A 115,343-nucleotide genomic window follows, 5' to 3' on the forward strand; every position below is an offset into this window, starting at 1 on the left:
AAGGGTCCGCAGGCGGTCAATTAAGTCAGAGGTGAAATCCCATAGCTTAACTATGGAACTGCCTTTGATACTGGTTGACTTGAGTTATACGGAAGTAGATAGAATAAGTAGTGTAGCGGTGAAATGCATAGATATTACTTAGAATACCGATTGCGAAGGCAGTCTACTACGTATATACTGACGCTCATGGACGAAAGCGTGGGGAGCGAACAGGATTAGATACCCTGGTAGTCCACGCCGTAAACGATGGACACTAGTTGTTGGGATTTGTCTCAGTGACTAAGCGAAAGTGATAAGTGTCCCACCTGGGGAGTACGATCGCAAGATTGAAACTCAAAGGAATTGACGGGGGCCCGCACAAGCGTGGAGCATGTGGTTTAATTCGATGATACGCGAGGAACCTTACCAGGGCTTAAATGTAGAGTGACAGGGGTAGAGATACCTTTTTCTTCGGACACTTTACAAGGTGCTGCATGGTTGTCGTCAGCTCGTGCCGTGAGGTGTCAGGTTAAGTCCTATAACGAGCGCAACCCTTATCGTTAGTTGCTAGCAGGTAAAGCTGAGGACTCTAGCGAGACTGCCGGTGCAAACCGTGAGGAAGGTGGGGATGACGTCAAATCATCACGGCCCTTACGTCCTGGGCTACACACGTGCTACAATGGTATGGACAATGAGCAGCCACAACGCGAGTTGGAGCGAATCTATAAACCATATCACAGTTCGGATCGGAGTCTGCAACTCGACTCCGTGAAGCTGGAATCGCTAGTAATCGGATATCAGCCATGATCCGGTGAATACGTTCCCGGGCCTTGTACACACCGCCCGTCAAGCCATGGAAGCTGGGGGTGCCTGCCTGAAGTCGGTTACCGCAAGGAGCTGCCTAGGGTAAAACTGGTAACTAGGGCTAAGTCGTAACAAGGTAGCCGTACCGGAAGGTGCGGCTGGAACACCTCCTTTCTAGAGAAAGATGGTGAGTTACAATAGAGGTTAATTTTGCTCTTTGCTGTTAATTTTAAAAAATAGACTAAGATCTTAAAAATGAGATAATTTTTAGATGTTTGATATTAATATCTAAGCTGTCTAAGACAGTCTCGTAGCTCAGCTGGTTAGAGCGCTACACTGATAATGTAGAGGTCGGCAGTTCGAGTCTGCCCGAGACTACAATTTTAAGACTAAGTAAAGGAAATTCTAGAAGTTGGGATTCACAATTCATAATTCTGAATTCATAATTTTGAATTTGCAATTGGGGGATTAGCTCAGCTGGCTAGAGCGCTTGCCTTGCACGCAAGAGGTCATCGGTTCGACTCCGATATTCTCCACTGGGCAATGTCCAGAGATAATAAGAATTATTATTTCTGAGAGTATTGCAGGCAGATTGTAACTAACAAGTTTAATTACTTGTCAGTGGCGACTCGCCACAACGTTCATTGACATATTGGTAAAATGATATCGTAAAGAATCAAGATAGAGAGTTAGATAATATCTAACAACATATTTTTATAAGAACAAGAATTATAAAGAGCTCGTTGTAGCGCAAGCTACAGCAAAAAGTACAATAAGCTAAATAAGGGCGTATGGAGGATGCCTAGGCTTTCAGAGGCGAAGAAGGACGCGATAAGCTGCGATAAGCTACGGGGAGAAGCACATATTTTATGATCCGTAGATTTCCGAATGGGGCAACCCGTCATGTTGAAGACATGTCACACCTTCGGGTGAGCAAACGTGGTGAACTGAAACATCTAAGTAACCATAGGAAGAGAAAACAAAAGTGATTCCGTTAGTAGTGGCGAGCGAACGCGGATTAGCCCAAACCAATGTTGTTACGGCAATATTGGGGTTGTAGGGCTGCGACATTAGAATCTAAGAGAACTGGAATCGTTTGGAAAGACGAACCGCAGAGAGTGATAGTCTCGTACAGGTAATCGAAGAGGATATAGCAGTACCCTGAGTAGTGCGGGACACGTGTAATCCTGTATGAATCCACCGGGACCATCCGGTAAGGCTAAATACTCCTGAAAGACCGATAGTGAACTAGTACCGTGAGGGAAAGGTGAAAAGAACCCTAAGTAAGGGAGTGAAAGAGAACCTGAAACCGTACGCCTACAAGCGGTCGAAGCACATTTACTGTGTGACGGCGTGCCTTTTGCATAATGAGCCTACGAGTTACTGTTGCTAGCAAGGTTAAAGATTTAAGGTCTGGAGCCGAAGCGAAAGCGAGTCTGAATAGGGCGGTTATAGTTAGTAGTAGTAGACGCGAAACCGAGTGATCTACCCATGGGCAGGTTGAAGCTGTGGTAACACACAGTGGAGGACCGAACCAGTTGACGTTGAAAAGTCTTTGGATGACCTGTGGGTAGGGGTGAAAGCCAATCAAACTCGGAAATAGCTCGTACTCCCCGAAATGCATTTAGGTGCAGCGTTGAATAAAAGTTTTATAGAGGTAGAGCTACTGATTGGATGCGGGGGCTTCACCGCCTACCAATTCCTGACAAACTCCGAATGCTATAAAATGTTTTTCAGCAGTGAGGGCATGGGTGCTAAGGTCCATGTCCGAGAGGGAAAGAACCCAGACCATCAGCTAAGGTCCCCAAATATATGTTAAGTTGAAAAAACGAGGTTTGACTGCCCAGACAGCTAGGATGTTGGCTTGGAAGCAGCCATTCATTTAAAGAGTGCGTAACAGCTCACTAGTCGAGCGGTCGAGCATGGATAATAATCGGGCATAAACATATTACCGAAGCTATGGACTTTTAAAAGTGGTAGGGGAGCATTCTATATGTGCTGAAGGTGTGCTGTGAGGCATGCTGGAACGTATAGAAAAGAAAATGTAGGCATAAGTAACGATAAAGGGGGCGAGAAACCCCCTCACCGAAAGACTAAGGTTTCCTCAGCGATGCTAATCAGCTGAGGGTTAGTCGGGACCTAAGGCGAATCCGAAGGGAGTAGTCGATGGACAACAGGTTAATATTCCTGTACTTCTTATAATTGCGATGGGGTGACGGAGTACTGAAAGCACCGCGAACTGACGGAATAGTTCGTTGAAACATTTAGGTATTAGACTGGTAGGCAAATCCGCTGGTTTAGCTGAAGTGTGATAGTACCACAAGTCTTCGGATGCGTGGATAGTGTGCCTAAAAACTTCCAAGAAAAACCTCTAAGCTTCAGATTATAAGAACCCGTACCGTAAACCGACACAGGTAGTTGGGATGAGAATTCTAAGGTGCTCGAGAGATTCATGGCTAAGGAACTAGGCAAAATAGACTCGTAACTTCGGGAGAAGAGTCGCCAACAGCAATGTTGGCCGCAGTGAAAAGATCCAGGCGACTGTTTATCAAAAACACAGGGCTTTGCTAAATTGAAAGATGATGTATAAGGCCTGACACCTGCCCGGTGCTGGAAGGTTAAGTGGAGTTGTTAGCTTCGGCGACGCAATAAAATGAAGCCCCAGTAAACGGCGGCCGTAACTATAACGGTCCTAAGGTAGCGAAATTCCTTGTCGGGTAAGTTCCGACCTGCACGAATGGTGCAACGATCTGGATACTGTCTCAGCCATGAGCTCGGTGAAATTGTAGTATCGGTGAAGATGCCGATTACCCGCAGCGGGACGAAAAGACCCCGTGAACCTTTACTATAGCTTCGTATTGACTTTGGATAAGTAATGTGTAGGATAGGTGGGAGACTTTGAAGCGGCGTCGCTAGGCGTTGTGGAGTCATCCTTGAAATACCACCCTTTGCTTATCTAGAGCCTAACTCAGCAATGAGAACAGTGCGTGGTGGGTAGTTTGACTGGGGTGGTCGCCTCCAAAAGAGTAACGGAGGCTTCTAAAGGTTCCCTCAGCACGCTTGGTAACCGTGCGTAGAGTGCAATGGCATAAGGGAGCTTGACTGAGAGACATACAGGTCGATCAGGTACGAAAGTAGAGCATAGTGATCCGGTGGTTCCGCATGGAAGGGCCATCGCTCAAAGGATAAAAGGTACTCCGGGGATAACAGGCTGATCTCCCCCAAGAGCTCACATCGACGGGGGGGTTTGGCACCTCGATGTCGGCTCGTCACATCCTGGGGCTGGAGAAGGTCCCAAGGGTTGGGCTGTTCGCCCATTAAAGTGGCACGCGAGCTGGGTTCAGAACGTCGTGAGACAGTTCGGTCTCTATCTGCTGTGGGCGTTAGAAATTTGAGTGGATCTGACTTTAGTACGAGAGGACCGAGTTGGACTGACCTCTAGTGTATCTGTTGTCTCGCCAGGGGCACTGCAGAGTAGCTACGTCGGGAAGGGATAAGCGCTGAAAGCATATAAGCGCGAAACCCACCACAAGATGAGATTTCTTTAAAGGGTCGTGGAAGATCACCACGTTGATAGGCTATAAGTGTAAGTGCAGTAATGTATGTAGCTGAGTAGTACTAATAACCCATAGGCTTATGTACGTATCCCGGTCCTAGTGGCCGGGAGCAAACTCTTTGATGATTTAGGATATGATTTTACTAATATGTTAACTTTTACAGTTGAAATATACTGAAACGATTTAAGGTGATTATCGCAATGGGGCTCACCTCTTACCATTCCGAACAGAGAAGTTAAGCCCATTAGCGCCGATGGTACTGCCACAGGTGGGAGAGTAGGTCGTTGCCTTTCTTTATTAAACCTCAATCTTTTAAAGATTGAGGTTTTTTTTTGATCTTTATTTTCGAGGGTATTATTGTAGTAAAAGCACGTTATACTGAATCAACTCACCTTATTGAATCTTCACTAAAGAAGATGTCACTATAGAAATGCCTACCGCGTAGTTTTTAATCCTTTCCTTGTTACTTTCAATCTTGATAAAGATCCTCAAAAACAACCGTATTTTAATGTTTAATATTCAACAGGAAATAGTTATACAGATGGGCTTTAGAATAACTATGAAATTAAGCCCTAGAAAAACTATAAAATATACTTTTGTCTAAAAATAAGTCTATGTATGATTTTTATCATTTATTTAAATAAGGTTTATGGGGAAATTTGCAGAGTAAAACTTTAGAATAATGAGAAAAGAGATTTGTATTGTTACGGCTGCAGAAGCTGTAAGTATTGTAAAATCAAATGATAAAATTTTCTTTCAAGGAGCAGCAATGACTCCTAATTTATTAATTGATAGCTTGTGTAATAGATATCATGAGTTAGATGATATAGAGATTATTCAAATCCACACACATGGTAAGGCAAAGTATTTAGAAGAACCATATTGTAAATCCTTTAAACTAGTTAGCTGTTTTGTAGGTGATAATGTAAGAAAAGGAGTAAATACTAATAATGGAGATTATATTCCTATTTTTTTAAGCGAAATTCATTGGTTATTCCGCCGAAATATTTACTCATTGGATGTAGCTTTTATTCAAGTTTCTCCACCAGATAAACATGGCTATTGTTCGTTGGGGACTTCAGTTGATATTACATTACCAGCTATTCAAACAGCAAAAACAGTTATAGCTCAAATTAACCCTAATGTACCTAGAACTCATGGGGATGGAATTATTCATATGAGTAATATAGATTATGCTGTAGAGGTTGATGTTCCAATACATACTTCTGAAATAGGAATACCTTCAGAAATAGAAAAAAAAATTGGGCAAAATATAGCTGAACTAATAGAGGATGGTGCAACATTACAAATGGGAATAGGTAATATACCAAATGCTGTATTACATAACTTAAAAAATCATCAACGATTAGGAATTCATACAGAAATGTTTTCTGATGGAGTACTACCATTAATAGAAAGAGGTGTAATTACTGGTGAAGAAAAAGAGGTTAAAACAGGAAAGATAGTTACTTGTTTTGCCGTAGGTTCACAAAAGTTATATGATTTTATAGATGATAATCCTCTAGTACATTTTAAAGAGGCCGGTTATACAAATGATACTTCTATCATAAAGAAAAATCCTAAAGTAACAGCTATAAACAGTGCTATTGAAATAGATTTAACAGGACAAGTTTGTGCTGATACTATTGGGCAATACCAATATTCTGGAGTTGGTGGTCAAATGGATTTTATTAGAGGAGCTTCATTATCAAAAGGAGGAAAAGCCATTATAGCAATGCCTTCTGTTACCACAAAAGGAATTTCAAAAATTACTCCATTTTTAAAAGAAGGAGCAAGTGTAACTACGACCAGAGCTCATGTACATTATGTTGCTACGGAATATGGAGTGGTTAATTTGTTTGGAAAAAGTTTAAAAGAAAGGTCAAAAGCACTAATTTCTATAGCGCATCCTAATTTTATAGAAGAGTTAGAAAAAGAAGCTTTTAATCGATTTAAAAAGCTATAAAAAAGGGAGTGTTTAAACACTCCTCCTTTTTTTATAATAATTTGTTTTTTTTTCTAATTCTAGTGCTTTTCTATGCAGTATGTTGTGTTCTAAATGTATATGATGATATAAATCTTGTTCAAACTCTTCAAGTTTAATGTAAAGATCTTTATACGTATTAGAGACACTTTCTGGAATAGAGTAGTTATCTGTTAGTTTAGCTATTTCTCTAAAAAGATTATTAATTTCTTCATGTTCGTATTCTAACATTTTTATAGGAGTATGTATCGTGATAAATGAAGGAATACTTATTTTTTTATGCCCTTTGTTAGCTGCTATTAGCTGTTTTATATAAGGGAAAAGTATTTGTTCTTCTTTTTGAAGGTGAGATAGAACTTCAGAAGAAGCTTTTCTAAATAGTTTATTAATTTTTAATAGTTCAGGATGTGTATTACCATAGGTTTTTATAACTTCATTTATATATTGAGAAATTATAGGTAAACTTTCTTTTACATAAGAATGATGTACATTTTCAATATAAAGAGTTAAAAAGTTTAAACTCCAAGTGTTATAATCTTGAAGTACATCACTAACGCTTTCAACATTTTCTAATTCACTTTTTAACGTATTTAAGTTTATTTTATTCTTTTGGCAGACTTTATTTATTGTTATATTTCCTTTGCAGCAAAAATCAATTCCATATTTCTTAAAAATAGGAGCTGTTTTTATATTCTCTATTACATAATCAGCGACTGTTCTATTATCTAAGACATTCATTATTTTTTTATTTTAGTAAATACTGATAAAAGCTTGTAATTTGTAATTATTTTAACTTAAATTATGTTATAAGTAAGAGGTATAGTGGTTTTTATTACAAATTAATAGGTAAAAGATGATTTAAAACATGATATAAATCATCCTTGAAAAAATTATTTAATTATCTTTTAAATTATGATTAAAGTTTTAGAGAGAATCATAGCTTTGTAAGTAACAAAGAAAAGAAACTACTAATAAGTTAAATAAAACGAAAGAGCAGGATGAGCGACAAAATTTTAACTTGGAAAAACGTAATTAATTTTGCAGTTAATGGCAATCCAACACCTGATAAAAGAGTGGAAAAAACAGCAACAGAATGGCAAGAACTTTTAACTACTGAACAGTTTAGAGTTACCAGACAAAAAGGAACAGAAAGACCAAATTCAGGAGCATTGTGTAGTGTTTATGATGCTGGCAAATATAAATGTGTATGCTGTGGCACACCTTTGTTCGATTCAACGATTAAATTTAGTTCAGGTACCGGGTGGCCTAGTTTTACACAACCTATAAAAGAGAATGCTATTCAATATGAAAAAGATACTACTTTTGGTATGGTACGCGTAGAAGTAATGTGCAACACTTGCGATGCTCATTTAGGACATGTTTTTCCAGATGGACCAGAACCAAGCGGACTACGTTATTGTATTAACTCTGCATCAATGATATTAGATACTGAATAAGAAGAAATATGAAAATATTAACTGTTGGTGGAGGCTGTTTTTGGTGTGTTGAAGCCATTTTTAATCAAATAGAAGGCGTTGAAAAAGTGGTTTCAGGTTATATGGGAGGAACCGTTCCAGGAACACCAACTTATAGAGAAGTATGTTCTGGTTTAACAGGACATGCAGAAGTAGTACAAGCAACGTTTAACCCAGATATTATAAGTTATGAAGAGTTATTGGTAATGTTTATGACAAGTCACGACCCAACAACGTTAAATAGGCAAGGAGCTGATGTAGGAACCCAATATCGTTCTGTAATTTTTTATCATACAGAAGAACAACAACAAATTGCTGAAAAAGTAGTAGAAAAGTTGGCACCTTATTATGAAGATGAAATTGTAACAGAAATAAGCCAAGCATCCACATTTCATAAAGCAGATGAGAGTCATCAAGATTTTTATGAAAAGAACAAAGATCAAATGTATTGTGTAGTTGTTATTTCGCCTAAATTGGCAAAATTAAAAAAACTGTATGCAAGCAAATTAAAAGAACAATAGAACGTGTTAAAATTCAATATACAAAATACCTTTACTAAAGAATTACCTGCTGACCCAGTTCAAGAAAATACAAGAAGACAGGTTACAGAAGCTTGTTTTTCGTATGTAACACCTAAAAAAACATCCGATCCGAAAATTTTACATGTTTCAGAAGAAATGGCAAATGAGTTAGGGCTTTCAGAAACAGCAATAGCTTCAGAGGAATTTAAGAACATTTTTACAGGGAATCATGTATATAAAAGCACACAACCGTATGCGATGTGCTACGGCGGACATCAATTTGGACATTGGGCAGGACAATTAGGAGACGGTAGAGCAATTAATTTATTTGAAACAGTCTATGATAATAAAAACTGGGCTTTGCAGTTAAAAGGAGCAGGAGAGACACCATATTCGAGAAATGCAGACGGATTAGCAGTCTTGCGTTCCTCTATTCGTGAGTATTTGTGTAGTGAAGCTATGTATCATTTAGGAGTTCCTACAACAAGAGCGTTATCATTGGCATTGTCTGGAGATGAAGTATTAAGAGATGTAATGTATGACGGAAACGCTGCCTATGAAAAAGGAGCAATCGTATGTAGAATAGCCGAGTCTTTTTTACGTTTTGGTAGTTACCAAATATTTCCTGCCAGAGGAGATATAAAAACATTAAAAGCACTAGTTGATTATACTATTAAACATCATTATCCTCATTTAGGTGAACCTTCAAAAGAAACGTATGTTTCCTTTTTTCAAGAGGTAGCAGAGCGTAGTTTAGAAATGGTAATTCACTGGCAACGTGTAGGTTTTGTACATGGAGTAATGAATACCGATAATATGTCGATTTTAGGTTTAACTATTGATTATGGACCTTATGGATGGTTAGAAGGTTATGACCATGGATGGACACCAAATACAACGGACAATACACAAAAACGTTACAGATATGGTTCGCAACCAGAGGTGGTTTTATGGAATTTATATCAGTTGGCAAATGCTTTATATCCTTTAATTGAAGAAGCAGAACCTTTAGAAGCAGTTTTGGAAAATTACCAAGGGCAGTTTCCTGAAAAGTATATGCAAATGATGCGAGAAAAATTAGGACTTTTTTCTTCGCAAGAATTAGATGGAACGTTAGTTTCAAACCTTGAAGAAGTACTTCAAAAAATAGAAACAGACATGACTATTTTTTTTCGATTGTTGTCAAGCATTTCAAAAGATGATAGCATAGAGGAAGCAATCAAAAAAATAGAAAAAGCATTTTATACGCCTTCAGAAGTTGTAGACGAAATAAAAAAATCTTGGGAAAACTGGTTCCAAAGTTATATAGATAGATTACAAAACGAAACTGTTTCAGATGAAGACAAAAAAGAGAAAATGAATGCTGTAAATCCGAAATATGTACTCAGAAATTATATGGCACAATTAGCCATTGATGATGCAAATAAAAATGACTTTGTATTGTTAAATGAGTTATATTTACTGCTCAAAAATCCTTACGATGAGCAACCAAAATATGAAAAATGGTTCGCAAAACGACCAGAATGGGCTCGAAATAAAGTAGGATGTTCTATGTTATCTTGTAGTTCTTAAGATAAAAATTTATATAAATTTTTTATTTAAATAAAATATTATAAAACACAGATTTTGAGTTGTTTATGTTTTGTTGTTAAAAATAATTCAAAATACTTTTTTAAATAAAAATCAAAATAAATTTGGAAAATCCATTTTTATAATTGAATATTTGTGCTCGTAAAAGTTCAAACACTTATTGACGATGTTATCAAGAAAGGTGGAGGGATTAGACCCTATGAAACCTTAGCAACCCTTTGTGCAAACAAAGAAGGTGCTAAATTCTACCAGAGCGTAAAAACTCGTGGATAGATAACCCAAAGAAGTTTCTTTAATATCTACAAGAATCTTCTTATAATTTCTTAATAACATTTTTCTAGTAAGCAACATCTAAAAATAGATGTGTTTTGGCTTTTGGTTTAATTTTTTATTAACTCAAAAACAAGAAAAATGAGTACACAAAAATTCGCAACAAACGCGTTGCACGCAGGACATGATGTAACACAAAATGGAGGAACAAGAGCAGTTCCTATTTATCAAACTACTTCGTATGTTTTTAATGATGCAGAACATGCAGCAAACCTGTTTTCGTTAAAAGAATTGGGATTTATTTACACCCGATTAAACAATCCCACCAATCAAATTTTGCAAGATCGTTTAGCTGCTTTAGAAGGTGGTATAGGAGCTGTAGTTTTTGCTTCGGGAACAGCAGCTATTTCGACTGGATTATTAACTTTATTAAAGGCAGGAGACCATATCGTAGCTTCGAGTAGTTTGTACGGAGGAACCTACAATTTATTAAATGTCACTTTACCAAGATTGGGTATTACTACTACGTTTGTAGATGCTTCAAACCCTGATAATTTTTCGGCAGCAGTACAAGAGAATACTAGAGCCTTTTTTGTTGAATCTCTAGGGAATCCGAAGTTAGATGTATTGGATTTAAAAGCTATATCAGCGCATGCGAAAGAAGCAGAAGTTCCTTTCATTGTGGATAATACCGTAGCAACACCTGCTTTATTAAATCCGATAGAACACGGAGCTAACATTGTAATTCACTCCTTAACAAAATACATTGGAGGACAAGGAAACTCGTTAGGAGGAGCCATTATTGATGCAGGAACTTTTAATTGGGCAAATGGGAAATTCCCTGAATTTACAGAACCTTCAGCAGGATATCACGGATTGGTATATCACGAAACTTTAGGAGCAGCATCGTATACATTTAAGCTGATTTTAGAAGGCTTACGTGATTTTGGAGGGGCATTAAGTCCGACAAACGCATTCAACATCATTCAAGGATTGGAAACCTTAGAAGTACGAATTCAAAAGCATAGTGAAAATGCCTTGAAACTAGCAAAATGGTTACAAGAACAAGAAGAAGTTGCTTGGGTAAACTATCCAGGGTTGGAAGACAACAAGTACAAAAACTTAGCAGATGAATACTTACCAAAAGGTCAAAGTGGATTGGTAACTTTTGGAGTAAAAGGAGGTTACGAAGCTGCTAAAACCATTGCTGACAATACCAAACTCTTTTCATTACTAGCCAATATTGGAGATACTAAATCTTTAATTATTCATCCAGCAAGTACTACGCACCAACAATTGAGTGATGAAGCTCAAGAAAGCACAGGAGTTACTAAAGACTTAATCCGTTTATCAGTTGGTTTGGAAAATATTGAAGATTTAAAAACCGATTTACAAGAAGCTTTTGCTCAAATTCCTAAAGAAGTATTGGCTTAAAATAAACCGCGTTAGGGATTGAAGTGGCATCCTTTTGTTGTCAGTTCAAGTTTGCGAAGCAAGTATCGAGAACCAACAAAAGATATAACGGAAAGCCCGACCCTTTAGGGGAACGCCCATAAAAATATAGGTAATGAAAAATGATTTGCAGCATATTAATATTCTTAGTTATACCACATTAAGCGGTACACAATTCGATACAATTCCGTTAAGCTATCAAGTTTTTGGAAAAGCATTGGGTACCGCTCCTGTGGTACTTATTAACCACGCACTCACAGGAAATAGCAATGTTGCAGGAAACCAAGGTTGGTGGCAAGATTTAATAGGAGAAGCCAAGGTTATAGATACTAATGAATATACCATTTTGTGCTTTAACATTCCAGGAAATGGTTATGATAATTTCTTAATAGATGATTACAAAAGTTTCGTAGCACGTGATATTGCAAACATTTTTCTACAAGGGCTAGAACAACTCAACATAACACAATTATTTGCGTTGATAGGAGGATCTTTAGGAGGTGGAATAGCATGGGAAATGGCTGTGTTGAATCCGAAAATTACCAAGCATTTAATTCCTGTAGCAACTGATTGGAAATCGACCGATTGGTTAATAGCGAATTGTCAAATACAAGAGCAATTTTTAACCAATTCTAGTAACCCTGTGCACGATGCACGTATGCATGCAATGTTGTGTTACAGAACACCAGAATCGTTTAAAAAACGTTTTCAGCGTTCAAAAAATGAAGAGTTACAGATTTTTAATGTAGAAAGCTGGCTGCTACATCACGGAAAAAAATTACAAGAGCGCTATCAGTTAGCATCCTATAAATTGATGAATCAGTTATTAAAAACCATCGATGTAACAAAAGGAAGAGAAGAGCTAGATGTATTAGAGAGAATCGAGGCAGACATCCATATTGTAGGCGTAGATTCCGATTTGTTTTTTACTGCGGAAGAAAACAGAGAAACACATAAACAACTGGCATCTGCCCATGCGAATGTAACCTATAATGAAATTAATTCAGATCATGGGCATGACGCTTTCTTAATAGAATACAAGCAATTAGAAAAAATTATTGAACCTATATTCAATCAAAAATCAACAAATAAAAGAATGAAAATTTTAAAGTTTGGCGGAAAATCTTTGTCGAATGAAGGGATACAAAATGTAGTGTCTATCATAGAACAGAAAATTAATAATGGAGAGAAGATAGCAGTGGTAGTATCTGCAAGAGGAAATGCTACAGATGAACTGGAAGAACTCTTAGAAAGAGCTGCTAAAAATGAAGCTTTTAAAGAACAATTAGAAGCGTTTCGATATGAGCAAACAAAATTAACTCCGTTGGTAGATTTTTCTACGGAATTTAATCGCTTAGAAAAGTTGTTTGAGGGAGTTAGTTTGTTAGGAGATTATAGCCAAAAGATAAAAGATGAAGTGTTAGCTCAAGGTGAGTTATTATCGATAAAAACGGTAACCGACTTGTTGCAACAAAAAGGAATCAATGCACTAGCTACGGATTCAAGAGCGTTGTTAAAAACGGATGAAACAGTAGGAAAAGGACAATCAATAATTGAGGTGTCTAAAGAAAATGTGTTAAATCATTTTAAGCAGTACAACGGAACAACTGTGAATGTGGTAGCGGGGTTTATAGCTTCAAACTTAAAAAACGAAACTACTACGTTGGGTAGAAACGGAAGTAATTACACAGCCTCGTTGTTAGCGAACTATCTAGATGCTGAAGAGTTGCAAAACTACACGCATGTTGATGGAATCTTCACGGCAAATCCTGATTTGGTGGCAGATGCTAAGAAGATAGAAGTATTGTCATTTTCAGAAGCAAATGAATTGGCAAACTTTGGAGCGAACATCTTACACGCCAAAACAATTATTCCGTTGTTAGAGAAGAATATCAATCTACGAATTTTAAATACCTTCAATCCTAACGATAATGGAACGCTTATTACAGCAAAGTCAACCTTAAAAGGAATCAAATCATTATCGGTTTTAGACAAGGTTGCTTTAATAAACTTTGAAGGAAGGGGGTTATTAGGTAAAGTCGGAGTTGATGCGCGTATTTTTAAAGCATTGAGCAATCACGGAATTAGTGTGAGTATCATTTCACAAGGTTCTTCAGAAAGAGGAATTGGTTTAGTGGTCGACAAATCGAATGCAACTGCTGCTGTAAAAGCCTTAGAGCAAGAGTTTGAAAATGACATACAAACAAAAGATGTAAATCAAATTTCGATACAGGAAGAAGTATCTGTAATTTCAATTATTGGGCAAGATTTAAGTGAGTTTCATCAGCCATACAACGCTTTAATTAAGAACCAAATAGTTCCCTTGTTATTCAACAATACCATTACAGGTAAAAATGTGAGTTTGGTAGTGAAGAAAGAGCAATTACACAAGGCGTTGAATGTGATTCACGGTCAAGTATTTGGAGTTGCTAAAAAGATAAACATAGCTGTTTTTGGTAAAGGATTAGTTGGAGGAACCTTGATTGAACAAATTTTAGAGAACTCAAAATCAATTTTAGAAAGACGTAAAATTCAATTGAACATTTTTGCGATTGCCAATTCTAAAAAAGTGTTGTTAGCAAAAAATGGAGTTGGAACTAATTGGTTGAATGAGCTTGAAAAAGTAGTAGACGATAAGCATACAGTTGATAGTGTAATTGACTATGCAAAAGAACATCATTTAGAAAACTTAATCGCAGTAGACAATACAGCTAATTTAGATTTTATAGAGAATTACATTCCATTAGTCAATGCTGGATTCGACTTAGTTTCTTCTAACAAAATAGCCAATACCGTTTCGTATGATTTTTATAAAGAACTACGTAAAACCTTAGATAAAAACAAGAAGAGTTATTTGTACGAAACCAATGTTGGTGCAGGTTTACCATTGATTGATACGATTAAATTATTGCACGATTCAGGAGAGAATATTACGAGAATTCGAGGAGTGTTTTCAGGATCATTAAGCTATTTATTCAATAAATTTTCTTCGGAAGGCGTAACATTTTCAACGGTGTTACAAGAAGCCATTGATAAAGGGTTTACAGAACCAGATCCTCGTGAAGATTTATGTGGAAATGATGTTGCTAGAAAACTATTGATTTTGGCACGTGAATTAGATTTAGAAAACGAATTTGAGGATATTCAGATAGAAAACTTGATTCCAGAGGAGCTTAGAGAAATATCTTCTGATGAGTTTTTAGGAAACTTAGAAAAACTAGATGCTACATTTCAACAGCAAAAAGAAGCGCAAGAAGAGAAACATGTACTGAGATATATCGGAGATTTACATGGAGACTTACAACAAACAAAAGGAGAGTTAGATGTAAAATTAGTATCTGTACCAGAAAATTCACCTTTAGGAAGTCTAAAAGGTTCAGATGCCATATTTGAAATTTATACGGAGTCTTACGGAGAACAACCTATTGTCATTCAAGGAGCAGGAGCAGGATCAAAAGTTACAGCCAGAGGAGTGTTTGGAGACATTTTACGATTAGCCAAGAATAATAACTAGAAAAGAGAACAAAGAAAATAGAGATAAGATTTACTAAAGCCTTTGTCAGTTCGAGTGATTTTTATGGAGTGTTAACGAAGTAAAAATTGTATCGAGAACTATTAGAATACTTCTCGATACAAAATTATTTTTATTTCATTTCAATAATTTTACTCGAAGTGACATCAGAAAAAAGGAATAGAAAACTTAAAAACAAGAACCAAGAAAATAGAGCAGAGAGAAAAGATATAAGAGCTAAGCCCCATAAATCTTGATTCTTTTACCTAGAAGCAAAGCGGTCAAACATCTAAAAAAATAACATGAGCAAAAATTTTGAAACACAAGCCATACGAACACAAACAGAACGTACACAATTTTCTGAGCATTCTACACCCTTATACCTAACCTCAAGTTTTGTATTTGACGATGCTGAAGATATGAGAGCGTCGTTTGCTGAAGAAAAGCAACGAAACTTATATAGCCGATTTTCAAACCCGAATACCACAGAATTTGTCGACAAAATAGTGGCTATGGAAGGTGCCGAGGCGGGATATGCGTTTGCAACCGGTATGGCAGCTGTATTTTCAACTTTTGGAGCTCTGTTAAATGCGGGAGATCATATTGTGTCGTGTCGCTCTGTTTTTGGGTCAACTCATAGTTTGTTTACAAAGTATTTACCTAAATGGAATATAGAAACGAGTTATTTTAAAATTAATGAGGTAGATAGGATTGAAAGTTTAATTCAGCCGAATACAAAAATATTGTATGCTGAAACTCCAACAAATCCAGCAGTTGATATTTTAGATTTAGAGTTGTTAGGAAGCATTGCAAAGAAGCACAATTTATTGTTAGTGATAGATAATTGTTTTGCAACTCCGTACTTACAGAATCCTATCAAATTTGGAGCAGATTTGGTTATTCACTCAGCTACAAAACTAATAGATGGACAAGGTCGTGTCTTAGGAGGTGTTGTGGTAGGAAAAGAGGAACTGATAAGAGAAATTTATTTGTTTTCAAGAAACACTGGACCTGCAATGTCGCCATTCAATGCTTGGGTGCTGTCTAAGAGTTTAGAAACTTTATCGATACGAGTGGAAAAACATTGCGAGAATGCGTTGAAGGTGGCGCAGTTTTTAGAAGAGCACCCGAAGGTGAACTTGGTAAAGTATCCATTTTTAAAGTCGCATCCACAGCATGAAATTGCAAAAAAGCAAATGCGATTGGGAGGGAACATTGTCGCTTTTGAAGTAAAAGGAGGTATTGAAGCTGGACGCAACTTTTTAAATAGTATAAAAGTATGCTCATTATCGGCAAATTTAGGAGACACACGAACGATTGTAACACATCCAGCATTAACCACTCACAGTAAGTTAAGTGAAGAAGATCGATTAGAAGTAGGAATAACAGATGGATTGGTACGATGCTCGGTAGGACTAGAAAATGTAGAGGATATAATTAACGATTTAAATCAAGCATTAAATAATTAAGAAGTAAAGCATATATTTGTGATATGCTTTCTAAGAAAACAAAATACGGAATTAAGGCGCTTACTTTTATTGCAAAACAAGAAAAGGGCACTATGGTACAAATAGCTACCATTTCAGAAAACGAAAATATTTCGCATAAGTTTTTAGAAAGCATATTACTTACCTTACGAAAATCAGGAATTTTAGGAGCAAAAAAAGGAAAGGGTGGAGGCTATTATTTGCTAAAGCCTGCGAGCGAAATTAAAATGACTGATGTTATTAGAACACTAGAAGGACCTATTGCTATGGTGCCCTGTGTTAGTTTGAATTATTACGAAAAATGTGATGACTGTCCAGATGAAGAAGCATGCTCAGTACACAAATTAATGATTCAAGTAAGAGATAATACGCTACAAGTACTTCGTAATAACACACTTGCAGATTTAGTGTAGTATTAACAAATTGTAAAATTCAAATATTTTTTTGATTTCCCCTTGGAGAATTAAAAAGCATCTGTATATTTGTCGACTTAAAACCTAGTATTCCGATAGGGTAATGGTATTTTAAAAATGATTGTAGAACAAGTAGTAGAAAATAAAGCTAATTATAAAGAAGATAAGCTTTCTGAAAAGCCACTAAGAAGCATTATAAAATCAATAAGTTGGAGAGTTGTTGGTACCATAGATACAATATTAATATCATGGGTAATTACAGGACAAGTAAAAACAGCTTTTTCAATTGGAGCTGTAGAATTAGTAACAAAAATGCTACTGTATTTTTTTCACGAAAGAGTTTGGAACAGTATTAAATGGGGCAAAAAATGAGTATAGAAACAATGAATTTAGAAGCAGTAAACGCAGAGTTAAAAAACAAATCTCCAAAAGAGATTATTGTTTGGGCATTACTACAAGCAAATAAAGCCGTAGTAACTACAAACTTTCGTCCCTATGAAGGAGCCATTTTACACGCAGTAGCATCAGTAAAAAACAGTATAGATGTTATTTGGTGTGATACAGGATATAATACTCCACAAACCTATAAACATGCTGAAGAGTTAATTGAAAAATTACAATTAAACATTCAGTTGTATGTACCTAAACAAACGGTAGCACACAGAAACATCACTTTAGGATTACCAACAGTTGATGACCCAAAACATGCGGTATTTACTGAGCAAGTGAAGTTAGAGCCTTTTAAAAGAGCGATGGAAGAACATAAGCCAGATGTTTGGTTTACGAACTTAAGAAAAGGACAAACAGCTTTTAGAGATAGTATTGATATTGTTTCAAGAAGTAAAGATGGAATATTAAAAGTGAGTCCGTTTTACCATTGGTCAGATGAGAAGTTAGATGCTTATTTAGAAGAGCATCAATTACCTAACGAGTTTAAGTACTTCGATCCCACAAAAGTAGAAAGTAACAGAGAATGTGGTTTACATATTTAAAGAACATGATTATGAATACAGAAACGATACAAGTAGGAGCTTTAGAAAGTGAAGCCATATATATATTAAGAGAAGTAGTCGCGCAATTTGAAAAACCGGTGTTATTGTTTTCGGGGGGCAAAGATAGCATAACACTGGTGCGACTTGCTCAAAAAGCATTTTATCCAGCAAAAATTCCATTCCCTTTATTACATATCGATACAGGACATAATTTTCCTGAAACGATTGAATTTAGAGACCGTTTGGTAGAAGAATTAGGTGTTGAGTTAATTGTTCGTCAAGTACAAGACAACATTGATGCTGGTAAAGTAAAAGAAGAAACAGGAAAGTACGCGAGCCGAAACATGCTACAAACCGAAACGTTATTAGATGCCATTGAAGAATTTGGTTTTGATGCATGTATCGGTGGAGCGCGTAGAGATGAAGAAAAAGCGAGAGCTAAAGAGCGTATTTTTTCAGTAAGAGATGATTTTGGGCAATGGGATGAAAAGAATCAGCGCCCAGAGTTGTTCGACATGCTAAATGGAAGAATTGATTTAGGTCAAAATGTACGTGTTTTTCCAATTTCTAACTGGACAGAGTTAGATGTTTGGTCGTATATACAACAAGAGAAAATTGAAATTCCATCCATCTATTTCGCTCATAAAAGAGCCACTTTTATTAGAGACGGGTTAATCTGGTCTGCAAACGATGAAGTTGTGTATAGAGAAGAGGAAGAAGAAGTACAAGAGCGTATGGTTCGTTTTAGAACCGTAGGAGATATGAGTTGTACGGCAGCAGTTTTATCAGATGCAATAGATATTGATACAGTAGTAGACGAAATAAGAGAATCTTCCATATCAGAAAGAGGAGCAAGGATTGATGATAAACGATCTGAAGCAGCAATGGAAAAACGTAAACAACAAGGATATTTTTAAAAGGGTTTTTTCGCTATTAGCTCTTGGCTGTTAGCGATATGAAAATTAATAATAATATAAAACTAGGCAAGTGCTAAAGGCTAATAGCCAATCGCCAACAACATAAAATATGAACGTAGTAAAAATAGCAACAGCAGGAAGTGTAGATGACGGAAAGAGTACACTAATAGGGCGCATTTTATACGATACAAAATCATTAACCCAAGATAAATTAGAAGCAATAGAAGAAAAAAGTAAACAACGTGGGTTTGATTACTTAGACTTTTCTTTAGCCACCGACGGATTGGTAGCAGAACGTGAACAAGGAATTACTATTGATGTAGCTCACATATATTTCTCAACACCAAAAACAAGCTTTATCATAGCCGACACTCCAGGTCATATTGAGTATACCAGAAACATGGTTACTGGAGCATCAAATTCTCAAGCCTCTATCATTTTGGTAGATGCCAGAAATGGAGTGGTAGAACAAACCTATCGTCACTTTTTTATCAATAATTTATTGAGAGTAAAAGATGTGATAGTAGCTGTAAACAAAATGGATTTGGTTGACTTTTCAGAAGAAAAATTTAACCAGATTAAAGGTGAGATAGAATATTTAGCAAAGAAGAGTGACTATCAAAATCAAAATATCACATTCATACCTCTTTCAGCTTTGAAAGGAGATAATGTTGTGAAGTCTTCAGAAAACACCCCTTGGTATAAAGGAGAAACATTATTGAATCACCTTGAAAACTTGGGGTCTGAAGATACGCAAGAAGTATCAAAAGCACGTTTCCCAGTGCAAACAGTTATTCGACCTAAAACGGATGAGTATCATGATTTTAGAGGATATGCTGGGAAATTGTATGGAGGTGATTTAGCAGTAGGAGATAGTGTAACGGTATTACCATCAGCAACAAAATCTACCATAAAAAGCATTCAATTTTTTGATAAAGAATATGCAAGAGCAAAAAGAGGAAGCTCTGTGAACATCACCTTAGAAGACGATGTAAATGTTAGTAGAGGAGATATGTTGGTGAAAACAGGAGAAGAACCTTCTGTGGTAAAACAATTAGAAGCTACTATTTGTTGGATGGATAAAGCACCATTACAAGTTTCTCAAAAATATTACATCAAGCATGGTGTAAATGATGCGCAAGCAAAAATAACAGAACTAACATCTTTAATTCGTACCGATTTTTCTGGAAAAGAAGAAACTCCAACTCAATTATCACTAAACGAAATTGGAGAAGTGAGTTTAAAAGTAAGTAAACCATTGTTTGTTGATTCATATGAGGAAAACAAAGCTAACGGAGCCTTTATAATCATCAATCCAAAAACCAATACCACATCAGGAGTTGGTTTTATCAAGTAAATAATAAAAGTTATGGCAATAATCATTACAGATGAGTGCATTAACTGTGGGGCTTGTGAACCAGAATGCCCAAATACAGCCATTTATGAAGGAGCGAGTGACTGGAAATATAGCGAAGGAACGTCATTACAAGGAAATGTAACCTTATTGGATGGAACTTCGGTAAATGCAGATGAGGAGAATGAACCAGTATCTGATGAATACTATTTTATAGTACCTGATAAATGTACTGAGTGTAAAGGGTTTCATGAAGAACCACAATGTGCGGCAGTATGTCCGGTAGATTGTTGTGTGCCAGATGATGCACATGTAGAAACAGAAGAACAATTGTTAGCAAAGCAAGAGTTCTTACATAACGAATAACAACGCTTTTATAAGCAAACAACTATTAAAAAACCACATGCAAAGTTTTAGATCAGAAATAGAAAACCCTTTAGTAGAAAAGGATATCCTAGAGTTAGAACGTAAAATACGTTTGTTTAACGAAGGAAAAATAGATGAAGAACGTTTTAGAAGCTTACGTCTAGCCAGAGGAATTTACGGGCAACGTCAGTTTGGGGTACAAATGATTCGTATAAAATTACCGTATGGTAAAGTTACGAGTGAACAGTTGCATAGAATAGCGGATGTTTCTGACGAATATTCTCGTGGTCGTTTACACATTACGACACGTCAAGATATTCAAATTCACCACGTAAGTTTAGACAGAACCCCTGAATTATGGGCACAGTTAGAGAAAGACGATATTACGTTACGTGAAGCATGTGGTAATGCAGTACGTAATGTTACAGCTTCAGAAACTGCGGGAATCGATCCGAAAGAACCGTTTGATGTAACACCGTATGCACACGCAACCTTTCAATTTTTCTTGCGTAATCCAATCTGTCAAGAAATGGGAAGAAAATTCAAAATGTCTTTCTCTGCAACAGAAGAAGATACCGCGTTGAGTTTTATTCACGATTTAGGATTCATTGCAAAAACGAAAACAGTTGACGGTAAAGAAGTAAAAGGATTCAATGTATTATTGGCAGGAGGATTAGGGTCACAACCACGTCATGCCGATGTAATTTATGAGTTTTTAGAAGCAGATTTATTGATACCAACTATTGAAGGAGTATTACGTGTGTTCGACCGTTATGGAGAACGTGCAAAAAGAGCCAAAGCTCGTTTAAAATTCTTGGTAAAAGATTTAGGTGTTGATGCTTTCTTAGAACTGGTTGCAGCTGAAAGAAATGCATTAGCATATAAAACGTACCCGATAAATACTACCGACTTTGAACAAGACATTGTTTTTGAAACCAACGAAGTTCCATCTGTAGTAATTGAAGATAAAGAAGCGTATCAAAACTGGAAAACAACGAATGTTTTCAAGCAAAAGCAAGAGGGGTTATACGCGATAGGTATTAAAGTACATTTAGGAGATTTTTATACCGATAAAGCACGCTTGCTAGCTGATTTAATCAAGAAATATGGGGCAAATGAGTTGCGTTTTACGTTACGTCAAAATATTTTGATTCGTCACGTAAGAGAGGAGTTTTTACCATTTTTCTATGCGGAACTACAAAAGTTAGGTTTTGCAGACGCAGGATATAATAGTTTGAATGATATCACTGCATGTCCTGGAACCGATACATGTAATTTAGGTATTGCTAGCAGTACAGGAATTGCAGCAGAGTTAGAACGTGTGTTAAAAGCTGAATATCCAAAGTATGTAAATAACAAAGATATTACCATTAAAATTAGTGGGTGTATGAATGCTTGTGGACAACACAACATGGCGCACATTGGTTTTCAAGGAATGTCTATAAAAGTAGGAAAGTTATTAGCACCAGCTTTACAAGTATTAGTTGGAGGAGGAGTTTTAGGAGAAGGAAATGGTCGTTTTGCTGATAAGTTGATAAAAATACCAAGTAAAAGAGGACCAGAATCTTTACGAATCTTATTAAACAACTTTGAAAGCCATAAACAACCCAATGAAGACTTCTTAAGTTATTACGATAGACAAGGAAAAACATATTTCTATGAGCTTTTAAAAGAGTTATCAGACACCACCAATTTAACGGAAGATGATTTTATTGATTGGGGTCACGATAAAAATTATGTAAAAGCCATAGGGGTAGGAGAATGTGCAGGAGTGGTGATAGACTTAGTAGCAACACTACTGTTTGAAAGTGAAGAAAAGTTAGAAAATGCTTCACAAGCCTTGAATAATCAACAATGGTCAGATAGTATTTATCATGCATATGCAGCCATGGTAAACACTGCTAAAGCCTTGTTGACAGCAGAAGGAGCAAAAACCAATACACAGGCAGGAATCATTACCAATTTTGATGAACTGTTTGTAGCAACAAATAAAATAGAATTATCAAGTTCATTTGCAGAATTGATTTATCAAATTAATAAGAATGAACCTACGGAAGCTTTTGCAAAAGCATATTTAGAAAGTGCAACAGCATTTTATAAAACAGTAGATGTTTATAGAAAGGCAGCCGTAGAAAGTTAAAAAAAGGAGAGTCCAATGAAAAATCAACCGAAATTAACCGTAGTAGGTGCAGGACCAGGAGATGCTGATTTAATCACCTTAAAAGCCATCAAAGCATTAGAACAAGCTGATGTGGTATTGTACGATGCATTGGTGAATAATGAACTGTTAGGATATGTGAATCCGAATGCAGAATTAATTTTTGTGGGAAAACGCAGAGGATGCTATCGATATCAACAAGAACAAATCAATGACTTGATTGTTGCTAGAGGATTTTCTCACGGACATGTAGTGCGTTTAAAAGGAGGTGATCCATTCATTTTTGGAAGAGGAGCAGAAGAAATGGAATACGCAGCAAAGCACGGATTGGAGGTTGCTGTAGTACCAGGAATTTCTTCATCCTTAGCAGTACCAGCGTATCAGAACATTCCGTTGACAAAAAGAGGAAGCTCAGAAAGTTTTTGGGTCATTACAGGAACCACCAAACAGCACCAATTATCAAATGATGTTGCTTTAGCAGCAAAATCCAGTGCAACGGTTGTAATTTTAATGGGAATGGGCAAACTCTCTGAAATCATTCAGCTTTTTAAGCAAGAAGGAAAGAACGAATTACCAGTAGCCATTATTCAAAATGGAACTACTCCTGAAGAAAAAATAGGAATCGGTACTGTAGATACAATCGAAGAAATCGTGGCTAAAAATAATTTGAGTAACCCTGCTATTATTTTGTTGGGAGATGTGGTAAACCATAGACAACAATTGTTACAAGTACAACAAGAAGTAGCTTTAAAAGAGGTGGTATAATGGAAGAAAGAAATAATCTATATCCAATCTTTTTAAAGACTAAAGAATTGGAAGTGCTAATTATAGGTGGAGGGTTCGTAGCAGAGGAAAAACTACGATTTTTATTAAAATCGAGTCCAGATGCTAAGGTAACTATGGTAGCTTCTTTTTTTAGAGAAGAAACTGTTGAAGTAGCTCAAAAAGGTGAGGTGAATATGATAATAGATAGCTATAACGACACGTATTTACAAGGAAAACATTTGGTGATTGCGACAACCGATGTTCCTGAGGTAAATATACAAGTGTATAAAGATTGTAGAAGCCAAAATAAATTGGTGAATGTAGCGGACAATCCACCATATTGTGATTTTTATATGGGTGGAATTGTTACCAAAGGAAACGTAAAAGTAGCTATTTCAACCAATGGAAAATCGCCAACAACTGCTAAAAGATTGCGTCAGTTTTTTGAAGAAGTAATTCCAGAAGACATCAATCAATTAGTACAAAACTTAAATAGTTATAGAAAAACCATCAAAGGAAACTTTGAACAAAAAGTAGAAACATTAAATAAGCTAACTGAGAGTTTAGTAAAGTAATCTTTCGCCTAAGTTTATCTTGAGGGAAGTCGAAAATCTCAAGACAGGCTAAAATGAAGAAATCTATAAATTTATAAAATAGAGAGAGGTTACTGAGCGTAGTCGAAGTGACAAAATAAAGAGGACATGATACAAACAGATATATTAATTATTGGAGCGGGGCCAACAGGGCTATTCACCGTTTTTGAAGCAGGGTTATTAAAATTACGTTGTCATTTAATTGATGCCTTAGCACAACCAGGTGGGCAGTGTTCAGAAATTTATCCTAAGAAACCTATTTACGATATTCCAGCATATCCAGAGATCTTAGCAGGAGATTTAACTAAGAATTTGATGGAACAAATCAAGCAGTTTGAACCAGGGTTTACCTTAGGTGAGCGTGCAGATACTATTGAAAAGCAAGACGATGGAACATTTATCGTAACTACCAATAAAGGAACAAAACACCAAGCACCTGTGGTAGCTATTGCAGGAGGACTGGGAAGTTTTGAACCTCGTAAACCACCGATTCCTAACATTGCTGATTTTGAAGAAAAGGGAGTGGAGTACATGATTAAAGAACCAGAACTGTATCGTGATAAAGATGTGGTAATTGCTGGAGGTGGAGATTCTGCGTTAGATTGGTCTATTTTCTTAACAGATTTAGCAAAATCGGTAACCTTAATTCACCGAAGAAATGAGTTTAGAGGAGCGTTAGACTCTGTAGAAAAAGTTCAAGAGTTAAAGAATTTAGGAAAGATAAACTTAATTACACCTGCTGAGGTAAAAGCAGTATTAGGAGAAAATCATGTAACAGGTGTTGTAGTAGAAGAAAAAGGGAAAGAACCTTACATGATAGATACTGATCATTTTATCCCATTATTTGGATTGGCTCCTAAGTTAGGACCGATTGCCAATTGGGGATTAGAAATTGAGAAGAACGCTATTAAAGTAAACAATGCGCTAGATTACCAAACCAATGTAGAAGGTATTTATGCCATTGGAGATGTGAATACCTATCCAGGAAAGCTAAAATTGATTTTGTGTGGATTCCACGAAGCAACACTCATGTGTCAAAGTGCTTATAAACGTATATATCCAGATAAAAAATATGTGATGAAATATACCACTGTTGGTGGTGTAGACGGTTTTGATGGAACAAGAAAAGAAGCGCCAAAAGCGGTAGTAAAAGCAATTGAATAATTGGGGATTAGGATGAAAGTAGTTAGGAGTTTAGCGAATAAGTATGTTGTAATTACAAATTTTTAGTAAGCCCCTTCACCAGCAAAACTAAAATAGCCTACCTAACTACTGATTCCTATAATAAATTGTTACTGATGGATAATCAAGATATTAATATAAAAATAACAGATCGAGAAGGTGTAATGCACGAGGTAGTTGCTCCGACAGATATGGCAATGAATTTAATGGAGGTAGTTCGTTCTTATGAGCTTGCTCCAGAAGGAACTATTGGAATCTGTGGAGGAATGGCGATGTGTGCCTCTTGTCAATGTTATGTAAAATCAAATCATGAATTGCCAGAAATGAATGATGATGAAGATGCAATGTTAGCAGAAGCATTTCATGTAGAAGAAAATAGCCGATTAGGATGCCAGATTCAAATAACACTTGAATTAGAAGGATTAGAGGTTGAGTTAGCTCCTGAAAGTTAGTTATTTTTGTAAAAAAAGAATAAATGCAATTTAAACAATACGATTTATCATTAAAAGATGATGTAGCAAATTTTACAAAACAATTATTTTACGCATTGTTTAATGATGTATGTCAAGAAAAAGCAAATCATTTAAAAGAAAAGTTTAAAAAAATTTTAAACGGGTTGGCTATCAAAAATGCTTCGGTAACATGGGTTGCATACCAACAAACATTTTGTGGAATACGAGAAAAGTTAGATTTAGATGCCAAGGCATTTGAAAAGACTGACCCAGCATGTAAAAGCTTAGGTGAAGTGTATCTAGCCTATCCAGGGTTTCATGCGATTGCTGTATATCGTTTGAGTCATGAATTGTACAAAATGAAAATACCGATTTTACCAAGAATGATGAGTGAATATGCGCATGGATTAACAGGAACAGATATCCATCCAGGAGCAACCATTGGCGATTCGTTTTTTATAGATCATGCAACAGGAATTGTGATTGGAGAAACTACTATTATTAAAGAAAACGTAAAAATATATCAAGGAGTTACCCTAGGAGGAATTCAAGTTAAAAAAGAATTAGCTTCTACAAAAAGGCACCCAACCATTGAAAGTAATGTAACCATTTATGCCAATGCAACTATCTTAGGAGGAGATGTAGTAATAGGTAGTGATAGTATTATTGGCGCTAATGTTTGCGTAACCACCTCTGTACCCGAAGGTTCTATTGTAACCTATGAGTCAGAAAATAAAATAACCACTAGAAAATCCTATGTTAAATGATGTAGGTACGAAAATCAACCATGAAAACTAAAACAATTATAGATAGTATAGGGAATACGCCACTCATAGAAGTTTCAAACATTCTTCAAAAGGAAGGCGTAAAGCTATTATTAAAACTAGAAGGAAATAACCCTGGCGGAAGTGTAAAAGATAGAGCAGCCTTTAATATGATTGCTGAAGCTATTAAAAGGAAAAATATCCGTCCAGGAGATTATTTAGTAGAAGCAACTAGTGGAAACACAGGAATTGCGTTAGCACTCATGGCAAAAGTTTTAGGAGTAAACATGGTATTGGTAATGCCAGAAAACTCTACAGAAGAACGTGTAAAAACCATGCGTGCTTACGGAGCTGAGGTTATTTTAACGGATGCAGAAAAAGGTATTGAAGGTTCTAGAGATGTCGCCTTAGAGTTACGCTATAAAAAAGGCTATTTTATGCTGAATCAGTTTGAAAACACCGATAACTGGAAAGCACACTATAAAACTACAGGTCCAGAAATTTGGAACGATACAGAGGGAGAAGTAACTCATTTTGTATCGGCGATGGGAACTACAGGAACCATTATGGGAGTTTCTACCTATTTAAAAGAACAAAATCCAGAGGTACAAATTGTAGGAGCACAACCTAAAGACGGAGCTAGAATACCAGGAATTCGTAAGTGGTCGCCAGAATACCAACCAAAATTCTTTAATAAAAGTAAGGTAGATCAAGTGGTAGAGTTAGATGAAAATGATGCTAAAAACATGACTAGAAAGTTAGCACAAGAAGAAGGTGTTTTTGCAGGAATGAGTAGTGGAGGAGCAGTACATGCAGCTTTAGAAATAGCTAAAACGATTGATAAGGGTGTGATCGTTGCAGTTATTTGCGACAGAGGAGACCGCTATTTATCTTCTGATTTGTTTCAATAGACTGTCTTTACTTATTTTATAATACAAAAATTCCCGTCTAAGCGGGGATTTTTAAATTTAAGCAGCTGTTAATTTAATATATAAACTCTTGTTTTTTACTTTCTAAATTACTTTTAATTCATTGTTAGCAACAGGTATTTTTATTCGCACATTTATATTGTCTAACTAATTTAAATAAGGAATAAAACTGTTGAGGGTACTTTATTGTATTGATATAAGCATAATTTTAGCAATTTTTTATTCTTTTTAAGTAAGCGCTGTACAATACAAAATAAAAAACCGTACAAAAAATGTATGCTTTTACTAAACAATAATATCCCCAATTCTATTACATATAATAGGTGAACGACGTATAATAATTAATTAGTATTAAGCTTCGTACAGTAGTGTATGAAATCATCCGATACTACTGTATGATGTTATGATACAGTGGCATATATTTATAGTACCACTAAAAAAAATTAACACCTCAAAGCTTGCCTTAGTAATTAAGAGCTTTTACTTATAAATACTTTGTGAGCTTATTAGTAGGTTTAATTGTTTTCTACAATTTGGTCTCCTCGATAAGTATGATTTTTATCCTTATACAGTAAAGAATGTTTTTTATTTACTGGTCCAAAAGTAGCCACATCAGCGTCTTTTAATAGTTTTCCATAGACAAATACATGGTTTTTATCTTTTGAATAAAAAGAGGTTTTAAATATACTGAACGTATTTGGGTCAGCTTTTTCAATTATATCTCCGTGATAGAACACGTAGTTTTTATCTTTAGAATACGGGAATTGAATTATTTCAAAAGAAGAAGCATCAGCATTCTCAATTTTTACTCCATCATAAACGACCTTATTGTCAAATAATAGAAACTTATCTTTTAAAACAGTTAAATTGTTGATGTTTTGGTAAGATATCGATATTAGAGAGTCTACCATTTTACCATTTTGATACTCCTGAAAATCATAAATATTGTTTTTATCAGCAATATATCTATTGTTGATTTTTTTAGTTGTAGCTGGATCTATTGTAGAAGCTAGTAATTTATAGCTTTTTAATGAGTATACATTATTTTTATCTTTAACAAAGTTGCTATTTATAATTGTAAATGAATTATAATCTACATTTACAGGCTTATAGTTGTAAAAATAAAATTTGTCGTCTTTAGACCAATCATTATCAATTTTTTGAAATGTGTTTGGATTAGCTTTAGCTATTTTCCACAAGTGCTTTTTTCCTTGACTTTCCTCTTGAATATCTTGGGGTAAGTAGTTTATAGCTAAATATACATGATCTTTATCAAAACAGATGTAATTGTCTTTGTGGACATAAAAGGTAGGAACATCTACTTCATTATCTATAATATGAGTTTTAAAATATAGGTGATTTTTGTCTTTTCCAAAATCTCTTCCTAAGACTTTGAAGCTCTCAACATCTGCATTTATTTTAGTGTTACCCAATTCAAACCAATTTCCCATAGGAGAATAACAGATGTTACTTTTTGATTTTGAATAGTAATAGGAATCTGAAATAGATTTATCTACAGGACCTGCAAAAGGACTACAAGCTTGAGAGATAATTGCCATTATAAATAAGAATGCCTTTAGAAGAGGAGAATGTTTAGCTCGTGTAATTTTTTTAATTATAAAATTCAAAATAAGTATAATTATGATTGTTGATATATAAGGGTAGTTTGTAATTAAGTTCATTAAATAACTATATAATTAGTGTTTGTAACTTAAATAACTTTTATTTTTCGTAATAGTTGTATCCAATAAGTTTAATAAGTTTTTGTATTCTTTTTTTATCTGTAATTTTATGTAAAATAAAAACATATTCGTCTGATTGAGTATCTATAAAACCTAATTGAAGATTATTTTGTCTTAAAGGTTTATCGAAATCCTCAAAAACGTTATCAAAAGAAACAGATGCATTTTTTTTGTAATTATTAGGACTGGGTAAGTCAATAGATAAGTTAAAATTATCTTTTAATGTTGATTTTAAAAACCATTCTAAATCTTTAATATCAGCTTTCCAGTCTAATCTTATAATAAACGAAATATCATCCTCTTCTAAAAGGTCTATTAAATAGTTAAGTGTTGTAAAATATTCACTGTCATTATCATAGTTTTTAAGGTTTTTTATATGATTTAAAACGCATTCTTTTTTGTTTAAAACACATATTTCAGTCAGTTCTTTGTATGCTTCTCGCTGAATACTATTTATAGATGGACGTTCTTTTTTTATGTTTACTTTTTTGTTAGAGTTTTTTTTTCTTTTTAAATTTTCTTCTACGAGTTTAATGAGTTCTGAGAAAGTAGCTTCTATTTTAGTTACAATTCTTAAATCATATACAGGTTTATGCATATCTGGAATATGAAACCATTTTATATCTTCACCACCATTGCATTTTCTTATTTCAATTTGGTTTTCAACTCTAACAATAAAATAAAACTCTGTAGGGAAGTTATAATCTTCATAATCATAAAATATAATTGAATTTGGAATATAAACTTTACGTTTACTTGAATCATATTCAATATCGTCTGTATATAAAAGTAACGTTTTATAAATCTCTTTCTTTGAATTAGTAAACTCAATTTTTTTTGGAAAGTTTTTTTCAATAATTGTATTTTCAAATATGTATTTGAAAGAATTAATATTAAGAGTAGCTGATTTAAACGGTTTTCCGTATAGTTTTTTCTTATCGTAATATATTCTTGCCATATTTTTTATTTTGTAAAACAAAAAAGGGTTGTTTAGTTTTCCAAACTAATAGTTTGTTCTATTGCGTACGTATATAAAATTTTACTATTTGTTATTAATTTGGGGTTTATCAATCCACCTTCTTCACTACTAATTCTAATTTTTAAATAATCTGCAATTGTTAAAGAATCTTCATAAAACAATTTTGGTACTTTATAGTTTCCTTTTTTAGTATTTATAGTATGATGAATTGTTGATTTTGCATATCTTCCACCTGAATGCATGTTTGTTTTATCTTTTTGATGTACTAGTTTCCATAACTCTACGTTTGCTAATGTATTATTAGTTTTCCAGTTTAGTACGAAGTCCTCATCTAGAGATATATTTTTAGGGAAATTGAATTTTGATGTTATTTTACTTGGCTTTATATAAGCTATTGGATATTTAGCACTGTCAGGTAAAATTATTTCAAAGTAATAAGATTCTCTTCGTACCAAATCATCTGTTAGATAAACAGGATATTTATCATAATAATTTCCAGTTCTAATAAACAATTTTAAAGGTTGTCCGTTTAATAGAACCTTTATGTTTTCATTAATAATTCTCTTCTCACCGTTAGATATATAAACATTAATTTTATTCAATGATGTTTTTTTAATACCATCCTTAATCAATATTTTAACTTGTATATTTGAAATGTTATTAGCTTCTATTTCTGAAAGTGTAATTGTATTACAGCCTTGAAAAAGTAATAAAAGAAATATTATGTTGTAGTATCTCATTATAATTAAAAGAAGCTTGTTTTTAAAATAAGAAAAAGAAGTTAATAATAACAATTTTATCCTCTTTTATTATTAGCTAAGGTAAAATAAAAAAGGGTACTAAATACATATATTAAATATATGCTTAAGAGTTTTATTTATTAATCAAATTAAAGATAGGAGAGGCTTACTAAAAACTTATAAAAAGGTGGTATAGGTAACAATCATTTCTAATTTTAATATTTTTCAATGAGTTTTTTCACTCTTACATTAAAGTTTTCTTTATTAACTCCAATCAGCCGATTAATAGTTTTTAAGTAGTTTTCCAACTTGTTTTTCCGCCCTGCATTAATTAATTTTAAAATAGCTTTATTTCCTTTTTTTATTTCAATTTCTTTAGCTATAACTCCAGAAATTGTTGAGCGTACAGAACTTTCAGGAGCTATATTTGTAAAAATCTTTTTATTGCTTTTAAAAAGCTTATAAAGGCTTATGCTTGGGTTTTTAGAAAGATATTTTTTTAATTCAACTACCAATCGTTTATGCGTAATCATTTCTCCTTTTTTGTCAGTGTAATATGCATTGCCCCATAAATATGCAATACCTTCTTCGGTTATCCAATTTCGATTGCTACGCTTGTTTATTTTACCTGAATAATAATGGAATATATCGTGTGAAAAGTCTTCATTATTCATTATTGCAAAAATTGTTTTTGAATCTACGCCATAACCGTCTCTGTATTTTCCGTTAGAGAAAAGGGAATAACCATAACCTAAGAGCACTGAAATTTCTTGAAAATTTTCAGTCATATAAAAATCAAACTTCTCTGGTAGTACCCCTAATTTATTTGCAATTTCAGAGTTTTTTTTATTAAATATCTTAGCTCTATCTGTATTAATAAAATTTCTGAAGTGATAAGTAATATTACCAAAAGTTTGTGTTTTCCAGTATCGAGTTAAATAATCAAGTGGAATTGAAAAAGTAAATTTATCATTATCTTTTGTTGCAATTAAATTAACAATATATAAGAGAATTGTTTCAGAATTAGGCTTCTGATAGTTATATGAAATTGAGATGAAATATTTATTTTTATCGGATAAGGGATAAATATTTATTAGTTTTTTGTCTTTATACTTCAAAGCCAAACTATCTTTTCGTATTTCATAATCTACTAGTTTTTGGAGTTGTGAAGAGGTTAGTTTTTTTCTTTTGGGTGTTAATAAATTTTCGTTTACTTTACCTTTTGTTAACTCAAAAAAAAAGGATTCTAAACTTTTATTAAAACTTTGCTTTGTAATGGAGTCCATAGGATTAAATAAAAACTTAGGAATTATTACAGTTTCTTGTGCAAAAACCAAAGTATAACAGAAAAAGAAAATTAAGTTTAGAATTTTTTTCAGCATTTTGTCTAATTTATTTGAAGTATAAAAACATTTATAGGTAGATTTTTAGCAATTTTATTTTATCTAGCTAATATAAACAAAATAAAAAACCGTGGAACGTACACTGTTATAATATTTTATGAAATATAAAAAAAGATAAATGAATATACCCTCCTCTTAGTTTTAATAAAAGCTAAATAAAAGAGCAGATTTAAGAAAATGTTTTGCAGATTGTGCTTTATGCTGTTTATATTCTATAAAAAGACTTTCTATAGGTTTTCTGACTTTATATGTATTTTGAGAATAATCCTCGTCAGAACGATAACCAACAGGAGCAACTACAGCAGCATTTAACCCTAACTTATCCAAGTCTAATATTTTGTTATAAGCTTCGGCGTCAAAACCCTCCATAGGACAAGCATCTATTTTAAGTTCAGAGCAAGCATTTAGAAAATTCCCCAAAGCAATGTAAACTTGGTTAGAAGTCCACTTATTCTTTTCAACCAAAGTTCTGCTCGTAACATCAGATTTAATAAAATCTGCATACTCTTTAAAATTAGAAATGTCTACTTGTTCTATTTCAGATTTTAAAGAAAAATAAGCATCTACATCGTCATTGGTAACCTTTGTATAATTGCAAAAAACAAATAAATGCGAAGCATCAGTAATTTGACTCTGTCCGTAAGAAACAGCTTTTAACTGTTCTTTTATTGCACTGTCTTCTATAATCAAAACGGTATACAATTGCAGACCGTAAGAAGAAGGAGCTAATTGAATCGCTCTCTTTAAAAGTTCTATATGCTGTGCTGAAACTTTTTTAGAAGCATCAAATTTTTTAGTGGCGTATCGCCATTCTAGGTTGTCTATTAAAGTCATACTATAATTGTTTAAGAATATGACAAAAATAGAAGAGGAGTAGCTGCAACACCTTTACATATGTTGATTAAACAATTTTTAACGTATTTTTTCCTTCCCAAGGGAGTTGGATTGAAAATACAAGTAAACGGAACCGTCAGCGCGTCACGCTGAAACCTTCCAAAGAACAAATAAACTAAGTTTTGAATGTAAACAAACAATTTTCTATTAAAAAGGTGAAAAAAAATTAATTTTTTAGTAAGAGACTTTTTATTAGGTATTTAGTAGCTTTAATGTAAGTTGCTAAAAATGATTACATGAAAACTCTCTATACCTTAATTGGAGTAGCATATCTTCTGTTCGTAGTGGTGACGTCGTACATGATTTTAGTCGAGCCACTCATAAACGCATGTAAAAAAATGAGAAATAAAAATAATATGTTATTACAAGTGTTTTTTCTTTGATAGGAATTACATTAAAAGGGTAACCATAGCAACAAATAAGACAAAAGAGCTATTATTTAAGTATTTAGCATAAGGTTTTAAACGAGCAGAGAATGTGTTTGTATTCTAACATCACTTTTCATAGTTGTTAAAAGAATGGTAAATGATTTAACAATGAATACAAAAGTCTTAGTTAGATGAATCTTTGGCATACATATTGAAAAACTCTAAGAAAATTATTTTATTAAGAGAACAATTTCAGGGCAAATTAGGTTTTGTTGTGTATAGTTATTTTTCAGTTCCTTCTAATTTCTTTTGTAATTCAGAATTTATTTTCTCGTCAACTATTGCTACAAGTTTTTCTTTCTCAAAATTGTACTTTTTCAGAATTATTGGTTCATTGTAGCTTTCAAAAGCTCCATTTTTGTTTTTATCTATTCCAAATTCAATAATTAAGTTTTTACTCTTATTTATGAATTTATAGTTATAAACATCCATTCCTTCAATTCCAATTTTTCGAATCTTATTTTCTTTAATTGAATAAATATAAAGAGAGGTTAAGTCTCTCAAATTTATCACACCATCTTTGAAAGTGTCCTTATCAGAAGCTTTAAGTAGAATAAGTATTTCTTTGTTAAAATATTCAGATTTGATCTCGTTAAAATTAATTCGTTTTTTAAATAATTTCTTATTTATTGAATTAGGCTCGTCAAAAACGATTATGTTATTGTATTCTCCATAATATTCTCTAGAATATCTTTCATCTCTCTTTTCTTTTACACTAAAATCGGAACCTGAATCTGAATAAGCATTTAAAAGTCCATTTAATCCAATATCTTCTTTTTCGTTTAAAGTTTTGTGAGAAACTGGAATTATATATTGTGAATTTAAAGTGTCAATTAAAATTGGAGTTTCGTATGAGATAACTTGTTCTCTTTTATTTTCTTTTTGAAGTTTTTCAATTTTTTCCTTTGATAAAACTCCAGTTTCAGGTTCTTCATAATTATATCTCCTATGTTCCTGAATGACTATAGATATAAATGAAACTAATGCAATAATTAAAAATATTCCCGCAATTGTTCCTAAAATGGCTAGTAACTTTTGATTATAATTCTTTATTTTTTCAATTTTCATAGAGTTGATTTATAATTTTACACACAACTTGTTAAGAGAACAAAAACTACTTTTATCAGGAGTATTGAAGGTGATAAACGGAAGTTTCAGCAATTTTATTCTTCTTGTTTCAAGTATCCAAGATAAAACAAAATTATGTTGCACCCTAGTAGTGAAAGCAGTCTTTTTCATTTAGTTATTTAATTATGAAAATAAAAATTGGGTAAATAAAAAATAATACTATAACTTTGCCCCGTTCATTAACGTATTGATGTTATCAAGAAAGGTGGAGGGAATAGACCCTTTGAAACCTTAGCAACCCTTTGTGCAAACAAAGAAGGTGCTACATTCTACTGCTTCAGCAGAGAGATAACGAAAAGAATTTTACTTCCTCTTTTCCTGATAACAGTACACTAAATATCAGGAATGTCAAACATTTATCAAGAAATACAAAAACGAATCCTTGTGCTCGATGGCGCTATGGGAACCATGCTTCAGGAATATAAATTTACTGAAGAAGATTTTCGTGGAGAACGTTTTAAAGACTACCCAACACCGTTGCAAGGAAACAACGACTTGTTGTCCATTACGCAACCCGAAGCCGTAAAAGAAGTACACAGAAAGTACTTTGAGGCAGGAGCAGACATTGTAGAAACCAACACTTTTTCAGGTACTACCATTGCCATGGCAGATTACCAAATGGAAGATTTGGTATATGAGTTAAATTACGAATCTGCTAAGATAGCCAAAGAGGTGGCCGATGAATTTACAGCGAAAGAACCACATAAACCTCGTTTTGTAGCAGGTTCTATCGGGCCTACCAACCGTACCGCAAGTATGTCACCTGATGTAAACGATCCGGGATACAGAGCAGTTACTTTCGAAGAGTTACGTATTGCCTACAAGCAACAAGTAAAAGCCTTAATTGATGGTGGTTCAGATATTTTATTGGTAGAAACCGTATTTGATACCTTAAATGCAAAGGCAGCTTTATTTGCTATTGAAGAGGTAAAAGCGGAACGAAATATAGAAATTCCTATCATGGTTTCTGGTACGATTACCGATGCTTCAGGTAGAACATTATCGGGACAAACAGCCGAAGCTTTTCTGATTTCTATCTCTCATATTCCGTTGCTATCTATAGGATTCAACTGTGCTTTAGGGGCTAATTTATTACAACCACACTTAGAAGCGATTGCTTCTAAAACAGAGTTTGCCATTTCTGCACATCCAAACGCCGGATTACCGAATGCTTTTGGAGAGTATGACGAAACTCCAGAAGAAACAGCGGAGCAAATAGAAGAATATTTAAAGAAAAACTTAATCAACATTATAGGAGGGTGCTGTGGTACCACGCCAAAACATATTTCAGCTATCGCAGCAATAGCAGCGAAATACAAACCACGAAAAGCTGAATTTGTTGCAGCAGGACAAAATAGTTAGTAGATGAGTGAGGAAAGACGATACATGAAATTATCGGGGTTAGAACCGTTAATTATAACACCCGAAAGTAATTTTATCAATGTAGGTGAACGTACAAATGTAGCAGGGTCGCGTAAATTTCTTCGATTGATAAAAGAAGAAAAGTTTGATGAAGCGTTGGCAATTGCTCGTCATCAGGTAGATGGAGGAGCACAAATCATCGACATTAATATGGATGATGGTTTAATTGAGGGGAAAGAAGCGATGGTACGTTTCTTAAACTTAATAGCTTCTGAACCTGATATTGCCAGAGTTCCTATTATGATTGATAGTTCTAAATGGGAAATCATCGAAGCTGGATTACAGGTAGTACAAGGTAAATCGGTTGTAAACTCTATTTCTTTAAAAGAAGGTGAAGAAAAATTTATTTGGGAAGCAACTCAGATAAAACGATACGGAGCTGCGGCAATTATCATGGCTTTTGATGAAGTAGGACAAGCAGACACCTACGAACGAAGAATTGAAATTGCAGAGCATTCGTATAATATATTAACCGAGATTGTCGGTTTTCCGCCAGAAGATATCATTTTCGATTTAAATATTTTTCCAGTGGCAACTGGAATGGAAGAACATCGAAAAAATGCGTTGGATTTTATTGAAGCTACCCGATGGGTACGTGAAAATTTACCGCATGTAAGTGTGAGTGGTGGAGTAAGTAACGTATCATTTTCTTTTAGAGGAAATAATGTCGTACGTGAAGCTATGCACTCGGTATTCCTATACTATGCTATCAAAGCAGGAATGAATATGGGAATTGTGAATCCGACGATGTTAGAAGTCTACGATGATATTCCGAAGGATTTATTAGAACATATTGAAGATGTTGTTTTAGATAGAAGAGACGATGCTACAGAACGTTTATTAGAATTTGCTGAAACGGTAAAAGGAACTAAAAAAGAAAGCAGTGAGCAAGTTTTAGAATGGAGAAGTTTACCACTACAAGACCGTATTACACATTCTTTAGTAAAAGGAATAGATGCTTTTATAGAAGAAGATGCTGAAGAAGCTCGTTTGAGTGTAGCAAAACCACTACATGTAATTGAAGGACATTTAATGACAGGGATGAATGTAGTTGGAGATTTATTTGGTGCAGGAAAAATGTTTTTACCGCAAGTAGTAAAATCTGCCCGAGTAATGAAGAAAGCGGTAGCCTATTTGAATCCTTTTATTGAAGCAGAGAAAAGCGAGGAACAACAAGCTATCGGAAAGATATTGATGGCAACGGTAAAAGGAGATGTGCACGATATTGGTAAAAACATAGTATCTGTAGTATTAGGCTGTAACAATTATGAAATTGTCGATTTAGGGGTGATGGTTCCACCAGAGAAGATTATTGAAACTGCTAAAAAGGAGAACGTAGATGCTATTGGTTTAAGTGGATTGATAACACCTTCGTTGGATGAAATGGTGTATTTAGCCAAAGAAATGGAACGTCAAAATTTGGAAATTCCTTTATTGATTGGTGGAGCAACAACCTCGAAAGCACATACCGCTGTAAAAATTGATACGCAGTATAAAAATGCAGTGGTGCATGTAAACGATGCATCAAGAGCAGTAACCGTAGTAGGAGATTTATTGAATAAAGAAACCTCAAACGAGTATGTTGCCAAGTTGAAGAAAGATTACGAAGAGTTTCGAGATAAATTCTTAAAACGAGGAAAACAGAAGCACTACATACCAATTGAAGAAGCTAGAGAGCGAAAATTCAGAATAGATTGGGAGACTACTAACATTACTAAACCAAAAGAATTAGGAGTACAAAAGCTGGAGCAAGTAAGTTTAAAAGATTTGGTACCATATTTTGATTGGAGTCCGTTTTTTCGCTCATGGGATTTACATGGAAAGTTTCCTGATATTTTAGAAGATGAAGTAGTAGGATTAGAGGCAACCAATTTGTTTGCAGATGCTCAAAAGATGTTGCAACAAATCATAGAAAAACAAGCATTAAAGCCCAAAGCTATTTTTGGTTTGTTTGAGGCAAACTCTATTAACGACGACGATATTTCAGTTCAAAAGAAAGGAAAGGAAGTCGCAGTATTTAGAACCTTACGTCAGCAATTAAAAAAACGTGAAGGAAAACCAAGTTTTGCTTTAGCAGATTTTATTGCGCCCAAAGAAACAGATAAAACGGATTATATAGGAGCTTTCTGTACCGCCATTTTTGGCGCTGATGAATTGGCATTACAATACAAAGAAAATCACGACGATTACAATGCAATTATGGCACAAGCCATTGCTGATCGTTTTGCAGAAGCTTTTGCAGAATATTTGCATCATAGAGTAAGAACGAAACACTGGGGCTATGCATCCGAAGAAAACTTAACGAATGATGAATTGATAAAAGAAGCGTACAAAGGAATTCGTCCTGCACCTGGGTATCCTGCATGCCCAGATCATCTAGAAAAAGAAACAATTTGGCAGCTTTTACAGGTAGAAGAGAACATAGGAGTAAGTTTAACAGAAAGTTTAGCCATGTGGCCAGCAGCGGCCGTTTCAGGATATTATTTTGCCAATGAAGAGGCTAAATATTTCGGGTTAGGTAAAATAACAGACGATCAAGTAAGGGATTTTGCAGAACGAAAAAACATCGCCTTAGAAAAAGCTAGAAAATGGTTACATCCAAACATATCAGACAATTAATAATAATTTTAAAATAAACAAACAAAAGAGCGTATTTAATTAACAATAAGTTTTAAGTTAGGTAAACTAAAAACTACAAAACAGTAGTAATATTGCCATATAAAAAATCAATAAAATTAGACAAATGAAAAAGTATAATTTAGAGATTCGATTTGCAATACAGCTACTGATAATGGCAGCAATATCGTTAATTGCAGCTTCATTGGTATAGTTAAATACGCCTTTATAAGATAGACTTATGAAGGTAATAGAACATTTAGAAAAAGCTAACGGAACATCGTTGTTTTCGTTTGAAATACTTCCGCCGTTAAAGGGAGATACAATAGAATCAATATTCAAAAATATTAATCCGTTAATGGAGTTCAATCCGCCGTTTATAGACGTAACTTACCATCGAGAAGAATACGTGTATAAAGAGTTAGGAGATGGACTCTTAAAAAAGCAAGTAGTAAAAAAACGTCCAGGTACAGTAGGTATTTGTGCGGCTATTCAAAATAAATATCAAGTAGATGCTATTCCGCATATTTTATGTGGAGGATTTACCAAAGAAGACACTGAAAACTTCTTAATTGATCTCGATTTTTTAGGAATTGATAACGTAGTTGCATTACGTGGTGATGCAGTAAAAAGCGAAACTTATTTTAAACCTGAAAAAGACGGACATGCATACGCAAGTGAGTTAGTTACACAAATAGAGAACTTAAATAAAGGAAGATACTTGGATGATGATTTGCAAAACTCATCAAAAACCGATTTCTGTATCGGGGTAGCTGGGTATCCTGAAAAGCACATGGAAGCACCAAGTTTAGATTCTGATATTTACTTTTTAAAGAAGAAAATTAAAAACGGAGCAAATTATGTGATAACACAAATGTTTTTTGATAATCAAAAGTATTTTGAGTTTGTAAAAAAATGTAGAGAAGAGGGAATTATGGTTCCTATTATTCCGGGATTAAAACCAATCTCAACCAAAAAGCAATTGAATTTAATTCCGCACCGTTTTAAAGTTGATTTACCAGATGCTTTGGTAAAAGAGGTTGTGAATTGTAAGAGTAATGCAGAAGTACGACAAGTAGGAGTAGAGTGGTGCATTGCTCAAAGTAAGGAATTACAACAAAAAGGAGTGCCTATTTTACATTATTATTCAATGGGAAAATCAACCAACATTCAAGAAATAGCAAAAGCTGTTTTTTAAAACAGAAAATAATCAATAAAAAAATGTTAGTCATATCATTGAACATCCTATACCCATTAAAAACCATAATAAAAAGAGTATATAACATAAAAAGTACGAGCTATATGCTCGTACTTTTTATGTTATAAAATTTTGTTTGAAACATCAAACACTACTGTTGCCTGTTACATAACAGTAGTGTTTGGTGTTAAACAACAGTACTGTTTTTACTTAAGCAACAGCAAGACTAAATGTAGAATCACCTACCATAATATCCTTTAAAAAGTGTTTAGAGTTTTCTGTAACCTACGTTTTAACTCTAACACGATAATTACCAGTAGCAAGGGTAGGAGCTTGACCAATAATCTTCTTATTACCCTTTTTAAAATTTAAGAAAATCAATATAACCTCTAACAAAGTTCTAATTATGGAAGCCATTTTTGTATAGCCTCTAATATAATAGTAAACCCTACGGAAACCCTCGAAGTTTTGTGTTTTAAGGAGGATAAGTTTGCAGTAATATTAATTTAAAACATAAAAAAAATGGCAAAAACACCATTAGGAACAATTAGAAAAACGGGACAAAAGTGTCCTGAGTCAGGAGTATGGGAAGCACAAGCAAACCCATCAGGAACAATTCCATTATCAGAAGGAGAAACATTTCCTCCACATAGAGGGAGTTCAGTTGACTGGAAACTTATATCTTATGCTTAATATTATGATAGTATAATTTTATAGGGAGCTCTACGGGAAACCGTAAGGTTTTGTGTTTTTATCAAGGTAGGTTTGTAATGATACTAACTAAAAACATATAGATATGGCTGTAAAGCACACACCAACAAATGAGGTTCATAAAGGAAGTAAGGGAGGAACGACACGATGCGGTTTTGATACAACAGAGCACCCAGAACATTGGGTAAGTACTAGTGAAAGCATTACTTGTGATAAAAATGGTTGTAAAAACTAAGAATCAAATTTTAAACAGAGAGTTATGGAATATAAAGTAATACCCTTTACACCGTCTATTGATAGAAATAAAGGAAACTCAGCAAAAGTAGCACAACAATTAGAAACTATTATTAGTAATTATAACGACCAAGGTTGGCGATATGTTCGATTAGAAAGCGTAGAAACTCATGTTCTCCCTGATTCAGGTTGTTTTGGAATAGGTTCTCAACCAGGATATACAGCATACAGACAAATGATTGTTTTTAGTAAAGAATAATGAAACATTTGTTACTTCTTTCTGTAAAGGCGTATTGGAAGTTTAAACCAAAGAATAAGCCAGCACGCTGTATATTTAGAAAATCCTGTTCACATTACGTATATGAAGAAACAAAAAGAAAAGGACTGTTAGCAGGAGCAAAAGCATTAAAATATCGGTTTAAAAACTGTACTTATGGTTATGAACTGTATTTAAACCCGATTAGTAAGAAAAAACAGATGCTGCTAAAGAATGGAGAAGTGTTAGAAGAAGAGGAAATAGCAAAACGATTATTATATTGATTAAACCCTACGGATTTCCGTAGGGTTTTCTGTTTTATAGAAATTAGATTTGATATAATAAACTTAATCCCTTCAATATTATGAATCAGAAATATGAAAAAGTATTACTAATTACATCATTATTAATAGTAATAGTTGCTACGGTAGTTGTAACGAAGAAAAACAATTCTAAAGAAAATTTATATAACAAAGCTTTAGTAGGCTGTTATGTTCCACCTAAAGCTAGGTGTACAGGTTCTGTTAACTGTAGAGCATGTAAAAACTGTAAGTATTGTAAATATTGTAACAGTGGAGGCTCTTGCGGTGTTTGCGGAAAGAGAAGTAGCACAAAAAGTTATACCAACTCTTATAAAAGCTACTCAAAGAAGCCACAAACCAAACAAACTATTTTTGACGGACGTAAGACCAATAGTACATTGTTAAAAGAAGAACCATATTATTTAAAAACATTATTGGTAAACAAAAACCTTTTAAATTTAAGAAGTGGCCCAAGTACTTCTTATTATGTAATTCAACAATTAAACTTTGGAGAAAAACTAACCATATTAGCCACTCAAGCAAAATGGATTAAAGTAAAAGTACAAAGAACAAAAGTAACAGGGTTTGTTCATGTGAGTGGTGTACTATTGGTGGAATAAAAGAAAGCTTAGATGTGGGTTTCCGTAGAGTTTTCTGTATTAGAAAGTATAGTTTTGATGTAATACTAATTAAAAAACATATAAAATGGGAAAACCAAAATTTGAAATCAAAAAGAGAAAGGATAATGAATTCATGTTTAACCTGAAAGCAGGAAATGGAGAAATTATTTTAACCAGTGAAGGCTACGCTAGTAAACAAGGATGTAAAAGCGGTATAAGTTCTGTAAAAATGAATGCACCTGATGATGATAACTATGAAAGAAAAGTAGCTTCAAATGAGCAATACTACTTTACACTAAAAGCGCAAAATGGAGAAGTTATAGGTAAAAGCGAAATGTATACCACAGCTTCAGCAAGAGATAAAGGTATTAAATCGGTACAAAATAATGCTCCATCTGCAGACACAGTTGATTTAACATAAAAAATTATTTATAGGAGATTAAAATTCTATATTGTAGTATTTAGAAGCCTTACGGAAATCCGTAAGGTTTTGTTTTTGAGTAGGTTTAGCTTTGGGGTATAACTAAACTAAAACATAATGATAAAAAGATTACAAATTGTAGGTCTCTTTTTTATTTCAGTACTATTAACAGAATGTTCTACTGATGCGGATGGAATAGAAGAGCAAGAAACAAAAACAGAATGGAAGTGTGGGGTTCATAATGGAAAGCAATTATGGACAGGACCCAAAGGAGGATGCTATTATAAGAATAGCAATGGAAATAAAACATATGTAGACAGATCAGAATGTAATTGTTAAATGAGCTATGAGTACGAGAGCATTAAAAGTATTCAATTACAACCTGTTTTTATCAAGGTTTATTTATGGTTTAATCATTATAAATATAATCTGTTTAGTACTAGAGTCTTTTAAAACTTTAAGAGTTAACTATACACAGTTTTTTCAGTTTATAGAAGGATTCTCTATTCTGGTTTTTTCAATAGAATTTATAACAAGAATTGTATTTGCAGAAAAGCAAGATAATAAAGGGTGGAGTTCTTACGTTTTTTCTGGTTACGGGATTTTAGACTTACTGTCAATATTACCCTTTTACTTACCACTAATTTTTCCGTTTGATTTACGAGTATTAAGAGTATTGAGGCTGTTAAGGTTAGTGCGAATATTTAAACTAGGTAGGTATTCAAAATCCTTTAAAACGATTAATTTAATACTAAAAGAAACCAAGCCAGAACTCTTAATAACAGCCTTTATAGCATTAATATTAGTAATGCTCTCATCTACTTTAATCTTTTACGCAGAAAACGAAGCACAGCCCGATAAGTTTTCAAGTATTATAGAAGCCTTTTGGTGGTCGTTAGGAACGCTTACCACTGTAGGAGTAGCAGATATGTATCCTGTAACTCCCTTAGGAAAATTCTTTAGCGCTTTAATAGGAGTTATAGGAATTGGCTTTGTGGCATTGCCTACAGGAATTATAAGTTCAGCTTTAATAGATAAAGTAAAAGAAGAAAAGAGTAATTGTAGTAACTGCCCTAATTGTGGGGTAAGAATAGATAAGAACTAATGGGATTTCAATTTTACAGACGAATAAAATTAGGAAAAGGTTTTGGACTGAATATTAGTAAATCGGGCATTTCTCCAAGCTTACGAACTAAAATAGGAGCAGTAAGTTCTAAAGGGTATTCTATAAGAACTGGAGTAAAAGGGTTGCAGTATAGAAAAAGACACTCTAAAAAAGAAGGAATAGGCTGCCTAGGAATTGTCTTTGCTATAATTAGTGTTTTTGTAGCACTGTTAATAAAAAGAAAGTAAATATACTCGTAGTTAAACTATGATCAAATGAAAGTAGGAATACAAAAAACAGTAAATATTATTTGTGTCATTGCATTGTTTTTAGCAGTAACAGCTCTACCAATAGAATATTACAATGTTTTAAGAATAGTGGTTTTTGCAGGGTGCTTATTGATAGTTTTTAATCAGGAAATAAAAGAAGTATTGGAGGTTATTATTTATACCAATAGCATTATTATTTAACCTCATATTTTCCATCTATTTATATGTAAAATCATATAGGGTTCTTTTAGATGTTCTCTGCGGAATCTTATTTCTACTGCTCGTATTTTATGGGTATAGCTCAGGCATAAAAAAACAACGAACAATAAAAAACAAGTGTCTAAAAATAAAGACATGCATAATGTTAAATATTAAAAAAAATGAATGAAATAACTACCGAACTTAAAAGTCACTTTTTAAGACTATATGAAATGGCTTTTGCTGACAATGATTTTGATGTGTTAGAAACACAAATGCTATACAAATTTGCAGAAGAGAGAAATATATCTAAACAAGAGTTAGATAATATTTTACTATCAAGCCAACAAGAAAGCTTAGTACCCGAAAGCTTAGAGCTTAAAGTTGAGTACTTATATGATTTAGCAGTAATGATTTGGGCAGATGGAAAAGTAACAGAAGATGAAATGATAACTCTAAAAAAGTATTGTTTAAAGTTCGGGTTTTTAGAAGAAAACCTAGAAGAATTGACTAGTTTTTTGATAGAAAATGCAAAAAAGCATATACCTAAAACAACATTGTTAAAACAATTAACCTAATCAACTAACACATATGGAAGCTTTAAAAACAATATTTACTATTAGGGAGAAAGACCCAGTAGAAGAAGTAGTAGTAAAGGAAGAAAAAAAAGATGTCAAACTAACTTTTTTCGAAAGTGGTTATGGATCATCTAAGCAAGCCTCTGGGAATCATAAAGTCTTTAGAGCTTGTTTAAACGATGTTTATATGGACTATAAAAGAAAATGTGCAGAAGATGAAGAGCTACAAAAAAAACTAAAACAACCACATATTCAAGAGAAAGGAAGAGAAGGCATAGAACTTAAAAAAAGACAAACAGCCAAAGCAATCTTAGAAGAAAGTATAAAAACTGATGAAGAAAAAATAGAAGAATGTAAACATCAAATAGTAGATGTAAGAGAAAACCCAGAAAAGTATGTAGAAGGAGGAGATAAAAAACCAAAAGCACAATTTTATCTAGGTCTAATAGTGCTCATTCCAATTACGTTCTATTTGTTGGTTTTTTACATATCAGCTTCTTTTTCAGCTTTTTTTAAAGACTTTGAAAATAGCGAGTTATCAGCAGCAATTTTTGACGGAAAATCATTTTCTAAAGCCTTGGAACATGGAGTTTTAGAAGCGGTTTTTGTAGCTACCATACCATTTGCTTTTATGGGCTTAGGGTATTTAATACATATGTTTCAAAAACATAAAAACTGGTTGTCTTATGTAAAAATAGGAGCGTTATTTATTATCACTTTTATATTCGATGCCATACTAGCGTATCAGATAGAAATGAAGATTTATGATTATAATAAAACACCAGATTCACCAGAGTTCGATTTGTCAATAGCCTTTAGTAAAGTGGAGTTTTGGGGAATCATCTTTGCAGGCTTTGTCGTATATATAATTTGGGGACTGGTGTTTGATTTTATTATGAAGGAATATGAGAACATTGATAAAATAAAAGCCTTTATAAGAAGTAAAAGAGAAACGATTGTTAACCTACAAAAATCAATAGCTGAAGCCATAGAAAAATTAAACGGTGTAAAAGAAGAAATATCAGGAATAGAAGCAAGAATAGCCAATTTACAGAGAACAATTGATGGCTTTGTATTCCCTAATAAACGTTACTTAACCTACCACGCAGAATATGTAAAAGGATGGTATTTAGCAATTACAGACAATTTTTTAGATTTAAAACGAAGAGATGAATTGCTTTCTAAATGTGATGAAGTAGAAAAAGAACATCTAACGAAATATGATTTAACAGATGAAAACACGGAAGGAATAATTTATAAATCTCAACTAAAATAACGAAAAATGAAAGCATATAAACTTATAATAGTAACTCTATGTATTATACTTACATACTCTTGTTCAAATAAAAAAGAAAAAGACCGAGTAGCAGAAGTATCAAAAGAAATAAGTAGTACAAGTAAAAAAAAGAGCAAAGAAAATTTAAATATTAGTATAGTATTAGATTTATCAGATAGAATAAATCCAAAGAAGTATCCAGAACCTTCAATGGAGTTTTATCAAAGAGATTTAGGTTATATTGAATCCGTAGCAAAGACTTATGAAAATCATATTAGAGGGAAGAGAACAAATAAAATTAATGATAAAATACAACTGTTTGTTGAACCAGCACCATCAGATAGTGAATTAAATCAGAAAATAGCAACACTCAAAACACAGTTTGATAAAACTAATGCAACCAAAGAAGAAATTCTAAAAACCGCAAAGAAGTATATAGAGATATGTAATAATATTTATGAAACGGCTATTACAGATGATAAATATGTTGGGTCAGACATAAGAGGTTTCTTTAAAAATAAGATCCAAGATTATTGTGTGGAAGAAGGATATAAGAATGTGGTAGTGGTTTTAACAGATGGGTATGTGTACCATAAAGATAACCTTACAAGAGAACAAAACAGAACATCGTACTTAGTACCAAAAACAATAAGAAGTTTTAAACTAAATAAAGGTAATTGGAAAGAAAAACTCCAAACAAAAGATTATGGCTTTTTACCATTAAATCAAAATTTACAAAATGTAGAAGTATTAGTTTTGGGAGTAAATCCGAACAAAAAAAATCCCTATGAAGAAGATGTAATAAAAGAGTATTGGAAAAAATGGTTAACAGAAATGAATGTAAAGAAGTTTCAAATAAAAAGAGCCGATCTACCTATTCATATAAATGACGTTATCAACGATTTTATTCTTACCAAGTAAACTATGTACCTAAAAACAATACTATTATTTTTATTAATAACATTAACAGGAGCAAAAGTACCAAAAGAATTTAGTGCAAGAGTAATTGGGGTAGTAGACGGAGATACCGTAAAGGTGTTATATCAAAACAAACCAATACATATAAGGCTAGAACATATTGATTGTCCAGAAAAAGGGCAGCCATACAGTACCAAAGCAAAACAATTCGTGTCCAACAAAATATTTGGAAAAACAGTTAAAGTAGTGAACAAAGGGAAGTGGCATTGGAATCGTTTAATCGCCGAAATATATTTTGACAACCATCAAAACATTAATAAGAGCCTAGTTAAAAAAGGGTTGGCAATGCACTTTAAAAAATATTCAAAAAGTAAAGAATATGACCTGTTAGAAAACAAAGCAAAACAACTTAAAATAGGTATGTGATCATTACCCAATGTAACTACACCTTGGCAATATAGAAAACAACCAAACTAAACAACAAATGAAAAAAGTCATAATAATGCTACTATCAGTAGGTGTGTTAGTGGCATTTCAAAAAGTAGAAGACAAAAAAGTGTATATCTGTAGTAGTGTAGCAAGCACAAAGTATCACTTTAAAAAAAATTGTAGAGGATTATCTCAATGTAAAACAACGATAAAAGAAAGCACAGAGAAAAAAGTGAGGAGATATGGGAGAATGCTCTGTAAATGGGAGAAGAAAGCATTAAAAAAGAAATAAAAACAAACTCTGTTAATAACTATATTAACAGAGTTTTTTATTTTTTCTGGCGAAATACTATTTTAGCACAGACTTCAATTCACACAATTTTTTATGACGCAAGAAACACAATATACCGAAGACAATATACGCTCGCTCGATTGGAAGGAACATATCCGTATGCGACCAGGGATGTATATTGGTAAACTGGGAGACGGATCATCTCCAGACGACGGAATTTACATTTTGGTTAAAGAGGTTTTAGATAACTCTATTGACGAATTTGTCATGGGAGGAGGTAAAACCATAGAAGTTTCTGTACAAGGGAATAAAGTAATTGTGCGAGATTATGGACGTGGTATTCCGCTAGGAAAAGTAGTGGACGTGGTTTCGAAGATGAACACAGGAGGAAAGTACGACTCCAAAGCCTTTAAAAAATCAGTTGGATTAAATGGAGTTGGTACGAAAGCAGTAAATGCGTTATCAACCTATTTTAGGGTAGAGTCTAACCGTGACGGTAAATCAGCTTCAGCAGAGTTTGAGAAAGGAAACTTAACCAATCAAGAATTATTAGATGAAACATCACGCCGTAGAGGTACTAAAGTAACCTTTATAGCTGATGAAACCATCTTTAAAAATTACAAGTATCGTCCTGAATATATTTCTAAACTATTAAAAAACTATGTGTACCTAAACCCAGGGTTAACCATTGTTTTTAACGGAGAAAAGTTTTATTCAGAAAACGGGTTAAAAGATTTATTGGAAGACAACAACAATAAAGAAGATATGTTGTATCCTATAATTCATTTACGAGGCAGTGATATTGAAGTAGCAATTACACACAGTAGAACACAATATTCAGAAGAATACCATTCGTTTGTAAACGGACAAAATACTACACAAGGAGGAACGCACTTAAACGCATTTAGAGAAGCAGTAGTAAAAACAGTTCGAGAGTTTTTTGGAAAGAATTTTGATGCTTCTGATGTACGTAAATCAATTATCGGTGCTATTTCTATTAAGGTAATGGAACCAGTTTTTGAAAGTCAAACAAAAACAAAATTAGGTTCTACAGAAATGGGAGGAGACTTACCAACCGTTAGAACGTATATTAATGATTTTATAAAAACACAGTTAGATAATTACTTACATAAGAATACGGAAGTAGCCGACAAACTTCAAAAGAAGATATTACAGGCAGAAAAAGAACGTAAAGAACTATCAGGAATACGAAAATTAGCTCGTGAACGCGCCAAAAAAGCAAGTTTACACAACAAGAAACTACGTGATTGCCGTATTCATTTTGGAGACACTAAAAAAGATGGATATTTAGATACTACCTTGTTTATTACGGAGGGAGATTCGGCAAGTGGTTCGATTACCAAATCGCGTAATGTAAACACACAAGCGGTATTCAGTTTAAAAGGAAAACCACTAAACTCGTATGGATTGTCTAAAAAGATAGTGTACGAGAATGAGGAATTTAACCTATTACAAGCAGCCTTAAATATAGAAGACGGACTGGAAGACTTACGTTATAACAATATTGTAATTGCTACCGATGCCGATGTTGATGGTATGCACATTCGCTTGTTATTAATAACCTTTTTCTTACAATTCTTTCCAGAAGTAATTAAAGAAGGACATTTGTATATTTTAGAAACACCGTTATTTAGAGTCCGAAACAAAAAAGAAACCATTTATTGTTATTCAGAAGAAGAAAAGCAAGATGCGATAAACAAACTAAGAGGAAAACCAGAAATAACTCGATTTAAGGGGTTAGGGGAGATTTCTCCTAACGAATTTGTCCATTTTATAGGAGATGATATTCGTTTAGACCCAGTAATGTTAGACAAAGAAATGTCGATAGAACAAATGTTAGAATTCTATATGGGTAAAAATACTCCAGACAGACAAAAGTTTATTATTAACAACTTAAAGGTTGAGTTAGATTTAGTAGAAGAAAATTAATATGAAAGAATTAAAGAAAGTAATTATAATAGTATCATTGATAATGATTATTGCGTGTGCTTTAATGATTTATTTTGGTAGATCATCAAGTCAAAATTCATACATAGAAACATTATTAATGTTAATTATGGCTTTAATATTGGGTTTATCTATTAAAACGACAAAGAATAAAAACATCAGATAAATAAATTAGCTTGTAGTAATTAAAGTACAAGAAAAATAATGGATAGAAATAGAAGAGCTAGAATATATTTATTAATAGCATTTTCAATTTTTGTTGTCAATACATTTAACGTTGACTTTAGCAATTTAAACTGGGAAGCAAATAAGTCGTCTTATGTTAATATGATAGCAGCAGCCTTAGTTTGTATCGCTATTTTTTTACTAATTAAGAAGAGATAAAATTACCCCTAAACATAAACGTTTAAACATTCATACATGAGTGAAGAAAACAATAAGTACGAACATGACGAAGAACTAAATAAACCTGTTGAAAGTACAGAAACCATTACCAAGGTAACAGGTATGTACAAAGAATGGTTTTTAGACTATGCTTCATATGTAATTTTAGAACGTGCAGTGCCATCAATGGAAGATGGGTTTAAACCCGTGCAACGTCGTATTATGCATTCAATGAAAGACTTAGATGATGGACGCTATAATAAAGTAGCAAACATTGTAGGTCACACAATGCAGTATCACCCTCACGGAGATGCATCAATTGCCGATGCCATGGTACAAATGGGGCAAAAGGAGTTGCTAATCGATATGCAAGGTAACTGGGGTAACATTTTAACAGGAGACCGTGCAGCGGCTTCTCGTTATATTGAAGCACGTTTGTCTAAATTTGCGTTAGATGTTGTTTTCAATGCCAAAACTACTGAATGGCAAGCCTCGTATGACGGACGTAAAAAAGAACCTGTAAACTTACCTGTAAAGTTTCCGTTACTATTAGCTCAAGGAGCTGAAGGTATTGCAGTAGGATTATCAACTAAAATATTACCGCACAACTTTAACGAGTTAATAGATGCCTCTGTAAAATACTTGAAAGGAAGAAGTTTTACGATTGTACCCGACTTTTTAACAGGTGGAATAGCAGATGTTACCAATTATAACGATGGTAAAAGAGGAGGAAAGGTAAGAGTGCGCGCAAAAATATCGGCACTTGATAAAAAAACGTTAGTAATTACTGAAGTACCTTTTGGCACTACCACATCATCATTAATTGATAGCATTTTAAAAGCGAACGACAAAGGTAAAATTAAGATCAAACGTATTGAAGATAATACAGCGGCTAATGTTGAAATTTTAGTGCACCTGCCAGCTAATGTATCGCCAGATAAAACAATTGATGCCTTATACGCTTTTACCAGTTGTGAAAATTCAATTTCTCCACTGTGTTGTATTATTGAGGATAATAAGCCTGTGTTTATTGGAGTAACAGAAGTTCTAAAAAAATCAACAGACTTTACAGTAGAGTTACTTAAACGTGAATTAGAAATTCAATTACATGAATTAGAAGAACAATGGCATTTTGCTTCTTTAGAACGTATTTTTATTGAGAATAGAATTTACCGTGATATTGAAGAAGTAGAAACTTGGGAAGGAGTAATTGAAGCAATTGATCTAGGGTTAAAACCGCATACTAAGCATTTAAAAAGAGAAGTAACCGAAGAAGATATTGTTCGTTTAACAGAAATAAGAATTAAGAAAATCTCTAAATTCGATATTGACAAAGCAAAACAATTTATTGAAAGTTTAGAAGAGAAAATAGCTGAGGTTAAACATCATTTAGATAATTTAATTGATTTTGCAATAGACTATTTTAAAGAGTTAAAAGCAAAATACGGAAAAGGAAAAGAGCGTAAAACAGAAATCCGAATTTTTGATGATATTGTAGCTACCAAAGTAGTTATGCGTAATTCAAAACTTTATGTAAATAGAGAAGAAGGATTTATAGGAACATCGCTACGAAAAGACGAGTACGTTACCGATTGTGCGGATATTGATGATGTTATAGTGTTTAGAGAAGATGGTTCAATGGTAGTGACGAAAGTAGATTCTAAAACCTTTGTAGGAAAAGGAATTATTCATGTTGCAATATTCAAGAAAAAAGATAAACGTACAGTTTACAACATGATATATCGTGATGGAGCGAAAGGACCTTCATATATGAAGCGTTTTAACGTTACATCAGTTACTCGTGATAAAGAGTACAACTTAGCCAACGGAGATTCAAAATCAAAAGTATTATACTTTACAGCTAACTCTAATGGAGAAGCTGAGGTAGTAACTATTTTACTTAGAGCAGTAGGAAGTGTGAAAAAGTTAAAATGGGATATTGATTTTGCAGATTTAGCCATAAAAGGACGTAGTGTTAGAGGAAACTTAGTAACCAAGTACTCAATTAAAAAAGTAGAGTTTAAAGAAGCAGGAGTTTCAACGTTAAAACCTAGAAAAATTTGGTTTGACGATACAGTACAACGTTTAAATGTTGATGGGAGAGGAGAGTTGTTAGGTGAGTTTAAAGCAGAAGATAAAATATTAATAGCAACTCAATCAGGAAAAATCAAAGCAGTATCACCAGATTTAGCGATGCATTTTGAAAATGATATGATTGTGTTAGAAAAATGGAAGCCTAATAAGCCAATTTCAGCAATTTATTTTGACGGGGTTAAAGAACGTTATTTTGTAAAACGATTCTTAGTTGAAACACCAGATAAAGAAGAACTTTTTATATCAGAAGATGAAAAATCGAAGTTAGAAATTATAGCTACAGATTATCGTCCTATGGCAGAGGTAATTTTCTCAAAAAGGAGCCTAGAAAAAATAGAAGTGAACTTTGAAGACTTTATAGCAATTAAAGGAATTAAAGCTCAAGGAAATCAATTAACAACAGATAAAATAAGAACAGTAAACTTATTAGAGTCATTACCTTACGAAGAACCAGAAGGGGAAAAAGTAGAGGATATTGAGGTAACTGATGAAGAAGAAATTAAAGAAGAAGCGTTACCTTTGAATGTAGAAGATACTACGCCTAAAGATAAAACGTTTGTAGAGTCTAAAGAAGATAAAGCAAAAAAAGCATTAGAAAGAGCACTTCAAAAGAAGAAAAAAGATAAAGACGACGAAAGTCAAACAGCATTATTTTAATGGATAAGTTTTTACCATATCGTTTTAACCTAGATACCTTTTTTGGAGCATTAGGGTATATTATAGTCGTATTCTTAGTGTCTTGGGGTATTTCTAGGTTGGTAAGAGCGATTATTTGGCAACTTATTAAAAGCAAGAAAGAAGATCGTTTTGGTAGAACAAGTATTCAATTTTTACGTAATTCAGTATCGTTTGTAATTGGACTTTTAAGTGTCATTTATGTAATTATGGCGGTGCCTGCTTTTAGAAGTAAAGCGACTTTAATTTTTTCTGGAGCTGGTATTTTAGCCGCTATTATAGGTTTTGCTGCACAAGCAGCACTATCTAACTTAATAGCAGGAGCTTTCATAGTTATATTCCGCCCCTTTAGAGTGGGAGACTATATTAAACTGGATGAAACTAGAGTTGGTATTGTTGAAGACATAACGTTGAGACATACTGTAATAAATAACTTTGAGAATAAGCGGTTAATTATACCCAATTCGGTAATTAGTACAGATTCTATTTTAAATCATACCATAGAAGACTCTCATGTATTAAGTTTTAACAATTTTAAAATAGGATTAAAAGCAGATATTGATTTAGCAAGAAAAATTATACAAGAAGAAGCTGTTAAGTTACCAACTGTTATTGATTATCGTACACCAGACCAGGTGATTAGTGATGTGCATCAAGTAGATGTTCGTGTTATTGATATATATCCAGACCATATTCATATGCGTGCTTATGTATGGTTAAACGAACCGTTTCAAGAATTTAAAACTAAATGTGCTTTAAAAGAAGCTGTGCATAAACGCTTTCTATTAGAAGGTGTACATTTACCAATACCAATCAATATAAATGAGATAATTAAAAGAGTAAACTAAAAAAATATTCTTTAATGGGAGGAGGTAAGTAGTTTGTATATTTTTATAAGTAGTATAAAAAGAATTTTTACCCCTTAAAAATAAATCCTAGTCCTAACCTACTTAAAAACTTCTTTTCAAATTCCCAAAAAAACTTAAATTGTCCAAATAACCAACCAATTAAGGGTAATGTTGTTTGGTAAATAGGAAAAACTAGTAGAATTCTTAAAGGATAATATAACCAAGGATTTAAGGTTTCAGGAGATAACCCTAGCAAATTTGTAATAGGTTTAGCAACCCAAGCTGCAAATGATCCATTTATAGCAAAAACTATAAAAATAGCAGTTAAAGCCCAATTGCTTTTTATACCCCAACGATGTTTAAGTTTTTCCATAAGTACTAATATGCTGCAAAAATAACCAAAAGAAAAGGGGGAAACAAATGTTTCCCCGTTCATTATAAATTATAGCAAAATAAAATTATTTTTTTCCAAACACACCACCTAAAAGTCCACCTAAAAGTCCTCCTGATTTTTGTTGATTATTACCAGCGTTACCTAAAATCATTCCAGCTACATCATCAACAATACTACCATCTCCATCAGCATCAAGTATCTGTTCTAAGAAGCTTTGTTCTTTTTGAGTAGAGTTACCGCCTAGTAAACCACCTAGAAGTCCACTTAAATCACTTGAATTATTTACATTTTCTTGACGAGATTGCTTACCAAGTAACCCCATTAAAATAGGAGCAGCAGTTTTCAAAATATCAGCAACAGCACCAGTATCCATTCCTGCTTTTTGACCAATAACTTGTTCAACTCCTTGCTGTTTATTTCCTAAAACATGACCTAAAATTTTACCACCGTCTTGTAAAACATCAGAATTTACACCACCATTAAATAAATCACCTAAATTATCTAAGATTCCACCATCATGCTTATTTAATGCGTTCTTTAAACTTTCAGCACCTTGAGGAGTGGCAGCATTTCGTTGCATTGCTTTCATTAAAACAGGTAATGCCATTGTTAGTACACTACTAGTTTTATTAGTGTCTTGCCCAGTTGACCCGGCAACACCAGATATAATTGTTTTTCCTATATCGCTATTTAATAAATCTAAAATTCCCGTCATTTTGTTATTTTAATAAAATTAGTACTCAGTTTATAATAATTGGACACAAGATACGAACTGAAGGTCACTTTTTTTAAATATTTCTTTATACCTTACGGCCAGTTAAAAAATAATAGATTTATAGATTATATGAAGAGACTTGCACTACACTGGCAAATTTTAATAGGAATGATTTTAGGTGTCTTATTTGGGTTAGTGATGACCTTTACAGACAATGGAGCATCATTTGTATCGGACTGGATAAAGCCTTTTGGAACAATTTTCGTAAAATTATTAAAACTAATAGCAGTACCGTTAATTATTGCTTCTCTAGTAAAAGGAATTTCTGATTTAAAAGATATTTCAAAATTTAAAAACATTGGTATACGTACCATATTAATTTATATAGGTACTACGGTAATAGCAATAACAGTAGGGTTAGTATTGGTAAATGTTGTACAGCCTGGAGATGGAATTTCAGAAGATACAATAGCTAAATTAACAGCAGATTACGCAAACAGTGAAGGGGTACAAGCTAAAATAGTAGAAGCGAGTAAACAAAAAGAAAGTGGTCCACTTAAGTTTTTGGAAGATATGGTTCCAGATAATGCTATACAAGCAATGAGTAATAATAAAGCAATGTTACAAGTAATTTTCTTTACTATTATTTTAGGAATATCAATGTTATTAATAGGAGAAAAAAAGGCTACACCATTAAAAAACTTTTTTGATTCGTTAAATGAAGTTGTGTTAAAAATGGTTGATTTAATCATGTTAACAGCACCTTTTGCGGTATTTGCATTATTAGCAAATGTTGTGGTTACTTCTAATGATCCTGATTTATTGTTGGCATTATTAAAATATGGAGCGACAGTTATTGGAGGTTTATTATTAATGGTAGCACTTTATATGGTTTTAATAAGTGTATTTACCAAAAAGAATCCATTATGGTTTTTAAAACAAATAAGCCCAGCACAATTATTAGCGTTTTCAACAAGTTCTAGTGCAGCAACATTACCAGTTACGATGGAACGAGTAGAAGAACATATTGGAGTAGATAAAGAAGTATCAAGTTTTGTATTGCCAGTAGGAGCTACTATTAATATGGACGGTACTAGTTTATATCAAGCAGTAGCAGCAGTATTTATATCACAAGCTTTAGGTTTCGATTTAACATTTGTTGATCAACTCACAATTATTTTAACGGCTTTATTAGCCTCAATAGGTTCAGCAGCTGTGCCAGGAGCAGGAATGGTAATGTTAGTAATCGTATTAGAATCAGTTGGTTTTCCAGCAGATAAATTAGCCATAGGTTTGGCATTAATTTTTGCAGTTGATAGACCTTTAGATATGTGTAGAACAGTTATCAATGTAACGGGTGATGCTACAGTATCAACTTTAGTAGCGAAGTCTGTAGGCAAGTTAGGAAAACCACACCCACATGAATGGGATGAACATTATGATGAAGTAAAATAAACTTGTATGCTTACAGTAAAATCACCTATAGTTTCTGTTGATTGGTTGCACGATAATTTAAGTGCAGATAACTTAATAGTTCTAGATGCAACTATTCAGAAAGTAGGAGTCAAAACAGATGATAAAAAAGAAAAACAGCAGATTAAAGATGCTGTTTTCTTTGATTTAAAGAGTGTCTTTTTAGATGTTGAAGCAGAATATCCTAACACAATTCCGTCAGAAAAATATTTTGAAACTGAAGTTCAAAAATTAGGAATAAACAATGATAGCTGTATTGTTGTTTATGATGATTTAGGAGTATACTCATCTCCTAGGGTTTGGTGGTTGTTTAAAGTGTTTGGTTTTGAAAATGTCGCAGTTTTAAACGGAGGTTTACCTGCTTGGAAAGACGCTGGTTATACAGTTGAGTCTAAAAAAGAAAGAAAATTCTTAACAGGGAATTTCAAAGCTAATCTTAATAAGGGTAAAATAAGTGTTACAGAGGAAGTATTAAAAGCTTCTCTTGATAATAAAGTTATATTAGACGCTCGTTCAAAAGGAAGGTTTTATGCTACAGAGCCAGAACCAAGAAAAGATTTAAGAGGAGGTCATATTCCAAATTCTAAAAGCTTACCTTATGCAGAATTGCAATTAAATGGTAAGATGAAATCGAAAGAAGAGCTTCAGAAAATATTTTCAGATATGAATCCAAATAAAGAAGAAATGATTTTTTCTTGTGGTTCAGGAATTACGGCATGTATTTTAGCTTTAGGAGCAGAAGAGGCAGGAAAAACTAACTATAGTGTATATGACGGTTCTTGGACAGAGTGGGCTAGTAGATTAGAATTGCCTGTTGAAAAATAAAAAATAACAAACATTAAAAAAGCCTCAATATTGAGGCTTTTTTTATATCAGTTTTTTGACTTCTTGTTTTAAAAAGGAAATAGCTGTGTTTGCTGGACTTTCTTGTTGAGAATAATCAATCAACACATTTTCTCGTAAATCTTTAGCTGTTTCAGAGTCTTCTGCTGTAGAACGAAGCTTCGCAATAATAGCTAATTTAGCGGCAGTAACAGCCTTCCAACTATCATCAGAAATATATAATTGCTGCACTAAATTATGTTCAAACTCTTGTTCTATATTACCAATTAAAAGTTGGAGGTAGTTATCAGTATCATCTCCTATAGGATTTACTCTTAACAGTAATTTTGATGGGTTGATACGCTCACAAAACAATAACATACGCTCATAAGCTTGTAGCTTTGTGGGTAAACTTTCACGCTTTTTTTCAACTAAAGCATTGAATGTTTTTTCTTTATTGTCTTGTTCAATAAAGCGGCCTAAAATTAAGTAAGCTACACCGCCAGTTACTAATGCTGGTAGGGCATAAGCAAGCCCTTCAATAATTTTATCTTCCATAATGCGAATATACGAGTCCTGTTAAAATTGCCAATCCAAAACTTAGTAAAGTTCCAATCAGTACATATTCAGTAAGTTTTCTGTCTTTTGATGCTGTTAAATCTCCAAATCTAAATATAGATTTTGCCGCGAGTAAAAAACCAACACCTGCCCATTGGTTAATTGCAATAAAAACAAAAATTAATATACGTTCTAAAAAACCAATATACTTACCTGCATTGGCTAACGATTGTTCTGTTGATTTATTACCTTTTTCTGGATTCCATTTAGAAATTAATGTATTTATGATAATAGACGAAGTATAAGTAACAAAAATTAAACAAGCAAAAAGTAATAAGCTTTGCTTAGTTAAAATAGTATCGATATTAATTTTAAAAGGAGAATAAATGTAGGTAGCAAGTCCTAAAATGAATATATGTAAAGCTTGGTCTAAAAAGAAAAATAGACGTTTGTTCTTTTTCTTTTGAAAATATAGTTTCCCAAGATCAATTAAATAATGAGAAATAATTACAAGTAAAAAAACACTCCAGTATGTAGAATTGAATTGTAATAATAATAGTAATAAAATAGCATGAACACCTATGTGAGCATAGAGTTTAATAGATTTTATTTTCTTTTTCTCTTTGTTTTTTACCCAGTTTTTAGGTTGAAGCACAAAATCACCTAATAAATGAGCAACGAGTAGTTTTAAGAAGAGTATCATAGGTTAGTTAGTTTCTGATTCATAAGTTTTCTATAACGTTTTTCTAGTTTCATAATTTCATCAAAACCCGAACGTTTTCTTCGTTCACTGGCGCTACTTTCTGAAATAGCTAGCTTTTTTGCAATAACTTTTTGAGTACATTCAGGGTTTTGTAGAGACATATTCACAAAAGCAGCTGAGTTGGTTGTCCAATTGTCCATTATTAACAAACTTAAGCTTATAGAAACTTCAAACTCGTCGTTAATATCTTCCCAAGGAGTTTTCAAAGCTAAATTTTGCTTTTTAAGTAAATAATCAAAAGCATACCCAGAATTTATAAAAGCTTCACCGTTGGCTTCGGTAATTTTTTCTGTATCAAAGCTTTTATTACCAATACCAATAGCTAAACGAATGTCTAAATCTTTTATTTTTTTAATAGTAGATTTTAGCTTAAAAATAAAAAGAAGAGCTTCAGCAATATTTTCAATTTCAATTTGAAAACTATCTCCGCGAAAAAGCTCCCATGTTTTTGGTGTTTTCCCGATAGTATTGAAGGATTCTTTCAGTACAGGAAGCCATGTTTCAGCAGAAACACCTCTAGAGTTTATAATATCACCAGTAATTACACTTGTCATGTATTCAATTTTTAGTAAAAATAGCTTTTCAAATTGAAAACTCCAAATAATTCGGGTTTTAAAACGAATATTTTAAAATAAGGGTTATAAGACGAATTTCTGTTAATTCGGATTTTAGCTTGAATTTATAGGGTTAAAAATTAGTGAATAAAAAAAAGGATAGAATCTTTAAAAAACCTAAAAGATTGGTTAATTTTCCATTTTTAAAATACTTTCAATTTAATTTCCATTGAATACTTATTTAGAGCAACTTAACGAACCACAGAGAGCAGCTGTTTTACAAAAAGACGGCCCAATGATAATTATAGCAGGAGCAGGATCGGGTAAAACGAGAGTGCTGACTTATAAAATTGCTTATTTAATGGAGCAAGGAGTAGATGCTTTTAACATTTTATCGTTAACATTTACCAACAAGGCTGCCCGTGAAATGAAAGATCGTATTGGTAAAGTAGTGGGGTATAGCGAAGCTAAAAACCTTTGGATGGGAACATTTCACTCAGTTTTTGCACGTATCTTACGTTCAGAGGCTGATCGATTAGGCTATCCGTCAAACTTCACCATTTACGATACACAAGATTCAGTTCGATTGATAACGGCGATTATCAAAGAAATGAATTTAGATAAAGATCGATACAAGCCAAAACAAATTTTAAGCAGAATATCGTCTTTTAAAAACAGCTTAATTACGGTTAGAGCGTATTTTAATAACTCTGATTTACAACAAGCCGATTTAGAAGCGAGTAGACCGAGAACAGGTGATATCTATAAAGAATATGTAGATAGATGTTTTAAGTCAGGAGCGATGGATTTTGACGATTTATTATTGCGTACCAATGAATTATTAGCACGTTTTCCAGATGTGTTGGCAAAGTATCAAGATCGTTTCCGATATATTTTGGTAGATGAGTACCAAGATACTAACCATTCGCAATATTTAATTGTACGTGCGTTGGCTGATCGTTTTCAGAATATTTGTGTGGTAGGAGATGATTCGCAAAGTATTTATGGATTCCGTGGAGCGAATATTCAAAATATCTTGAACTTCCAGAAGGATTACCCAGATGTAAAAACATTTAAGTTAGAACAAAATTACCGTTCAACAAGTAACATCGTACGCGCTGCGAATAGTGTTATTGATAAGAATAAAACGAAGCTAGATAAAGAAATTTGGACAGCTAACGATGCAGGAGATAGTGTGAAGGTAATGCGTACAATTTCTGATGGAGAAGAAGGACGTTTCGTAGCTCAATCTATTTGGGAAAACCAAATGAATCATCAGTTAACAAGTGATCAATTTGCAATTTTATATCGTACCAACGCACAATCAAGAGCTATAGAAGATGCATTGCGTAAAAAAGATATTAAATATAAAATTTACGGAGGTATTTCATTCTACCAACGTAAAGAAATTAAAGATTTACTATCGTATTTACGAATTTTAATCAATCCGAATGATGAGGAAGCATTAAAACGTATTATTAACTACCCAGCAAGGGGGATTGGAGCTACAACGTTAGATAAATTAACAATTGCAGCGAATCATTACAAAAAATCGATGTTTGATATTTTAAAAAATATCAGTACAGTAGATATTAATATAAACTCTGGAACCAAAACAAAGTTGCAGAATTTTGTAAACATGATTCAACGTTTTCAAATTGAAGCACAAACAAAAAATGCTTTTGAAATTGCTGATTTGGTAGTTAAACAAACCCAATTAGTCAAAGATTTACAAAAAGATGGAACTCCAGAAGGAGTTAATAAAGTTGAAAATGTTCAAGAACTTTTAAACGGAATAAAAGATTTTATTACCGATAAAATTGAAACAGGAGAAGACGCATCGTTAACTTCATTTTTAGAAGACGTCGCACTAGCTACTGATTTTGATTCTGATAAGCAAGATGAAGAACCTAGAGTTTCACTAATGACGATTCACTTGTCAAAAGGATTAGAGTTTCCTTACGTGTACATTGTAGGTTTAGAAGAAAGTTTATTCCCTTCAGCAATGAGTATGAATACTCGCAGTGAATTAGAAGAAGAACGTCGTTTGTTTTATGTAGCGTTAACAAGAGCTGAAAAAGGAGCTTATTTAACCTATGCACAAACACGTTATCGTTGGGGAAAATTAACTGATGGTGAACCAAGTAGGTTTTTAGAAGAAATTGATGATCAGTATTTAGAGTACTTAACGCCAAAAGTACCTGAACCGTCAGCAAATAGGTTTATAGATGCTAGTTTATTTGAAGACGATTCACCCAAAAAAATACGTTTTCAAAAACCAATTCAAAAGAAAAGAAAAGAATTCTTAGCAAAGAAGGAAAAACCAAATATGGTTCCTCCAAAAAGTAAAATGAAAAAGGTTTCAGAAATGAGTCCGAAAATGAATTTGTTTGATGGAGAAATCACAGTAGGAAACGTAGTAGAGCATAACCGTTTTGGTACTGGAAAAGTAGTAGCTTTAGAAGGGAAAGGACCCAATAAAAAAGCAGAAATAGAGTTTAGTACCGTAGGTAAAAAGAAATTATTGTTACAATTTGCAAAATTGAAAGTAATCGGGTAGTTAATTCATAATAATTACCTATTTTGCATAGATAAAATATAGAGAAATGACGTTTGATTTAGAATACAATTCGAAAAGATCCAAATTAATTATCCCAGAATATGGGAGGCATATACAAAAGCTAGTGAATCATTGTATTGCTTTAGAAGATAAAGAAGAACGAAATACAATGGCTAAAGCTATTATTGATGTAATGGGTAATTTACAGCCTCACTTACGCGATGTGCCTGATTTTAAGCATAAACTTTGGGATCAGTTACATATAATGGCAGATTTTCAGTTAGATGTTGATTCTCCTTACGAAACACCTTCAAAGGAAGAGTTACAAGAATCTCCTGAGCGATTGCCATATCCAAAATCAGCATCAAAGTATCGTTTTTATGGTACAAATATTCAAACCATGATTGATGTTGCTTTAACATGGGAAGAGGGAGATATGAAAGAAGCTTTGGTATTCACCATTGCTAATCATATGAAAAAATGCTATTTAAACTGGAACAAAGACACAGTTGAAGACAGTGTTATTTTCGATCATTTATATGAGTTGTCTGAAGGAAAAATAGATATTCGAGACATTGATGAGGACTTAACAGATAGCAAAAGCCTGTTAAGAAAACGTAGCGGACAAGGACAGCACAAATCAAAAGGAAAAACAAATACTAAATACAGAAAAAAGTAAATGGCATCATTTAAAATAGAAGGAGGTCACAAATTAAAAGGAACAATAACACCACAAGGAGCAAAAAATGAAGCATTACAGGTAATATGTGCGGTGTTGTTAACGTCAGAAAAAGTAATTATAAATAATGTTCCTGATATTATTGATGTTAATAAACTGATTTTTATTTTAGGAGAATTAGGAGTTAAAATAGAAAAATTATCTAAAAACTCATATAGTTTTCAAGCAGACGATATCAATTTAAAATATCTAGAGTCACCAGAATTTAAAAGAGATGGAAGTTCTTTAAGAGGGTCTATTATGATTGTTGGCCCGTTATTGGCTCGCTTTGGAAAAGGATATATTCCTCGACCAGGAGGCGATAAAATTGGGCGTCGTCGTCTAGATACCCACTTTGAAGGATTCATCAATTTAGGAGCAAAATTTCGTTATAATCGTGAAGAATATTTCTATGGTGTAGAAACAGAAACAGGATTAGTAGGAGCAGAGATGTTGCTAGATGAAGCTTCGGTAACTGGTACAGCAAATATTATTATGGCTGCAGTATTAGCCAAAGGAACCACAACAATATATAACGCAGCTTGTGAGCCTTACATTCAGCAATTGTCAAAAATGCTGAACTCAATGGGAGCAAAAATTACTGGAGTAGGATCTAATTTACTCACTATTGAAGGAGTGGAAACTCTAAAAGGCTGTGAACATACTATATTGCCAGATATGATTGAGATTGGTAGTTGGATAGGTATGGCTGCTATGACACGTTCGGAATTGACAATTAAGGATGTAAGTTGGGATGATTTAGGACAAATTCCAAATGTATTTAGAAAACTTGGAATTCAATTAGAAAGAAAGGGAGACGATATTTACATACCAGAGCAAGAAAGCTACGAAATTCAAAGTTATATTGACGGGTCAGTATTAACTGTAGCAGATGCACCATGGCCTGGGTTTACACCAGATTTATTGAGTATTGTATTGGTAGTTGCCACACAAGCAAAAGGAACCGTACTAATTCATCAAAAAATGTTTGAGAGTCGTTTGTTCTTTGTAGATAAGCTAATTGATATGGGAGCAAAAGTAATATTGTGTGATCCTCACAGAGCTACAGTAATAGGTCATGACTTTAAATCGCAGTTGAAGGCAACAAAAATGACCTCTCCAGATATCCGTGCAGGTATCTCATTATTAATAGCAGCACTTTCAGCAAAAGGGACAAGTATTATTAATAATATTGAACAGATAGATAGAGGTTACGAAGATATCGAAGCACGTTTAAAATCTATCGGAGCAAAGATTGAACGAATTGATAGCTAGTAAAAAAGTAAAAAGAAATAAATATAAATCCCAAATCAATTGACTTGGGATTTTTTTATGGCGAAAAAAATTAAAGCACAGTGTAATTAAAAGAAACTTGTTTCGACTAAGCCGCTTTAACTTAAATGAATCATTATGAAAAAAAGAATAACACTTGTTATTTTACTATTACAAACAATAATTTTTGTAGCTCAAGAGAAAGACTTTACGCCTTCAATAGAAAAAGCGCATCATAAAAAAGCTTTTATGAATCAAAAGTATTTAAAGTATGATATAGACATAACTTTTGGTGGAAAAAATCGCTTAACAGGAACAATAACACAAGAACCAGGTGGAGGTAAAATAAAGATAGAGAAAAATAATGGAGAAATAATACTTTTTGACGGAAAAGAAGTGTATTCAGTTGGAATAAAAGAGAAAGATTTAGCAGCAGCAAGGTTTGATATTTTTACATGGTCTTATTTTTTAGGGTTACCTTATAAACTAAACGACGATGGAACTATTTGGTCTAATTTTGAAGAAAATAAATGGGGAACTAAAAACTTTGATACAGGTAAACTAACCTTTGCTTCTGGAACAGGTGATGCACCAGACGACTGGTATGTAATTTATAAAAATCCTAGTACAAACTTTTTAGAAGGAGCGGCGTATATTGTTACTTTTGGTAAAGGAAAGGAAAAAGCAGAAAAAGAACCGCATGCTATTAAGTATAACAATATCGAATTAGTTAATTCAATTCCTTTTGCAACTAATTGGACTTTTCATATGTGGTCATTAAAAAACGGATATGAAGAAGAGATAGGAGAGGTTAAGTTATCAAACATAAAGTTTATTGAAGAAGCAGAATTTGTTATACCTACAAAGGCTAAATTAGTTAAACCTTTATAAAGGTATAAATTTATAATGAAGTAAAAAGCTGTTATTTTTAAAATAACAGCTTTTTTATTTCTCTACATTTCTTCACTACAAGTGTACTCTTGTGTACAAGCAAAATATTGATGACAATAAATAGGACCTGTAACGCTTCCTGAGCAGTCACATCCACATTTATTAAGATCAATAGCAGCACCACCTGTTAAGTTCTTTTGTTGGTTCTTTGAAAGAACGGTAACTCCTGAAATGTTTAAAAAATTCTGTTTCATAATGAGGGACTTTTTATGTTATAAATTAATTAATAAAAATTTCTTAAATATATAGTTTTGAAATCTTTGAACAAAATATAAATATATTTTTTTTTGAACTTTATACTATGGTTTTCTTTGAGAAGTTATGTTGCAATGTCATTATGACACATTTCTTTTATTGGCAATATTATTGTTAATCAAAAAGTGTTAAATACATGAAACGATTTACAATGAGTAAAGATCAATATACAAAAGAAGACGAAATTAACGACGCTATTAAAAATGGCGACTTAGGAGAGAATCAAGAAGAAACTCAAGAAAATAAAGAGGTTGAAGCTAAAGAAGAGCCAACGGCAGAAGAATTAATTCAAGCAGAGAAAGATAAATATTTGCGTTTATTTGCAGAGTTTGAAAACTATAAAAAACGTACTTCAAAAGAACGTATTGAACTTTTTAAAACTGCAAGTCAAGAATTAATGACAGCTTTACTGCCAATTATGGATGATTTTGATAGAGGTTTGGCAGAAATTAAAAAAACAGAAGACTCTGAGTTATTAAAAGGTATGGAACTTATTAATAATAAGTTTAAAAACACCTTAACTCAAAAAGGGTTAACTGAAATAGAAGTAAAACCAGGAGATGATTTTGATGCAGAAGTTCATGATGCAATAACACAAATACCAGCACCTTCAGATGAATTAAAAGGAAAAATTATAGATTGTGTGGAGAAAGGATATAAGCTAGGAGATAAAATTATTCGTCACCCTAAAGTAGTAATGGGGCAAGCGTAAAACAATCATCATTAATACAACTATTGGTCACTAACGATACTTACTTACTAATAGTTGAACATTGAAAGTTATGGCAAAACAAGATTATTACGAAATATTAGGATTATCAAAATCAGCATCAAAAGCTGAAATTAAAAAGGCATATCGTAAGATGGCTATTAAATACCATCCAGATAAAAACCCTGATGATAAAGAAGCTGAAGAAAAATTCAAACTAGCCGCAGAAGCTTATGAGGTGTTAAGTGACGACAACAAAAAAGCTCGTTACGATCAGTACGGTCATGCTGCTTTTGAAGGAGGTCATGGAGGCTTCGGTGGTGGAGGTATGAATATGGATGATATATTTAGCCAATTTGGAGATATTTTCGGAGGAGCATTCGGAGGAGGTTTCGGTGGTTTTGGTGGTGGAGGTCACCGTCAAGCACGAGTTAAAGGTAGTAACTTACGTATCCGTGTAAAGTTAACACTAGAAGAAATTGCCAAAGGTGTAGAAAAGAAGGTAAAAGTTCGTAGAAAAGTTCAAGCAGACGGAGTAACCTATAAAACATGTTCAACATGTAATGGTAGCGGACAACAAATGCGTGTTACCAATACTATTTTAGGTAGAATGCAAACAGCTACTACTTGTAGTACCTGTCATGGAGCAGGAGAGATGCTAGATAAAAAACCAAGTGGAGCAGATGCACAAGGAATGGTAGTAAAAGAAGAAACCGTTTCTATCAATATTCCAGAGGGTGTTACAGAAGGTGTACAATTAAAAGTAGGAGGTAAAGGAAATGAAGCTCCAGGTAAAAACTCAATTCCAGGAGATTTATTAGTGTTAATTGAAGAAGTACCACACGAAAATTTAAAGCGTGAAGGTAGTAATATTCACTACGATTTATATATTAATTTTTCAGAAGCAGTTTTAGGAGTATCAAAAGAAATAGAAACTGTTACAGGAAAAGTAAAGATTAAGATAGAACCAGGAACGCAATCAGGTAAGATTTTACGTTTAAAAGGAAAAGGATTACCAAGTATTGAGCGTTATGGTAATGGAGATTTCTTAATTCATATAAATGTATGGACTCCGCAAGAACTAACGAAAGATCAACGTAAGTTTTTTGAGGAAATGCAAGAAGATGAGAACTTTAGCCCAAACCCTCAGAAATCAGACAAATCTTTCTTTGAAAAGGTTAAAGACATGTTTTCTTAAAAAAATCATAAAAAAGATAATTTTTTTAAATAAAATTTTTTTTAAACGAAAAACAGTTATATATTTGCAGTGTCTAGGAGACGTTCTAGACACTTTTTCTTTTTCATAGCAATTTTCCCACTCAATTCTTTTGAGTGGGTTTTTTTATGAATAGAGGTGTGAACTTTTATTTGATAATAACAATATAATAGCAGACCTATCTTATCGACTTATATGAATATAAGTAGGAAAGTCTGGACACCATAGAGTAGCATAGCGGATAACATCCGTCCGGTGTAAACCGAGGACAAGTGCAACAGAAAGAATGTACAGGTAATGCTGTAGTGAAACCAGGTAAACTCTATGCGGTGCAATGCCATGTACATTAGAGCTTGAGCGCTACTCGCGCGATTCTAAGGGGTAGGCAGATTGATTCTGAGAGTAATTTCAGAACTAGATAAATGATAAGAACCTTATTTTTTAAGGGACAGAATCCAGCTTATGGGTCTGCTTTTTTTCCTATTTAGAATCATTATAGCATTTTTTTTAATACACTTAAAAATAGTGAATTATCAATTTGATAATTATTACGTGTTTTTATACTTGTTTTTTTGATATATTTTTAAAAATAGGTCTTTCTAATTAAATTAATTTGCTTTTTTGACTGTTTTGTTGTTTATTTTTAAAATTGAGGTTAAAATATTACTTTTGCTAAGCAAAAATTAACAGGATAAAGCTGTAAAAGAACGGTTTTAATACGTAATAACTTTTACTATTTCCTTCTAAATATTTAAAAACAAAACTTTTTATGAACACATACTCAGATTACCTAAAGGAGATTGAAGTAAGAAAAGGTCAAGGTCTTCACCCTAAACCTATCGATGGAAGTGAATTGTTAACTGAAATCATCTCACAAATTAAAGATGTAAACAATCCTCACAGAAAAGACTCTCTTAATTTCTTTATCTATAATGTTTTACCGGGTACAACAAGTGCTGCAGGCGTAAAAGCAAACTTTTTAAAAGAAATTATTCTAGGTGAATCTGTAGTAGAAGAGATAACTCCTGCTTTTGCTTTTGAACAATTAGGACACATGAAAGGTGGTCCATCTGTTGAAGTGTTATTAGATTTAGCACTTGGAAATAATGCTGATATTGCCGTTGAAGCAGCGAAAGTATTAAAAACTCAAGTTTTCTTATATGAAGCAGATACAGAAAGATTAGAAAAAGCATATAAAGATGGCAATGTAATAGCTAAAGAATTAATAGAAAGCTATGCTAAGGCAGAATTCTTTACTAAGTTACCAGAAGTAGAAGAAGAAATAAAAGTAGTAACTTTTGTTGCAGGTGTAGGTGATATTTCTACCGATTTATTATCTCCTGGAGCAGACGCTCACTCTAGATCTGATCGTGAGTTACACGGACAATCTATTTTTGAGCATGATAAAGAAATGCAACAGCAATTATTAGCATTAAAAGAACAACACCCAGATAAGCGTGTAATGTTAATTGCTGAGAAAGGAACTATGGGAGTTGGATCTTCTCGTATGTCTGGAGTAAATAATGTGGCATTATGGACAGGTGTTCCTTCTTCTCCATACGTACCATTTATCAATATTGCGCCAGTAATTGCCGGTACTAATGGTATAGCACCTATTTTCTTAACCACAGTTGGAGTAACCGGAGGAATTGGAATCGATTTAAAAAACTGGGTAAAACAAAAAGATGAAAACGGTAATACAGTTGTAGATAAAGATGGAGAACCAATTTTAAAAGAGATGTATTCTGTTAAAACTGGAACTGTTTTAACAATCAATACAAAAGAGAAAAAATTATATAACGGAGATCAAGAGTTAAAAGATATTTCTACTGCTTTAACTCCTCAAAAGATGGAGTTTATTAAGGCTGGAGGATCTTATGCTGTAGTTTTCGGTAAAAAATTACAAACTTTTGCCTGTAAAGCTTTAGGTATTGATATTCCTCAAGTATATGCAGCATCAAAAGAAATCTCTATTGAAAACCAAGGTTTAACAGCTGTTGAGAAAATTTTCAATAAAAATGCTGTTGGAACTACACCAGGTAAGACATTACATGCAGGTTCTAACGTTCGTGTAGAAGTAAACATTGTAGGGTCTCAAGACACCACAGGTTTAATGACGTCTCAAGAATTAGAGATGATGGCAGCTACGGTAATTTCACCAATTGTAGATGCTGGTTACCAATCGGGGTGTCACACAGCTTCTGTTTGGGATGATAAGTCAAAAGCGAATATTCCTCGTTTAATGAAATTCATGAACGACTTCGGTTTAATTACTGGGCGTGATCCAAAAGGTCAATATCATGCAATGACAGACGTAATTCATAAAGTATTAAATGATATTACTGTTGATGATTGGGATATTATTATTGGTGGAGATTCTCACACTCGTATGTCTAAAGGAGTTGCTTTTGGTGCCGATTCAGGTACAGTAGCATTGGCTTTAGCAACAGGAGAGGCAACTATGCCAATTCCAGAGTCAGTTAAAGTAACCTTCAAAGGAAATATGAGAAGCTTCATGGATTTCCGTGACGTGGTACATGCAACGCAACAACAAATGTTAAAGCAATTTGATGGCGAAAACGTATTCCAAGGGCGTGTTATTGAGGTACACATTGGTACCTTAACTTCAGATCAAGCCTTTACATTTACAGACTGGACTGCTGAGATGAAGGCAAAAGCTTCTATCTGTATTTCAGAAGAAGAAACGTTAATTGAATCTTTAGAAATTGCAAGAGATCGTATCCAAATCATGATTGATAAAGGTATGGATAACGAAAAGCAAATGTTACAAGGTTTAGTTGATAAAGCCAATAACAGAATTCAAGAGCTTAAAACTGGTACAAAACCAGCTTTAAAACCAGATGCTGATGCGAATTATTACGCAGAAGTAGTTATTGATTTAGATGAAATTGCTGAACCAATGATTGCAGACCCTGATGTAAATAATGAAGATGTTTCTAAACGTTACACACATGATACTATTCGTCCATTATCTTTTTATGGAGGAACTAAAAAAGTAGATTTAGGTTTCGTAGGATCTTGTATGGTACACAAAGGAGATATGAAAATTTTAGCTCAAATGTTAAAAAATATTGAATCTCAACAAGGAGAAGTAAAATTTAACGCTCCGTTAGTAGTAGCACCTCCAACCTATAACATTGTTGATGAATTAAAAGCAGAGGGCGATTGGGAAGTGTTACAGAAGTACTCAGGTTTTGAATTTGATGATAATGCTCCAAAAGGCTTAGCACGTACAAAGTATGAAAACATGCTATATTTAGAGCGCCCAGGTTGTAACTTATGTATGGGTAACCAAGAAAAAGCAGAACCAGGAGATACGGTAATGGCAACATCTACACGTTTATTCCAAGGAAGAGTTGTAAAAGATTCAGGAGAGAAAAAAGGAGAATCACTATTATCTTCAACACCAGTTGTTGTTTTGTCTACTATCTTAGGAAGAACTCCAACTATGGAAGAGTACGAAAAAGCAGTTGATGGTATTGTTTTAACTAAGTTTAAGCCATCTCAAAAGCAGTTAGTAGTATAATTTATTTATTAAATAAAGTAACTAAAAGCTCAAGTATAATACTTGAGCTTTTTTTATACTGTTAACTACATATAAAATTAGAAAATCTATTATAGATAATAACTATTTAAACTCATTATAATTATATAGTAGCTTCATTTCTATACTATTTTTTTTTGGTAAATTCGTAGGATAACAAAAATTAATAAATATGGCTTTTGATATAGAAATGATAAAAGAGGTATACAGTAAAGTAGTAGAACGAGTAGATACTGCAAGAAAAATTACTGGAAAACCCTTAACATTAGCAGAGAAAATTTTATACACACATCTATGGGATGGAACACCAACGAAAGCTTTCGAAAGAGGAAAGGATTATGTTGATTTTGCTCCAGATCGTATCGCTTGTCAAGATGCAACAGCACAAATGGCATTGTTACAGTTTATGCAAGCAGGAAAAGATAAAGTAGCTGTACCAACAACGGTGCATTGCGATCATTTAATTCAGGCAAAAGTAGGTGCTTCAACAGATTTGCAAACAGCATTAAATAACTCAAATGAAGTTTTTAATTTTTTAGAGTCAGTTTCTAATAAATATGGAATTGGTTTTTGGAAGCCAGGAGCGGGTATTATTCACCAAGTAGTCTTGGAAAACTATGCTTTTCCGGGAGGAATGATGATTGGTACAGATTCTCATACGGTAAATGCAGGAGGTTTAGGAATGGTAGCTATTGGTGTTGGAGGTGCAGATGCTGTAGATGTTATGGCAGGAATGCCTTGGGAATTAAAGTTTCCTAAGTTGATAGGTGTGAAGTTAACAGGTAAATTATCTGGATGGACAGCACCAAAAGATGTTATTTTAAAAGTTGCAGAAATTTTAACAGTTAAAGGAGGAACAGGTGCTATTGTAGAGTATTTTGGACCTGGTGCAACAGCAATGTCGTGTACAGGAAAAGGAACTATTTGTAATATGGGGGCAGAAATTGGAGCAACAACCTCTACTTTTGGTTACGATGAATCTATGGAGCGTTATTTACGAGCAACAGATAGAAGTGATGTAGCAGATGCAGCAAATGAAATAAAAGAATACTTAACGGCAGATGCTGAAGTATATGCAAACCCTGAACAATATTTTGACCAGGTAATTGAAATTAATCTATCAGAATTAGGCCCTTTATTAAACGGACCTTTTACGCCAGATTTATCTACTCCAGTAGGAAAGGAAATGACGGAGAAAGCTCAAGCAAACGATTGGCCATTGCAGGTAGAATGGGGATTGATAGGTTCTTGTACAAACTCTTCTTATGAAGATCTATCGCGTGCGGCTTCTATTGCACAACAAGCAATAGATAAAGGATTGAAAACAAAAGCAGAGTTTGGTATAAACCCAGGGTCTGAGCAAGTACGTTATACTGCTGAAAGAGATGGTATCTTACAAGTTTTTGAAAACTTAGATGCAAAAATATTTACTAACGCGTGCGGACCATGTATTGGTCAGTGGGGACGTTATGAAGACCCGAAGAATGCTCCTAAAAATTCAATAGTACACTCATTTAATAGAAACTTTGCAAAGCGCGCCGATGGTAATCCAAATACACATGCCTTTGTTGCTTCTCCAGAATTAACCGCAGCCATTGCTATTGCAGGTCGTTTAGATTTTAATCCATTAACAGATAAGTTAATTAATGAAGATGGAGAAGAAGTGATGTTAGACGAACCTACAGGTTGGGAATTACCACCAAAAGGATTTGAAGTTGACGATAATGGATATTTAGCTCCAGAAGAAGATGGTAGTGATGTTGAAGTTGTAGTAGATCCAAATTCTGAACGATTAGAATTGTTAACTCCATTTACACCAATTGGAGATGAAATAAAAGGAGCTAAATTATTAATTAAAGCTCACGGTAAATGTACTACAGATCATATTTCTATGGCAGGACCATGGTTACGTTATCGTGGTCATTTAGATAACATTTCTAATAACTGTTTAATAGGGGCTGTAAATGCCTTTAATAAGCAAACTAACTTTGTAAAAAGTCAGTTAACAGGTGAATATGATGCAGTACCAAAAACACAAAGAGCGTATAAAGCGAAAGGAATTCCAACTATAGTTGTAGGTGATCATAATTATGGAGAAGGATCTTCTCGTGAGCATGCAGCTATGGAGCCTCGTCATTTAGGTGTAGTAGCAGTTTTAGTAAAGTCTTTTGCTCGTATTCATGAAACAAATCTAAAAAAACAAGGAATGTTAGGGTTAACATTTGACAATGAAAATGACTATGATTTAATTCAAGAAGATGACACGTTCAACTTTTTAGATTTAAACGAGTTTGCTCCAGACAAACCATTAACAATAGAAGTTGTTCATGCAGACGGTTCAAAAGATATTATTATTACAAACCATACATATAATAAAGGGCAAATAGAGTGGTTTAAAGAAGGTTCAGCTTTAAACTTAATAAAAAAGCAAAACGCTTAAAAAGCTACTCGCAAAATAGAGGTAAAAAAAGCTCTGGAAAACTCCAGAGCTTTTTTTGTAATGTATTTTTAGCTTTTTCGACTTAAAATTTAAAAGTAAAAACTATGAGTGCACTTTGGTATTTTGAAGATGTTAACTTATTTAAAATATTATGCCCACATAAATATCCTGCCTATAAAGAAACACATACTTTAAGTCTTTATAAAAAGAAAGACTATATCTATTTTGAAGAAGATGTCGCAAATAAAATTTATTTAATAGATAAAGGAAAGGTTAAACTAGGTTATTATACAGAAGAAGGAGAAGAAGTAATTAAGGCTATTTTAACCAAAGGAGAAATATTTGGAGAAAAAGCTATTTTGGGTATTGAAAAACGAAATGAATTTGCTCAATCTATAGATAATACAACAGAAATTTGTCCAGTATCACGAGAAACTATGTATTCTTTGATGAGAGATAATATACCTGTAAGTTTTAAGATTTATAAATTTATTGGTTTGAGAATAAAAAAGTTAGAAAGAAGGCTTCAGTTATTATTATTTAAAGACACACGTACTCGCTTATTAGAGTTTTTTAAAGAGTTGTGTGAAGAATATGGACATGAATGTGAAAAAACTGGAGATCAAGTAATAGAACACCCATATACACAAAAAGATATAGCAACACTTATAGGTACTTCAAGGCCAACTTTAAACACCTTAATGAACGAGTTAAAAGAAGAAAAAATTATTAATTTTAATAGAAAGGAGATACGACTACTTAAAAAAATAGCGTAAGTGTAAGCTAGCTAACATTTTATTAGAAAAACTGCAAGTAACTTTGTTTTTGTATAAACTCAAAATTACAAAAACAATGAAAAAAATACTTTTAACAATAGCAGCAGTAAGTGCGTTAACTTTTGTTGCCTGTAATGATGCTGACGATAATACACCAAAAACATCAAACTTAAGTTTAAATGTTAATGGTCTAGAGAATTTAGGAACTGATTATGTGTATGAAGGTTGGATAATTGTAGGAGGAGCTCCTGTATCAACAGGAACTTTTAATGTAAATGATTCAGGAGAATTGTCTGAAAGCTCTTTTGTAGTTGATTCTGACATGCTATCAGCAGCAACTACATTTGTTTTAACCATTGAACCAGCAAACGACCCAGATCCAGCACCAGCAAATACTAAAGTGCTAGCAGGAGATTTTTCAGGAAATTCAGCAGGAATATCATCTACAGGAATTGTAGGAGACTTTTCAACTTCAACAGGTAAATACATTTTAGCTACCCCAACTGATGGAATGATGAATAATGAAAGAAGTGGTATTTGGTTTTTAGACTTAACAGGAGGGAGTCCTGCAACAGGACTTTCTTTACCAACTTTACCTGAGGGCTGGAAATATGAAGGTTGGGTAGTTATTAATGGTACGCCAATTAGTACAGGAACTTTTACAGATGTAGCAATGGCAGATGATAATGCAACAACAACACCATTTAAAGGTAATGAAAATAATGGACCAGGATACCCGGGAGAAGATTTTATACAAAATGCTCCAGATGGATTTATTTTTCCAACAGATTTAAGAGGAACAACAGCTGTTATTTCTGTTGAACCCTATCCAGATAACAGTCCAGCTCCATTTACATTAAAACCTTTAGCACATGGAGTACCAGCAGATGCAGAAGATCATGTAACATTTGATATGGAAGCAGGGCCTGTTAGAGAAATTAGCGGAACTGTAACACGATAGAATAATTTGTGTAATTTACATATGTAAGAGTAATCAATTATCTTTGATTACTCTTTTTTATATATAAAACTATTTATGACAGATTTTTTTAAGAATATATCTCAAAAACCATTGCATGTAATTAATGCTAACATATCTTTTAATGAGTACATTACAATTTCAATAGCTGCATCTAACAAAGAGTTAACTTTTGACGTTTCTTCATCAAAAGAATGGGAAGCATATTTAGAAAACTACTTTTTTAAACATAAAAAAACAGTTGCTTTTGGAGGATATTTAGAAGTAAGAGATATTTATAATAGAAGTGAACATTTTAATAAATTATCAGAAGAAAATCAACGAAATATTCATTTGGGAATTGATTTGTGGTGTGATGCAGGTACAGATATTTTAGCAGTATTAGATGGAGAAATTCATAGTTTTAAAAACAATGTAAACTATGGAGATTATGGACCAACAATTATAATCAAACATTCAATAGAAGGAAATGAATTTTATTCATTGTATGGTCATTTATCCTTAGAATCTTTAGAAGATATATCAGTTGGTAAAAAAGTTAAACAAGGAGAGAAAATTGGAACTTTAGGAGATAGTTCTGTAAATGGAGATTATGCTCCGCATTTACACTTTCAGTTAATAATAGATATTGAAGATTATTATGGAGATTATCCAGGAGTGTCTTCAAAAAAGACGTTGGATTTTTACAAGCAAAATTGCCCTAATCCTAATTTATTATTAAAATTGCCCCATGAAACCCTCATAGAGGGATGATGCAAAACAATATAATCGCCCTAAGTAAAGAAAATGAATAAAAGTTAGGGTTAGTTAATTATTAAAATTTGAATTTTTGAAATATAGACAACTTACAAAGGAGCAGTTTGAAGGATTACACGAAGAGTTCGCACGTTTTTTAGCATCACAAAACATTGATAAAAAAGAATGGGATGAATTAAAAAAAGAGAAACCACATGTGGCAGAAGATGAAATGAATGTATTTAGCGATGTTGTTTGGGATGATGTATTAACCAAAACAGAGTACTTAGAACATTTTTCTCCAAATTTAGTAAACCTATTTAAATGCGAAGAAAAAGAAATGCATCGCATTGTGATAAAAATTGATAAAGAGATTAATGTTTTAGAGCAAGAAGGATTTGAATGGCTATTAAAAAATCCAAATGATGAAGCAATTGAGTTTTTAAGAGGCTCAAAAGCATATCAAGAAGAAAGAAATGTTGAAATTTTTGACTTAATTGAGAAAGGAAGTACTATTTCTAAAGGAGAACTGTACGAGTATTTTGATCGCTTAACATCAAACTCATAAAGCCTTATTAAGTATTGTAATTAACTTATCAGTACCAGAACTAGCAACGTCTTCAATAATAGTTAAGTTATTGAAGGCGTTTTTATTTACAGCAGGTTTAGGATCTATAAAATAAATTGGTGTGTTATGCTGTACATAATTAACCAAACTAGCAGCAGGGTATACTTGCATAGAAGTCCCTATAATTACCAAAATATCAGCTTGTAAAGTAATTTCAGCAGCTTTTTCCAATAATGGAACATCTTCACCAAACCAAACAATATGTGGGCGTAATTGAGCTTCTTCTTCACAAACATCTCCTAAAGCAATATCCTTTTTCCAAGGATATACTAAGTTTTCATTTTGGGTACTACGTACTTTTAATAGTTCACCGTGTAAGTGAATCACATTAGAACTACCTGCCCGTTCGTGTAAATCATCTACGTTTTGCGTAATAATATCAACTTCAAAATTCTTTTCTAAAGAAACTAGATTATGATGTGCTTTATTAGGAGAAACTTCTAAAAGTTGCCTTCTACGCTGGTTATAAAAATCTAACACTAACTCAGGATTAGCATGAAACCCTTCAGGTGAAGCTACTTCATAAATATCATGACCTTCCCATAAGCCATCAGCATCTCTAAAAGTTTTAATACCGCTTTCAGCACTAATACCAGCACCTGTTAATACAACCAATCGTTTTTTCATAAATATAAATTTTGTTGCAAGTTTAAGAAAATAAATACAGGGCTATCGCTCTGCGCTTAAAAATAGGAAAAATTACTATGTTTGTTGTATGATTGATGAAGGATTATTAGCCTATTTAGAAGGCTACATTACCGAGAAAAGAAAAGAAACCTTTTATAAGGTTTTAAATGAACGCACACGTCATTTTACGGTAGTGTTAGAAGATATTTACCAACCACACAATGCCAGTGCGGTGGTGAGAAGTTGCGATATTTTTGGTGTACAAGATGTATATGCCATTGAAAATAAGGTTACGAATAAAGTATCAAGACATGTAGCTAAAGGAAGTCAGAAATGGTTGAATATACAGCGTTTTAAAGAAGATGGTGATAATACCAAAGCATGTTTAGATGATTTAAGAAAAAAAGGATACCAGATTATAGGAACTACACCGCACACGGATTCTTGTGTTTTGTCCGATTTTGATGTAACCAAAAAAACTGCGTTTGTTTTTGGAACTGAAAAAGAAGGGATTTCTGATTACATAAAGAAAGAAGCCGACGGCTTTTTAAAAATTCCTATGGTAGGTTTTACTGAAAGTTTGAACATTTCGGTAGCAGCAGCAATTATTTTACAAGATGTTACTACTCGTATGAAGAAGTTACCAATTGATTGGAAATTATCGGAAGCAGAGAAAAAAGAGTTGTATTTTGAATGGATTAAAAACACGGTTAAAAATCCAGAGAAACTGATAGAGCATTACTACAAAGAGTTTAATAAGCAGTAATTTGTGTAAAACATCAACCTGAACTTGTTTCAGGTTCACATTGTAAATTATCATGTATCATCATTATGGAATTCCGAAACAAATCTGATAGCAAAAGAAAGTTTTAAAATATGTGGGTTAGAAAAATTTTGTTTATTGTTTTTTTTATTTTATTAATAAGTTCTCCTTTTACTTTTATACGTTTTAAACTATATCAAAAAAGAGCAAAATATATAAAGGATTATAGAAAAATAAAGGTAAAAGTAGATTCAATTGACCAGTTTGCGATGAATGGAGGCGTAAATGATGAAAATATTAAAGAAATCTATTATTTTGATTATAAATCGAGTGTTGAAGTTGATGAAGGAGCCCAAAATGAATATTACAAACACTTCTTAAATAGTAAACAAGACTCCATTTACATATGGCACAATCCTAATGCAGATGATTTATATACAACTAAAGACTCAAAACCATTAAATTTAAAACTCCAAAAGTATTTGATGTATCGAGATTTATGCTTTTTAATACTTGGAGCTATTTTAACATTATGGTTTATTTATATCATGTTTATAGAAAAAAAGAAAACAAATGAGAAAAGATAAAATATTAACCAGATAGTTCGGATTTACAATTGGTACGGACTTAAAGTAATAAAAATAAGAAACGTAACCATTGAATCTATTCAAGCTTCTCGTCATTGTATTTTTAAAAAGATGGGGCTAGAAAGAGGGCAGGAGCTAGAACAAGCCATTATGGAATTGGTTGTAACTAATTTAATTAAAATTAGCTATTAGAACTTAATATTTCAAGTACTAGTTCTTTGGTTAACGGTTGTCCGTTAGCCATTTTTTTGATGTTTTCAAAAGTAAACACAAAATCACAACCATTTTTGTATTCAGAGCACCCGTAGGCAGATTTCCCTTTTAAAACGGTTCCTTTGTTACATTTAGGGCAGGTTATTTTTTCACTGTCATTACGAGGAGTTTGTGACGAAGTAATCTCTTCTTTTGTAGTAATTCCTTTTTTTGGTTCAAATTTTAAATTGAAGTTATCATCAAAACGAACCAAACCTTCAACTTTTTCACCTTTTTGTTTGAAGCCTTTTAAATTGGTTGTACATCCTTTATCAAGTAAACGAACTAGTTGGTTTTCGGATATTTTTTTGTCCATAAATTCAAAAGCCAGTGTAAAATCACAACCATTTTTATAAGCAGAACAGCCATAAGCAGCACTTCCTTTTAATAATTGACCTTTTTTACATTTTGGACATTCTTTACCAACAACGGTTTTCTTTTTAGAAGCTGTTTTTTTTGGCGGTTGTTTTGTTTTTTGAGCTTCGTAAGAAATTCGTTTGGTTTTAGAACTCGAACGAACTTCATAGACCAAATCGTCTACCATTTTTTTCATTTGATTGATAAACGTAGCAGCATGGTATTCACCACGTTCAATTTCTTTCAAACGTTTTTCCCAGAGCCCTGTTAATTCAGCAGACTTTAAAAGTTCATTGTCAATTAAATCAATTAAATCAATACCAGTTTGGGTAGGAATAATTAACTTTTTTTGGCGTTCAATATATTTTCTTCTAAATAACGTTTCAATAATACTCGCACGTGTGGATGGTCGTCCAATACCATTTTCTTTCATCAATTCACGCATTTCATCATCATCTACTTGCTTCCCAGCAGTTTCCATGGCACGTAACAAGCTCGCTTCGGTATAATTACGAGGTGGTTTGGTTTCTTTTTCTAAAAAAGAAGGTTCGTGCGGACCTTTTTCTCCTTTTTCAAAAGTTGGAAGCACATCTTTCTCTTCTGTTTTTTTAGAATCGTTTCCATATTCAAAAACAGCTCGCCAACCTTTGGTAAGTATTTCTTTTCCTGAAGTTCTAAAAGGCACTTTATCAGCTTCACCTTTAACTTCGGTTTTTGAAATATCGCTATCAGGATAAAACACGGCAATAAATCGTTTTACAATAATATCATATACCTGTTGTTGGTTGTATTGCAGATTGATTTCTACTCCTGTAGGAATAATAGCATGGTGATCGGTAACCTTTTTATCGTTAAAAACTTTACTTGATTTACGTATTTTTTTTCCTAATAAAGGTTGTGTTAACGAAGCATATTGTTTTAGTCCTTTTAAAATATTTGGAACCTTAGGATAAATATCATTCGGTAAAAAAGTAGTATCCACTCTAGGGTATGTAACTACTTTCATTTCGTATAATTTCTGAACAATTTTTAAGGTTTCATCTGCTGAAAACCCAAATTTGTTGTTGCAGTATACCTGTAAACCTGTTAAGTCAAAAAGTTTAGGTGCGTATTCTTTTCCTTTTTTCTTAGTAACCGAGGTTATTTCAAAATCACTTTCTTTTACCTTGTCGGCAAAAGCTTGTCCGTCTTCTTTCTTTAAAAAGCGACCTTCTTCACAACTAAATAAAGTTTCACGGTATTGCGTTTGTAGCTCCCAATAAGGTTCAGGTTTAAAGTTTTGAATTTCTTTATAACGATCTACCAACATAGCTAGGGTAGGAGTTTGTACCCTACCAATAGATAACACTTGTTTGTAACCGCCAAATTTTACAGTGTACAAACGAGTAGCATTTAAACCTAATAGCCAATCACCAATAGCACGAGAAAATCCCGCGTAATATAAATTATTATAATCGTCGTTGTCTTTTAGGTTTTCAAATCCTTCTTTAATTGCTTCTTCCGTTAGAGAAGAAATCCATAACCGTTGAATTTTACCTTTGTAATTTGCTTGATTGATAACCCATCGCTGAATAAGTTCTCCTTCTTGTCCAGCATCCCCGCAGTTGATAACCACATCGGCTTTTTCAAATAAAGACTTAACAATTTTGAACTGTTTCTGAATACCACTATCATTAGTAACTTTCGTTTCAAAACGCTCAGGAAGCATCGGTAGGTTATTTAAATCCCAGCTTTTCCAGTGCGGTTTGTAGTCTTTAGGCTCTAAAAGTGTGCATAAATGACCAAATGTATACGTAACTGCATAGCCGTTCCCTTCGAAATATCCATCTCGTTTGGTACTGGCTCCTAAGATATTAGCAATCTCACGGGCTACACTAGGTTTTTCGGCGATACAAACTTTCATGAAAGTAATTTAGAGGGTCGAAATTACTAAATTATTTATGAATGTAGAATCTTACTTTTTATAATACTTAATATTTAAAATAGTTGGTATATTTAAAAAATAAAAAAATCGTTTTTAGCTATTTTTAAAAACAAAAATAAAAAAGAATGAAAATAACAGAACTTATAAAACCTAATACATTTAATAACGAGAACCATTGGTATCCTAAGGTGCTGAATGCTACAATTCATCCAATGGTAAACTTTTTTTTAAACCTTGATAAAGAACGAATTATTGCTAGGTATTGTCACTTACATCCAAAAGTAAATGCAGAAAAACTTAGAGAAATTTTATCGTATGAATGTAAGTACTTTTTATGGGGAGGAGCAGATTTGATTAACTCAACATCGGCAGATGGAGATAAAAATATGGTTATTATAGAGAATAACTCATGCCCATCAGGTCAAAAATCAATGCCTTTGTTAGATGATAATAAAGAAGACGGAGTATATCGCTTGTTAATTGAAAGAACGTTTAAACCTATCTTAGAGAAAAAGCGAAAACTTGTTAAAGATGGTAGATTAGCGGTATTTTATGATAAAAATTATATGGAAACATCAGGTTATGCAGCTGTTATAGCTGATGTTTTTAAAGAAGATGTTTTTCTTGTACCTTATTATTCAAATAAAGATAACGATCATATAAAAATAGAAAATGAAATTTTTTATCTAAAACAAGAAGAAGAATGGATTCCGTTACGAGGTATTTTTAGATATGTAACTCAAAAACCATGGAATAGATTCCCAATTAATAGTAAAACAAAGATTTTAAACCCTATTATTACTTGTTTGGCTGGAGGAAGAAATAAAATGGTAGCTGCCAAAGCATATGATATTTACAACACAGAATTAGAAGAATATGGAATGAAAATAAATATTCCAGATACTATTTGGGATGTTAGCAAGAATGAAATTCCGCTGTGGGTAAAAAAAATGGGAGGGCAAGCAGTTATAAAAATACCTTATAGTAATGCAGGACAAGGAGTTTTTACGATTGTTAACGAACAAGAACTAGAAGAGTTTATGAAGTTAGATATCGAATATGAACGATTTATTGTACAAAGTTTAATAGGGAATTACAATTGGAGCTCAGTAAGCACAAAAGGCAAATATTATCATGTTGGTACAATGCCAAATGCTAAAGGAGAAACGTTTGTGTCAGACATTCGTATGATGATTAGTAGTACAAAAGATGGAATAAAACCATTGTGTATGTACTCGAGAAGGGCATTGCTACCGTTGGAAAACGACTTAGAAAGTAGTAAAGATTCTTGGCAAATGTTAGGAACTAACTTATCAGTTAAGTTAGGTGAAAATGAATGGACTTCAGACACTAATCGTTTGTTAATTATGGACAGAAGAGATTATAATAAACTAGGTTTAGGTATAGACGATTTAATAGAAACTTTTATACAAACTGTACTTTCTACCATTGCTATCGACAAAATGTGTATTAGTTTAATAAACTCGAATAAAAAGTTTAAAAAGAAACTATTTACTTCATTAAACAACGATAGTACGCTGTTAAACGAATTATATTAAAAGTATGAGTATGGGACACCAGATTGAATATATTACCGAGTTTGATGTGAATCAAACATCTAAAAATTCTATTAAAAATTATTGGTTAAAGGTTACTTCTAACGCAATGGGAATTCCCACGTGTATTCCTGTCATGGTAGCTAGAGGAAAAGAAGATGGTATTGTATTGGGACTTACAGCTGCGGTTCATGGAAATGAATTAAACGGAATATCAGTTATCCAGCGATTATTTAAAGATTTAGATACAGAAAATTTAAAAGGAACAATTGTAGGAATTCCTGTGGTGAATGTACCTTCGTTTGTTCGAGGGACAAGAGTTTTTAGCGATGGAGTTGATATTAACAGAATTATGCCAGGAAAAGATAATGGAAATACCAGTGAAGTATATGCCAATCGTTTTTTGAATTTGGTAGTAAAGAAGTTTGATTATTTGTTAGACCTACATACAGCTAGTTTTGGTAGAGTGAATTCATTTTACATTAGAAGTGATATGAACAATAAAGTCACCAAAAAATTAGCCTTATTACAAGATGCTGAAATTATAGTACATACACCACCATCAGATGGTACTTTAAGAGGAGCTGCAGAAGAGTTAGGAATCCCATCTATTACTATCGAAGTGGGTAACCCAAATAGTTTTCAAAAGAAAATAATTAAAAGTGGAGTAGCAGGAGTACATAATGTATTGGCATATTTAGGAGTTACGGATGATGAATATGAAACCTCTAAGAGAAATACAATAGTTTGTAAAAAATCCTATTGGTTATACACACAAGAAGGAGGGTTGCTCACAGTACATGTAGATTTACGAGATATTGTAGAAGAAGGAGATCATATTGCTACACTACGAGATGTGTTTGGTAATAGAATTAAGAAATATTACGCTCCAGAAAGAGGTGTTGTAGTAGGAAAGAGTGTAAACCCCGTAAATCAATCAGGTGGACGTATTATTCATTTAGGGATTATAAAATAACTATCAAAAAGGCTGTTTCTTAACTAAAATATATTTTTTGATAAGAAGCTGAATAAGTTTTTATATTTAATCAAACCAATTTTTTTATTCAAGTTAATATTTGGTATTAACCTGTTCTTTTGTTTTTAGTGGTGAAATTTTTTAATAAACTATAATCTAATTAATATTTAAAAGATAATATTATTGCCAGCATTTTTCATAATTATTTGTTGTAACTTCCAACTAAGTTGATCATTTACTAAATGAATACTGTTTGTCTTCAAGTTTTGTAATTTATTTCTTTTAAGGTTAGAATTTTCAAAATATAAGTAAGCGAGGTATGTGCGGTTTATAGGAAAGTAGATTTCACTTTTTTCTGTAATAATTTCATTTTTTATAACAACAGGACTATCGCTAGTAAACCAAGGTGCGTCATCTGTAGATTTAAGAAATATAATTTTACAACTTTCAATCTTTCTTACTAGATATTCAGCAGAAAAAAGTAACGTGTAACTTATTATATCATCAACTGGAAGGTTAGCTACATCTCTGTAAAACTTTGTAGCTTCTATATCTTTTAAGCTATTTGTATGATGAGCACAAATTTGTTTTAAAAAGTTTGTTTTATTATTGGAATTTAAATTAAAATGCATCATTGAATGCCAGTTATTACTTTTTATAGTGAAGTAGGAAATTATTTGAACTAATTTAGTAAAGGAGTTGTTACGTAAGGTTTGGTAATTATCTAAATCTGAAATTATGTTCAAATATATTGGTTCAATATTATAAATTAATTGTTTAAATAGTTGCTCAACTCTAGAAGTATTATTTTCAAAAAAGTAAATACTATTCTCACTTAAAAAATTATCAATACTTTTTTTTAGAATAAATTTTTCTCCAACTTTTAGAACTGAAATGTTAGGTTTATTATCGAACAAGTATTCAAACTGTTTTAGGTATATTTTTAATACATTGAATTGGTTTTGATCTTTTTGAGGCGTCATAAATACTTAATTATTGCTTTTATATGTAACTTTTTATCAATTTTAGTTTTTATAATGTTGTTTTAACAAAGTCTTTTCGTCAATAATCATTCACATTACAAGGTTTGTAGTCTAAGTAATATATCTTTTGAAATATTTTATTAATTGTGCTCTTTTTCTTACAATTATTTATAAGTTACTTGTATGATTGGGGAGAATTGCTAATTAAATTATAAATTACCTTACTTAAGTTTTTATTTTGAGTAGTAATTGTATAAAAAACTATTTACATTTATGATGGCTGTATTAATAAGTTCATTAGTTTTCTTCTCTTTAAATTTTAGATTTAAATTATAATTTAGTTTCCTTTTTTTTATTAAATGCTCGTCAAAACTTTTAAAATTTAATAAAGAGATTGAACAAATAAGATCGTAATTATTTTTAGAAGATGTTTGTTTAGGAATTAAACTTAAATCAGATTTAAATGGTTTCTTAGAAAATAACTCATAATTAAAGTCAACCTTTACTTTTGAATTTTTAAACCTTTCACTAAATTTTCTTTTAAATCAAGGTAAAAATTAATTAGATGGGTATCGCCTTCAAAAATAAAAAGAATAGAATTTTGAGAAGTTAAATCTGACATTATTTTATATTCAATTAAAGAAACACCAGGCTTAAAGTTTTCTTTTTTTTGGCTAAAAATATTTAGGTTTACAAGAAAAAAAAGAAATAATAAGGCAATTTTTTTCATACAATATTTATTAAACTTGTTATTAATTTGATAAAAAACAGTTAGCTATGAGGTAAATATACATTTAATTGATTGGATTTATACAATAACAATAGACGACATAAAACTAACGCAATAGAATAAGATATTTTTAAGTAACATAGTCTATATACGTCATTAAAATTAGCAGATAGCATTACTATTATTTATTCTCTAAAAAATAAGTAAATATTATTTTGGTTTATAGGCTTCCAGTTTTTTGCATGGAAACTGTTTTCTTTCCAGTAAATTATAAGATTTATATGGGCTATTTTTATAGAATCCTTTGTTTGTGTTAATAGGTTTAAAGTGTCTTTATTTTGAGTAATTCCATTCATTTTAAAATGCCCATTTATTTTAGAAATAAAATCACTTAATTCTTCTATCCTTTTAATTTCAACCTGTTCACTATCAGCTTTAGTAAGTTTATCCCACTTGTTTTCTAATTGCTTTTTTGAGTTACAACTTAATAAACTTAAAGAGAAGAATGCAATTAGTAATGTATTTGTTATTCTCATTTCACACCTTTTTATTTTATCACAGCTGTCATTAATTCTTTTTTTATAAACTCTATAGATTCCGCGTAATAATCATTTCCGTCCCAGTCTCCAATTTCTATTTGAGTTTGCTCATTATGTAAACAAATAACAGCTGGCATAGGCTCTAATTGTATGGCAAAAGATACTTTTCCTTCGTCATATATTGCATAACTATTTTCGGTCTCAGCTTCTCCCCAAGTAGTCTTTTCAATAAGTTTAGTTGCTTTTTAAAAAACTTTAAATTATTGAAAATTTCAGGTTCATGTTCTTTTAGAATCTGATAAATATCTTTCCCGAATAGCACATACCTAGTTTTAGCTTCCTCATAAGTCTCCTCAATATATTCTTGAGAATCATTTAATAAAAAGTGAGTCATTTCAATAGTCTTGTTTATGGCTTTACAAATAGGGTAGAATCAGGCAACTCTCTTTATATATTGTTGTAAGTTATTTTGTTTAATTTACAAGTGAAAATAATATCAAAAGAGGGTACTATCTTTTTTATTTCTCCTTTTATATTCTTTTGATAAAAAGGCTCTGTTTTTAAGTATATTTTTCCTTTTATAGTTTCGTTTAGCTTATATTCTATAGGTTTTGTTATTGTCAGTTTAATTTCGTCAGTTAAAAGATTAATGTTGTCAAAGAGGTCTTTTTTTTCTTCTTTTGATTTGGAATAAACTTTCTTAGTAGTTGATAAAGATACTTTTCCTGAAATACTATCTTTATATAGAGATTTTTTAAAAAGAAACCAACACCTCCTGTAAACCCTTGTCCACCAATAATTTTGATAGTATCATTAGATAAATTACAATTACAAACAGATTTTATGAATTTCATATTTAAGCCTCTTTGAGTTTTAAGAAAAGAAAATAAGTCAGAAGACTTATCATTATAAAATTCATTAACGTTTTTAATATCACGTATATTAAAATTTAATTGTCCAATACTGTGACTTCCATATTGTTTTATTTCCACAATACTGTCAATTTTGGATATAATACTTTTATCAATTAGTATAGGGTTTTTAGTTTTTTTATTACAACTATTAAGTAAGAGTAGACATAATATTAATTTTAGTATTCTCATTTTCTTTAATTTTTGCTAACATGTTTATATACGTGATAAAATTACCAATACGTACTTTACACAGTAGAATAAATGGAGGATATAGCAATTTTTACTCATCCAAATATAAAAAAAAGTAAGATAAAAAAGTGTAACTTTTTATTGGGACGACACCCCAAGCCTAATCGGGACAAAACCCGAAGCCTAAGAGGAGTGATACTCCCTCGGTAAGGGGAACGATGCTCCCCGCATAAGGGGAGTAACTTAAAACAACAAAAAAGATAAAAATAGGTGCGTGTGTAGAAAAATGTTTGTTAGGTGTTGTGAGATATAAAGAGACTATAAAAAAATGAATGCTGTTTAGATAAATGTAAAACAGCATTTTGGAGGTGGATTAAATATACATTTAATTTTTTGATTTCATACAAAAAACAATTTTTTCAAAGTAGTTATAAAACAATTTTTTCAAGAATCTTTTCAGTATTAATATTACTTTTATCAAGTCCACCATAAATATTAAAAGAAATAAGTTTCATACCACAAAAATTAATAATTTGTTGTTTAAAAGTTTTTTTAATCCTACTATTTGCGCCAGTAATTTTATAAATAAAAGAAGGAGCACCGGTTTGTAGTATAAACACTTACTTCTTTATTAGATAGTAATCCAACAGGTTTTGAGTTTACATATTTAAAAGCAAATCCTTTAGATAAATTCCATTCAATAAAGTTTTTAAGAATTGAAGGCATACCTCCCCACCAATAAGGAAAAATAAAAATAAGTCGATCAGAATTTTTAATTTTATCTTGATAATATTTCATTTCCTTAGTAATAGGAACATTGTTGGCATTATTAAATGAAAAAAAAGGTTGTTGATTCTTATCCCTATATAAATCAATTATATCAATATTATGTTTTTTTTCATAAGCTTGCTTTAATATTCTTTCAGCCATAGCAAAAGAGAAGCTCTCTTTTTTAGGATGTGCAACGATAAGTAAAATATTCATATTTTAAATTAGGTTTTTTATTATTCTTAATAAGTAATTGTTTAATTCATTTATTTCTTCCTCAGTAAAGTCATTTAAAGCTTTATCTAAAATACTTGAAGCTATATTGTTAGATTTTTCTTTTATATTGATTCCTTCATTTGATATAGAAATTATAGAGTTTCTTTTATCTTCTAAAGAAGTAGTTTTTGTAATTAATTTTAATTTTAATAAACCTTTAATAAGGCTATTAATACTAGATTTATTTTTTAAAGTAATGTCACACAATTCTTTTTGATTTTTTGAATCTGTACTTAAAATTTGTAGTATAATCCATTGTTCAGATGTAATAAATAAGTCTTCTTCAGATAAAGAATTTGTAAGGCTTTTATTTAATAAACGTGATGTTTTACCTATAAGTTTTCCTGTTGTAAATTTTTGCATAATGCAAATCTATAAATAAATGGTTTGAATTCAAACTATTTATTCATAGATAATAAATATCCATTACTTTACTTAGTATGTAATAGTGTTATTCTTTCTTTAATTTGGTTAAGGTATAGGTTCGTTCTACAGAATCACCTGTTTTACTTGTAACTTGTTCAATTTTATGGATAAGCTCGTCAATTTTTAAGTAAGAAGCACTAACAAGTGTTTCCATTTCTTTTGTACCAAAAAGCTGAAACTTATCACCCACAAAAGGTAAGCTTTTCATAAACTCTTTATTAGCATAGGTTAAAATACAAATACCACTGGGTTTTAAAACGCGTTCAATTTCAGTTATTAGTTTTTGGGGATTAGACCAAAAGTAAACTGTATTTACACTCATAATACGATTAAAAGAATTGTTTTTTTAAACGGAATTGTTTCTCCGTCATATAAAGAAAATTCAGCTTGTGTAGCTGTATTAATAGCTTTAGCCAGCCTCTTTGTGCATTGTCTTAGAAATCTCTAACCCAAAGTAATTTATATTGTTAGCTGTGGCTAATAACTTTTGTAAATGTCCGCAATTGCCATGACCAAGCTCTAAAACTGAGTTATTGTCTTCTAACTCTAAAGAATCAATAGTATTTAAAGTCATGTTAATATTAGTCTCGTTCATGTTTTTTCCAACTTCAACGCCTAATTTTCCTTCAGGACAACTTAATTGTTTTTCTAATTCCTTAATTTCTTCTTGTGTTAATTGCATAGCTTTTTTTAGTTGAGTTTAATACTGGTGTGAAATTATCAAAAATAAACTATACGCCAAAGAAGTAGAAGTATATTAAGATACTAAAAAAATCCCTTTGTAAAAGCTACAAAGGGATTTTATTCTAATATTCAATCTTATCTTCTTTCTCAGACCATTTCTGAAAAGGTTCTAAAGCAATATCGCGTCCTATTTGCTCAAACGGAATACTTCTCTTTTCGTATGGTAACGGAATTTCTTTATAAATAAACTCATCATCAAAACCAATGTTAGCAGCATCTTGTTGATTACTACCGTAAAAAACTTTATCAGGACGAGCCCAGTAAATAGCACCTAAGCACATAGGGCAAGGTTCACAAGAGGTATACACCACGCAACCATCTAACTGAAAAGAACCTATATTTTTACAAGCATCACGAATAGCAGTTACTTCTGCGTGAGCTGTTGGGTCATTGGTAGAGGTAACTTTATTGTTTCCACGGCCTATAATTTCTCCATCTTTTACTACAATGCACCCAAAAGGACCTCCTTCATTGTTCTGCATTCCTTTTAAAGCTGCTTTTACAGCTTCACTCATATATTCTTCGTGTGTATTCATTGTTTAATTTTTTTAAAAAAAGGATTACAAAACTAAGTCTTTTCTTTGGCTCAATTTAATAAATAAAATATTTTTTTAAGTATAAGGTATAAATATTACTTACACTTGGTATCAAAAAAAAGCTCTTTATAACTGTAATTTAATAGTTTATGGCATCTTTTTAACAAACAAGAATAAAACTACCTAATTTGTAATTATTATTAAAAAATTAAACAATGAAATTAACAGCCAAACTTATTTTAAATGCAATGCTTGTAATGGGTGTTGTGTTTTTGAATTCTTGTAAAAAGAAGAAAAAAGAAAATGATGTTTTAGAACCAATAGCCAAAATGGTTTATAACCAAACAGCCAAAGATAGTTTATGTGAAAGTAATTGGTTTCCTCATACACAAACTCCACCTCCTGCAGAAGGAAAAGGAAGTCCGTTTGATGTATCGAGCACAACCAATGCAATTTTTCACCAATGGTCTTGGCAAAAGTTTTTATGGCTTACAAAACCAACTGAAGAAGTTGTGTTATTGCCTATTATAACACGAGGTGAACCTACACCAATAAAATTAAAGGTAAAAATACCTCTATTTTTAAACCCAAAAGAAATGCATCAAGTAACGGCTCATATGCAAGATGTAAAGCAAAAAGAAGGAGCTGCTTTGGTTTTAGTAGATACTGCTCAGGCAGGATCGGGGGGAACGTTAAAAACAAACCCTGCGTATAACAAAGAAGGTGTTTCAGAAACAGTATTTTACTCAATTCACGTAAGCCCTACGATGAAAGAATCTTCAAGAAAGTATAGAGACTCTATAATTAGCGGAACTTTAAGTGGAAATAACCAAGCATCTTTTCCGGTAGGTTCTTTAGAGTTAAAAGTATCATGGACACCAGTAACTGCAATTGCTGAAGAAGAGATAGGTAATTATTATACTACAGTGGCGGCTTTAAGTAGAGATGGAGAAACATATACGAATACTGAGGTAGCTTTATTAGGAATGCATGTTGTAGGTATTGTAGAGAATCATCCAGAATTTATTTGGGCTACGTTTGAACACGACGATTTAGCACCAAACTACAATTGGAAAGAAAACAAAGCAATTTCTGCTACTGATAAATTACTTTTTGAAAAAATTAGTACTACTGGAATTGATGGAATTACATGGAGTAATGATAGTGTGAAATTACCATACAAAGCATACGATTTATTTAAGTATGGAGTTCCAAGAGATAGTTTAGGAAACTTTATGAAGACAAGTCAAGAAGAACCTATGAACTTTGATAATATAGAAAATCTTAATACTTGTGTAAAAGAAAACTTAACCGATGTATGGAAAAACTATTTTTATAATGGTTCTCTATGGATTGATACTGATGGAATGACTCCTGAACAGCAAACAGCGAAAATAAATAGTTTAGGAAAAAATATAGGAAAGGCAACACCAAAATCTACTTCGTTAGCAAGAGGGTCGGTAAACTGTGCTAATGTTACTATGGAAACCTACACACAAACTTTTAAAAGTAGTTTAAAAGATATTGAAGCAGACAATTTAGCAAACTGTTTTAGTTGTCATAATACAGTTGGTTTTTCAGATAATAAATCACCATTGTATATAAGTCATGTGTTTAACGCTTACTTATTAAGAGGACAAGGAAAAACATTTAATGAAGTTGAAGCTATTAAAGCGAAGCAAGAAGTAGAAGATTTTATGAAAAACAGCTTAAAGTAACGTTTTTAAGATTGACTTTACAAAAAAGCCTCTCCAGTCTATTTTAGTTACTGAGGAGGTTTTATTTTTGTTAGTTGTTGGTATGTTTTACCTAAAAGAACAGTCATTCCGAACGATAGTGAGGAATCTCACTCAAAAGAGTTACTCTTATTCTTTTATTGTAAGTCTTTATTTTTGTTTCTTTTTATCTTCATTAAGAGGAAGATATGACGAAGTAATCTGTCCGTAAAACTATCAGCTAATACCTCGTCTTTTCCAAAAAGGAGCTTCTTTCCATCTAGTCTCAGTACTGTAGAAAAAGTTTTTATGTTTTAGATAATGATTCCAAACTTGTTGTAGTTGGTTTTCATATAATCTATTGAATTGCTCTTCCTTAGTGGAGTCCAAATCCTTAATGAAATCATAGTTAATAAGTAGTTTTTGAAGCTGCATTGCATTTGCCATAGCGTTGAACATTCCTTGAGAAGAAAGTGGATCAAAACTCATAGCTGCATCACCCAAAGCAACCCATTGTTTACCTGTTACTTGTTCTAAACGAGTAGAGTTAGCACTTACCGTACCATGAAAGTTAACAGTAGTTTCGTTACCTTCAATTAAAGGCTGAATGAGTTTGTGTTCTTTGGCAAAGGATAAAAATGTATTTACATGCTTAAAAGTGTTTCTATCCACTAAATCAGGATCCGTTTGAAAAGCGATGACCCTTTTATTATCGGGAACTACAGCACTATACCACCAACCTAAATCATCAGTAGCAATGGTGCTCATGGTATTTTCTTGGGTATTAGGTAAGCTCATCCAACAAGATATTAACTTATCATACGATGTACGTTGAATACCTAAGCTTTTGGTGAAATGTGATTGTCTACCAGTGGCGTCAATTACGAATTTTGCATGAATAGTATGTGTGGTTCTGTTTTTTAAATCATCAGACTTTGTGGTTATTTTCCAATAATTATTTTCATAAGAGCTATTAGAAAGACGTGTTCCCCAAATACAGTCAACACCTCTTTCAATAGCAACCTTTCTTAGGTAAATTTCAAACTCTTTTCTATCCAAGCTTCTAGAGAAGCCATCGGGGTTTCTTAAATGATCGACAATTTGAAGTTGATTGCTTCCCCAATAGGATTGCATTCCTAAATTATTACGAAATATGGTTTGTTTTACAGCATCCGATTCATTTTCTAGTAAATCTAACTCTTTTAAAATTCGTTGTGCAGCAGGCGCTAGCGATTCTCCAATTCTATCAACAGGTTCAAGTTGTTTATCTACTATGGTAACATTATAATAATTAACTAAAGAAATGGCGGCAATGCAACCTGCAATGCCACCACCTATAATTAGTATGTCAGTAGTACTAGTATATTCTTTCAATTCGTATATTATTTAGGAATATATCTTGAAAAACGTGTCATCTTCTCAGGAATACCAACTTCCACTCTTTTAGGAGCTGCTTCTTGATGTGAATCAGACTGTTTCATATGATGTAACTTAGCAGCAATTAAATGTATGGTTTTAATAACATTGGGTGTTGCTTTAAAGTCTTTTGCTAGTTCATCTTCCGTTAAGCTTAATAAACTACGTTGTGCATCTTCCAATACCAACTGCTCGTTTAATAAATTATCGTGTGATAGTTTATCTACGGCTGCATCTATTGTATTTTGAAGTCCTTTCTTTAACGCATGTTTAGCGGTTAAAACACCTTGTAATTCTTGTATGGTAGCGTTTAATAATGCTGCTTCTTGTTCTGGAGTAGGAGTAATACCCACTTGCATTTCTTCAGGGAAATTTGGATCATGCTGAACTCCTGGACGCTTTTGAACCACGGCTAGCTTATCAAAATACTTAATCATGCTATTAATTTGATTCGTATAGGTTGGTGCTTCACCATCTAAGGGAAGGTTGTCTAACCAATCGGAACGGAAATTAAAGGCTTGAATTCGGGTTTCCTCTGATAAATTCGTATCCATTGTTTCTTTATAACGTTCTTCATTTAAAACGTTGTTTGGTACTCTCGCAGGCCAAAACGTTGGTAAATACGGATCGTATTCACTAGTGTATCCGTCTCTACAACTTGCCGTATCTGTTTGCCAAGGAATTGCCATCCAACGCGTGATACCCCCAGCTACTTGTCCGCCTAAAATAGGCCCTTTTGCCAATGGTAATGTATCATTATTCATCATTGGACCATAATACGTAGTATTAACAGGCGGTGTTTTAGGTGCATGTTTAATTCTAAAAGGAGCCATGTACATACCAGAAGAACGCATAGGCCACGTCATTTCACAACCTGGGTGGAAAGCATCTGCCAAACAAAACTCCATGGCAGCTTTGGTGAGCATATCTGGTTGTTCTGAAACTGGAAGTTCGTCAATGGTAGGCGGTTTAGGAACGTGGGGACATCCAGTCATATCCACATAATCAGCATCGAAATCACCTTGTACCCATTGATCTAAAAACTCTAATTGTAAGTCTGATAAGGTAGCATGTTGTCGAACAGACCCCGTAGAAGGAATGCTGATTGCATCACCATATAGCCAAGGCCATAGTTGAGGTGCTTCTGCTCCCGATACATCAAAACGACGGAAGTTGTTAGAAATCGTTCTTCGCATTTCCATATAGGCAGGCGACGGATTTCCTAATCGTTTAATCCATTCGTTTGTGGTGTAATCAAACTGACCTCCAAAACCAAAAGCTCCTGCAAAACCAGCATTTACCCATTGTAAATCGGTCATACGCTGGAAGATTGGTAAAATATCCTTGGTAAACGAAGGTCTTACAGGACGTACCAACATTTTAGATTTTACAGCAACGTCGCGCATTAAATCCCACATCGTACGTACCGATTTTTGCATTGGTGCATAATCTGGCGGAGCACAAATAACCCACGCAGGGTCTACTTTTAATTTTGTTCCTTCGTATTCTACTTCCGCAGTAACAGGACCGTCCGAAATATCATCGTGCCAACCTTCGTTATTGGCAAAAGTAATAGCGATATCTCCGTTGATGTTTTCCGATTTTCCATGTCCGCCTAACATGATTAGACGTCCTTTTTCATCCGTACGCATTTCACCTAAGTATACTTTTTTCGAAAGAAATTCACCTTCAAAGAAAGGACCTTCGGTAACATTGGTTCCGGTAATAGATTTTGCACCTCCATCAATTAATAAAGAGTTACGGTCTTTTACATCAATATTACGTAACATAGAAGGAGGCATATCAGCAGCTTCAGGAATATCTAAGGCAATGTTAAATTGATACCAAGATGATTTTTGATTGGCTAAATGACTATGCCAGGTAATTTTTGCATTTTCAGCAGTTAATTCTTTTACCGCTTTTCCAGCAGCATTGAATCCGTAGATTCTAAATTGTGCTGCTTGTCTTTTTAAGGCTCCTGTTTTATCTCTGTATGCATAGGGATCGGTTTGTGGTTCAGGATTGTCAACTAATGGACCAATAAAATATTCGTGTTCACTATTTCCTACACGCATGACACCAATAGGAGGGTAGATACCTGCTTTTACAATACAGTCGCTATTTTCATCGGTGTTACCTTCAAACTGTGGATTGATTTCTTTAGGTTCTTGTAATTGCTGTCCGTTGGCTTGATGACGTGCTTCGGCACTTGCCGCATATACTACTTTTCTTGCTTGCGCAATAGAACCTAAAGGCTCATGTTGAGGTAAAGTTCTCCAAATATTGAAGGCTAAATTGCTTCCAAATTCGGCTTGTCCAATACTAGCTACATCTTGTTGAGGCAAGTGTAATTTAGCAATGCAGATATACGGACTTTCTTCTGTACTCCAAACTACCTGAGCATCATCTAATGGCATGGTAGCATCGTTGGTACGCAATTGTATTTCGAAACGGAAGGTCGCTTCTTTGGTTAACAACCGTTGTTGTAAATCGATACCTAAGTAATTGTTATCGTTAAAAGGAGTTCCTTTATAAGTGTCTTCAGGAACTAAACGATATTTTACAATTTGTGAATCACCTAATTTAAAAGGAAGAATTGCCCAATAGCTAGCACTTAGTACACTAGCTTCTTCTTTGGTCATTGCTTTTAAAATACTAGCTAATTCAGGATGTTTTGCTATGTATGAATCGTAATCACGGTCAATAACACCAGCAGTGGTAAAGCTACACATTTGTTGTGCATCACGTGCAAAAAAACGGTCGATGTTTTGAAAGATAAAATCGGAATTGGTACCGTCTCCTAATAGTTTAGGACCTTCCACACCAAAGAGTTTTAAACCGACTCCTAAGGTAGAATGTAAGTCGGGAGAAGTTGGTCCAGTATCACTTGAAAAGCGAACAGCACATTCGTAAGTATCACCAGCAAAAATTCCGATTTTGAATTGTTCTTCGATGTCTTTGTTTACCACAAAACGACCGTAAGCGATACCGTGTTGTTTTCTAAATACAGCTCTCTCGGCAGGTTGTTGTCCGTTTTCAATACGGGTTTTTTGCCCCATTTCTACAAACATTTCTTTTAAACGTTGTGTAACTTGGGTAATGTCTCCATCGCAGTTCCAGCATGATGAAGATTGATTTTGTGAGGGGTTTGTCATTTTTTGGTTAGTTTTAGTTTGACATTATATACCTTTAAAAATAAGGAATATAAGTTAGAGTTGGTTTTAAGAAACTCTTAAGCGTTAGGTTTTCGAGTATTAGTTGTTGATATTTAGATTTGAGAGGATACTCGTAAAACTCACTGATGTTAGTGACAATAGTAGTTGAATACTTTTTATAGATATAAATAGTAGAAATTCTCTATAGAATTAACGTATATCTTTTGTAGTACTATTTGTTATTCGTATCTTCAACCTTTGAAAAAGCAAAAGTAATCCTTACTACATTCCTTTTATTTTTTTAATTGAGCTAAGAGTACATAACGCATAGGTATAAAAGTGTATTATAGTGGTTTATGTGTTTGAAAATAAAAAAAGTAACTACTAAAAATCTAAAATAAATAATTATGATAAAGACAGAGAAGAACAGTAAAGGGGTAATAGGTATTACCCAACAAGCAAGTTTAATAGATAAGAATATTGGTTCGTATAAAGAGCATTTTATAAATGAACATTTTGGGTACACCGTAAAATTATCTAACGGAGTAATTTGTATACCAAGAAAAATCGCTGAAGATTATGAGGTACAAAAAGGAATTGTTACTAATGAAAGAATAAAAGAAATAGCTAAAACCTATACATATCAAGAGATATAATTTATTTTAAAAGTTCGTTAAATAGAAAACCATAACATTTTGTTGTGGTTTTCTATTTTTTAAGCTTATTTTAATGATTATTTTGTTAGTTAATCATCGCTCAAAATTAAAAACTAAAGTATCATTTAAAAAGTAAAGTATTCTATGTATGCTTTTACTTTATAATGTAGAAAATTGTTAGTTTATAAATAAAACTTATAGAGTAATGGTTTGAGAGAAAAAGAATCACGGTTTAAAATAATACCCGAAATTGTTAAATTTATTTGCCTTAAGTTTGTTTTTTGAAAAATAATTAATGGTTTTTGCTATAGCAGGGTTTTGTAAGCTGTGCCTAGAGTAAGCTAAACCTACTTCTCTATAATAACGAGGGCCTTTATACGGCCTAGTTTCAAAACCATACCAACCATCAATAAAATACTCAGGTAAAAAAGTTAAACCTAAACCCGCCATTAATAAAGTTAAAGTTTCAGTTTTTGTACTACAATTACCTACAGTATTAATAGTTTTATTAGCAAAATTTAGGATAGAAATACATTGTTTATGAGCTTCACAAGGAGGACAATGAATGAAGTTTTCATCTTTTAAATCTGCTACCAAATCAATTTCGTTTTTGGCTAATAATTTATGTCCATTGGGAATACATAATAAATAATCTTCTTGCCATAGTGGTAAAAACAAATCTTCTTCTTTCTTCCATTCTTTAACTAATAAATTAATCTCATTATTTTCATTACAATGATTTACTGTCCAAAATACATTACTATTTAATTCATAACCTTTTTTATAAATTGTAGTTTGTATTCTTGTGGTAAACTATCTGCAATACCAATTTTAACCTCATTTTTAAACGCACTTTTTGTAAATATGTTAGGTAAATCATTTAATTCATTTAAAATTCTTTTAGCTATGGGGTATAGGTAGTGTGCTTCGTTTGTAGGCTCGACACCTCGTTGATGTCTTTTAAATAAAGTACAATTCATTTTACTCTCAAATAATTTTATTCCGTTAGAAATATTAGGTTGAGAAACAAAACATTTATTGGCCGCACGTGTAAGGTTTTTTTCTTCATATACAGCAATAAAAAACTTTAATAAACGCTCTTCCATTATAATTATAAATTATGATTAAGATACAAAAATAGTATTTTGAGTAGTTTTTTTTGAAATGTACCTTTGTAAAAGCTAATAAAATAGTTAGCTAGTAGTAAAGTTGAATTTAAATTAGTATAAAAAATAATTATAACAAAGGAATGATTTATGGAAGATAAAAAATTAGTAGTTATTACTGGAGCTAGTTCTGGTTTTGGGTTAGAAATGGCTAAAATGTTTGCAGAAGACGGATACCCTCTTTTATTATTAGCAAGAAGGGTAGAAAAGATGGAGGCTTTAAATTTACCTCATACCTTGTGTAAAAAAGTTGATGTAACTGATAAAACGGGATTAGAAAAAGCAATAAGAGCGGCTGAAGCTGTTTATGGAGAAACTGATTTATTGATAAATAATGCGGGGGTTATGTTATTAGGATCCCTTGAAACACAAAATGCCAATGAATGGCAAAAAATGTTAGATGTTAATGTAATGGGAGTGATGCATGGTATGCAAACAGTAATACCAGGTATGAAGGCACGTAAAGGTGGAACTATAATAAATTTGTCATCTATGGCAGGCTATCAAGCTTTTGAAAATCATGCAGCATATTGTGCTAGTAAGTTTGGTGTTCGTGGGTTAACACAAACAGCGAGATTAGAGTTATCTCCCTTTAACGTGCGAGTGATAACAATTGAACCTGGTGCGGTTAAAACAGAATTGCTCGAGCATACTACGGATGATACAATAATTAAAGGATATAATGAGTGGAAAGAGAGTGTAGGAGCTGTTAATATTACTGCTAAAGATGTTGCTAAGACTATAAAGTTTGCATATGAGTTACCACAATCTGTGTTGTTAAGAGAAATTGTTATTTGCGATACTATGCAAGATGCTTAGTCTTTTCTTTTAGGGTAACATTATTTTAGAATGAGACAATACAATATGCAATAAAAAAACCACAACAAAATGTTGTGGTTTTTTTATATCTATGGTAAGTAAGGCTTTTATGATTTTAAGCTACCTGTCATATCTTCTGGTTTTACCCATTCGTCATACTGTTCTGGAGTTACGTATCCTAAACGTACTGCTTCTTCTTTTAAAGTAGTTCCGTTTGCGTGTGCTGTATTTGCAATCTCAGCAGCTTTGTAATATCCAATTTTAGTATTTAATGCCGTAACTAACATTAATGAGTTATTTAATAACTCAGTGATTCTTGTTTGGTTTGGTTCAATACCAGCAGCACAGTTTACATCAAACGATACACAAGCATCCCCAATTAATTGAGCCGATTGTAATACGTTAGCTGCCATCATAGGTTTAAAAACGTTTAATTCGTAGTGACCTTGAGTACCACCAACAGTTACCGCAACATCGTTACCCATTACTTGTGCACAAACCATAGTCATAGCTTCTGCCTGAGTTGGGTTTACTTTTCCTGGCATAATAGAAGATCCTGGTTCATTTGCAGGAATAATGATTTCTCCAATTCCTGAACGAGGTCCGGAAGCCATTAAACGAATATCATTTGCTATTTTATTTAATGAAACGGCTAATTGTTTTAGCGCTCCGTGAGTTTCAACTAATGCGTCATGAGCAGCTAAAGCTTCAAATTTATTTTCAGCAGTTATAAATGGTAGTCCTGTAAACTCAGCAATGTATTTAGCAACTAACACATCGTAACCAGCAGGTGTATTTAATCCAGTTCCTACCGCTGTTCCACCCAACGCTAATTGTGCTAAATGTGCTAAGGTGTTTTTTAAAGCGTTTAACCCGAAGTTTAATTGAGCAACATATCCAGAAAACTCTTGACCTAAGGTTAGGGGAGTAGCATCCATTAAATGTGTACGCCCAATTTTCACCACATCTTTAAAAGCTTCAGCTTTTGTTTGTAAAGTATCACGCAATTGTTCAACACCAGGAATGGTTACTTCTACAATTTTTTTGTAGGCAGCAATGTGCATTCCAGTAGGGAAGGTATCGTTAGAAGATTGCGATTTGTTTACATCGTCGTTTGGTTGGATGGTTTTTTCACCTTCACCAATTACATTCCCAGCGATTTCGTGAGCACGGTTAGCAATAACTTCGTTTACATTCATGTTAGATTGTGTACCAGAACCTGTTTGCCAGATTACTAATGGGAATTGGTCGTTGTGCTTTCCAGCTAATATTTCATCACATACTTGTGCAATCAAATCACGTTTTTCAGTAGCTAATACACCTAACTCAGCGTTAGTGAAAGCAGCTGCTTTTTTTAAGTATGCAAATCCATATACAACTTCTAATGGCATAGAGGCAGCAGGACCAATTTTAAAATTGTTACGAGAACGCTCGGTTTGTGCTCCCCAATATTTATCAGCAGGAACTTCTACTTGTCCCATTGTATCTTTCTCAATTCTATATTTTGTCATTTGGAATGATTTAAAATGCTTAAAATTAATGATGTTCAAAATTACAAATTCTAATAGTTTTTAATAGTGATTTTTATCAGATTTTATTGGATGAAAAGAAAAATAGTTATAATTTTGTGGCATAACAATTATTAATAAGAAACAAATGTTAGATTTTTCAGAATTTTCAGGATTGGTATTATTCATGTTTATTTTTACAGCTGGATTTTGGTTGTTAATTTTCTTATTAACATTTGTAGTTCCTTACTGGATTGGTGGAACTATCTGGGAAAACATGAAGTTGAAAAAGAAGCTAAAAAAGCTGCTGAAGAGGGTAAGTAAGCTTTTAATATGATATAATAAAAATGCTCGCAATTTTGCGAGCATTTTTTATTTATAAAGTTTTTACGATTTTAACTAAGTTGTTATAAAATCCAACTTAGTTAAAAATAACATAGAGAGTTAAAAATTTATAATAAAAAAATAGGAAGTGTTTTTAACTTCCTATTCTTCGTCTTGATTTAGTTTAGCCCCCAAAATCTTCGCCACCACCGTCAAATTCACGTTCTGGACGCTCTCTTTTTTTCTTTTGGTTAAAGCGATAGGTAAAGCTTAATGTTATTTGACGCTCACGCCATTGGAAAGAACCGTCGTTAATAGTGTTAAGTAATCCCTCATCATCATATAGAAAAGTAGTGCTTTCTCGCTTACGAGTGTTAAATAAATCGCTCACATTTAATACCAATGAAGCTTTTTCTTTAAACAAGTCTTTACTCAGGGCAAGGTTAGCAGAAAACATTCCTTTTCTATTATCTTGAGCTGTTGCTTGTGCTCCACGATACATTAAGCGTGTTTGCCATTGTAGTTTCCAAGGTAAGGTAATCCTTGAGTTAAAACGTGCAAACCAGCTACTTTCATTTACCTCGTCTAAAGGGGTTGTTACTTGGTCTCCATTAGCAGCGGTATATACGTATGCAAAAGCATCTGTATTAAATTTAAAGTAATTAAATGAAGCTGATAATCGTACCTTTTTAGTAGGATTATAGTTAGTTGTAAATTCAAACCCATAACGACTTTCATTGTTAAGGTTCACTGGTTGTCTAACTGTTACGTTAGTTGTTTCTCCTTCTATAACTCTTTGTTCTAAAATAGATACACCTTGCATAATATCGGTAGAGTATTGATAATATAAAGAAGCTCCTAAGTTTAGCTTACTTATACGTGTGTTATAGCCAAAGTCTACAGAATTAGTAAAGGTAGGATCTAAGTCAGGGTTTCCTCTAAATACATTGGTTGCAGAACTTCTGGTTTCAAATGGGTTTAGAAACCAATGACGTGGTCTACGTAACCTTCTACTATACCCTAATGAAATGTTATCACTATCATTGATTTCATACCCTAGGTTTACTGTTGGAAACCACTCTGTATAATTCTTTTCTTTAAACTGGTCGGTTGTAAACACTGTTAAATCAATATCAGTAACTTCTGCTCTTAAACCTAACAGGTATGAAAACTTATCAATTTTACTTCCAAACTGAGTATAGAACGCATAAATATTTTGTTTGAATTCAATTGCATTTGAAGGATCGTTCGGTAATGGATTTCCAAGGGCATCACGTACTCTAAAGTCTGAATTTAAATCTTGTAAGGTGACTTTGTGTCCAGCTTCAAACTGACTTTTTTCTCCAATAGGCAATACATAATCTATTTGAAAAAGGCGATCTTTAGAGGTTGTTGTTTGTCTATTTCGCTCAGAAAGGTTTCTGTCAACAAAAATATCGGCAGGCTCAAATTCATCACTTTCACCGTATTGTAAATCTATAATTAGTTTTTGTCCTTTATCATCAATATTATTTGTATAGTTTAAAGAGTATTGTATATCTGTATTTTCTTCTTTCTCGTTTTCTATTCTTACCTGTTCTTTCGTTATAACTCTATTATTATCAAAAAAAGTAGTATTGTTGGTAGCTACATCATCATCTTTAGAATCTCTATAAAAGAAAGTTCCGGTAATAGAACTTTTATCATTAATGTAGTATTCTAACCCTAAGGATCCGTTATAGTTATTACTCTTTCTATCAAAAACTCTGTCTTCATCTCTATAACTAGTAATATCACCATCTTTGTTGAAGTTTGTGAAAAAACTATTAGAGTTACCAGGTCCGTTTCTGTAGGAATAAGCTAGGTTTGAAAAGAGATTAAACTTTTTTGTTCTGTAATTAAGATTTGGAGAAATACTTACCATATCAGGATTTCCTAAAGTTAGGTTTACAGAGCCATTAAAACCTGTGATTTTTCCTTTCCTAAGAATAATATTTAAAATACCAGCTGTACCTTCAGCGTCGTAACGAGCAGAAGGAGAAGTGATAACTTCTACTTTTTCAATAGCGTCTGCAGGTAAATTTCTAAGAGCGTCTGTTCCTGTTAAGCCTACTAAAGCAGAAGGTTTACCGTCTATTAAAATACGAACATTTTCGTTACCGCGTAGACTAATAGCTCCTTCTGCGTCTACATTAACAGAAGGGACGTTATCTAAAACATCAGATGCATTTCCTCCTTTTACAGTCATATCTTTACCAACGTTGTATATTTTTTTATCTAAACGTATTTCTACTGTCGATTTTTCTGCTATTATTTCAATTTCATCTAATGTCTCGGCGTCTTCGGATAGTAATATATTTCCTAAGTTTTTATTTTGACTTAAATCATGATTTCCTAAACTTTTAGTTTTGAACCCTATAAATTCAACTTTTATATTGTACGTGCCAGATGAAGCATCGATTGAGAAGTTTCCGTTAACGTCTGTAACACCTCCAATAACTTGGTTTGTGTTGGTGTTTGTTAATACTAAAGTTGCATATTCTAAAGGTTGCTTAGAGTTTGTTTCTAAGACCTTACCCGTTAAAGTAATTTTAGAAGCAATACCTTTTGTAGTACGCTGAGCAACAGCTGTAAAACTAATAAGTAAAATAAAAAGTAGTGTAAGTTTTTTCATCATGTTAATTTATAAAGCTTGTTTGACAACAAATCTGCCTAAAAGTTTAATGGAGGTTAGTTAAAAGAATGTTAAATAGAATTATCTTATTTTCCTAAAGTATCCATAAATGCTTTTTTTATGATTTTTATCAAGTAGTTGTAGTTTTTTTTGTGTAGATAGAGATAGTTTTTTAAACTCTTTGTTGCTTATTATGAGTCTAAAAGAATTGGTATTAAAGGTTGTTTTCTCAAGTAACTTTTCGGTTGAAATACTTTTTATTTTTCCTTCTGAATAAAATTGACTAGAGTAGCTTTTTTCTTTAAAATGAAAGGTTTTATTGCCTACTAGTACATTGTTTTCTATTAAATATTTATCTGTAGGAGCAAAGTACCTTGTGTATTTTAAAATGCTAGCAGGAATGATTAAGATTAGTGATGTAATGGGAATAATTAATGCTAATTTTAAAAGTAGCTTTTTTTTCTTAAAGGTATGAAACCAATGAGTAATTAAAAGAGCTATTGGAACCATTGTAGGTAGAATATAAGGATGTATAAGACTTTTAGAAAAAGTAAAAAAGAGGGGAGTCCAAAATAACCAAAGAGTTAAAAAACAGACCCACTTATTTTGAAAGAGTATTTTGCGATTTTTCCATAGTTTGTACAATGTTATTTGAATCCATTTAAGAGCAAAGAATAATAAGAAAACCCATATAACTCCTATAGGTTGTGATTTTGGAAATCCATATTTATCTCCTGACCAACTTGAATCAAAAAAACGTTTAAAGTGCTCGCCGATAATAAAGTAATTTATAAAACCAGGAGAATTTATTTCAGCTAATATATACCAAGGTAGTGCAATAGCTAAAATAAGTAGTACCCCAGTTGTCAAATGAACTCTCTGTAGAAAGATTCTTGTTTTTTTATAAATAAGAATCCAAATAAAAATTGGAGGAATCGTAAGAATTAAAACGATAGGTCCTTTAGCTAATAAACCAAAGCCAAGACCAATAAATAAAAGGTATTTCCAATACCATTGTGCTTTATTTAGCATCGCTTCCCAAAAACTAAGCATAGTTAAAGTTATACAAAAAGCCAAAGCTGTATCAGTAGAAACAACACCAGCATGTAGTAAAAATTCTGGTGTAGTGAGTAATATAAATCCTGGAAGAAAAAAAGGATGTTGTACTCTTTTCGCATATTTACCTACTAAAAAAATCATAGCTATAGTTAATAGTAAATAAGGAAATCTGGCTGTAAATTCATTTACACCAAAAATATTAAAACTCAGAGCTGATAACCATGTAGATAGGGGAGGTTTTGCCCAAAAAGGGATTCCATAATCTATTTGGGGAGTAATCCAATTACCTGTTTCTGCCATTATACGGGCAATTTCAGCATAGCGTGCTTCCGTTTTATCCATTAATGGAAGTACAGAGTTAAGGTATCCTCTTAAAATTAATAACCCTATAACGGCATACCTAAAAAAAATGTGTTTATTTAAGTATTGTTTCATGTTGTATAACAAGTTGTTTGCGATTATTTTTATAAGTTTTACCAATGTTTCGTAAATCAATCCAGAGTTTAAAGAAGTAGCTTAATGGAATTTTTGAACTATCAGTATCATGCCAAGATTGTAAAGGAATTTCTTTAGCAAGAAGCTTTAATTGATTTCTTTCATAAATAGTTATTAATCGATGGAATAATTCGACGTCGAATAACCAACGAGAAATAAATTTATCTTGGAAAAGAAGAAAGCTTAGTGATTGTTTAAAGACTTTGCAACCGCACTGTGTATCGTATACTTTTAATTGGAGTTGTTTAGAGATAAGGGTAGCAATAGTTCTACCAATTAAAAAACGATATAATTTTCTTTGAATGGTGCTGTCTAATTTTGCAATACGAGATCCAAAAGCAAAATAAGTTGTTTCAGAAATGTTTTTACTAATATGAACACACTCTTCTAATGAGGTTGATAAATCAGCATCTAAATAAGCAATCTTTTCAGTATGAAATTTATTTACACATTGTAAAACACCAGTTCTAATAGCTTCTGCCTTTCCTAAGTTTTTAGGTTGATTCATTAAAAATACTTGAGTAGGAGTATAACTTTTGATTTTTTCTAAAACTTGATTTGTAGTGTCTGTAGAACCGTCGTTGACAAAGTATATAAGAACATTCTTGTGGTTTTGTAGGAAATTTGTATAAGAATTGACCTTAAGTCGTTTGGCTTCATTGTAACAGGGAATTACAATAACTAAATTAAAATTTGTATTCATGTTTAATAATTTAAGTAATAATGTTACATAGATTTAGATTTTTAGAAATATGATTTTTATCCTCAAAAATTTATATAGTAGCTATTACTTTATTGACACCTTTAAAGGATTTAATATCCCGAAGTATGCTTAGAAAATTAAGAGCTTTTTATCATGAGAGATTTGTAAACTCGCTTGTAGGTAGTTTACTAAAAATGAATTTTGGTTCAAAAGTATATAGAGAAACTATTGTTTGAAAATAGTATAAGTACAGAATACGTTTTATAGACGTATTTCGTGTTTTTTAGACGTTAGCTGTTTGTTTTTATTGTCTTATGTTCTTATTCTTAAAAAGAAAAAATCGTTCAAAATAAGCTTTATGAACGATTGTAAACTTTGTTTGTTATTTTAAAGTAGGAGAATTATCTTAGTTAGAAGTTTGTATGTTTAATAGTTTTTTGTATTGACTGGGAGTTATACCTTTTAGTTTTTTGAAAATAGTATTAAAAGATGATTTTGAACTAAACCCAACTTCATAAGCAATTGCTAAAAGTGTATAGTTTTTATATGAGTCTTTTTTTAGACAAGTTATAAATTCTTCTACACGATTTTTATTCAAAAAATCTTGAAATCCAGTTTTCATATGAATGTTTAAAACTTCAGAAATTTGCTGTCTTGGAACTCCTAATTCTTTAGCTACTTCATCAACTGTTATTTTTTGATATTTAAACCATTTTTCTTCTACAATTAAACGGTGTAAAGCAGCTTTTAAATGTGTTATAGAAGTGTTATTTAGATTAGTAGACTTATAACTATTACTTTGATGTTTTGGCAGTATTGATTTTGGAGTAATAATTAACTTGTATAGTACAAAATAAAACAAAAATATAATAATGAGTATTGTACCATAACTATCTAAGAAGTAAGGAGCGTCATGAGATTTGGTAAGTAGAAAGTTAAATTCACTTATTATAAAGATAAAACTAAAGGGGATAATAAAAAAAAGGAGCCATTTTTTTCTTTATTATTTTTTATAATGTCATATATAGTATAAATAAGGATCCCTATAAAAATAAATTCTATAACCTCTTCAAGAATTATGAAGATTAAGTTGTTAGAAAGAGCAGAAAATTCTTCAGAAAAATGAATAAGAATGTTTAATAAATATGGGGTAAAAAATAAAAAAACTTTTTTGTCAACTTTCTTTTTGTCTGATTTATGATAAAGAACAAATAAGAAGAAAGTTGTAATAATAAGAGGCTCATGAAAGAAAAACCAATTAGAATTTTCAGTAAACAAATTATAATTATCATCACCAATTGTAAATAGAAGTGCCGAAACAACAAAACTAAATAACAACCAAAAATTAACTTTGTTGTATTCTTTTTTTCTTTGAAATAAAATAAAAAGTAAAAACATTCCTTGTAATAAAGCTGCTATCTGAATGGTTTTAAGCATTTGTATTCTTTAGTATTTGTAATATTTATAAAAGCAAATTAGTAATAATATTTTTTGTTCTATACATAAAAAATCCCAAAATATTGTTTTGGGATTTTTTTATATTAAGTGTCTCTATTTTTTATTTTTAGCCCGTTGCTGTGCAGCTTGTTGTTCTTGAGCTTGTTTCATGGCGGCATCTAAACGCTCACGGAATTTACTCTTTTTAACAGGTTTCTTTTTGTTCTCTTCAATTTTAGCATGAATCTTAGCTTCATCAATAACATAGTTCTTAATAACAAACATGATTATGATGGTTAATAAGTTTGAGATAAAATAGTACAAACTTAATCCACTAGCATAGTTATTAAAGAAGAATAACATCATAATAGGAGAGAAGTAAATCATCCATTTCATCATCTTACTCATGTCAGGCATTCCTTCTTGAGTAGGAGCTTGCATATTAGCTTGCTGGCTTTGGTTCATTTTCATGTAGAAGAAAATAGCTACAGAAGCTAAAATTGGAAATAAACTTACGTGGTCTCCATAGAAAGGAATTTTAAATGGTAATTTAAAAATAGTATCATATGAAGATAAGTCATTAGCCCATAAGAAACCTTCTTGTCTAAAATCAATATTGGTAGGGAAAAATTTGAATAAAGCAAAGAACACAGGCATTTGCATTAATGCGGGTATACAACCAGACATCATGCTCACTCCTGCTTTTCGCTGTACAGCCATAATTTCTTGCTGACGCTTCATAGCGTTTTCTTTCCCAGGATACTTTTTATTGATTTCTTCCATTTCTGGACGAATCACTTTCATTTTAGCACTTGATAGGTACGATTTGTATAATACAGGAGACATTATAATACGTACTACGATTGTCATTAAAATGATAATTAATCCGTAGTTACCAATAAATCCTTTTAGCATGTTAAAAACAGGGTAGAATACAGTACGGTTTAAGAAACCAAAAATTCCCCAACCTAAATCAGCAATTTCGTCTAAGCTAGTCCCTTTATAAGATTTTAATAAATTATAATCTGTAGGCCCGTAAAACCATTGCATATTATAATTTAATTCTCCGTTTGTTAAAGCTAATGGAGTTTTTAATCCGTAAGTTTTAGTGTACAGACTATCTTTATCTTCACCTGCAAAGTCAACAGATTTCAAAGTGGCATTACTAAACGGTGTATCAGATGTTAAAATAGAAGAAAAGAAGTGTTGTTTATAAGCAACCCAATCAATATCACTCACAACATCATCATCGTTCATTTGTAAGTAATCTACTTCATCGTCGGCTTTATAATAGTAGTAAGAGTACATGTTTTCGGTTTTCAAACTCTTTTCGTGTCTAAAACCTTTTAAACTCCAATCTAAATTTATTTCTTGTGAACTATTAATAGTATTACTCAACCCTTGTGAACGAACGGCAAAACCTACACGGTAATCACCTTTTTTCATTTCGTAGCGGTATTCTAAAAACTTAGATTCAGAAACCTTTAACTTCATAGAAAGTACTTGTGTATCTCCATTTTTGGTTAGAGTAGGAGTAAATAGTAAATCTTTAGTATTTAAAATTCGGTTATCAGTAGTTCCGAAGTTGATATTGAAAGAAGCATTATTATCTTTAACCAAGTATAGAGGTAAAGAATCGTATGTTTTGTAGTTTTTAACTAAAGCTTCGATGATTTGCCCCCCTTTGTTATCAATAGTTAACTTAACAACGTCATTTTCTAATGTTGTGTTTCCTTTTTGGCTTTTTGAAGCTCCGTATGCAAAAGCACCAAACTTATTTCGTAAAGCAATTTGCTGTAACGAGTCGTTTACAATTACATTATCGGTTAAATTGTTTTCAGTGTTAGTAGCATTAGTAGTTTGCTCTGTCTGGGTAGTAGCTTCAGGAGTTTCTTCTGGCTTTTGAGTATTCATCCACCAAAGCATAATTCCTCCTAATAAAAGCATTCCTATGAAGGAATTTAAATCAAATTTTTTTTGTTCCATTGATATATGTTAAAATGTCAACTTGTCATTTAAAGTTTTTCTTAAAAGCTGAAAAACCCGACAAAGGTAGTAAAACCCTATAGTTTTTTTGAGGTTTTACGGTGAATAATTTTTTAGTAATGGTAGTTCAAACAGTATTCCAATTTTTATAAACAATAAAAAATCCTGTAAACTTAATTACAGGATTTTAAAATTTATTTCTTTGATTGTTTTAAAGCCGCTTTAATAAAGCTAACAAACAATGGATGCGGATTCAACACCGTACTCTTGTATTCTGGGTGATATTGAACTCCAACAAACCAAGGGTGAGAGTCAATCTCAACAATTTCTACTAACCCTGTTTTAGGGTTAACACCTGCTGTTTTCATACCAGCATTTTCTAATCGTTCTTTGTAGTCGTTATTGTATTCGTATCTATGACGATGGCGCTCACTAATTAATTCTTCTTTGTAAGCTTGAAAAACCTTAGAATCTTGTGTTAATTGACAGTCCCAAGCTCCTAAACGCATAGTACCACCTTTTTCAGTAACATCTTTTTGCTCTTCCATTAAATTAATTACTGGGTGTGCTACATCAGGATTCATTTCTGTGGAGTTAGCGTCTTTTAAATTTAACACACGTTGCGAGCAAACTCAATAACAGCCATTTGCATACCTAAACAAATCCCTAAGAAAGGTATATTGTTTTCACGTACATATTGTACTGCTGCTATTTTACCTTCAATTCCTCTATCACCAAATCCAGGAGCAACTAGTACACCGTTTAAACCTTCTAGTTGTTTAGCAGCGTTTTCAGGTGTTAACTCTTCAGAATGAATCCAACGAACGTTAACCTTTGTTTTATTAGTAGTTGCAGCTCCTGCATGAATAAATGCTTCTGTAATTGATTTATACGAATCGTGTAATTCAACATATTTTCCAACCAAACCAATTTCAATACTAGAGGTAGGATTTTTATGACGCTCTAAAAACTTATTCCAAGTTTTTAAGTTAGGCTGTTTACGTGTAGATAGGTTTAATTTATCTAAAACAACATAATCTAACCCTTCTTTAAACATAAGGTTAGGAACATCGTAGATAGTTTCAGCATCTAATGACTGTATTACATTTTGTTTTTTAACATTACAAAATAATGCTAATTTGCGTTTAATATCATCAGAAATTTCGTGTTCCGAACGGCATACTAATATGTCAGGACTCACACCACTTTGCATTAATGTTTTTACAGAATGTTGTGTAGGTTTTGTTTTTAATTCACCAGCGGCTGCTAAGTAAGGTACTAGGGTTAGGTGTATAACAATTGCATTATCTTCTCCTAAATCCCATTGTAATTGACGAACAGCTTCTATATATGGTAAAGATTCAATATCACCAACCGTTCCTCCAATTTCAGTTATAACAATATCATAATCGCCAGTATTTCCTAAAATTTGAACTCTGCTTTTAATTTCATCAGTAATATGAGGAATAACCTGAACGGTTTTTCCTAAAAACTCTCCCTTACGCTCTTTGTCTATTACAGATTGATATATTCTACCTGTAGTTACATTGTTAGCTTGTGAAGTAGGAATGTTTAAGTAACGTTCGTAGTGTCCTAAATCTAAGTCGGTTTCAGCTCCATCATCAGTTACATAACATTCTCCATGTTCGTATGGGTTTAATGTTCCTGGATCTATATTAATATATGGATCTAACTTCTGAATGGTTACAGAGTATCCTCTTTCTTGTAATAATTTGGCTAGAGAAGCGGCAATAATTCCTTTCCCTAGTGATGAAGTTACGCCTCCGGTTACAAAAACGTATTTTGTGTTGTTCATGGTACTGTTAGGTTTGCGCAAAAGTAAGAAGTCTGGCAATTAGAACAAATAAAAAAGATAAAAAACGTGCAGAAAAATTATGTATGTTTGTCAAACAAACTTTTTTTGAAAAAAAATAAAATAAGGGTTTGTCAGACTGAAAAACTGTTGTATATTTGCCCACGCTTTTAGCAGACGGAATTTCACAAAAGCAAAACATTTTTAAAGAAGATATTTAAGATATACTGTAATGAGTAAAAGAACGTACCAACCATCGAAAAGAAAAAGAAGAAACAAACACGGTTTCCGCGAAAGAATGGCTTCTGCTAATGGACGTAAAGTATTAGCTAGAAGAAGAGCAAAAGGAAGAAAAAAGTTGTCTGTTTCATCTGAATCTAGACCAAAGAAATAATGATTAACTATTGTTAATATTTTAAAGGCGTTACTATTAAGTATCGCCTTTTTTTATAACCAAACAATTTTTATTTTTACATCACAACACAACACAAACTAAAATGCCTAAAAGACAAGACCTTAAATCGATTTTAATTATTGGATCAGGACCAATTGTTATTGGTCAAGCATGTGAATTTGATTATTCAGGATCTCAAGCGTTAAGATCTTTGAGAGAAGATGAAATTGAAACTATCTTAATTAATTCTAACCCTGCAACAATTATGACAGATCCTTCGATGGCTGACCATGTATACTTGTTGCCACTTAACACAAAGTCTATTGTTCAAATTTTAAAAGAACACCCACAAATTGATGCTGTTCTACCAACAATGGGAGGGCAAACAGCACTAAACCTTTGTATTGAAGCTGATGAAAAAGGAATTTGGGAAGATTTTGATGTTGAAATTATAGGAGTAGATATTGACGCTATTAATATTACAGAGGATAGAGATAAGTTTCGCTTATTAATGGAAGAAATAGGGGTGCCTATGGCTCCTCAAGCTACTGCAACATCATTCTTAAAAGGAAAAGAAATAGCACAAGAATTCGGATTTCCATTATGTATTAGAGCGTCGTTTACTTTAGGAGGAGCGGGAGCATCTATCGTATATGATGAGAAAGAGTTTGAAGAATCATTATCTAGAGGATTAGAAATTTCTCCGATTCACGAAGTAATGATTGATAAAGCAATGATGGGATGGAAAGAATACGAGTTAGAATTATTACGTGATGATAATGATAATGTTGTAATTATCTGTTCTATTGAAAACATGGATCCAATGGGAATCCACACAGGAGACTCTATTACAGTAGCTCCAGCCATGACATTATCGGATAAGACGTTCCAAAAAATGCGTGACATGGCAATTAAAATGATGCGTTCTATTGGTGAGTTTGCAGGAGGATGTAACGTTCAGTTTGCGGTTTCACCAGACGAGAAAGAAGATATTATTGCGATTGAGATTAATCCACGTGTATCTCGTTCATCAGCATTAGCATCAAAAGCAACTGGGTACCCAATTGCAAAGATTGCTGCTAAATTAGCAACTGGTTATACTTTAGATGAGTTAGATAATCAAATAACGAAGTCTACTTCAGCTTTATTTGAACCAACATTAGATTATGTAATTGTAAAAATACCTCGTTGGAACTTTGATAAGTTTGAAGGTTCTGATAGAACTTTAGGTTTACAAATGAAAGCGGTTGGTGAAGTAATGGGGATCGGACGTTCGTTCCAAGAAGCATTACACAAAGCAACGCAATCGTTAGAAATTAAACGTAACGGAATTGGAGCTGATGGTAAAAGTTATACAGATTATAACCAAATTAAAGACAAGTTAAAATATGCTTCTTGGGGATGTGTATTTGCTATCTATGACGCTATTCAAATAGGAATGCCGCTGAGTAAAATCCATGAAATCACTAAGATTGATATGTGGTATTTACGTCAATATGAAGAGTTGTATATGTTAGAAAAAGAAATTTCTACCTATACTATTGATACCCTTGACAGAGAGCTTTTATTAGAAGCCAAACAAAAAGGATATGGAGATCGTCAAATCGCTCACATGTTAGGATGTTTAGAAAGTGAAGTGTATAAAAAGCGTGAAGAATTAAAAATAAAGCGTGTATACAAGTTGGTAGATACTTGTGCTGCAGAGTTTAAAGCACAAACTCCTTACTATTATTCAACATTTGAAAGTGAAATTGAAACTGCTGAAGGTGAAGTTTCTGTGTCAAATGAAAGTGTGGTGTCCGATAAGAAAAAAGTAATAGTATTAGGTTCTGGACCAAACAGAATAGGTCAGGGAATCGAGTTTGATTACTGTTGTGTTCATGGGGTTTATGCTGCAAAAGAATGTGGTTACGAAACCATAATGATTAACTGTAATCCTGAAACTGTTTCTACTGATTTTGATACGGCAGATAAATTATACTTTGAGCCAGTTTTTTGGGAACATATCTACGATATAATCAAGCATGAAAAGCCAGAAGGGGTTATTGTTCAATTAGGTGGACAAACAGCTTTAAAGTTAGCAGAGAAACTAGAGCGTTACGGGATTCCAATTTTAGGAACAAGCTATAAAGCATTAGATTTAGCTGAAGATAGAGGAAGTTTTTCAACTTTATTAAAAGAAAATAACATTCCTTATCCAGAATTTGGAGTTGCAGAAAATGCAGATGAAGCTTTAGCTTTAGCTGACGAGTTAGACTTTCCAATTTTAGTACGTCCATCATATGTACTTGGAGGGCAAGGAATGAAGATAGTGATTAATAAAGAAGAGTTATTAGAGCATGTAGTAGATTTATTACGAAAAATTCCTAATAACAAATTATTATTAGATCATTACTTAGAAGGAGCAATTGAAGCAGAAGCAGATGCGATTTGTGATGGTGAAAATGTATATATCATAGGAATTATGGAGCATATTGAGCCTTGTGGAATTCACTCAGGAGATTCAAATGCAACTTTACCAGCGTTCAACTTAGGGGAATTAGTATTAGAGCAAATTAGAGAGTACACTAAAACAATTGCTTTAGCACTTGATACTGTTGGGTTGATTAACATTCAGTTTGCGATTAAAGATGATAAAGTATATATTATTGAAGCAAATCCACGTGCTTCTCGTACAGTTCCATTTATAGCAAAAGCTTATAAAGAACCTTATGTAAACTATGCTACAAAGGTAATGTTAGGAGAGAAGAAAGTAACTGATTTTGAATTCAATCCTCAGTTAGAAGGTTTTGCAATTAAACAACCAGTATTCTCTTTTAACAAGTTCCCAAATGTAAATAAGAACTTAGGACCTGAGATGAAATCAACAGGAGAAAGTATTTTATTTATAGATTCACTTAGAGATGATGCCTTTTACGATTTATATGCAAGACGTAAAATGTATTTAAGTAAATAAAAGCATTTTAGAATAATAATATAGAAAATCCGAAGTAAATATGCTTCGGATTTTTATATTTTATATAGGACAATATTAAACTTATTTACTTTCTAAGTATAATTTCTTACTGTATATTTGTTATTTAAAATAAATCTAAATAAAATGAACAGAATAGGATTAATTTATGGTTCTGATACAGGAATGACTGAAGAAATTGTAAGTTCAATAGTTGATGATTGGCAGGCATCTGAAATAGAAGTTATTGAAGTTTCTAACATGAAGAAGGAAGATTATAATCGGTTTGATAAATTTATTTTAGGTTTATCAACTTGGTACGATGGCGATTTACAAAGCGATTGGGAGACCTATTATGAAAATGAGTTTCAAACTATTGATTTTACAGGAAAGAAAGTGGCTATTTTTGGATTAGGAGATCAATATGGTTATGGTGAATATTTTGTTGATGGTGTAGGAATTTTAGCTAAAAATGTGGTTAAAAATGGAGGCCAACTTATTGGAAAATGGTCGTGCAAGGAGTATGATTTTGAAGAGTCAAAAGCTCAAATAGAAGAAGATAAAGACTATTTTTATGGTTTAGCTCTCGACGAGGATAATGAACCTGAAAAAACACCAGATAGATTAGCGAATTGGCTTAATCAAATAGAAAAAGAGTTTGACTTGTAAGCTTTCTTTTTGTGTTTAAATTTTATTTTAAATCAATCTTAACATTATAATTTTTTAATTCTTCAATGTAGTTTTGAGCAGTAAAATTATTATTATCAAATTTTTCTTGTCTATTCTTTTTCATTTTAATTCTGTGTATAGCTTCTAAAAATCGACGCATTTCATTGTCATCATTAATAATAATTCCTGGTACTTCAGCATTATCACCGTTGTCTTTTTTTGCTACCATTGTAAAATAAGAAGAATTACAATGTTTGGTCTTTCCAGTTTGTATATTTTGTGCTTCTACGCGTATACCAACTACCATCGAAGTTTTACCTACATAGTTAATAGACGCTTTCATGGTAACTAATTCGCCTACTTCAATAGGGTTTATAAAGTTAACGGTATCTACAGATGCTGTTACGCAATAGGTACCTGAATGTTTAGAGGCGCATGCAAAAGCAATCTGATCCATTAGCTTTAAAATATATCCACCGTGAATTTTGCCACTAAAATTGGCATGAGAAGGAAGCATTAACTCAGAAATAGTAATGCGAGTATCTTCTATATTTCTATAAATATTATTGTTCATTATCTTTTCTTATTCCTCTAAAATGAGGAGATTGTTCTTCTTCAACATGGGTTATAAAATACTTTGTATCACCTAACCAAAAGAAAGTACCAAAACGTTCTTTGTAAGTAACTTTTACATAACGACCTTGATATTCTTGAAGTTTTTTTATGACTTCCTTTTGATTGTCCTCTACAGAAAAGGCAAAAATTTGCGCTCCAGAAATACCTTGGCTAATTTCACCCTCCCATGTTTTTACTACCACACCTTTGTAGCTAATTTTAATAAGTTCACCAGAGCGAACCCCTTCACTATAAGGAACAAAATAAATAAAAGCATAGTATAGTGCTGCTATAAGAGCAATACCAATTAAAATTAATCCTAAAATTTTTTTCATAGTAAGATATTGAAGAATATATAATAACAAAAGTAAGGTTTATATTTTGACTTGTAAAATGAATTGAAAGTGGTAAGTTTGTGTTGCTTCAAAAAATGATTAATATGAACTATATTTTATTTGATGGTGATGTACGTACAGCTCTACTACCATTTACATATACACGACCAGTAGCTGATATTAGAGTAGGTATTTTAACTATTAGAGAAAAGTGGGAAAAATATTTAGGCTTAACAACAACTACCGTAACAGAGGAGTATTTAGAGGAAAAATATCCTATGGTTGAAATGGAAGAAAATGTATTATTAAATGCCTCTTTCTTGCCAACTAAACCTTTGGTTGAAATGGTTAAAAACCTACAAAACAATCAAGCTATTTTTAAAGGTGAAGATGTTATTGCTTTTTATACGACAGATACTCAGGAAGAAGTAGATTTTTCTTCTTATGAACATATAGAGTTTGAAGATGATATAATTCAAATAAAAAATACTTGGGATATTTTTTCGTTAAATGACAAAGCAATTAGAGCTGACTTTGATTTAATAACTGAAGGTAGAAAATCGGAACCAATTCCAGAAACTGTTAATTGTGTTAATAGA

General features: G+C 32.6%; 104 protein-coding genes, 2 tRNA genes, 3 rRNA genes, 1 other RNA gene, 2 pseudogenes and 2 riboswitches (2 of these 114 only partly in view). Of the genes and pseudogenes, 73 read left to right on the forward strand and 39 right to left on the reverse strand.

All coding sequences use genetic code 11. From position 1 onward, the window contains the following. The 6 genes from ACXIHB_RS00975 to ACXIHB_RS01000 all read left to right on the forward strand — a co-directional run. Window positions 1-957 (forward strand): 16S ribosomal RNA (locus tag ACXIHB_RS00975); it begins 567 nt to the left of the window's first position. A 130-nt stretch (window positions 958-1,087) separates the two neighbouring features. Then, window positions 1,088-1,161: transfer RNA gene (locus ACXIHB_RS00980), tRNA-Ile, on the forward strand. A gap of 84 nt (window positions 1,162-1,245) precedes the next feature. Further along, window positions 1,246-1,319: transfer RNA gene (locus tag ACXIHB_RS00985), tRNA-Ala, on the forward strand. A 234-nt stretch (window positions 1,320-1,553) separates the two neighbouring features. Next, window positions 1,554-4,425, forward strand: a 23S ribosomal RNA gene (locus ACXIHB_RS00990). 99 nt (window positions 4,426-4,524) lie between these two features. Beyond that, window positions 4,525-4,633, forward strand: a 5S ribosomal RNA gene (gene rrf / locus ACXIHB_RS00995). Together the 16S, 23S and 5S rRNA genes with 2 tRNA genes alongside form the textbook arrangement of a ribosomal RNA operon. A gap of 389 nt (window positions 4,634-5,022) precedes the next feature. Then, the gene (locus ACXIHB_RS01000; RefSeq protein ID WP_462098669.1) at window positions 5,023-6,306 is read left to right on the forward strand and encodes an acetyl-CoA hydrolase/transferase family protein; all 1,284 of its coding nucleotides are present in this window, start codon (window positions 5,023-5,025) and stop codon (window positions 6,304-6,306) included. 12 nt (window positions 6,307-6,318) lie between these two features. Here the strand turns inward: ACXIHB_RS01000 and ACXIHB_RS01005 are convergent, their stop codons facing one another. Further along, window positions 6,319-7,062, reverse strand: a complete 744-nt coding sequence (locus ACXIHB_RS01005) for a DUF542 domain-containing protein (RefSeq protein ID WP_173361162.1) — start codon at window positions 7,060-7,062, stop codon at window positions 6,319-6,321. Window positions 7,063-7,334: 272 nt separating this feature from the next. Here ACXIHB_RS01005 and msrB point away from each other — a divergent pair, with 272 nt between their 5' ends. The 19 genes from msrB to cysM all read left to right on the forward strand — a co-directional run bounded on the left by msrB (window position 7,335) and on the right by cysM (window position 27,497). Further along, window positions 7,335-7,781, forward strand: a complete 447-nt coding sequence (msrB, locus tag ACXIHB_RS01010) for a peptide-methionine (R)-S-oxide reductase MsrB (protein ID WP_462099325.1) — start codon at window positions 7,335-7,337, stop codon at window positions 7,779-7,781. 8 nt (window positions 7,782-7,789) lie between these two features. Beyond that, window positions 7,790-8,320, forward strand: coding sequence for a peptide-methionine (S)-S-oxide reductase MsrA (gene msrA, locus ACXIHB_RS01015; protein ID WP_462098670.1), 531 nt, complete (start codon window positions 7,790-7,792; stop codon window positions 8,318-8,320). 3 nt (window positions 8,321-8,323) lie between these two features. Further along, window positions 8,324-9,892, forward strand: coding sequence for a protein adenylyltransferase SelO (locus ACXIHB_RS01020; RefSeq protein WP_462098671.1), 1,569 nt, complete (start codon window positions 8,324-8,326; stop codon window positions 9,890-9,892). Window positions 9,893-10,076: 184 nt separating this feature from the next. Further along, window positions 10,077-10,190: riboswitch (SAM riboswitch) on the forward strand. Between the two features lie 131 nt (window positions 10,191-10,321). Beyond that, window positions 10,322-11,614, forward strand: a complete 1,293-nt coding sequence (locus ACXIHB_RS01025) for an O-acetylhomoserine aminocarboxypropyltransferase/cysteine synthase family protein (protein WP_281979371.1) — start codon at window positions 10,322-10,324, stop codon at window positions 11,612-11,614. A gap of 133 nt (window positions 11,615-11,747) precedes the next feature. Next, on the forward strand, window positions 11,748-15,146 hold the full coding sequence (gene thrA / locus ACXIHB_RS01030; RefSeq protein WP_462098672.1) for a bifunctional aspartate kinase/homoserine dehydrogenase I: 3,399 nt from the start codon (window positions 11,748-11,750) through the stop codon (window positions 15,144-15,146). Window positions 15,147-15,445: 299 nt separating this feature from the next. Continuing rightward, window positions 15,446-16,612, forward strand: coding sequence for an O-succinylhomoserine sulfhydrylase (locus ACXIHB_RS01035; RefSeq protein ID WP_462098673.1), 1,167 nt, complete (start codon window positions 15,446-15,448; stop codon window positions 16,610-16,612). 23 nt (window positions 16,613-16,635) lie between these two features. After that, complete coding sequence (locus tag ACXIHB_RS01040) at window positions 16,636-17,043, forward strand: RrF2 family transcriptional regulator (RefSeq protein WP_047789518.1); 408 nt, start codon at window positions 16,636-16,638, stop codon at window positions 17,041-17,043. 117 nt (window positions 17,044-17,160) lie between these two features. Next, window positions 17,161-17,415, forward strand: a complete 255-nt coding sequence (locus ACXIHB_RS01045) for a DUF2061 domain-containing protein (protein WP_073182924.1) — start codon at window positions 17,161-17,163, stop codon at window positions 17,413-17,415. A gap of 11 nt (window positions 17,416-17,426) precedes the next feature. Then, window positions 17,427-18,035: a phosphoadenosine phosphosulfate reductase domain-containing protein gene (locus ACXIHB_RS01050; RefSeq protein WP_159495372.1), complete on the forward strand. Its 609-nt coding sequence runs from the start codon at window positions 17,427-17,429 to the stop codon at window positions 18,033-18,035. Window positions 18,036-18,046: 11 nt separating this feature from the next. Next, entirely contained in the window at window positions 18,047-18,952 is a 906-nt protein-coding gene (cysD, locus tag ACXIHB_RS01055; RefSeq protein ID WP_196781629.1) for a sulfate adenylyltransferase subunit CysD, read from the forward strand. Window positions 18,953-19,061: 109 nt separating this feature from the next. Beyond that, complete coding sequence (locus ACXIHB_RS01060; protein WP_462098674.1) at window positions 19,062-20,309, forward strand: sulfate adenylyltransferase subunit 1; 1,248 nt, start codon at window positions 19,062-19,064, stop codon at window positions 20,307-20,309. 12 nt (window positions 20,310-20,321) lie between these two features. Further along, entirely contained in the window at window positions 20,322-20,672 is a 351-nt protein-coding gene (locus tag ACXIHB_RS01065) for a 4Fe-4S dicluster domain-containing protein (RefSeq protein ID WP_462098675.1), read from the forward strand. 37 nt (window positions 20,673-20,709) lie between these two features. Continuing rightward, window positions 20,710-22,812: a HEPN domain-containing protein gene (locus tag ACXIHB_RS01070; protein ID WP_462098676.1), complete on the forward strand. Its 2,103-nt coding sequence runs from the start codon at window positions 20,710-20,712 to the stop codon at window positions 22,810-22,812. Between the two features lie 15 nt (window positions 22,813-22,827). Continuing rightward, window positions 22,828-23,595 carry a uroporphyrinogen-III C-methyltransferase gene (cobA, locus tag ACXIHB_RS01075; protein ID WP_462098677.1) on the forward strand — a complete coding sequence of 256 codons (768 nt, stop codon included), beginning with the start codon at window positions 22,828-22,830 and terminating at the stop codon, window positions 23,593-23,595. Further along, complete coding sequence (locus ACXIHB_RS01080) at window positions 23,595-24,170, forward strand: precorrin-2 dehydrogenase/sirohydrochlorin ferrochelatase family protein (protein ID WP_159495368.1); 576 nt, start codon at window positions 23,595-23,597, stop codon at window positions 24,168-24,170. Before cobA ends, ACXIHB_RS01080 begins: the two co-directional genes overlap by 1 nt. Before the next feature lie 126 nt (window positions 24,171-24,296). Further along, complete coding sequence (locus ACXIHB_RS01085) at window positions 24,297-25,352, forward strand: NAD(P)/FAD-dependent oxidoreductase (protein ID WP_159616658.1); 1,056 nt, start codon at window positions 24,297-24,299, stop codon at window positions 25,350-25,352. 134 nt (window positions 25,353-25,486) lie between these two features. After that, window positions 25,487-25,822: a 2Fe-2S iron-sulfur cluster-binding family protein gene (locus tag ACXIHB_RS01090; RefSeq protein ID WP_073182911.1), complete on the forward strand. Its 336-nt coding sequence runs from the start codon at window positions 25,487-25,489 to the stop codon at window positions 25,820-25,822. Between the two features lie 23 nt (window positions 25,823-25,845). Then, the gene (epsC, locus tag ACXIHB_RS01095) at window positions 25,846-26,589 is read left to right on the forward strand and encodes a serine O-acetyltransferase EpsC (protein WP_159616656.1); all 744 of its coding nucleotides are present in this window, start codon (window positions 25,846-25,848) and stop codon (window positions 26,587-26,589) included. 20 nt (window positions 26,590-26,609) lie between these two features. Further along, window positions 26,610-27,497: a cysteine synthase CysM gene (gene cysM, locus ACXIHB_RS01100; RefSeq protein ID WP_047789530.1), complete on the forward strand. Its 888-nt coding sequence runs from the start codon at window positions 26,610-26,612 to the stop codon at window positions 27,495-27,497. 533 nt (window positions 27,498-28,030) lie between these two features. Here the strand turns inward: cysM and ACXIHB_RS01105 are convergent. The 6 genes from ACXIHB_RS01105 to ACXIHB_RS01130 all read right to left on the reverse strand — a co-directional run bounded on the left by ACXIHB_RS01105 (window position 28,031) and on the right by ACXIHB_RS01130 (window position 34,769). Further along, window positions 28,031-29,074 (reverse strand): DKNYY domain-containing protein, encoded by a 1,044-nt coding sequence (locus ACXIHB_RS01105; protein ID WP_462098678.1) that lies wholly within the window; start codon window positions 29,072-29,074, stop codon window positions 28,031-28,033. Between the two features lie 163 nt (window positions 29,075-29,237). After that, window positions 29,238-30,215 carry a DUF6630 family protein gene (locus tag ACXIHB_RS01110; RefSeq protein WP_462098679.1) on the reverse strand — a complete coding sequence of 326 codons (978 nt, stop codon included), beginning with the start codon at window positions 30,213-30,215 and terminating at the stop codon, window positions 29,238-29,240. Window positions 30,216-30,247: 32 nt separating this feature from the next. After that, window positions 30,248-30,976 (reverse strand): hypothetical protein, encoded by a 729-nt coding sequence (locus ACXIHB_RS01115; protein WP_462098680.1) that lies wholly within the window; start codon window positions 30,974-30,976, stop codon window positions 30,248-30,250. Between the two features lie 215 nt (window positions 30,977-31,191). Further along, window positions 31,192-32,358, reverse strand: coding sequence for a hypothetical protein (locus ACXIHB_RS01120; protein WP_462098681.1), 1,167 nt, complete (start codon window positions 32,356-32,358; stop codon window positions 31,192-31,194). A gap of 162 nt (window positions 32,359-32,520) precedes the next feature. Then, complete coding sequence (locus tag ACXIHB_RS01125; RefSeq protein WP_462098682.1) at window positions 32,521-33,213, reverse strand: NAD(P)H-dependent oxidoreductase; 693 nt, start codon at window positions 33,211-33,213, stop codon at window positions 32,521-32,523. A 710-nt stretch (window positions 33,214-33,923) separates the two neighbouring features. Next, entirely contained in the window at window positions 33,924-34,769 is an 846-nt protein-coding gene (locus ACXIHB_RS01130; RefSeq protein WP_239179392.1) for a hypothetical protein, read from the reverse strand. A 250-nt stretch (window positions 34,770-35,019) separates the two neighbouring features. After that, window positions 35,020-35,124, forward strand: a riboswitch (SAM riboswitch). A gap of 50 nt (window positions 35,125-35,174) precedes the next feature. Here ACXIHB_RS01130 and ACXIHB_RS01135 point away from each other — a divergent pair. From ACXIHB_RS01135 to ACXIHB_RS01235, 21 genes are all read left to right on the forward strand, one after another. Next, complete coding sequence (locus ACXIHB_RS01135) at window positions 35,175-36,191, forward strand: homocysteine S-methyltransferase family protein (protein WP_462098683.1); 1,017 nt, start codon at window positions 35,175-35,177, stop codon at window positions 36,189-36,191. 3 nt (window positions 36,192-36,194) lie between these two features. After that, window positions 36,195-38,870 (forward strand): methionine synthase, encoded by a 2,676-nt coding sequence (gene metH / locus ACXIHB_RS01140; RefSeq protein WP_462098684.1) that lies wholly within the window; start codon window positions 36,195-36,197, stop codon window positions 38,868-38,870. A 238-nt stretch (window positions 38,871-39,108) separates the two neighbouring features. Beyond that, window positions 39,109-40,065, forward strand: a complete 957-nt coding sequence (gene metF, locus ACXIHB_RS01145; protein ID WP_462098685.1) for a methylenetetrahydrofolate reductase [NAD(P)H] — start codon at window positions 39,109-39,111, stop codon at window positions 40,063-40,065. A gap of 522 nt (window positions 40,066-40,587) precedes the next feature. Further along, a complete protein-coding gene (locus tag ACXIHB_RS01150) occupies window positions 40,588-40,758 on the forward strand; it encodes a hypothetical protein (RefSeq protein WP_303510207.1) in 171 nt (56 codons plus the stop codon). A 103-nt stretch (window positions 40,759-40,861) separates the two neighbouring features. Further along, complete coding sequence (locus ACXIHB_RS01155) at window positions 40,862-41,011, forward strand: hypothetical protein (RefSeq protein WP_462098686.1); 150 nt, start codon at window positions 40,862-40,864, stop codon at window positions 41,009-41,011. 24 nt (window positions 41,012-41,035) lie between these two features. Then, the gene (locus tag ACXIHB_RS01160; protein ID WP_462098687.1) at window positions 41,036-41,269 is read left to right on the forward strand and encodes a DUF4177 domain-containing protein; all 234 of its coding nucleotides are present in this window, start codon (window positions 41,036-41,038) and stop codon (window positions 41,267-41,269) included. After that, window positions 41,269-41,550: a membrane protein insertion efficiency factor YidD gene (yidD, locus tag ACXIHB_RS01165; protein WP_462098688.1), complete on the forward strand. Its 282-nt coding sequence runs from the start codon at window positions 41,269-41,271 to the stop codon at window positions 41,548-41,550. Before ACXIHB_RS01160 ends, yidD begins: the two co-directional genes overlap by 1 nt. 80 nt (window positions 41,551-41,630) lie before the next feature. Beyond that, window positions 41,631-42,188 (forward strand): SH3 domain-containing protein, encoded by a 558-nt coding sequence (locus ACXIHB_RS01170; RefSeq protein WP_462098689.1) that lies wholly within the window; start codon window positions 41,631-41,633, stop codon window positions 42,186-42,188. An 85-nt stretch (window positions 42,189-42,273) separates the two neighbouring features. Then, complete coding sequence (locus tag ACXIHB_RS01175; protein ID WP_462098690.1) at window positions 42,274-42,609, forward strand: YegP family protein; 336 nt, start codon at window positions 42,274-42,276, stop codon at window positions 42,607-42,609. Window positions 42,610-42,726: 117 nt separating this feature from the next. Next, complete coding sequence (locus tag ACXIHB_RS01180; RefSeq protein WP_239179410.1) at window positions 42,727-42,948, forward strand: hypothetical protein; 222 nt, start codon at window positions 42,727-42,729, stop codon at window positions 42,946-42,948. 7 nt (window positions 42,949-42,955) lie between these two features. Next, window positions 42,956-43,714, forward strand: a complete 759-nt coding sequence (locus ACXIHB_RS01185) for an ion transporter (protein WP_462098691.1) — start codon at window positions 42,956-42,958, stop codon at window positions 43,712-43,714. Continuing rightward, window positions 43,714-43,962: a DUF4236 domain-containing protein gene (locus tag ACXIHB_RS01190; RefSeq protein WP_121147383.1), complete on the forward strand. Its 249-nt coding sequence runs from the start codon at window positions 43,714-43,716 to the stop codon at window positions 43,960-43,962. Before ACXIHB_RS01185 ends, ACXIHB_RS01190 begins: the two co-directional genes overlap by 1 nt. Before the next feature lie 27 nt (window positions 43,963-43,989). After that, on the forward strand, window positions 43,990-44,184 hold the full coding sequence (locus tag ACXIHB_RS01195; RefSeq protein WP_462098692.1) for a DUF6804 family protein: 195 nt from the start codon (window positions 43,990-43,992) through the stop codon (window positions 44,182-44,184). A 179-nt stretch (window positions 44,185-44,363) separates the two neighbouring features. After that, window positions 44,364-44,759, forward strand: a complete 396-nt coding sequence (locus ACXIHB_RS01200) for a hypothetical protein (protein WP_349264904.1) — start codon at window positions 44,364-44,366, stop codon at window positions 44,757-44,759. Window positions 44,760-44,772: 13 nt separating this feature from the next. Further along, the gene (locus tag ACXIHB_RS01205) at window positions 44,773-46,035 is read left to right on the forward strand and encodes an ABC transporter permease (protein ID WP_462098693.1); all 1,263 of its coding nucleotides are present in this window, start codon (window positions 44,773-44,775) and stop codon (window positions 46,033-46,035) included. A 6-nt stretch (window positions 46,036-46,041) separates the two neighbouring features. Beyond that, window positions 46,042-46,956, forward strand: a complete 915-nt coding sequence (locus ACXIHB_RS01210; RefSeq protein ID WP_462098694.1) for a hypothetical protein — start codon at window positions 46,042-46,044, stop codon at window positions 46,954-46,956. 3 nt (window positions 46,957-46,959) lie between these two features. Further along, complete coding sequence (locus ACXIHB_RS01215; protein WP_462098695.1) at window positions 46,960-47,379, forward strand: thermonuclease family protein; 420 nt, start codon at window positions 46,960-46,962, stop codon at window positions 47,377-47,379. A 58-nt stretch (window positions 47,380-47,437) separates the two neighbouring features. Continuing rightward, a complete protein-coding gene (locus ACXIHB_RS01220) occupies window positions 47,438-47,674 on the forward strand; it encodes a hypothetical protein (RefSeq protein WP_159615764.1) in 237 nt (78 codons plus the stop codon). 93 nt (window positions 47,675-47,767) lie between these two features. Continuing rightward, on the forward strand, window positions 47,768-49,624 hold the full coding sequence (locus ACXIHB_RS01225) for a DNA topoisomerase IV subunit B (RefSeq protein WP_047789051.1): 1,857 nt from the start codon (window positions 47,768-47,770) through the stop codon (window positions 49,622-49,624). A gap of 438 nt (window positions 49,625-50,062) precedes the next feature. Continuing rightward, on the forward strand, window positions 50,063-52,777 hold the full coding sequence (locus tag ACXIHB_RS01230; RefSeq protein WP_047789049.1) for a DNA gyrase/topoisomerase IV subunit A: 2,715 nt from the start codon (window positions 50,063-50,065) through the stop codon (window positions 52,775-52,777). Continuing rightward, a complete protein-coding gene (locus tag ACXIHB_RS01235; RefSeq protein ID WP_073183681.1) occupies window positions 52,777-53,643 on the forward strand; it encodes a mechanosensitive ion channel family protein in 867 nt (288 codons plus the stop codon). The genes ACXIHB_RS01230 and ACXIHB_RS01235 overlap by 1 nt, the downstream gene beginning before the upstream one ends. Before the next feature lie 67 nt (window positions 53,644-53,710). Here the strand turns inward: ACXIHB_RS01235 and ACXIHB_RS01240 are convergent, their stop codons facing one another. Continuing rightward, entirely contained in the window at window positions 53,711-54,016 is a 306-nt protein-coding gene (locus ACXIHB_RS01240; protein ID WP_073183678.1) for a DUF6787 family protein, read from the reverse strand. A gap of 85 nt (window positions 54,017-54,101) precedes the next feature. Continuing rightward, complete coding sequence (locus ACXIHB_RS01245; RefSeq protein ID WP_047789046.1) at window positions 54,102-54,752, reverse strand: DUF937 domain-containing protein; 651 nt, start codon at window positions 54,750-54,752, stop codon at window positions 54,102-54,104. A gap of 129 nt (window positions 54,753-54,881) precedes the next feature. Between ACXIHB_RS01245 and ACXIHB_RS01250 the strand changes: the two genes are divergently transcribed. Then, a complete protein-coding gene (locus ACXIHB_RS01250; RefSeq protein ID WP_462098696.1) occupies window positions 54,882-56,207 on the forward strand; it encodes a dicarboxylate/amino acid:cation symporter in 1,326 nt (441 codons plus the stop codon). Window positions 56,208-56,213: 6 nt separating this feature from the next. Then, window positions 56,214-57,050 carry a sulfurtransferase gene (locus ACXIHB_RS01255; protein WP_462098697.1) on the forward strand — a complete coding sequence of 279 codons (837 nt, stop codon included), beginning with the start codon at window positions 56,214-56,216 and terminating at the stop codon, window positions 57,048-57,050. A 42-nt stretch (window positions 57,051-57,092) separates the two neighbouring features. On the opposite strand, the gene ACXIHB_RS01260 is transcribed toward ACXIHB_RS01255, so the two are convergent. The 3 genes from ACXIHB_RS01260 to ACXIHB_RS01270 are packed head-to-tail and all read right to left on the reverse strand — an operon-like array spanning window position 57,093 to window position 58,922. Beyond that, a complete protein-coding gene (locus ACXIHB_RS01260; RefSeq protein ID WP_274641002.1) occupies window positions 57,093-57,605 on the reverse strand; it encodes a DUF7935 family protein in 513 nt (170 codons plus the stop codon). After that, window positions 57,595-58,308, reverse strand: a complete 714-nt coding sequence (locus ACXIHB_RS01265) for a DUF3307 domain-containing protein (protein WP_462098698.1) — start codon at window positions 58,306-58,308, stop codon at window positions 57,595-57,597. The genes ACXIHB_RS01260 and ACXIHB_RS01265 overlap by 11 nt, the downstream gene beginning before the upstream one ends. Next, window positions 58,305-58,922: a SatD family protein gene (locus ACXIHB_RS01270; RefSeq protein WP_462098699.1), complete on the reverse strand. Its 618-nt coding sequence runs from the start codon at window positions 58,920-58,922 to the stop codon at window positions 58,305-58,307. The genes ACXIHB_RS01265 and ACXIHB_RS01270 overlap by 4 nt, the downstream gene beginning before the upstream one ends. 229 nt (window positions 58,923-59,151) lie before the next feature. Here ACXIHB_RS01270 and ACXIHB_RS01275 point away from each other — a divergent pair, with 229 nt between their 5' ends. From ACXIHB_RS01275 to ACXIHB_RS01290, 4 genes are all read left to right on the forward strand, one after another. Next, a complete protein-coding gene (locus tag ACXIHB_RS01275; RefSeq protein ID WP_462098700.1) occupies window positions 59,152-61,482 on the forward strand; it encodes an ATP-dependent helicase in 2,331 nt (776 codons plus the stop codon). Window positions 61,483-61,528: 46 nt separating this feature from the next. Further along, window positions 61,529-62,161 carry a DUF4290 domain-containing protein gene (locus ACXIHB_RS01280; protein ID WP_073183666.1) on the forward strand — a complete coding sequence of 211 codons (633 nt, stop codon included), beginning with the start codon at window positions 61,529-61,531 and terminating at the stop codon, window positions 62,159-62,161. After that, window positions 62,162-63,475, forward strand: coding sequence for a UDP-N-acetylglucosamine 1-carboxyvinyltransferase (murA, locus tag ACXIHB_RS01285; RefSeq protein ID WP_047789037.1), 1,314 nt, complete (start codon window positions 62,162-62,164; stop codon window positions 63,473-63,475). Between the two features lie 135 nt (window positions 63,476-63,610). Continuing rightward, complete coding sequence (locus ACXIHB_RS01290) at window positions 63,611-64,363, forward strand: DUF6503 family protein (RefSeq protein WP_462098701.1); 753 nt, start codon at window positions 63,611-63,613, stop codon at window positions 64,361-64,363. A gap of 62 nt (window positions 64,364-64,425) precedes the next feature. Here the strand turns inward: ACXIHB_RS01290 and ACXIHB_RS01295 are convergent, their stop codons facing one another. After that, window positions 64,426-64,617: a hypothetical protein gene (locus ACXIHB_RS01295; protein WP_047790585.1), complete on the reverse strand. Its 192-nt coding sequence runs from the start codon at window positions 64,615-64,617 to the stop codon at window positions 64,426-64,428. Between the two features lie 197 nt (window positions 64,618-64,814). Here ACXIHB_RS01295 and ACXIHB_RS01300 point away from each other — a divergent pair, with 197 nt between their 5' ends. The 9 genes from ACXIHB_RS01300 (at window position 64,815) to ACXIHB_RS01340 (ending at window position 75,666) form a co-directional block, all read left to right on the forward strand. Next, window positions 64,815-65,390, forward strand: coding sequence for a nucleotide exchange factor GrpE (locus ACXIHB_RS01300; RefSeq protein WP_231128407.1), 576 nt, complete (start codon window positions 64,815-64,817; stop codon window positions 65,388-65,390). Between the two features lie 70 nt (window positions 65,391-65,460). Beyond that, window positions 65,461-66,585 (forward strand): molecular chaperone DnaJ, encoded by a 1,125-nt coding sequence (dnaJ, locus tag ACXIHB_RS01305; RefSeq protein WP_073183511.1) that lies wholly within the window; start codon window positions 65,461-65,463, stop codon window positions 66,583-66,585. Between the two features lie 187 nt (window positions 66,586-66,772). Further along, window positions 66,773-67,082, forward strand: an RNA gene (gene rnpB / locus ACXIHB_RS01310) — RNase P RNA component class A. Window positions 67,083-67,372: 290 nt separating this feature from the next. Further along, a complete protein-coding gene (locus ACXIHB_RS01315) occupies window positions 67,373-70,150 on the forward strand; it encodes a bifunctional aconitate hydratase 2/2-methylisocitrate dehydratase (protein ID WP_047790588.1) in 2,778 nt (925 codons plus the stop codon). A gap of 190 nt (window positions 70,151-70,340) precedes the next feature. After that, window positions 70,341-72,608, forward strand: coding sequence for an aconitate hydratase (locus ACXIHB_RS01320; protein ID WP_159494872.1), 2,268 nt, complete (start codon window positions 70,341-70,343; stop codon window positions 72,606-72,608). A gap of 104 nt (window positions 72,609-72,712) precedes the next feature. Next, window positions 72,713-73,384, forward strand: coding sequence for a Crp/Fnr family transcriptional regulator (locus tag ACXIHB_RS01325; protein WP_047790590.1), 672 nt, complete (start codon window positions 72,713-72,715; stop codon window positions 73,382-73,384). Window positions 73,385-73,460: 76 nt separating this feature from the next. Continuing rightward, a complete protein-coding gene (locus ACXIHB_RS01330) occupies window positions 73,461-74,345 on the forward strand; it encodes an anti-sigma factor (protein WP_462098702.1) in 885 nt (294 codons plus the stop codon). A gap of 75 nt (window positions 74,346-74,420) precedes the next feature. Continuing rightward, the gene (locus ACXIHB_RS01335; RefSeq protein ID WP_462098703.1) at window positions 74,421-75,116 is read left to right on the forward strand and encodes a peptidoglycan DD-metalloendopeptidase family protein; all 696 of its coding nucleotides are present in this window, start codon (window positions 74,421-74,423) and stop codon (window positions 75,114-75,116) included. Window positions 75,117-75,192: 76 nt separating this feature from the next. Continuing rightward, window positions 75,193-75,666 carry a DUF6495 family protein gene (locus ACXIHB_RS01340; protein WP_159494869.1) on the forward strand — a complete coding sequence of 158 codons (474 nt, stop codon included), beginning with the start codon at window positions 75,193-75,195 and terminating at the stop codon, window positions 75,664-75,666. Here ACXIHB_RS01340 and ACXIHB_RS01345 read toward each other — a convergent pair. Further along, complete coding sequence (locus tag ACXIHB_RS01345; RefSeq protein ID WP_462098704.1) at window positions 75,661-76,353, reverse strand: SIR2 family NAD-dependent protein deacylase; 693 nt, start codon at window positions 76,351-76,353, stop codon at window positions 75,661-75,663. The two genes, ACXIHB_RS01340 and ACXIHB_RS01345, sit on opposite strands and share 6 nt — an antisense overlap. A gap of 88 nt (window positions 76,354-76,441) precedes the next feature. On the opposite strand from ACXIHB_RS01345, the gene ACXIHB_RS01350 reads away from it, so the two are divergent. Both ACXIHB_RS01350 and ACXIHB_RS01355 read left to right on the forward strand, forming a co-directional pair. Then, the gene (locus ACXIHB_RS01350; protein ID WP_462098705.1) at window positions 76,442-77,119 is read left to right on the forward strand and encodes a TrmH family RNA methyltransferase; all 678 of its coding nucleotides are present in this window, start codon (window positions 76,442-76,444) and stop codon (window positions 77,117-77,119) included. Between the two features lie 110 nt (window positions 77,120-77,229). After that, window positions 77,230-77,703 carry a hypothetical protein gene (locus ACXIHB_RS01355; RefSeq protein WP_462098706.1) on the forward strand — a complete coding sequence of 158 codons (474 nt, stop codon included), beginning with the start codon at window positions 77,230-77,232 and terminating at the stop codon, window positions 77,701-77,703. A 181-nt stretch (window positions 77,704-77,884) separates the two neighbouring features. Here the strand turns inward: ACXIHB_RS01355 and ACXIHB_RS01360 are convergent, their stop codons facing one another. Next, the gene (locus ACXIHB_RS01360) at window positions 77,885-80,215 is read right to left on the reverse strand and encodes a type IA DNA topoisomerase (RefSeq protein ID WP_462098707.1); all 2,331 of its coding nucleotides are present in this window, start codon (window positions 80,213-80,215) and stop codon (window positions 77,885-77,887) included. A gap of 146 nt (window positions 80,216-80,361) precedes the next feature. On the opposite strand from ACXIHB_RS01360, the gene ACXIHB_RS01365 reads away from it, so the two are divergent. Both ACXIHB_RS01365 and ACXIHB_RS01370 read left to right on the forward strand, forming a co-directional pair. Next, entirely contained in the window at window positions 80,362-81,795 is a 1,434-nt protein-coding gene (locus ACXIHB_RS01365; RefSeq protein WP_462098708.1) for a hypothetical protein, read from the forward strand. A gap of 10 nt (window positions 81,796-81,805) precedes the next feature. Continuing rightward, window positions 81,806-82,768 (forward strand): succinylglutamate desuccinylase/aspartoacylase family protein, encoded by a 963-nt coding sequence (locus ACXIHB_RS01370; RefSeq protein ID WP_462098709.1) that lies wholly within the window; start codon window positions 81,806-81,808, stop codon window positions 82,766-82,768. Window positions 82,769-82,935: 167 nt separating this feature from the next. On the opposite strand, the gene ACXIHB_RS01375 is transcribed toward ACXIHB_RS01370, so the two are convergent. From ACXIHB_RS01375 to ACXIHB_RS01420, 10 genes and pseudogenes are all read right to left on the reverse strand, one after another. Then, window positions 82,936-83,751 carry a DUF4238 domain-containing protein gene (locus ACXIHB_RS01375; RefSeq protein ID WP_173361016.1) on the reverse strand — a complete coding sequence of 272 codons (816 nt, stop codon included), beginning with the start codon at window positions 83,749-83,751 and terminating at the stop codon, window positions 82,936-82,938. A 502-nt stretch (window positions 83,752-84,253) separates the two neighbouring features. After that, the gene (locus tag ACXIHB_RS01380) at window positions 84,254-84,481 is read right to left on the reverse strand and encodes a hypothetical protein (protein WP_462098710.1); all 228 of its coding nucleotides are present in this window, start codon (window positions 84,479-84,481) and stop codon (window positions 84,254-84,256) included. A 185-nt stretch (window positions 84,482-84,666) separates the two neighbouring features. After that, on the reverse strand, window positions 84,667-85,017 hold the full coding sequence (locus tag ACXIHB_RS01385; RefSeq protein WP_462098711.1) for a hypothetical protein: 351 nt from the start codon (window positions 85,015-85,017) through the stop codon (window positions 84,667-84,669). Window positions 85,018-85,028: 11 nt separating this feature from the next. Further along, entirely contained in the window at window positions 85,029-85,157 is a 129-nt protein-coding gene (locus ACXIHB_RS01390) for a hypothetical protein (protein ID WP_462098712.1), read from the reverse strand. Between the two features lie 501 nt (window positions 85,158-85,658). After that, window positions 85,659-86,123 carry a hypothetical protein gene (locus tag ACXIHB_RS01395; protein WP_462098713.1) on the reverse strand — a complete coding sequence of 155 codons (465 nt, stop codon included), beginning with the start codon at window positions 86,121-86,123 and terminating at the stop codon, window positions 85,659-85,661. A 579-nt stretch (window positions 86,124-86,702) separates the two neighbouring features. Then, window positions 86,703-87,107, reverse strand: coding sequence for an NAD(P)H-dependent oxidoreductase (locus ACXIHB_RS01400; protein ID WP_462098714.1), 405 nt, complete (start codon window positions 87,105-87,107; stop codon window positions 86,703-86,705). Window positions 87,108-87,110: 3 nt separating this feature from the next. Further along, window positions 87,111-87,530: a MarR family winged helix-turn-helix transcriptional regulator gene (locus ACXIHB_RS01405; RefSeq protein ID WP_349264884.1), complete on the reverse strand. Its 420-nt coding sequence runs from the start codon at window positions 87,528-87,530 to the stop codon at window positions 87,111-87,113. A gap of 88 nt (window positions 87,531-87,618) precedes the next feature. Next, a pseudogene (locus ACXIHB_RS01410) lies at window positions 87,619-87,924 on the reverse strand (methyltransferase domain-containing protein); the annotation flags it as partial. A 78-nt stretch (window positions 87,925-88,002) separates the two neighbouring features. Then, window positions 88,003-88,275 carry a hypothetical protein gene (locus tag ACXIHB_RS01415; RefSeq protein WP_462098715.1) on the reverse strand — a complete coding sequence of 91 codons (273 nt, stop codon included), beginning with the start codon at window positions 88,273-88,275 and terminating at the stop codon, window positions 88,003-88,005. 124 nt (window positions 88,276-88,399) lie between these two features. Continuing rightward, entirely contained in the window at window positions 88,400-88,873 is a 474-nt protein-coding gene (locus ACXIHB_RS01420) for a nucleoside deaminase (RefSeq protein WP_159616026.1), read from the reverse strand. Between the two features lie 215 nt (window positions 88,874-89,088). Here ACXIHB_RS01420 and ACXIHB_RS01425 point away from each other — a divergent pair, with 215 nt between their 5' ends. After that, window positions 89,089-90,591, forward strand: a complete 1,503-nt coding sequence (locus tag ACXIHB_RS01425; protein ID WP_462098716.1) for a hypothetical protein — start codon at window positions 89,089-89,091, stop codon at window positions 90,589-90,591. A gap of 234 nt (window positions 90,592-90,825) precedes the next feature. Here ACXIHB_RS01425 and ACXIHB_RS01430 read toward each other — a convergent pair whose 3' ends face one another. After that, complete coding sequence (locus ACXIHB_RS01430; protein ID WP_462098717.1) at window positions 90,826-91,962, reverse strand: NAD(P)/FAD-dependent oxidoreductase; 1,137 nt, start codon at window positions 91,960-91,962, stop codon at window positions 90,826-90,828. Window positions 91,963-91,970: 8 nt separating this feature from the next. Beyond that, the gene (locus tag ACXIHB_RS01435) at window positions 91,971-95,159 is read right to left on the reverse strand and encodes a LodA/GoxA family CTQ-dependent oxidase (protein WP_462098718.1); all 3,189 of its coding nucleotides are present in this window, start codon (window positions 95,157-95,159) and stop codon (window positions 91,971-91,973) included. Window positions 95,160-95,566: 407 nt separating this feature from the next. On the opposite strand from ACXIHB_RS01435, the gene ACXIHB_RS01440 reads away from it, so the two are divergent. Next, window positions 95,567-95,815 carry a hypothetical protein gene (locus ACXIHB_RS01440; protein WP_159616018.1) on the forward strand — a complete coding sequence of 83 codons (249 nt, stop codon included), beginning with the start codon at window positions 95,567-95,569 and terminating at the stop codon, window positions 95,813-95,815. A gap of 225 nt (window positions 95,816-96,040) precedes the next feature. Here ACXIHB_RS01440 and ACXIHB_RS01445 read toward each other — a convergent pair whose 3' ends face one another. After that, window positions 96,041-96,493 carry a LysR family transcriptional regulator substrate-binding protein gene (locus ACXIHB_RS01445; protein WP_462098719.1) on the reverse strand — a complete coding sequence of 151 codons (453 nt, stop codon included), beginning with the start codon at window positions 96,491-96,493 and terminating at the stop codon, window positions 96,041-96,043. A gap of 86 nt (window positions 96,494-96,579) precedes the next feature. Then, a complete protein-coding gene (locus ACXIHB_RS01450; RefSeq protein WP_462098720.1) occupies window positions 96,580-96,921 on the reverse strand; it encodes a LysR family transcriptional regulator in 342 nt (113 codons plus the stop codon). A gap of 150 nt (window positions 96,922-97,071) precedes the next feature. Here ACXIHB_RS01450 and ACXIHB_RS01455 point away from each other — a divergent pair, with 150 nt between their 5' ends. Beyond that, entirely contained in the window at window positions 97,072-97,800 is a 729-nt protein-coding gene (locus ACXIHB_RS01455; RefSeq protein ID WP_462098721.1) for an SDR family oxidoreductase, read from the forward strand. 107 nt (window positions 97,801-97,907) lie between these two features. Here the strand turns inward: ACXIHB_RS01455 and fumC are convergent, their stop codons facing one another. Continuing rightward, entirely contained in the window at window positions 97,908-99,311 is a 1,404-nt protein-coding gene (gene fumC, locus ACXIHB_RS01460) for a class II fumarate hydratase (protein WP_462098722.1), read from the reverse strand. A gap of 145 nt (window positions 99,312-99,456) precedes the next feature. On the opposite strand from fumC, the gene ACXIHB_RS01465 reads away from it, so the two are divergent. Continuing rightward, the gene (locus ACXIHB_RS01465) at window positions 99,457-99,645 is read left to right on the forward strand and encodes a hypothetical protein (protein ID WP_462098723.1); all 189 of its coding nucleotides are present in this window, start codon (window positions 99,457-99,459) and stop codon (window positions 99,643-99,645) included. Window positions 99,646-99,816: 171 nt separating this feature from the next. Here ACXIHB_RS01465 and ACXIHB_RS01470 read toward each other — a convergent pair whose 3' ends face one another. The 7 genes and pseudogenes from ACXIHB_RS01470 to ACXIHB_RS01500 form a co-directional block, all read right to left on the reverse strand. Then, the gene (locus ACXIHB_RS01470; RefSeq protein WP_462098724.1) at window positions 99,817-102,288 is read right to left on the reverse strand and encodes a TonB-dependent receptor; all 2,472 of its coding nucleotides are present in this window, start codon (window positions 102,286-102,288) and stop codon (window positions 99,817-99,819) included. Window positions 102,289-102,366: 78 nt separating this feature from the next. Next, a complete protein-coding gene (locus ACXIHB_RS01475; protein ID WP_462098725.1) occupies window positions 102,367-103,779 on the reverse strand; it encodes an ArnT family glycosyltransferase in 1,413 nt (470 codons plus the stop codon). Further along, window positions 103,760-104,542, reverse strand: coding sequence for a glycosyltransferase (locus ACXIHB_RS01480; protein ID WP_462098726.1), 783 nt, complete (start codon window positions 104,540-104,542; stop codon window positions 103,760-103,762). Before ACXIHB_RS01480 ends, ACXIHB_RS01475 begins: the two co-directional genes overlap by 20 nt. A gap of 406 nt (window positions 104,543-104,948) precedes the next feature. Next, window positions 104,949-105,404, reverse strand: a complete 456-nt coding sequence (locus ACXIHB_RS01485; protein ID WP_462098727.1) for a helix-turn-helix domain-containing protein — start codon at window positions 105,402-105,404, stop codon at window positions 104,949-104,951. 86 nt (window positions 105,405-105,490) lie between these two features. Continuing rightward, the gene (locus tag ACXIHB_RS01490; RefSeq protein ID WP_462098728.1) at window positions 105,491-105,940 is read right to left on the reverse strand and encodes a hypothetical protein; all 450 of its coding nucleotides are present in this window, start codon (window positions 105,938-105,940) and stop codon (window positions 105,491-105,493) included. A gap of 153 nt (window positions 105,941-106,093) precedes the next feature. Then, the gene (gene yidC, locus ACXIHB_RS01495; protein WP_462098729.1) at window positions 106,094-107,965 is read right to left on the reverse strand and encodes a membrane protein insertase YidC; all 1,872 of its coding nucleotides are present in this window, start codon (window positions 107,963-107,965) and stop codon (window positions 106,094-106,096) included. A gap of 194 nt (window positions 107,966-108,159) precedes the next feature. Beyond that, window positions 108,160-109,781, reverse strand: a pseudogene (locus ACXIHB_RS01500) (CTP synthase). Window positions 109,782-110,010: 229 nt separating this feature from the next. Between ACXIHB_RS01500 and rpmH the strand changes: the two are divergent. The 3 genes from rpmH (at window position 110,011) to ACXIHB_RS01515 (ending at window position 113,794) form a co-directional block, all read left to right on the forward strand. Next, window positions 110,011-110,172: a 50S ribosomal protein L34 gene (gene rpmH, locus ACXIHB_RS01505; protein WP_028891113.1), complete on the forward strand. Its 162-nt coding sequence runs from the start codon at window positions 110,011-110,013 to the stop codon at window positions 110,170-110,172. Between the two features lie 103 nt (window positions 110,173-110,275). Next, window positions 110,276-113,128 (forward strand): carbamoyl-phosphate synthase large subunit, encoded by a 2,853-nt coding sequence (gene carB, locus ACXIHB_RS01510; RefSeq protein WP_462098730.1) that lies wholly within the window; start codon window positions 110,276-110,278, stop codon window positions 113,126-113,128. 144 nt (window positions 113,129-113,272) lie between these two features. Beyond that, on the forward strand, window positions 113,273-113,794 hold the full coding sequence (locus ACXIHB_RS01515; protein WP_462098731.1) for a flavodoxin: 522 nt from the start codon (window positions 113,273-113,275) through the stop codon (window positions 113,792-113,794). Window positions 113,795-113,816: 22 nt separating this feature from the next. On the opposite strand, the gene ACXIHB_RS01520 is transcribed toward ACXIHB_RS01515, so the two are convergent. Both ACXIHB_RS01520 and ACXIHB_RS01525 read right to left on the reverse strand, forming a co-directional pair. Next, a complete protein-coding gene (locus ACXIHB_RS01520; protein WP_047789001.1) occupies window positions 113,817-114,368 on the reverse strand; it encodes an acyl-CoA thioesterase in 552 nt (183 codons plus the stop codon). Next, window positions 114,358-114,744 carry a hypothetical protein gene (locus tag ACXIHB_RS01525; protein WP_047789000.1) on the reverse strand — a complete coding sequence of 129 codons (387 nt, stop codon included), beginning with the start codon at window positions 114,742-114,744 and terminating at the stop codon, window positions 114,358-114,360. Before ACXIHB_RS01525 ends, ACXIHB_RS01520 begins: the two co-directional genes overlap by 11 nt. 104 nt (window positions 114,745-114,848) lie before the next feature. Between ACXIHB_RS01525 and ACXIHB_RS01530 the strand changes: the two genes are divergently transcribed. Continuing rightward, window positions 114,849-115,343 carry the start of a putative sugar nucleotidyl transferase gene (locus ACXIHB_RS01530; RefSeq protein ID WP_173360772.1) on the forward strand. The gene runs 681 nt beyond the window's last position, so the window shows 495 of its 1,176 coding nt (coding positions 1-495); its start codon is at window positions 114,849-114,851; its stop codon lies off the right edge, out of view.

Source organism: Tenacibaculum sp. IMCC1 (assembly GCF_054906355.1).

Coding starts and splice junctions, on each gene's coding strand:
- ACXIHB_RS01085 (WP_159616658.1), top strand. CDS start 24,297: ATGATACAAACAGATATATTAATTATTGGAGCGGGGCCAACAGGGCTA.
- ACXIHB_RS01390 (WP_462098712.1), bottom strand. CDS start 85,157: ATGCCAGCTGTTATTTGTTTACATAATGAGCAAACTCAAATAGAAATT.
- ACXIHB_RS01230 (WP_047789049.1), top strand. CDS start 50,063: ATGAGTGAAGAAAACAATAAGTACGAACATGACGAAGAACTAAATAAA.
- epsC (WP_159616656.1), top strand. CDS start 25,846: ATGCAATTTAAACAATACGATTTATCATTAAAAGATGATGTAGCAAAT.
- ACXIHB_RS01080 (WP_159495368.1), top strand. CDS start 23,595: ATGGAAGAAAGAAATAATCTATATCCAATCTTTTTAAAGACTAAAGAA.
- ACXIHB_RS01210 (WP_462098694.1), top strand. CDS start 46,042: ATGAAAGCATATAAACTTATAATAGTAACTCTATGTATTATACTTACA.
- ACXIHB_RS01395 (WP_462098713.1), bottom strand. CDS start 86,123: ATGAGAATACTAAAATTAATATTATGTCTACTCTTACTTAATAGTTGT.
- ACXIHB_RS01365 (WP_462098708.1), top strand. CDS start 80,362: ATGAAAATAACAGAACTTATAAAACCTAATACATTTAATAACGAGAAC.
- ACXIHB_RS01450 (WP_462098720.1), bottom strand. CDS start 96,921: ATGGAAGAGCGTTTATTAAAGTTTTTTATTGCTGTATATGAAGAAAAA.
- ACXIHB_RS01300 (WP_231128407.1), top strand. CDS start 64,815: ATGAAACGATTTACAATGAGTAAAGATCAATATACAAAAGAAGACGAA.
- ACXIHB_RS01045 (WP_073182924.1), top strand. CDS start 17,161: ATGATTGTAGAACAAGTAGTAGAAAATAAAGCTAATTATAAAGAAGAT.
- ACXIHB_RS01035 (WP_462098673.1), top strand. CDS start 15,446: ATGAGCAAAAATTTTGAAACACAAGCCATACGAACACAAACAGAACGT.
- ACXIHB_RS01050 (WP_159495372.1), top strand. CDS start 17,427: ATGAATTTAGAAGCAGTAAACGCAGAGTTAAAAAACAAATCTCCAAAA.
- ACXIHB_RS01125 (WP_462098682.1), bottom strand. CDS start 33,213: ATGACTTTAATAGACAACCTAGAATGGCGATACGCCACTAAAAAATTT.
- ACXIHB_RS01345 (WP_462098704.1), bottom strand. CDS start 76,353: ATGAAAAAACGATTGGTTGTATTAACAGGTGCTGGTATTAGTGCTGAA.
- ACXIHB_RS01245 (WP_047789046.1), bottom strand. CDS start 54,752: ATGACGGGAATTTTAGATTTATTAAATAGCGATATAGGAAAAACAATT.
- ACXIHB_RS01360 (WP_462098707.1), bottom strand. CDS start 80,215: ATGAAAGTTTGTATCGCCGAAAAACCTAGTGTAGCCCGTGAGATTGCT.
- ACXIHB_RS01425 (WP_462098716.1), top strand. CDS start 89,089: ATGAAATTAACAGCCAAACTTATTTTAAATGCAATGCTTGTAATGGGT.
- rpmH (WP_028891113.1), top strand. CDS start 110,011: ATGAGTAAAAGAACGTACCAACCATCGAAAAGAAAAAGAAGAAACAAA.
- ACXIHB_RS01380 (WP_462098710.1), bottom strand. CDS start 84,481: ATGAAAAAAATTGCCTTATTATTTCTTTTTTTTCTTGTAAACCTAAAT.
- ACXIHB_RS01170 (WP_462098689.1), top strand. CDS start 41,631: ATGAATCAGAAATATGAAAAAGTATTACTAATTACATCATTATTAATA.
- ACXIHB_RS01110 (WP_462098679.1), bottom strand. CDS start 30,215: ATGGCAAGAATATATTACGATAAGAAAAAACTATACGGAAAACCGTTT.
- ACXIHB_RS01435 (WP_462098718.1), bottom strand. CDS start 95,159: ATGACAAACCCCTCACAAAATCAATCTTCATCATGCTGGAACTGCGAT.
- ACXIHB_RS01375 (WP_173361016.1), bottom strand. CDS start 83,751: ATGACGCCTCAAAAAGATCAAAACCAATTCAATGTATTAAAAATATAC.
- ACXIHB_RS01370 (WP_462098709.1), top strand. CDS start 81,806: ATGGGACACCAGATTGAATATATTACCGAGTTTGATGTGAATCAAACA.
- ACXIHB_RS01440 (WP_159616018.1), top strand. CDS start 95,567: ATGATAAAGACAGAGAAGAACAGTAAAGGGGTAATAGGTATTACCCAA.
- ACXIHB_RS01355 (WP_462098706.1), top strand. CDS start 77,230: ATGTGGGTTAGAAAAATTTTGTTTATTGTTTTTTTTATTTTATTAATA.
- ACXIHB_RS01385 (WP_462098711.1), bottom strand. CDS start 85,017: ATGAGAATAACAAATACATTACTAATTGCATTCTTCTCTTTAAGTTTA.
- ACXIHB_RS01250 (WP_462098696.1), top strand. CDS start 54,882: ATGAAGAGACTTGCACTACACTGGCAAATTTTAATAGGAATGATTTTA.
- ACXIHB_RS01335 (WP_462098703.1), top strand. CDS start 74,421: ATGACAGATTTTTTTAAGAATATATCTCAAAAACCATTGCATGTAATT.
- ACXIHB_RS01070 (WP_462098676.1), top strand. CDS start 20,710: ATGCAAAGTTTTAGATCAGAAATAGAAAACCCTTTAGTAGAAAAGGAT.
- murA (WP_047789037.1), top strand. CDS start 62,162: ATGGCATCATTTAAAATAGAAGGAGGTCACAAATTAAAAGGAACAATA.
- ACXIHB_RS01515 (WP_462098731.1), top strand. CDS start 113,273: ATGAACAGAATAGGATTAATTTATGGTTCTGATACAGGAATGACTGAA.
- ACXIHB_RS01315 (WP_047790588.1), top strand. CDS start 67,373: ATGAACACATACTCAGATTACCTAAAGGAGATTGAAGTAAGAAAAGGT.
- fumC (WP_462098722.1), bottom strand. CDS start 99,311: ATGACAAAATATAGAATTGAGAAAGATACAATGGGACAAGTAGAAGTT.
- ACXIHB_RS01160 (WP_462098687.1), top strand. CDS start 41,036: ATGGAATATAAAGTAATACCCTTTACACCGTCTATTGATAGAAATAAA.
- ACXIHB_RS01090 (WP_073182911.1), top strand. CDS start 25,487: ATGGATAATCAAGATATTAATATAAAAATAACAGATCGAGAAGGTGTA.
- ACXIHB_RS01265 (WP_462098698.1), bottom strand. CDS start 58,308: ATGATACTCTTCTTAAAACTACTCGTTGCTCATTTATTAGGTGATTTT.
- ACXIHB_RS01205 (WP_462098693.1), top strand. CDS start 44,773: ATGGAAGCTTTAAAAACAATATTTACTATTAGGGAGAAAGACCCAGTA.
- ACXIHB_RS01175 (WP_462098690.1), top strand. CDS start 42,274: ATGGGAAAACCAAAATTTGAAATCAAAAAGAGAAAGGATAATGAATTC.
- ACXIHB_RS01060 (WP_462098674.1), top strand. CDS start 19,062: ATGAACGTAGTAAAAATAGCAACAGCAGGAAGTGTAGATGACGGAAAG.
- ACXIHB_RS01465 (WP_462098723.1), top strand. CDS start 99,457: ATGTTAGATTTTTCAGAATTTTCAGGATTGGTATTATTCATGTTTATT.
- ACXIHB_RS01350 (WP_462098705.1), top strand. CDS start 76,442: ATGATTGATGAAGGATTATTAGCCTATTTAGAAGGCTACATTACCGAG.
- ACXIHB_RS01190 (WP_121147383.1), top strand. CDS start 43,714: ATGGGATTTCAATTTTACAGACGAATAAAATTAGGAAAAGGTTTTGGA.
- yidC (WP_462098729.1), bottom strand. CDS start 107,965: ATGGAACAAAAAAAATTTGATTTAAATTCCTTCATAGGAATGCTTTTA.
- metF (WP_462098685.1), top strand. CDS start 39,109: ATGAAGGTAATAGAACATTTAGAAAAAGCTAACGGAACATCGTTGTTT.
- ACXIHB_RS01135 (WP_462098683.1), top strand. CDS start 35,175: ATGTCAAACATTTATCAAGAAATACAAAAACGAATCCTTGTGCTCGAT.
- ACXIHB_RS01470 (WP_462098724.1), bottom strand. CDS start 102,288: ATGATGAAAAAACTTACACTACTTTTTATTTTACTTATTAGTTTTACA.
- ACXIHB_RS01155 (WP_462098686.1), top strand. CDS start 40,862: ATGGCTGTAAAGCACACACCAACAAATGAGGTTCATAAAGGAAGTAAG.
- msrA (WP_462098670.1), top strand. CDS start 7,790: ATGAAAATATTAACTGTTGGTGGAGGCTGTTTTTGGTGTGTTGAAGCC.
- ACXIHB_RS01280 (WP_073183666.1), top strand. CDS start 61,529: ATGACGTTTGATTTAGAATACAATTCGAAAAGATCCAAATTAATTATC.
- ACXIHB_RS01260 (WP_274641002.1), bottom strand. CDS start 57,605: ATGGAAGATAAAATTATTGAAGGGCTTGCTTATGCCCTACCAGCATTA.
- ACXIHB_RS01240 (WP_073183678.1), bottom strand. CDS start 54,016: ATGGAAAAACTTAAACATCGTTGGGGTATAAAAAGCAATTGGGCTTTA.
- ACXIHB_RS01400 (WP_462098714.1), bottom strand. CDS start 87,107: ATGAATATTTTACTTATCGTTGCACATCCTAAAAAAGAGAGCTTCTCT.
- carB (WP_462098730.1), top strand. CDS start 110,276: ATGCCTAAAAGACAAGACCTTAAATCGATTTTAATTATTGGATCAGGA.
- ACXIHB_RS01185 (WP_462098691.1), top strand. CDS start 42,956: ATGAGTACGAGAGCATTAAAAGTATTCAATTACAACCTGTTTTTATCA.
- ACXIHB_RS01040 (WP_047789518.1), top strand. CDS start 16,636: ATGCTTTCTAAGAAAACAAAATACGGAATTAAGGCGCTTACTTTTATT.
- ACXIHB_RS01200 (WP_349264904.1), top strand. CDS start 44,364: ATGAATGAAATAACTACCGAACTTAAAAGTCACTTTTTAAGACTATAT.
- yidD (WP_462098688.1), top strand. CDS start 41,269: ATGAAACATTTGTTACTTCTTTCTGTAAAGGCGTATTGGAAGTTTAAA.
- ACXIHB_RS01025 (WP_281979371.1), top strand. CDS start 10,322: ATGAGTACACAAAAATTCGCAACAAACGCGTTGCACGCAGGACATGAT.
- ACXIHB_RS01490 (WP_462098728.1), bottom strand. CDS start 105,940: ATGTTTTTACTTTTTATTTTATTTCAAAGAAAAAAAGAATACAACAAA.
- ACXIHB_RS01295 (WP_047790585.1), bottom strand. CDS start 64,617: ATGAAACAGAATTTTTTAAACATTTCAGGAGTTACCGTTCTTTCAAAG.
- ACXIHB_RS01290 (WP_462098701.1), top strand. CDS start 63,611: ATGAAAAAAAGAATAACACTTGTTATTTTACTATTACAAACAATAATT.
- ACXIHB_RS01065 (WP_462098675.1), top strand. CDS start 20,322: ATGGCAATAATCATTACAGATGAGTGCATTAACTGTGGGGCTTGTGAA.
- ACXIHB_RS01520 (WP_047789001.1), bottom strand. CDS start 114,368: ATGAACAATAATATTTATAGAAATATAGAAGATACTCGCATTACTATT.
- ACXIHB_RS01320 (WP_159494872.1), top strand. CDS start 70,341: ATGGCTTTTGATATAGAAATGATAAAAGAGGTATACAGTAAAGTAGTA.
- cysM (WP_047789530.1), top strand. CDS start 26,610: ATGAAAACTAAAACAATTATAGATAGTATAGGGAATACGCCACTCATA.
- ACXIHB_RS01525 (WP_047789000.1), bottom strand. CDS start 114,744: ATGAAAAAAATTTTAGGATTAATTTTAATTGGTATTGCTCTTATAGCA.
- ACXIHB_RS01415 (WP_462098715.1), bottom strand. CDS start 88,275: ATGCAATTAACACAAGAAGAAATTAAGGAATTAGAAAAACAATTAAGT.
- ACXIHB_RS01115 (WP_462098680.1), bottom strand. CDS start 30,976: ATGAGATACTACAACATAATATTTCTTTTATTACTTTTTCAAGGCTGT.
- ACXIHB_RS01255 (WP_462098697.1), top strand. CDS start 56,214: ATGCTTACAGTAAAATCACCTATAGTTTCTGTTGATTGGTTGCACGAT.
- thrA (WP_462098672.1), top strand. CDS start 11,748: ATGAAAAATGATTTGCAGCATATTAATATTCTTAGTTATACCACATTA.
- ACXIHB_RS01455 (WP_462098721.1), top strand. CDS start 97,072: ATGGAAGATAAAAAATTAGTAGTTATTACTGGAGCTAGTTCTGGTTTT.
- cobA (WP_462098677.1), top strand. CDS start 22,828: ATGAAAAATCAACCGAAATTAACCGTAGTAGGTGCAGGACCAGGAGAT.
- ACXIHB_RS01000 (WP_462098669.1), top strand. CDS start 5,023: ATGAGAAAAGAGATTTGTATTGTTACGGCTGCAGAAGCTGTAAGTATT.
- ACXIHB_RS01225 (WP_047789051.1), top strand. CDS start 47,768: ATGACGCAAGAAACACAATATACCGAAGACAATATACGCTCGCTCGAT.
- ACXIHB_RS01130 (WP_239179392.1), bottom strand. CDS start 34,769: ATGAAAATTGAAAAAATAAAGAATTATAATCAAAAGTTACTAGCCATT.
- dnaJ (WP_073183511.1), top strand. CDS start 65,461: ATGGCAAAACAAGATTATTACGAAATATTAGGATTATCAAAATCAGCA.
- ACXIHB_RS01475 (WP_462098725.1), bottom strand. CDS start 103,779: ATGAAACAATACTTAAATAAACACATTTTTTTTAGGTATGCCGTTATA.
- ACXIHB_RS01195 (WP_462098692.1), top strand. CDS start 43,990: ATGAAAGTAGGAATACAAAAAACAGTAAATATTATTTGTGTCATTGCA.
- ACXIHB_RS01005 (WP_173361162.1), bottom strand. CDS start 7,062: ATGAATGTCTTAGATAATAGAACAGTCGCTGATTATGTAATAGAGAAT.
- ACXIHB_RS01325 (WP_047790590.1), top strand. CDS start 72,713: ATGAGTGCACTTTGGTATTTTGAAGATGTTAACTTATTTAAAATATTA.
- ACXIHB_RS01330 (WP_462098702.1), top strand. CDS start 73,461: ATGAAAAAAATACTTTTAACAATAGCAGCAGTAAGTGCGTTAACTTTT.
- ACXIHB_RS01405 (WP_349264884.1), bottom strand. CDS start 87,530: ATGCAAAAATTTACAACAGGAAAACTTATAGGTAAAACATCACGTTTA.
- ACXIHB_RS01215 (WP_462098695.1), top strand. CDS start 46,960: ATGTACCTAAAAACAATACTATTATTTTTATTAATAACATTAACAGGA.
- ACXIHB_RS01420 (WP_159616026.1), bottom strand. CDS start 88,873: ATGAATACACACGAAGAATATATGAGTGAAGCTGTAAAAGCAGCTTTA.
- ACXIHB_RS01235 (WP_073183681.1), top strand. CDS start 52,777: ATGGATAAGTTTTTACCATATCGTTTTAACCTAGATACCTTTTTTGGA.
- ACXIHB_RS01270 (WP_462098699.1), bottom strand. CDS start 58,922: ATGACAAGTGTAATTACTGGTGATATTATAAACTCTAGAGGTGTTTCT.
- ACXIHB_RS01120 (WP_462098681.1), bottom strand. CDS start 32,358: ATGCTGAAAAAAATTCTAAACTTAATTTTCTTTTTCTGTTATACTTTG.
- metH (WP_462098684.1), top strand. CDS start 36,195: ATGAGTGAGGAAAGACGATACATGAAATTATCGGGGTTAGAACCGTTA.
- cysD (WP_196781629.1), top strand. CDS start 18,047: ATGAATACAGAAACGATACAAGTAGGAGCTTTAGAAAGTGAAGCCATA.
- ACXIHB_RS01220 (WP_159615764.1), top strand. CDS start 47,438: ATGAAAAAAGTCATAATAATGCTACTATCAGTAGGTGTGTTAGTGGCA.
- ACXIHB_RS01180 (WP_239179410.1), top strand. CDS start 42,727: ATGATAAAAAGATTACAAATTGTAGGTCTCTTTTTTATTTCAGTACTA.
- ACXIHB_RS01150 (WP_303510207.1), top strand. CDS start 40,588: ATGGCAAAAACACCATTAGGAACAATTAGAAAAACGGGACAAAAGTGT.
- ACXIHB_RS01105 (WP_462098678.1), bottom strand. CDS start 29,074: ATGGCAATTATCTCTCAAGCTTGTAGTCCTTTTGCAGGTCCTGTAGAT.
- ACXIHB_RS01480 (WP_462098726.1), bottom strand. CDS start 104,542: ATGAATACAAATTTTAATTTAGTTATTGTAATTCCCTGTTACAATGAA.